The organism is Halosolutus sp. YCN4 (assembly GCF_059736495.1).
Genome location: NZ_JCASSM010000003.1, coordinates 230,119 through 343,303, shown reverse-complemented (window position 1 = coordinate 343,303; position 113,185 = coordinate 230,119). Strand labels below are relative to the sequence as shown.

At 63.4% G+C, this 113,185-nt stretch carries 103 protein-coding genes, 1 tRNA gene and 1 pseudogene (2 of these 105 running past the window's edge); 49 read left to right on the top strand and 56 right to left on the bottom strand.

Going from position 1 to position 113,185, the window contains the following annotated elements; translation table 11 throughout:
- A protein-coding gene (locus AC6I6X_RS12215; protein ID WP_497930798.1) for a metal-dependent transcriptional regulator crosses the window boundary here: on the top strand, positions 1-382 show its 3' portion. Its footprint begins 53 nt before the window's first position; only the last 382 of its 435 coding nucleotides appear in the window; the start codon falls outside the window, past its left edge; the stop codon is at positions 380-382.
- A 40-nt stretch (positions 383-422) separates the two neighbouring features.
- Here the strand turns inward: AC6I6X_RS12215 and AC6I6X_RS12210 are convergent, their stop codons facing one another.
- From AC6I6X_RS12210 to AC6I6X_RS12200, 3 genes are all read right to left on the bottom strand, one after another.
- Complete coding sequence (locus tag AC6I6X_RS12210; RefSeq protein WP_497930797.1) at positions 423-2,309, bottom strand: phospholipase D-like domain-containing protein; 1,887 nt, start codon at positions 2,307-2,309, stop codon at positions 423-425.
- A gap of 72 nt (positions 2,310-2,381) precedes the next feature.
- Complete coding sequence (locus AC6I6X_RS12205; RefSeq protein WP_497930796.1) at positions 2,382-3,755, bottom strand: HEAT repeat domain-containing protein; 1,374 nt, start codon at positions 3,753-3,755, stop codon at positions 2,382-2,384.
- A 66-nt stretch (positions 3,756-3,821) separates the two neighbouring features.
- Positions 3,822-4,550 (bottom strand): protein sorting system archaetidylserine synthase, encoded by a 729-nt coding sequence (locus AC6I6X_RS12200; RefSeq protein WP_497930795.1) that lies wholly within the window; start codon positions 4,548-4,550, stop codon positions 3,822-3,824.
- 363 nt (positions 4,551-4,913) lie between these two features.
- On the opposite strand from AC6I6X_RS12200, the gene AC6I6X_RS12195 reads away from it, so the two are divergent.
- Positions 4,914-5,351 carry a cupredoxin domain-containing protein gene (locus AC6I6X_RS12195; RefSeq protein ID WP_497930794.1) on the top strand — a complete coding sequence of 146 codons (438 nt, stop codon included), beginning with the start codon at positions 4,914-4,916 and terminating at the stop codon, positions 5,349-5,351.
- Positions 5,352-5,586: 235 nt separating this feature from the next.
- Here the strand turns inward: AC6I6X_RS12195 and AC6I6X_RS12190 are convergent, their stop codons facing one another.
- From AC6I6X_RS12190 to AC6I6X_RS12170, 5 genes are all read right to left on the bottom strand, one after another.
- Positions 5,587-6,231 (bottom strand): 30S ribosomal protein S3ae, encoded by a 645-nt coding sequence (locus AC6I6X_RS12190; protein WP_497930793.1) that lies wholly within the window; start codon positions 6,229-6,231, stop codon positions 5,587-5,589.
- Positions 6,224-6,502: a KEOPS complex subunit Pcc1 gene (locus AC6I6X_RS12185; RefSeq protein ID WP_497930792.1), complete on the bottom strand. Its 279-nt coding sequence runs from the start codon at positions 6,500-6,502 to the stop codon at positions 6,224-6,226. Before AC6I6X_RS12185 ends, AC6I6X_RS12190 begins: the two co-directional genes overlap by 8 nt.
- Positions 6,499-7,695 (bottom strand): exonuclease, encoded by a 1,197-nt coding sequence (locus AC6I6X_RS12180; protein ID WP_497930791.1) that lies wholly within the window; start codon positions 7,693-7,695, stop codon positions 6,499-6,501. Before AC6I6X_RS12180 ends, AC6I6X_RS12185 begins: the two co-directional genes overlap by 4 nt.
- A 6-nt stretch (positions 7,696-7,701) precedes the next feature.
- Positions 7,702-8,169, bottom strand: coding sequence for a 30S ribosomal protein S15 (locus AC6I6X_RS12175; RefSeq protein WP_497930790.1), 468 nt, complete (start codon positions 8,167-8,169; stop codon positions 7,702-7,704).
- Between the two features lie 302 nt (positions 8,170-8,471).
- A complete protein-coding gene (locus AC6I6X_RS12170) occupies positions 8,472-10,070 on the bottom strand; it encodes a long-chain-fatty-acid--CoA ligase (protein ID WP_497931287.1) in 1,599 nt (532 codons plus the stop codon).
- 387 nt (positions 10,071-10,457) lie between these two features.
- Between AC6I6X_RS12170 and AC6I6X_RS12165 the strand changes: the two genes are divergently transcribed.
- Positions 10,458-10,529: transfer RNA gene (locus AC6I6X_RS12165), tRNA-Ala, on the top strand.
- A gap of 520 nt (positions 10,530-11,049) precedes the next feature.
- Here the strand turns inward: AC6I6X_RS12165 and AC6I6X_RS12160 are convergent.
- The 3 genes from AC6I6X_RS12160 to AC6I6X_RS12150 are packed head-to-tail and all read right to left on the bottom strand — an operon-like array spanning position 11,050 to position 15,891.
- Positions 11,050-12,270 (bottom strand): restriction endonuclease subunit S, encoded by a 1,221-nt coding sequence (locus tag AC6I6X_RS12160; protein ID WP_497930789.1) that lies wholly within the window; start codon positions 12,268-12,270, stop codon positions 11,050-11,052.
- Complete coding sequence (locus tag AC6I6X_RS12155) at positions 12,263-13,672, bottom strand: type I restriction-modification system subunit M (protein ID WP_497930788.1); 1,410 nt, start codon at positions 13,670-13,672, stop codon at positions 12,263-12,265. The genes AC6I6X_RS12160 and AC6I6X_RS12155 overlap by 8 nt, the downstream gene beginning before the upstream one ends.
- On the bottom strand, positions 13,669-15,891 hold the full coding sequence (locus AC6I6X_RS12150) for a type I restriction endonuclease subunit R (protein WP_497930787.1): 2,223 nt from the start codon (positions 15,889-15,891) through the stop codon (positions 13,669-13,671). The genes AC6I6X_RS12155 and AC6I6X_RS12150 overlap by 4 nt, the downstream gene beginning before the upstream one ends.
- Positions 15,892-16,031: 140 nt before the next feature.
- On the opposite strand from AC6I6X_RS12150, the gene AC6I6X_RS12145 reads away from it, so the two are divergent.
- Complete coding sequence (locus AC6I6X_RS12145; protein WP_497930786.1) at positions 16,032-16,589, top strand: TATA-box-binding protein; 558 nt, start codon at positions 16,032-16,034, stop codon at positions 16,587-16,589.
- 691 nt (positions 16,590-17,280) lie between these two features.
- Here the strand turns inward: AC6I6X_RS12145 and AC6I6X_RS12140 are convergent.
- From AC6I6X_RS12140 to AC6I6X_RS12130, 3 genes are all read right to left on the bottom strand, one after another.
- Positions 17,281-18,279 (bottom strand): phage NrS-1 polymerase family protein, encoded by a 999-nt coding sequence (locus AC6I6X_RS12140; RefSeq protein WP_497930785.1) that lies wholly within the window; start codon positions 18,277-18,279, stop codon positions 17,281-17,283.
- Positions 18,276-18,923 (bottom strand): hypothetical protein, encoded by a 648-nt coding sequence (locus tag AC6I6X_RS12135; RefSeq protein WP_497930784.1) that lies wholly within the window; start codon positions 18,921-18,923, stop codon positions 18,276-18,278. The genes AC6I6X_RS12140 and AC6I6X_RS12135 overlap by 4 nt, the downstream gene beginning before the upstream one ends.
- A 572-nt stretch (positions 18,924-19,495) precedes the next feature.
- A complete protein-coding gene (locus AC6I6X_RS12130; RefSeq protein WP_497930783.1) occupies positions 19,496-19,945 on the bottom strand; it encodes a restriction endonuclease in 450 nt (149 codons plus the stop codon).
- Between the two features lie 324 nt (positions 19,946-20,269).
- Between AC6I6X_RS12130 and AC6I6X_RS12125 the strand changes: the two genes are divergently transcribed.
- Together AC6I6X_RS12125 and AC6I6X_RS12120 are read left to right on the top strand one after the other, a co-directional pair.
- Positions 20,270-20,674 carry a hypothetical protein gene (locus AC6I6X_RS12125; RefSeq protein ID WP_497930782.1) on the top strand — a complete coding sequence of 135 codons (405 nt, stop codon included), beginning with the start codon at positions 20,270-20,272 and terminating at the stop codon, positions 20,672-20,674.
- Positions 20,675-20,822: 148 nt separating this feature from the next.
- A complete protein-coding gene (locus AC6I6X_RS12120; protein WP_497930781.1) occupies positions 20,823-21,212 on the top strand; it encodes a hypothetical protein in 390 nt (129 codons plus the stop codon).
- Between the two features lie 321 nt (positions 21,213-21,533).
- Here the strand turns inward: AC6I6X_RS12120 and AC6I6X_RS12115 are convergent, their stop codons facing one another.
- From AC6I6X_RS12115 to AC6I6X_RS12105, 3 genes are all read right to left on the bottom strand, one after another.
- Positions 21,534-22,544, bottom strand: coding sequence for a restriction endonuclease (locus AC6I6X_RS12115; RefSeq protein WP_497930779.1), 1,011 nt, complete (start codon positions 22,542-22,544; stop codon positions 21,534-21,536).
- Positions 22,545-22,687: 143 nt separating this feature from the next.
- Positions 22,688-23,755 (bottom strand): hypothetical protein, encoded by a 1,068-nt coding sequence (locus AC6I6X_RS12110; RefSeq protein WP_497930778.1) that lies wholly within the window; start codon positions 23,753-23,755, stop codon positions 22,688-22,690.
- A 46-nt stretch (positions 23,756-23,801) separates the two neighbouring features.
- Positions 23,802-24,812, bottom strand: a complete 1,011-nt coding sequence (locus AC6I6X_RS12105) for a tyrosine-type recombinase/integrase (protein ID WP_497930777.1) — start codon at positions 24,810-24,812, stop codon at positions 23,802-23,804.
- A gap of 297 nt (positions 24,813-25,109) precedes the next feature.
- Here AC6I6X_RS12105 and AC6I6X_RS12100 point away from each other — a divergent pair, with 297 nt between their 5' ends.
- Positions 25,110-25,577 carry a DUF2267 domain-containing protein gene (locus AC6I6X_RS12100; RefSeq protein WP_497930776.1) on the top strand — a complete coding sequence of 156 codons (468 nt, stop codon included), beginning with the start codon at positions 25,110-25,112 and terminating at the stop codon, positions 25,575-25,577.
- A 37-nt stretch (positions 25,578-25,614) separates the two neighbouring features.
- On the opposite strand, the gene AC6I6X_RS12095 is transcribed toward AC6I6X_RS12100, so the two are convergent.
- Positions 25,615-26,862 (bottom strand): glycosyltransferase, encoded by a 1,248-nt coding sequence (locus tag AC6I6X_RS12095; RefSeq protein WP_497930775.1) that lies wholly within the window; start codon positions 26,860-26,862, stop codon positions 25,615-25,617.
- 119 nt (positions 26,863-26,981) lie between these two features.
- On the opposite strand from AC6I6X_RS12095, the gene AC6I6X_RS12090 reads away from it, so the two are divergent.
- Together AC6I6X_RS12090 and AC6I6X_RS12085 are read left to right on the top strand one after the other, a co-directional pair.
- Complete coding sequence (locus tag AC6I6X_RS12090) at positions 26,982-27,860, top strand: universal stress protein (RefSeq protein WP_497930774.1); 879 nt, start codon at positions 26,982-26,984, stop codon at positions 27,858-27,860.
- A gap of 149 nt (positions 27,861-28,009) precedes the next feature.
- Positions 28,010-29,437 carry an aryl-sulfate sulfotransferase gene (locus AC6I6X_RS12085; protein WP_497930773.1) on the top strand — a complete coding sequence of 476 codons (1,428 nt, stop codon included), beginning with the start codon at positions 28,010-28,012 and terminating at the stop codon, positions 29,435-29,437.
- Positions 29,438-29,823: 386 nt separating this feature from the next.
- On the opposite strand, the gene AC6I6X_RS12080 is transcribed toward AC6I6X_RS12085, so the two are convergent.
- A complete protein-coding gene (locus AC6I6X_RS12080) occupies positions 29,824-30,345 on the bottom strand; it encodes a DedA family protein (RefSeq protein WP_497930772.1) in 522 nt (173 codons plus the stop codon).
- A 180-nt stretch (positions 30,346-30,525) separates the two neighbouring features.
- Here AC6I6X_RS12080 and AC6I6X_RS12075 point away from each other — a divergent pair, with 180 nt between their 5' ends.
- Positions 30,526-30,978 carry a metal-dependent hydrolase gene (locus tag AC6I6X_RS12075; protein WP_497930771.1) on the top strand — a complete coding sequence of 151 codons (453 nt, stop codon included), beginning with the start codon at positions 30,526-30,528 and terminating at the stop codon, positions 30,976-30,978.
- A gap of 26 nt (positions 30,979-31,004) precedes the next feature.
- Here AC6I6X_RS12075 and AC6I6X_RS12070 read toward each other — a convergent pair whose 3' ends face one another.
- Together AC6I6X_RS12070 and AC6I6X_RS12065 are read right to left on the bottom strand one after the other, a co-directional pair.
- Positions 31,005-31,523 carry a metal-dependent hydrolase gene (locus AC6I6X_RS12070; RefSeq protein WP_497930770.1) on the bottom strand — a complete coding sequence of 173 codons (519 nt, stop codon included), beginning with the start codon at positions 31,521-31,523 and terminating at the stop codon, positions 31,005-31,007.
- A gap of 62 nt (positions 31,524-31,585) precedes the next feature.
- Positions 31,586-32,605: a lysylphosphatidylglycerol synthase transmembrane domain-containing protein gene (locus AC6I6X_RS12065; protein ID WP_497930769.1), complete on the bottom strand. Its 1,020-nt coding sequence runs from the start codon at positions 32,603-32,605 to the stop codon at positions 31,586-31,588.
- Between the two features lie 120 nt (positions 32,606-32,725).
- On the opposite strand from AC6I6X_RS12065, the gene AC6I6X_RS12060 reads away from it, so the two are divergent.
- From AC6I6X_RS12060 to AC6I6X_RS12045, 4 genes are all read left to right on the top strand, one after another.
- Positions 32,726-34,303: a sulfatase gene (locus AC6I6X_RS12060; protein ID WP_497930768.1), complete on the top strand. Its 1,578-nt coding sequence runs from the start codon at positions 32,726-32,728 to the stop codon at positions 34,301-34,303.
- A gap of 96 nt (positions 34,304-34,399) precedes the next feature.
- Positions 34,400-35,257, top strand: coding sequence for a hypothetical protein (locus tag AC6I6X_RS12055; protein WP_497930767.1), 858 nt, complete (start codon positions 34,400-34,402; stop codon positions 35,255-35,257).
- A 79-nt stretch (positions 35,258-35,336) separates the two neighbouring features.
- Complete coding sequence (locus AC6I6X_RS12050) at positions 35,337-36,320, top strand: glycosyltransferase family 4 protein (RefSeq protein WP_497930766.1); 984 nt, start codon at positions 35,337-35,339, stop codon at positions 36,318-36,320.
- On the top strand, positions 36,321-37,415 hold the full coding sequence (locus AC6I6X_RS12045; RefSeq protein WP_497930765.1) for a glycosyltransferase: 1,095 nt from the start codon (positions 36,321-36,323) through the stop codon (positions 37,413-37,415).
- 121 nt (positions 37,416-37,536) lie between these two features.
- Here AC6I6X_RS12045 and AC6I6X_RS12040 read toward each other — a convergent pair whose 3' ends face one another.
- The 11 genes from AC6I6X_RS12040 to AC6I6X_RS11990 all read right to left on the bottom strand — a co-directional run bounded on the left by AC6I6X_RS12040 (position 37,537) and on the right by AC6I6X_RS11990 (position 49,303).
- On the bottom strand, positions 37,537-38,448 hold the full coding sequence (locus tag AC6I6X_RS12040) for an amino acid permease (RefSeq protein ID WP_497930764.1): 912 nt from the start codon (positions 38,446-38,448) through the stop codon (positions 37,537-37,539).
- A 117-nt stretch (positions 38,449-38,565) separates the two neighbouring features.
- A complete protein-coding gene (locus tag AC6I6X_RS12035; protein ID WP_497930763.1) occupies positions 38,566-42,042 on the bottom strand; it encodes an ATP-dependent helicase in 3,477 nt (1,158 codons plus the stop codon).
- Positions 42,043-42,068: 26 nt separating this feature from the next.
- Positions 42,069-43,004, bottom strand: coding sequence for a hypothetical protein (locus tag AC6I6X_RS12030; RefSeq protein WP_497930762.1), 936 nt, complete (start codon positions 43,002-43,004; stop codon positions 42,069-42,071).
- Positions 42,994-45,144 (bottom strand): PD-(D/E)XK nuclease family protein, encoded by a 2,151-nt coding sequence (locus tag AC6I6X_RS12025; protein ID WP_497930761.1) that lies wholly within the window; start codon positions 45,142-45,144, stop codon positions 42,994-42,996. Before AC6I6X_RS12025 ends, AC6I6X_RS12030 begins: the two co-directional genes overlap by 11 nt.
- A 165-nt stretch (positions 45,145-45,309) precedes the next feature.
- Complete coding sequence (locus AC6I6X_RS12020) at positions 45,310-45,498, bottom strand: hypothetical protein (protein ID WP_497930760.1); 189 nt, start codon at positions 45,496-45,498, stop codon at positions 45,310-45,312.
- Between the two features lie 235 nt (positions 45,499-45,733).
- Positions 45,734-45,880 carry a DUF1328 family protein gene (locus AC6I6X_RS12015; RefSeq protein WP_497930759.1) on the bottom strand — a complete coding sequence of 49 codons (147 nt, stop codon included), beginning with the start codon at positions 45,878-45,880 and terminating at the stop codon, positions 45,734-45,736.
- Between the two features lie 293 nt (positions 45,881-46,173).
- The gene (locus tag AC6I6X_RS12010) at positions 46,174-46,572 is read right to left on the bottom strand and encodes a helix-turn-helix transcriptional regulator (protein WP_497930758.1); all 399 of its coding nucleotides are present in this window, start codon (positions 46,570-46,572) and stop codon (positions 46,174-46,176) included.
- 189 nt (positions 46,573-46,761) lie between these two features.
- The gene (locus tag AC6I6X_RS12005; RefSeq protein WP_497930757.1) at positions 46,762-46,992 is read right to left on the bottom strand and encodes a SelT/SelW/SelH family protein; all 231 of its coding nucleotides are present in this window, start codon (positions 46,990-46,992) and stop codon (positions 46,762-46,764) included.
- 110 nt (positions 46,993-47,102) lie between these two features.
- A complete protein-coding gene (gene surE, locus AC6I6X_RS12000) occupies positions 47,103-47,897 on the bottom strand; it encodes a 5'/3'-nucleotidase SurE (protein WP_497930755.1) in 795 nt (264 codons plus the stop codon).
- Between the two features lie 195 nt (positions 47,898-48,092).
- Complete coding sequence (locus AC6I6X_RS11995; RefSeq protein ID WP_497930753.1) at positions 48,093-48,455, bottom strand: hypothetical protein; 363 nt, start codon at positions 48,453-48,455, stop codon at positions 48,093-48,095.
- A gap of 338 nt (positions 48,456-48,793) precedes the next feature.
- The gene (locus AC6I6X_RS11990) at positions 48,794-49,303 is read right to left on the bottom strand and encodes a hypothetical protein (protein ID WP_497930751.1); all 510 of its coding nucleotides are present in this window, start codon (positions 49,301-49,303) and stop codon (positions 48,794-48,796) included.
- A 374-nt stretch (positions 49,304-49,677) separates the two neighbouring features.
- Here AC6I6X_RS11990 and AC6I6X_RS11985 point away from each other — a divergent pair, with 374 nt between their 5' ends.
- The 4 genes from AC6I6X_RS11985 to AC6I6X_RS11970 all read left to right on the top strand — a co-directional run bounded on the left by AC6I6X_RS11985 (position 49,678) and on the right by AC6I6X_RS11970 (position 52,341).
- The gene (locus AC6I6X_RS11985; protein WP_497930750.1) at positions 49,678-50,196 is read left to right on the top strand and encodes a hypothetical protein; all 519 of its coding nucleotides are present in this window, start codon (positions 49,678-49,680) and stop codon (positions 50,194-50,196) included.
- 461 nt (positions 50,197-50,657) lie between these two features.
- On the top strand, positions 50,658-51,218 hold the full coding sequence (locus AC6I6X_RS11980) for a hypothetical protein (protein ID WP_497930749.1): 561 nt from the start codon (positions 50,658-50,660) through the stop codon (positions 51,216-51,218).
- A gap of 269 nt (positions 51,219-51,487) precedes the next feature.
- Positions 51,488-51,781 carry a GYD domain-containing protein gene (locus AC6I6X_RS11975; RefSeq protein ID WP_497930748.1) on the top strand — a complete coding sequence of 98 codons (294 nt, stop codon included), beginning with the start codon at positions 51,488-51,490 and terminating at the stop codon, positions 51,779-51,781.
- Between the two features lie 365 nt (positions 51,782-52,146).
- Complete coding sequence (locus AC6I6X_RS11970) at positions 52,147-52,341, top strand: hypothetical protein (protein ID WP_497930747.1); 195 nt, start codon at positions 52,147-52,149, stop codon at positions 52,339-52,341.
- 262 nt (positions 52,342-52,603) lie between these two features.
- Here AC6I6X_RS11970 and AC6I6X_RS11965 read toward each other — a convergent pair whose 3' ends face one another.
- Together AC6I6X_RS11965 and AC6I6X_RS11960 are read right to left on the bottom strand one after the other, a co-directional pair.
- Complete coding sequence (locus AC6I6X_RS11965; protein WP_497930746.1) at positions 52,604-54,094, bottom strand: small ribosomal subunit Rsm22 family protein; 1,491 nt, start codon at positions 54,092-54,094, stop codon at positions 52,604-52,606.
- Positions 54,091-54,897, bottom strand: a complete 807-nt coding sequence (locus AC6I6X_RS11960) for a prephenate dehydrogenase (RefSeq protein WP_497930745.1) — start codon at positions 54,895-54,897, stop codon at positions 54,091-54,093. Before AC6I6X_RS11960 ends, AC6I6X_RS11965 begins: the two co-directional genes overlap by 4 nt.
- Positions 54,898-55,092: 195 nt before the next feature.
- On the opposite strand from AC6I6X_RS11960, the gene AC6I6X_RS11955 reads away from it, so the two are divergent.
- Entirely contained in the window at positions 55,093-57,045 is a 1,953-nt protein-coding gene (locus tag AC6I6X_RS11955; RefSeq protein WP_497930744.1) for a rhomboid family intramembrane serine protease, read from the top strand.
- A 189-nt stretch (positions 57,046-57,234) separates the two neighbouring features.
- Positions 57,235-58,290 carry an NAD(P)/FAD-dependent oxidoreductase gene (locus tag AC6I6X_RS11950; protein WP_497930742.1) on the top strand — a complete coding sequence of 352 codons (1,056 nt, stop codon included), beginning with the start codon at positions 57,235-57,237 and terminating at the stop codon, positions 58,288-58,290.
- A 123-nt stretch (positions 58,291-58,413) separates the two neighbouring features.
- Here the strand turns inward: AC6I6X_RS11950 and AC6I6X_RS11945 are convergent, their stop codons facing one another.
- Both AC6I6X_RS11945 and AC6I6X_RS11940 read right to left on the bottom strand, forming a co-directional pair.
- A complete protein-coding gene (locus tag AC6I6X_RS11945) occupies positions 58,414-59,598 on the bottom strand; it encodes a M24 family metallopeptidase (RefSeq protein ID WP_497930741.1) in 1,185 nt (394 codons plus the stop codon).
- A gap of 97 nt (positions 59,599-59,695) precedes the next feature.
- On the bottom strand, positions 59,696-60,070 hold the full coding sequence (locus AC6I6X_RS11940; protein ID WP_497930740.1) for an Ig-like domain-containing protein: 375 nt from the start codon (positions 60,068-60,070) through the stop codon (positions 59,696-59,698).
- A gap of 143 nt (positions 60,071-60,213) precedes the next feature.
- On the opposite strand from AC6I6X_RS11940, the gene aroA reads away from it, so the two are divergent.
- The 5 genes from aroA to AC6I6X_RS11915 all read left to right on the top strand — a co-directional run bounded on the left by aroA (position 60,214) and on the right by AC6I6X_RS11915 (position 65,807).
- On the top strand, positions 60,214-61,506 hold the full coding sequence (gene aroA, locus AC6I6X_RS11935; protein ID WP_497930739.1) for a 3-phosphoshikimate 1-carboxyvinyltransferase: 1,293 nt from the start codon (positions 60,214-60,216) through the stop codon (positions 61,504-61,506).
- 315 nt (positions 61,507-61,821) lie between these two features.
- Positions 61,822-62,928: a branched-chain amino acid ABC transporter permease gene (locus tag AC6I6X_RS11930; RefSeq protein ID WP_497930738.1), complete on the top strand. Its 1,107-nt coding sequence runs from the start codon at positions 61,822-61,824 to the stop codon at positions 62,926-62,928.
- Between the two features lie 53 nt (positions 62,929-62,981).
- A complete protein-coding gene (locus AC6I6X_RS11925; RefSeq protein ID WP_497931286.1) occupies positions 62,982-64,310 on the top strand; it encodes a branched-chain amino acid ABC transporter permease in 1,329 nt (442 codons plus the stop codon).
- The gene (locus AC6I6X_RS11920; protein ID WP_497930737.1) at positions 64,303-65,109 is read left to right on the top strand and encodes an ABC transporter ATP-binding protein; all 807 of its coding nucleotides are present in this window, start codon (positions 64,303-64,305) and stop codon (positions 65,107-65,109) included. Before AC6I6X_RS11925 ends, AC6I6X_RS11920 begins: the two co-directional genes overlap by 8 nt.
- Positions 65,109-65,807, top strand: coding sequence for an ABC transporter ATP-binding protein (locus AC6I6X_RS11915; RefSeq protein ID WP_497930736.1), 699 nt, complete (start codon positions 65,109-65,111; stop codon positions 65,805-65,807). Before AC6I6X_RS11920 ends, AC6I6X_RS11915 begins: the two co-directional genes overlap by 1 nt.
- Positions 65,808-65,837: 30 nt before the next feature.
- On the opposite strand, the gene AC6I6X_RS11910 is transcribed toward AC6I6X_RS11915, so the two are convergent.
- Both AC6I6X_RS11910 and AC6I6X_RS11905 read right to left on the bottom strand, forming a co-directional pair.
- A complete protein-coding gene (locus AC6I6X_RS11910) occupies positions 65,838-67,076 on the bottom strand; it encodes an ABC transporter substrate-binding protein (RefSeq protein WP_497930735.1) in 1,239 nt (412 codons plus the stop codon).
- A 410-nt stretch (positions 67,077-67,486) separates the two neighbouring features.
- The gene (locus AC6I6X_RS11905) at positions 67,487-71,389 is read right to left on the bottom strand and encodes a PAS domain S-box protein (protein ID WP_497930734.1); all 3,903 of its coding nucleotides are present in this window, start codon (positions 71,387-71,389) and stop codon (positions 67,487-67,489) included.
- A 190-nt stretch (positions 71,390-71,579) separates the two neighbouring features.
- On the opposite strand from AC6I6X_RS11905, the pseudogene AC6I6X_RS11900 reads away from it, so the two are divergent.
- The 5 genes and pseudogenes from AC6I6X_RS11900 to AC6I6X_RS11880 form a co-directional block, all read left to right on the top strand.
- Positions 71,580-72,218: pseudogene (locus tag AC6I6X_RS11900) on the top strand (alkaline phosphatase family protein); the annotation flags it as partial.
- Positions 72,219-72,315: 97 nt separating this feature from the next.
- Positions 72,316-72,819: an alkaline phosphatase family protein gene (locus tag AC6I6X_RS11895; protein ID WP_497930733.1), complete on the top strand. Its 504-nt coding sequence runs from the start codon at positions 72,316-72,318 to the stop codon at positions 72,817-72,819.
- Between the two features lie 181 nt (positions 72,820-73,000).
- Positions 73,001-76,543 (top strand): PAS domain-containing sensor histidine kinase, encoded by a 3,543-nt coding sequence (locus AC6I6X_RS11890; protein WP_497930732.1) that lies wholly within the window; start codon positions 73,001-73,003, stop codon positions 76,541-76,543.
- Between the two features lie 427 nt (positions 76,544-76,970).
- Positions 76,971-77,639 (top strand): helix-turn-helix domain-containing protein, encoded by a 669-nt coding sequence (locus AC6I6X_RS11885; RefSeq protein ID WP_497930731.1) that lies wholly within the window; start codon positions 76,971-76,973, stop codon positions 77,637-77,639.
- Positions 77,640-77,803: 164 nt separating this feature from the next.
- Positions 77,804-78,922, top strand: a complete 1,119-nt coding sequence (locus AC6I6X_RS11880; RefSeq protein ID WP_497930730.1) for a sensor histidine kinase — start codon at positions 77,804-77,806, stop codon at positions 78,920-78,922.
- A gap of 178 nt (positions 78,923-79,100) precedes the next feature.
- On the opposite strand, the gene AC6I6X_RS11875 is transcribed toward AC6I6X_RS11880, so the two are convergent.
- Together AC6I6X_RS11875 and AC6I6X_RS11870 are read right to left on the bottom strand one after the other, a co-directional pair.
- Positions 79,101-79,988: a DUF1214 domain-containing protein gene (locus AC6I6X_RS11875; protein ID WP_497930728.1), complete on the bottom strand. Its 888-nt coding sequence runs from the start codon at positions 79,986-79,988 to the stop codon at positions 79,101-79,103.
- Positions 79,989-80,509: 521 nt separating this feature from the next.
- Entirely contained in the window at positions 80,510-81,949 is a 1,440-nt protein-coding gene (locus AC6I6X_RS11870) for a cryptochrome/photolyase family protein (RefSeq protein WP_497931285.1), read from the bottom strand.
- 849 nt (positions 81,950-82,798) lie between these two features.
- On the opposite strand from AC6I6X_RS11870, the gene AC6I6X_RS11865 reads away from it, so the two are divergent.
- Positions 82,799-83,113 carry a hypothetical protein gene (locus tag AC6I6X_RS11865; RefSeq protein WP_497930727.1) on the top strand — a complete coding sequence of 105 codons (315 nt, stop codon included), beginning with the start codon at positions 82,799-82,801 and terminating at the stop codon, positions 83,111-83,113.
- A 170-nt stretch (positions 83,114-83,283) separates the two neighbouring features.
- Here AC6I6X_RS11865 and AC6I6X_RS11860 read toward each other — a convergent pair whose 3' ends face one another.
- Positions 83,284-83,913 (bottom strand): ester cyclase, encoded by a 630-nt coding sequence (locus tag AC6I6X_RS11860; protein ID WP_497930726.1) that lies wholly within the window; start codon positions 83,911-83,913, stop codon positions 83,284-83,286.
- A 363-nt stretch (positions 83,914-84,276) separates the two neighbouring features.
- On the opposite strand from AC6I6X_RS11860, the gene aroC reads away from it, so the two are divergent.
- The 4 genes from aroC (at position 84,277) to AC6I6X_RS11840 (ending at position 88,924) form a co-directional block, all read left to right on the top strand.
- Positions 84,277-85,428, top strand: a complete 1,152-nt coding sequence (gene aroC / locus AC6I6X_RS11855; protein ID WP_497930725.1) for a chorismate synthase — start codon at positions 84,277-84,279, stop codon at positions 85,426-85,428.
- A gap of 296 nt (positions 85,429-85,724) precedes the next feature.
- Positions 85,725-86,864, top strand: a complete 1,140-nt coding sequence (locus AC6I6X_RS11850) for a thiamine pyrophosphate-dependent dehydrogenase E1 component subunit alpha (protein ID WP_497930724.1) — start codon at positions 85,725-85,727, stop codon at positions 86,862-86,864.
- Positions 86,861-87,874: an alpha-ketoacid dehydrogenase subunit beta gene (locus AC6I6X_RS11845; RefSeq protein WP_497930722.1), complete on the top strand. Its 1,014-nt coding sequence runs from the start codon at positions 86,861-86,863 to the stop codon at positions 87,872-87,874. The genes AC6I6X_RS11850 and AC6I6X_RS11845 overlap by 4 nt, the downstream gene beginning before the upstream one ends.
- A 6-nt stretch (positions 87,875-87,880) precedes the next feature.
- Positions 87,881-88,924: an NAD(+)/NADH kinase gene (locus tag AC6I6X_RS11840; RefSeq protein WP_497930721.1), complete on the top strand. Its 1,044-nt coding sequence runs from the start codon at positions 87,881-87,883 to the stop codon at positions 88,922-88,924.
- Positions 88,925-89,104: 180 nt separating this feature from the next.
- Here AC6I6X_RS11840 and AC6I6X_RS11835 read toward each other — a convergent pair whose 3' ends face one another.
- Complete coding sequence (locus AC6I6X_RS11835) at positions 89,105-90,913, bottom strand: 2-oxo acid dehydrogenase subunit E2 (protein WP_497930720.1); 1,809 nt, start codon at positions 90,911-90,913, stop codon at positions 89,105-89,107.
- Positions 90,914-91,187: 274 nt separating this feature from the next.
- On the opposite strand from AC6I6X_RS11835, the gene AC6I6X_RS11830 reads away from it, so the two are divergent.
- Positions 91,188-93,092, top strand: a complete 1,905-nt coding sequence (locus tag AC6I6X_RS11830; RefSeq protein WP_497930719.1) for a 2-oxoacid:acceptor oxidoreductase subunit alpha — start codon at positions 91,188-91,190, stop codon at positions 93,090-93,092.
- A gap of 2 nt (positions 93,093-93,094) precedes the next feature.
- Positions 93,095-94,030, top strand: a complete 936-nt coding sequence (locus tag AC6I6X_RS11825; protein ID WP_497930718.1) for a thiamine pyrophosphate-dependent enzyme — start codon at positions 93,095-93,097, stop codon at positions 94,028-94,030.
- Positions 94,031-94,223: 193 nt separating this feature from the next.
- Here the strand turns inward: AC6I6X_RS11825 and AC6I6X_RS11820 are convergent, their stop codons facing one another.
- Positions 94,224-94,553: a hypothetical protein gene (locus AC6I6X_RS11820; protein WP_497930717.1), complete on the bottom strand. Its 330-nt coding sequence runs from the start codon at positions 94,551-94,553 to the stop codon at positions 94,224-94,226.
- 124 nt (positions 94,554-94,677) lie between these two features.
- Here AC6I6X_RS11820 and lrpA1 point away from each other — a divergent pair, with 124 nt between their 5' ends.
- From lrpA1 to AC6I6X_RS11805, 3 genes are all read left to right on the top strand, one after another.
- Positions 94,678-95,106 (top strand): HTH-type transcriptional regulator LrpA1, encoded by a 429-nt coding sequence (gene lrpA1, locus AC6I6X_RS11815; RefSeq protein WP_497930715.1) that lies wholly within the window; start codon positions 94,678-94,680, stop codon positions 95,104-95,106.
- A gap of 150 nt (positions 95,107-95,256) precedes the next feature.
- Positions 95,257-95,748, top strand: coding sequence for an SRPBCC family protein (locus tag AC6I6X_RS11810; protein WP_497930714.1), 492 nt, complete (start codon positions 95,257-95,259; stop codon positions 95,746-95,748).
- Positions 95,749-95,814: 66 nt separating this feature from the next.
- Complete coding sequence (locus AC6I6X_RS11805; protein ID WP_497930713.1) at positions 95,815-96,423, top strand: nitrous oxide reductase accessory protein NosL; 609 nt, start codon at positions 95,815-95,817, stop codon at positions 96,421-96,423.
- A 33-nt stretch (positions 96,424-96,456) separates the two neighbouring features.
- Here AC6I6X_RS11805 and AC6I6X_RS11800 read toward each other — a convergent pair whose 3' ends face one another.
- Positions 96,457-97,326: a DMT family transporter gene (locus tag AC6I6X_RS11800; protein ID WP_497930712.1), complete on the bottom strand. Its 870-nt coding sequence runs from the start codon at positions 97,324-97,326 to the stop codon at positions 96,457-96,459.
- A 97-nt stretch (positions 97,327-97,423) separates the two neighbouring features.
- Between AC6I6X_RS11800 and AC6I6X_RS11795 the strand changes: the two genes are divergently transcribed.
- Positions 97,424-98,344: a DMT family transporter gene (locus tag AC6I6X_RS11795; protein ID WP_497930710.1), complete on the top strand. Its 921-nt coding sequence runs from the start codon at positions 97,424-97,426 to the stop codon at positions 98,342-98,344.
- Positions 98,345-98,404: 60 nt separating this feature from the next.
- On the opposite strand, the gene AC6I6X_RS11790 is transcribed toward AC6I6X_RS11795, so the two are convergent.
- The 7 genes from AC6I6X_RS11790 to AC6I6X_RS11760 all read right to left on the bottom strand — a co-directional run bounded on the left by AC6I6X_RS11790 (position 98,405) and on the right by AC6I6X_RS11760 (position 103,743).
- Positions 98,405-99,178 carry a methyltransferase domain-containing protein gene (locus AC6I6X_RS11790; RefSeq protein WP_497930709.1) on the bottom strand — a complete coding sequence of 258 codons (774 nt, stop codon included), beginning with the start codon at positions 99,176-99,178 and terminating at the stop codon, positions 98,405-98,407.
- A 13-nt stretch (positions 99,179-99,191) separates the two neighbouring features.
- On the bottom strand, positions 99,192-99,797 hold the full coding sequence (locus AC6I6X_RS11785; RefSeq protein WP_497930708.1) for an OsmC family protein: 606 nt from the start codon (positions 99,795-99,797) through the stop codon (positions 99,192-99,194).
- A 245-nt stretch (positions 99,798-100,042) separates the two neighbouring features.
- Positions 100,043-100,867 carry a helix-turn-helix transcriptional regulator gene (locus tag AC6I6X_RS11780; protein WP_497930707.1) on the bottom strand — a complete coding sequence of 275 codons (825 nt, stop codon included), beginning with the start codon at positions 100,865-100,867 and terminating at the stop codon, positions 100,043-100,045.
- Between the two features lie 240 nt (positions 100,868-101,107).
- Complete coding sequence (gene queC / locus AC6I6X_RS11775) at positions 101,108-101,839, bottom strand: 7-cyano-7-deazaguanine synthase QueC (protein WP_497930706.1); 732 nt, start codon at positions 101,837-101,839, stop codon at positions 101,108-101,110.
- Between the two features lie 88 nt (positions 101,840-101,927).
- Positions 101,928-102,728, bottom strand: coding sequence for a 7-carboxy-7-deazaguanine synthase QueE (locus tag AC6I6X_RS11770; protein WP_497930705.1), 801 nt, complete (start codon positions 102,726-102,728; stop codon positions 101,928-101,930).
- Position 102,729: 1 nt separating this feature from the next.
- Positions 102,730-103,209, bottom strand: a complete 480-nt coding sequence (locus tag AC6I6X_RS11765; protein ID WP_497930704.1) for a 6-pyruvoyl trahydropterin synthase family protein — start codon at positions 103,207-103,209, stop codon at positions 102,730-102,732.
- 177 nt (positions 103,210-103,386) lie between these two features.
- The gene (locus AC6I6X_RS11760; protein WP_497930703.1) at positions 103,387-103,743 is read right to left on the bottom strand and encodes a helix-turn-helix domain-containing protein; all 357 of its coding nucleotides are present in this window, start codon (positions 103,741-103,743) and stop codon (positions 103,387-103,389) included.
- Positions 103,744-103,889: 146 nt separating this feature from the next.
- Here AC6I6X_RS11760 and AC6I6X_RS11755 point away from each other — a divergent pair, with 146 nt between their 5' ends.
- Positions 103,890-104,573 (top strand): competence/damage-inducible protein A, encoded by a 684-nt coding sequence (locus AC6I6X_RS11755; protein ID WP_497930702.1) that lies wholly within the window; start codon positions 103,890-103,892, stop codon positions 104,571-104,573.
- Between the two features lie 46 nt (positions 104,574-104,619).
- Here the strand turns inward: AC6I6X_RS11755 and AC6I6X_RS11750 are convergent, their stop codons facing one another.
- Positions 104,620-104,742 carry a hypothetical protein gene (locus AC6I6X_RS11750; RefSeq protein WP_265339236.1) on the bottom strand — a complete coding sequence of 41 codons (123 nt, stop codon included), beginning with the start codon at positions 104,740-104,742 and terminating at the stop codon, positions 104,620-104,622.
- A gap of 126 nt (positions 104,743-104,868) precedes the next feature.
- Between AC6I6X_RS11750 and AC6I6X_RS11745 the strand changes: the two genes are divergently transcribed.
- From AC6I6X_RS11745 to AC6I6X_RS11720, 6 genes are all read left to right on the top strand, one after another.
- Positions 104,869-106,005, top strand: a complete 1,137-nt coding sequence (locus AC6I6X_RS11745; protein ID WP_497930701.1) for an ATP-NAD kinase family protein — start codon at positions 104,869-104,871, stop codon at positions 106,003-106,005.
- A gap of 138 nt (positions 106,006-106,143) precedes the next feature.
- Complete coding sequence (locus AC6I6X_RS11740) at positions 106,144-107,175, top strand: PhoU domain-containing protein (RefSeq protein WP_497930700.1); 1,032 nt, start codon at positions 106,144-106,146, stop codon at positions 107,173-107,175.
- A gap of 138 nt (positions 107,176-107,313) precedes the next feature.
- On the top strand, positions 107,314-107,502 hold the full coding sequence (locus tag AC6I6X_RS11735; protein WP_497930699.1) for a DUF7525 family protein: 189 nt from the start codon (positions 107,314-107,316) through the stop codon (positions 107,500-107,502).
- Between the two features lie 164 nt (positions 107,503-107,666).
- Entirely contained in the window at positions 107,667-107,891 is a 225-nt protein-coding gene (locus tag AC6I6X_RS11730) for a DUF7123 family protein (protein ID WP_497930698.1), read from the top strand.
- Positions 107,892-108,036: 145 nt separating this feature from the next.
- The gene (locus AC6I6X_RS11725; protein ID WP_497930697.1) at positions 108,037-108,471 is read left to right on the top strand and encodes an SRPBCC family protein; all 435 of its coding nucleotides are present in this window, start codon (positions 108,037-108,039) and stop codon (positions 108,469-108,471) included.
- Positions 108,468-109,310, top strand: a complete 843-nt coding sequence (locus tag AC6I6X_RS11720) for a carbon-nitrogen family hydrolase (RefSeq protein WP_497930696.1) — start codon at positions 108,468-108,470, stop codon at positions 109,308-109,310. Before AC6I6X_RS11725 ends, AC6I6X_RS11720 begins: the two co-directional genes overlap by 4 nt.
- 303 nt (positions 109,311-109,613) lie before the next feature.
- Here the strand turns inward: AC6I6X_RS11720 and AC6I6X_RS11715 are convergent, their stop codons facing one another.
- Both AC6I6X_RS11715 and AC6I6X_RS11710 read right to left on the bottom strand, forming a co-directional pair.
- Positions 109,614-110,126 (bottom strand): metal-dependent hydrolase, encoded by a 513-nt coding sequence (locus AC6I6X_RS11715; RefSeq protein ID WP_497930695.1) that lies wholly within the window; start codon positions 110,124-110,126, stop codon positions 109,614-109,616.
- Entirely contained in the window at positions 110,119-110,679 is a 561-nt protein-coding gene (locus tag AC6I6X_RS11710; protein ID WP_497930694.1) for an OB-like fold-containing membrane protein, read from the bottom strand. Before AC6I6X_RS11710 ends, AC6I6X_RS11715 begins: the two co-directional genes overlap by 8 nt.
- Before the next feature lie 212 nt (positions 110,680-110,891).
- Here AC6I6X_RS11710 and AC6I6X_RS11705 point away from each other — a divergent pair, with 212 nt between their 5' ends.
- A complete protein-coding gene (locus AC6I6X_RS11705; protein WP_497930693.1) occupies positions 110,892-111,203 on the top strand; it encodes a thiamine-binding protein in 312 nt (103 codons plus the stop codon).
- Between the two features lie 60 nt (positions 111,204-111,263).
- Here AC6I6X_RS11705 and AC6I6X_RS11700 read toward each other — a convergent pair whose 3' ends face one another.
- Positions 111,264-111,440: a hypothetical protein gene (locus AC6I6X_RS11700; protein ID WP_497930692.1), complete on the bottom strand. Its 177-nt coding sequence runs from the start codon at positions 111,438-111,440 to the stop codon at positions 111,264-111,266.
- A 330-nt stretch (positions 111,441-111,770) separates the two neighbouring features.
- Positions 111,771-113,185, bottom strand: the 3' portion of a protein-coding gene (locus AC6I6X_RS11695; RefSeq protein WP_497930691.1) for a CARDB domain-containing protein. Its footprint extends 586 nt past the window's final position; the window shows 1,415 of its 2,001 coding nt (coding positions 587-2,001); the start codon falls outside the window, past its right edge; the stop codon is at positions 111,771-111,773.

Sequence of the window (113,185 nt, the reverse complement as noted above, 5' to 3'; positions counted from 1 at the left end):
AGACGGCCCCGCCTCGACAGGGACGCTCGCGGACCTGCTCGAGGTCAGCCCCGCGAGCGTCAACGAGATGATCGGCAAACTGGAGGGGCGCGGCCTCGTCGACCACGAGAAGTACAAGGGTGCCAGCCTGACCGACGAAGGCCTCGAACGCGCTCACGACGCGCTCCAGACCTACTGTATCATCGAACGCTTCCTCGCGAACGTCCTCGAGGTCGAGGAGTTCCGGGAGGAGGCCCGCGCCCTCGAGAGCGTCATCGACGACACCGTCGCCGAACGCCTCGACACGATCATCGATCGCCCCGCGGAGTGTCCCGACTGTTTCGATCCCGAGCGGGATTGCTGTGAACGGCTGGAACTCGAAGTCGGCGGCTGTGCGGACTGAGCCGTCCTCGCGTCCGTTCTCGACCGCTCCGTTGCCCCGATCAGTCCCGGCCTCGTGACGCCACGGCCGCCTCGTCACCGAACCGGACGTACCGCCGACCGATAATCGCGGCCCCGACCAGGGCGGCCACGACGACGGCAGACAGTTCGATCGGGAGCGACCACGTCCCGCCGGCCCAGTCGTCCTCGAAGACCGTCGCGTAGTAGGTCGCGATCTCCTCGCCGTGCACGGCGAGAAGCACCTCGCGATTCTCCCGGAGCGAGTTGGCGTTCCAGTTCGCGCTCCCGACGACCGCCGTCTCCCGATCGACGACGACGCCCTTGGTGTGAATCTTTTCGAACGCGTCGGTGTCGTCGGCGAGTCGAACGTCGAAGTCGAGGTCGTCCCTGGCGGCGGTTCGCTCGAGGTCTGCGGCGAGTCGTTCGTGGTCGTCTTCGACGTACCACGACGAGTCGAGCAGGAGTCGGACCGTGACGCCGCGACGGGCGGCCGCGATGGTCGCCTCGAGCAGGGAGACGTCGGGGTCGACGGTAGCCTGCTGGACGAGCAACTCGTCTTCCGCCGACGCGACGAGGGACTCGAGGCGCGATTCGGCGTTGTCGGGCGCGAGCAGGAGTTCGGCCGACTCGATCGGGACGGTGGCTGGTTCGTGATCGGTCTCGAACGATCGCGGTGGCGGCGGATCGTCGTCGACGAACGAGGCGTTCGCGAGGTACGCGGCCCCAGATTCGGTGTCCCACCCCCGGAAGTCGGCCCGGAACACCGACGCGAGGTCGGCCGCGAGAGCGGCGTCGGAGAGCCGAACGCCCCAGCCGCGACTCGATTCCCCACCGACGCCCGCGGGTTTCCAGTTTTCGGACGTCACGAGGACCGTGTCGTCAGCGACGAGGTACTTCGGGTGGTGGTACCGGTAGCGCGCCCCCTCGCCGCCGACGGCGCGAACCTCGACGCCCGCGGTACGCAACGTCTCGATCCGCGATCGGGTCTCCGAGGGCGCGCCGCCGACCGGGCCCGACTCGAGGAGGACGGCGACGTCGACGCCGCGTGCCGCGGCGTCCGCCAGCGCGGCGGCGATGTCGGGATCGGTGAAGGTGTACCCCGCGAGCAGGAGTCGATCGTCGGCCTCGCGGATCGTCTCGCGCGGCACCTCCGGCGCGTCGGGGAGGACGAACGCCGTCCCTTCTCCCGGATCGAATTCGGCGGCCGGGCGACAGGTGGCGTCACGGGGCCACCACTGGCCGAGCGGTTCGCCGCCGCCGTCGGCGATCGCCGTGTCGGCCGCGCGTGAGTCCGCCTCGCCGCCGGATTCGGCCCGGTACCATCGTTCCGCGAGGGGTGCCCGATCGTAGGCCACCTCGTCGACGACGTCCGTCCCGTTTCGGAGCGTGAGGGCGTCCCCGTCGTCCGCGAGTCGGAGGGTCCCGTCGAGTTCGAGGACGGGAGCGTCGGTCAATGCGTCGGCTGCCGCAGGGTCGGTACTGGCGGCGACCCGCCCAGAGACGGTCTCGTTCGGGAGTTTCGCTGTCGTGTGACCGTCCGTGATCGTCCAGTTCGCCAGCCGCGTTCCGGGTGGCGTCTCGATGACCAGATGCTCGCCGACGTCCCCTCGAGCCGTCGGGTTCGGGTAGAGCTCCACGATCCGGGCGTCCGCGGTCGCGGTCGACGTCGATCCGTGTTCGGCCTCGGCACCTCCGTGGCCCTCGATCGGACAGTCCGTGCCAGTCTCAGGGGACGACGTCTCGTTACCCACTCCGACCGGTGCGAACGTCTGCGATGCTGTCGCTCCGGATTCATCGGTCGCCGCCTGCTTCCACGGTGACTCGCCCCTGGCCGTCGCCGGCGAGCCGAGAGCGAGTGGACCGACGATCGCGACGCTCGCGACGAGTGCGAGTGCGAGCGCGGTGACTGTCTGGCGTCGATCGACCATCGGGGTGTCTGGCCGCCCCTTCGTACTTAAATTGTGAGGAGAGCCGCGGTCGCCGACTGTCGTCGCGTGCGATTAGGCCGCCGGCTCGAGATCGACGTTCTCGGCCTCGGCCTGGACGAGATAGGCCCGATCGCCGTCGTACTCGGCGACGATTTCGAGGGCCTCTTTCGTCCCAATGCGGTTGAGCGCCCACGCGGCGCTGGCGCGGACCCGATCGGCCTCGTCGTCGGCGAGGACGTCTGCCAGCGGGTCGATCGCGCGGGTGTCGCCGATCAGACCGAGCGCGCGGGCGGCCCAGCTGCGAACGTCGGCGTTCTCGTCGACGAGCTGGTTGGCGATCGGCTGGACTGCCTCCGCGGTACCGATCTCGCCGAGCGCCCGGAACGCTGGCTGTTGCAGGTTCGGGTTGGAGTCGACGTAGTCGAGCAGGGTGTCGACGACCTCGTCGTCGTCGACGCCGATCTTGCCGAGGACGGCCATTGCGGCCTGGTCGCGGCGGTTGGCCTTCTGGAGCATCGGTTCGATGGCCTCCTCGGGACCCATCCGTTCGAGGGCTTCCATGCAGTGTTCCTCCATGAAGTCCGAATCGAACGTCTCCAGCGCCAGCAGGATCATGTCGACGTTGCCCCGCTTCTCGTGGACCTTGAGCGCGTGCCACTCGGGCGGGAAATCCTTGACGTGATCGAGCACGTCGTAGAACCCCTCCCGCCGGAGCTGTTCACGGATCTCGAGGTCCGTCCACTCGGTCGCGTCGTCGACGTCGCTCTCGAGGGCGTCGGTCGCCTCGAGCAGGCCGGCGATCGTCTCCGCGTCGTCGTCTGCGTCCAGATCGGCCGCCTCGACCGCCTCGACCGCGTTCTCGAGGCTCGCCTCGAGCCGTTCCGGGACGGTCTCGCCCTCGTCGACCAGCGTAACGGAACTCCCGAGGAGGTCGTTGAGGTCGTCGAGGAAGTCGCCGACGGCCTCGATCAGCTCCGCGTCGCCCTCCTCGGTCCAGCGGGTACCCGTGATCGTGGCGCTTACGCCGTTGATTTCGCTGATCACGTCTTCGGCGTAGGGGCCGCGCTGGTCCTCGAGGTCGGACTCGAGGTCCGACACGTCGCTTTCGATGTCGTCGTAGCGCTCCTGCAGTTCTTCCTCCGGCGTGACCGTCTCTTCGTCTTCGTCTTCGTCTTCGTCTTCGTCTTCGTCTTCGTCTTCGTCCTCGTCCTCGTCCTCGTCTTCCTCCGGCGGCTCCGGAATCTCGATCGGCTCGAATTCCGATCGGAACGCCTCGACGTCCGCCTCGACGACGTCCAGGTCGGCCTCGGTCTCGGCGGCCTCGAGGTCCGCTTCGAGGGTCGCGAGGTCGTCCTCGAGGGCTGCGAGGTCCGATCGGATCGCGTCGAGATCGACCGGTTCGTCCGCCGCTTCGGCTGGCTCGTCGGGTGACTCCTCGTCACTCATCGTCCCACCTCGTGACGGCTCCGACGCGTGACAGTGTCCATAGGTACAGGTCGTGTCAGCACGTTCCTAAGCGTTTCCATGCAGGCCCGTCTCGGCCGGTCGGGGCTCGTCCTCGCGCCAGTAGAACCAGGGACTCAGTGTCATGTACGCGATACCGAGCGTCAGGAGGGCGTAGGGGAACGTTCGGCCCGCAAAACTGGGGACGAGGATCGCGAGCGCGTGGACGACGCCCATGATGGCGGCGTCGCGCGCGAGCAGATCTGGGTACCGGATCCGCGAGACCATCAGGTAACAGAACGCGCCGGTGACCGCGAGCACGAGCCAGGGGTCGGCCACGCCCGCGAGGATGGCCGCACCGAGAATCGTCGCTGCGAGCGTCGTCTGGACGCCCTCGGTGTAGCTTCCAGCCGTGTCGTAGGCCGTGTACAGCCCCAGCCGTGCGACCGCCATCGCGACGAACAGGGCACCGATCGCCGTCACGAGCAGGAGTTCGGGAGTAACCGTCTCGGATCCGATTTCGAGTCCGTCCCTGACCACCACGAACGCGAGCACCGCGGGCGCGACCGCGAAGGAGGCGACGTCGGCGAGCGAGTCCAGGTACGGACCCGCCTCGGAGCCGCCGTAGCGGCGGGCGAGGATCCCGTCCAGCCCGTCGGCGATCGCCGCCAGCAGGATGAGACGGGCGGCGAGTCGAATGTCGGCGAACGCGACGACGACGGCGACGAACCCGAGCGCGGCGTTCGCGATCGTCACCGCGTCGGCGACGCCCAGTCGGCCGACGAACCGGGGGAGCATACTCCCGGGTACGTCCGGCGGGTACCTTACGTGTTTTCGTTCGGATCGGGAGGGGTGTCGATCGGTCCGTGGAGGTATCGTAGCCACTGAAACGATTTATCCACTGATCGCACAGCCGTCCTGCGATCAGATGTGCAGTGACTTTCAGTGGCCGCTCTATCGTTCCCCCGAGCGACCCGTCGGTTCGTCTCCGTGATCGCCACCACCCGATGGCCACGGGCGGGGAACGAGGATGAGGCCTGCTACCGGAACGACCACGACCATCGATCGAACCGATCATCTTCGGCGGTTCTCGAAGGGGACGATTACCGATTCGAGAGATGAACCGGGGCGGTTATATCGCGAGTGTCCCAACGTTCATGTATGAATCGGCGCGTCCTGCTCGCCGCTCTCGGAACGGGGGCCGCTTCTGGACTGGCAGGCTGTTCGTCCGTTCTCTCGCTCTCCGACGACGGCCCCTGTAGCGGCGACGAGTGCGACATCGGGATGACGCGAAACGAGTTTCTCCCCGAAACCTACGAGGCGACGGTCGGCGAGACCATCGTCTGGAAGAACACGAGCGGCGCGGATCACACGATCACGGCCCTCGAGAGCGGTCTCCCCGACGGCGCCGAGTACTTCGCCACCGGCGGCTTCGAGGACGAGGAATCGGCCAGGGTGGCCTGGGAAGATCACCGCGGCGGTCGGCTGGGAACCCGCGAGACGTACGAACGCACGTTCGACGTCCCGGGGACCTACCCGTACATCTGCATCCCGCACGTGGGGGGCGGCATGGTCGGCGAAATCGTCGTGACAGAGTAACACACTCTGCAGAAAGTATTTATGACCGTGGGCGAATCTGTGAACTACCTCGGGTAGGGGTACACGAGGTCTGCGGTATTTTTTGGGCCCTGCGATCGAGTCACGACGCTGCCGATCGTCCAAGCCCGTCGCCGTCGAACGGCCACCTGACGCCGTCGGTGGGCAGGCCGGTGGCTATCCGGACGTGGTTGTTCAAAAAAGCTCGACGTCTCGCGTTCGCCGGTTCCCGCGCCGATCAGTCGTCGCCGGCGGCGACGTCCTCTTCGTCGACGTCGACCGCGGTCGCTTCCTCTTCGGCGACCTCTTCGGGGTAGGCCTCGAGCGTCGCCTTCTGGATCTCGACGCGTCGCAGCGGGTAGATCGTCTTGGCCTCGCCGTAGATGGCCGAGGAGAGTCGGCCCTCGACGACGCTGTCGACGAGTTCTTCGAAGTCGCGCTCGGCCGCGGCTTCTTCGACCATCTCGACCATCTGCTCGCGGATGGCCTTCTCCTGGCTCGCGTCGGCCTTTTTCGTCGTGAAGGCGACGGGCTGGATCTGGACGCGGTAGTCGTCCGTCGTGAGGACGGTGACGTAGGCCTCGATCTTCGAGGCACCGCGACGGACCAGCGATCGGAGGTAGTCACGGGTCAGGGAGTGCTCCACGAACTCCGTGTACGCCGAGTCGCTGCCGACGTCGGTGATCTTGAAGGTCAGCTTCGTGTTGTTCTCGCTGGCGTTGTTGGTGAGTTCGCCGAGCGTCGTTTCGATGGTTCGGTCGTAGACTTTCTCCGGTTCGTCAGCGGGGGTTTCGCCGAGTTCCTGGCGGTCGAACTGCTCGGGTGCCAGGACGGTGTACCACCGCTTCTCCTGTTTCGCGCGTGAAACTGATCGTTCACTCATTGTTGGTATCTGGATTCGTGTCGGACACAGGTCCCGTGTCCGTCGGTTCCGCGTGCTGTGCCACCTGCATCGCGACGTCGACGTTGACCACGTAGTCGTCGACGGTCGAGTGGAGGCCGCTCGTCGTCTCGCGATCGATCCGCGTGACGACCGCGCCGTCGCCGTCGACGGTCGTCTCCATCTCGTCGGTGTTGTCCGGGTCGATCGCCCGTGCGATCCGCTCCGGTTCGTCGTGTTCCGTCCGGACGATCGCGGTCGCGCGCCGACTCATTGGAACGCCCTCACTGTCTCGACGATCGTCGACTCGTCCACCGCGGGGTCGTACCGCAGGAAGCCGCGCCGCCTGACGGCGTCGTACTCGACGGTGCGATCGGTCTCGCCCGCGAGTTCGCGGGCGACGGCCTCGACGGTCGGGCCGAGGGACTCGTCGTGCGCGGCGAGTGCCGCCTCGCCGTCGCCGACCGCGAGGACGACCGGTTCCGGCGAGCGATAGCCCGCGACGACGCGAGCGATCGCTTCGACGGGACCGTTCTCGACGCTGACGACGAACAGGCCATCGTACCGGCCGGTCGAGGCGTCCGCGAGCGCGGCGTGGGTCCGACGGCCGTAGTCGCACCAGGCCGATCGCGCCGCCCCGGCCGCGTCGTGCCCCATCGCGAGCGCCGCACCGGTCCCGGGTTCGGTCCGTGCCGTCGCCGCGAGCACGTCGGCGTAGCCGCCGACCGTCGCGAACGGCCCGTCCGGGGTCGCGTACGGACGCAACGCGCGCTGAATCGTCTCCGCGGCGGTCGCGGTCGCGTCGTCCGCGCCCACGACGTCGAGCGCCACGGCCGAGCCGATCGCCCGGTGGCCGTCCGCGTCGAGCGCGTCCGGGTCGTCGACCGCCGCGGGTGCGACGGCCGCGAGCGCCTCGCGAGTCGCCGCCGGGTCGCCCGACCACGGCGCGCGAACGCGCGTGGAATGTGCGATCCCGTCGATCGGATCCCGGGTCGGGACGACGAGTCCGGGGCGTCTGTCGACGAGGTCCCGATCGCGGGCGGCCTCGAGGAGCCACTCGCTCTCGCCGGCCCCGGGATCGTTCCCGGCGGCCGCGAGTCCCGCGAGCGCGAGGATCGGATCCGGCGTCGCACCGAGGTCCCGAACGATCTCGCAGGCGTCGAGCGTAGCGGGGCGGTCCGTCGCCCCGATCTGGGGTCGATCCGCGTCCGCGGTGCCGACGACGAGGGTGACGTCACCGTTCCGATCGGCCTCGGCGTCGCTCGCCTCGGCGCGATCGGTCCGCTCCGCGACGGTCCGGCCGATCGTCACCTGGAACGGCGTGGCGCGATCGGCGAGCGCGCGGGAGACGAGCCCGCTCGCCGCGAGCGCGTCGCCGTCGGCCCGCGCGACGAAGCGGACGAAGCCGGCGCTCTCGATCGCGCGTGCGGCGGACGGCGGCTCGGCGGTTCGACCGTCGGTGGACATTCCGTGTTAGTCCTCGATGAGTTCCTTCGCCGTCTCGAAGGTGTACGTGAAGTCGGGCTCGAGTTCGTCGCCGCGGTAGTAGTCGACCAGTCGGCGCACCTTCGACTCGGTGTTCTGCAGGGCGCGCTTGTTCTGGTGGTCCTGCGGGTTGGCCTGGACGTGCTCGCGCAGGCGCACGGCACGTTCCATCAGGTTCCACAGGTCCTCGGGGATGTCGGCTTTCGCGTCGTTCTCCTCGAGGATCTCCGTGATCTTCTTGCCGGTCGCCAGCTTGACGTCCGGCACGGGCGTGCCCGTGACGCCTTCGTCACGCAGTTTGATCCCGATCTGGCTGGGATCGTGGCCCTGTTCCGCCAGTTCGACGACCCGCGCTTCGATGTCGTCTGGGTCGACGTCGCTCCACTCCGGGGGTTCGTCTGCCGCCGGCTTGTCCGAACCGGACGAGCCTCGGCGGCGGGTGTGCATTCGTGCCATTGGTGAGGATAGGAACCGCACTGACCGCCTCCGTACGCGACAGCCGAGTCACTCGGCTGTCGATGCACTTCCGCAATCCCAAGCTACCCCGAATAGCGGGTAGCAGAGTCAGATTTGCGGCCGTGCGCTTCCCGCTGGAGCTTTCCGGTCGAACGGACTAAAGGGTTTCTAGACCGGCCCCGCGCCGATCGGACGCTGTGCCGGTTCCGCGTCGGTCGGACTCTACGCCGGCCCCGCACCGATCGGACGCGATCGACGTCCACCGACCGGGGCTGGTCGTCCCGTCGGATCGGCTGTGCCGGTTACTGCTGGCCGACCCGCGTCTCCTCTTCTTCCCAGTACTCCTCGCGCAGTTCGTACTTCTGGACCTTCCCGGTGGCCGTTTCGGGCAGGTCGTCGACGAAGTCGACGCTCGTCGGTTTCTTGTAGCCGGCCAGTTGTTCGCCAACGAAGTCGACGATCTCGTCTTCCGTCGGGTTGGCGTCCCCTCTCGGGACGACCAGCGCCTTGGGCGTCTCGCCCCACTCCTCGCTCGGGACGGGAATGACGGCGGCCTTCAGGACGGCCGGGTGGTCGTAGAGAACGTCCTCGACCTCGATGCTCGAGATGTTCTCCCCGCCGGAGATGATGATGTCCTTCTTCCGGTCCTGGATCGCGACCATCCCGTCCGCGTCGATCGTCGCGAGATCGCCGGTGTGGAAGTAGCCCTCGACGCGCTCGTTGAACGCCTCCTCGGTGATCGCCGGTTTGTTCAGGTAGCGGTCCATCACCTGATTGCCCTGGACGACGATCTCGCCGATCGTCTCCCCGTCGCGCGGGACGTCGTTCCCGTCCTCGTCGACGACCCTGACGTCGGTACACAGCGTCTCGGCGCCCTGCTTGACCTTGAGGTCGCGGCCCCGCTGGGCGAGTCGCCGGGGCGAGTTGCTCGTCGTGATGATCGGCGCGGTCTCGGTGAGACCGTAGATGTGGATGATCCGCCAGCCGAACTCGTCCTCGACGGTCTCGATGGTGGCCGTCGCGGGCGCGCTCCCCGCGGTCGCGATCCGGACGTCGCGATCGCCGATCGTCTCGACGTCGTCGTGATCCTCGTAGTACGCGATGAGGTTGTTGAGCACCGTGGGTGCGCCACACATGAACGACACGTCGTAGTCGCGGACGCGCCGGAAGACCCCCTCCGCGTCGAACGTGCGCTGGCAGACGTGGGTCCCGCCGGTCCCCGTGATGGCGTAGGTGTGCCCCCAGCCGTTGCAGTGGAACATCGGCAACGTCCAGAGGTACGTGTCGTCGTCCCTGATCTCCATGTGCTGGTTGAGCACCAGCGCGTGCCAGTGTTCGGTGCGGTGGGTTCGGACTACGCCCTTCGGATCGCCCGTCGTCCCGGAGGTGTAGTTGATGCTGGCGTCGTCGTCCTCACCGATCGCCGGCCGATCGGGTTCCGCCGTCGATCGGCCGTCGATGAATTCCTCGTAGTCGATCCAGTTGCCCTCGATCTCGTCCGCCCGATACCCAACGAACGTCTCCGCCGGAATCTCGTCCCGGATCGGTTCCACCTTCTCGGCGTAGTCGTAGTCCGCGATCAGCATCCCCGCCTCGCAGTCGTTCAGGATGTACTCGTACTCGCCCGTAGCCAGCCGGTAGTTCAGCGGCACGAACACCGCCCCGAGTTTGTTCGTCGCGTACAGCGTCTCGATGAAGTAGTGCGTGTTCGGCGCGAGCAACGCGACCCGATCGCCCTGCTCCACCCCGCTCTCTGCCAGCGCGTGGGCCAGCCGGTTGACCCGATCGTTCACCTCCGCGTAGGTGTACTCGGTCCCATCGTGCGCGACGACCCCCGTGACGTCGTCGTACAGGTCCACCGCCCGATCGAGGAAGTCCGTCGTGAGCATCTCCCGTTTCATGGTTGCCACACGGTCACAGCCGACGACAATCTCGGCCTAATTTTTTGCCGTTCATGTAGTATTTCTGTTATTACGAGGGCGCGACCCGTCCCGAACCGAACTCGCTGGCGTCCGCGCTCCCATCTCACCTCAGCGTCCCGGGCCGCGCACAATCCCGCCTCATTCGTGCGACTCCGGCCTGTGTCGATCGGTTCTGCCGGGTGCTGCTCCGTCGATCGAAACCGGTACGTTCGACGGTCCGCCCGACGGCCTGTGTGCCGATGACGGACTGCGTGCGCGATCGTTCACTGGGGCACGTGATCGAGACCCACGACAGTCGGTCCCGCCGCAGTCGCCGGATATCGAGGGGTTTATACTCGAGTGTGTGAAAGCTGTGAGTGCGAACGAGGGCTCGTAGATCAGAGGTAGATCACTCCCTTGGCATGGGAGAGGCCCCGGGTTCAAATCCCGGCGAGTCCACTACTATATCACTCCTTCCGCGAGGAGCAGACAGCGTCCGGTTTGGGGCCTGTTTTGCACATATCTCGTCCCGTGTCGGAGTGACCGTCACTCCCACTCAGCCAAATTATTCACTCTCACTCTTTGCAGACGGACAGGAAGGACTACTCGTTCTACCCTCTTAGACCTTGTGTCTGTCGAATATGAGCAGTTTGTTGGGAAGCAGGCACCGAATCCAAGGGGTGTGATTCTTTTTTATCTGTTGAAGTTCCTTACCGTTGAGCACAGCTGATGTTGTTCAGAGAATTTTCTGCAGATATATATGGTTATTGTAAATGACATATATTTTATATATTGGCGGTCGCTACTTACGTATGAATAACACGGGGGGTCTTTGAGTGCCAAGACTAAACTATCTTCCGAATAGTACTTTGAATCTATCACCGATAGGCCATAGAACGAAATAAGAACCAAGTTACGCTTTTCTATCTATGCTTTTCAAGAGAAAGTCCACAGGTTAGTATTCCTGTAGTGAGGTTTGTTAATTCCTTATGTTTTTGATTTCTTCGACGACACTACTTCCTTCGCTTAGTTCACCGCTGAATGCTTTAATCCGGACCGACCTTGGAAGCTGGTCAGTTATCAGGGTTGTCCGACTCAAAGCAGATTTTATGCTGCTGACGTTGTCTTCTATATTGTTTAGACAGTTTGCTATATCTTCTTGTTCTTCTATCGGGGGGACGGGAAGAGGCAGTTCCATCACATCTGAAAATGAGACTCTCTGTCTACTCTTCGTTGTAGCACTGACCTGGTTTACTAACAAGATGGTGACTCTTTTAGAGCCGAGATAATGGTACAAGTAGTCTCTATCAATTATGTCCTCATCGAGCTTTAACGCAACAAATTCTGTAGATGCGATTTTTGGCCGTTCAGATTCACTTACCTTCCACACCCTTTCTTTTCTTGGATTTAGCCGCGAAATCATCAATTCGCCTCCTTCTAACTTTCTTTTCCTACTTCCTATCTCACTACCATTTGTTAGTAATGGTTCACCACTCTCGTCATATGCTGGGAAGCTGTAATACTCAAATGTTGTCTCAGGCGATTCAGAAGGGTCAACCGTACTACGCAGTCGGTCTGCTACATCAGCTAAAGTCTTCCATTCCCAATCGTTAGAGCTATCTACAATTAGTGTATCAACTGCAGAGTACATCAAATTTGAAGCTATTTCTTGAGACCTCTCTGACGATTCTTCAATATGATTAATATTGCTAAATAATTTGTCTATCAATTCGACTATTCGTTTTTGCTCATTAATTGAGGGTAGTGGAATCTCTGTCTCCTCTAAATCACCTTTTGATAGATGTGGAATGGTTGTCCTCTCCACATTCTGCTTAATTTGCACCAATGGTATCTCCATGAAATATTTGAGATACTTGTTAAGAAGCTTCTCAGAATCAGACTGGATTTTACATACCCTCTGATTGAGCAATGATGTGTCGCCATCCCATTCGTAGATATGGAAGTGGCGGTCCATTGAAATTAAGTAATCACCTGGTTCTACTATGTATCGGTCTTCATATTCACCAATGTAATTCAGTTCAGTAGTTCCAGTTCCCAGGTCACCGATTCGAATAATCGGCATACCTTCGTCCTTTTCCTCTGTGAACTGGTCAGAGTCAAATGCATAACCGTATTGGGTGGCACAAGACTCCTTAACGGTGGTAATTGACCAGTCTTCTGGGATTTTTAAGTTAGTCATCACTGGAGTTTTCCTCTAATTCAGACATCATTTCCTCTGTTTCTTCTGATATCTGTTCCTGTAGAGATAATAATTCAGTAAGAAGTTCCTCTGGTTCAGGAAGGTTTTCGTCACCATTGTCGAAGTTCCGATAATCCTTATAGTTCAGACTATAATCATTATCTCGAATATCATCAATATTTACTTTGAAATATCGTTCCGACTCTTCCGTTGTTTTGTATTTTTCCAAGAAGTCACTGAAGTGTTCAAGTGTTAATGGGTTGCTTTTCTTTATGTTTTCAATATCCGTCCTAAGGTCATAGTAATTAACTTCCTTAGTGGATGAGTCATTTTCAAAGAATAGAACGTTCGTTGTGACAGTAGTGTACGGATGAAACGCGCCAATCGGTAGTATCAGGATGGTGTGGAGATTATAATTCTCTAGAAGGAACTCGCGAACCCTTTCTGCTGCTGCTTGCTGGAACAAGACGCCATCAGGGACAACGATTCCACACTCACCTCCCTCTTTGAGGAGGGACATAGTGTGTTGAAGGAAGTTTAACTCGGGACTTTTTGTTTCCACCATGAAATCATCGCGTGTCCTTTTTCTTTTCTGGTTTCCACCATACGGAGGGTTGGTGATTATTACATCATACCGCTTATTAGTGTGGGGGCCTGGCGAAAGTGAATCCCCCACTTCATAATTCTCAGGCTGAAGGTCATGGAGGGCAAGATTCATAAGCCCTAGTCGGCGAGTTTCTGGAACAAGTTCCATTCCAGAAAGATTCTCTGTCATTAGTGCTCTTCGTTCCTCTCGTGTCAGGTCGAGTCCTTCATTTGTCTTCTCCAGAATGTGCTCAAATGCATGGATTAGAAAACCCCCAGTACCTGCCGCTGGGTCGTGAATCTGGTCGTCATGTTCTGGGTCTATCGCTTTGACTATGGCTTTGATTGCAGGGCGTGGAGTGAAATACTGTCCAGCACCCTTTGCTTCCTTAGCGTATCTCTGGAGTAGCGCCTCGTATGCTGTGCCCTTAACGTCGACTTCGACGCCGGACCATTCTATCTCATCTATTTCTCGAATAGCTTCGCGAAGATTAACCGGTGTACGAAATTGACTGTTAACTCGGGCGAAGATTTCACCAAGGATTCCATCTTGGTCGCTTAGCGTAGGGAGGACAACCCGATTATAATGCTCAAGCAACTCCTCTCCACTTTTTTGTTTCAGTGTTTCCCAGCGAGCTTCTTCTGGAATTTCAATAGGTTCGTTACCAAACTGTTGGCGTTCATCCATCATTTTGAGGAACAATAGCACTGTGACCTGTTCGACGTAGGTCCCGATGTGCATCCCGTCCTCACGGAGAATACCACAAATATCCCAAATCTTCTGTTCGACATCGAGTTTCCCGTTATTTCGACTCATGCTAATATCACGTCTTCGTTAAGCTCTTGCAACACGTCTTTCAGTTGGTCTTCTCCTCCAAATGCCTCCGCGGCAGAGTTCCAACCACCATGCCGGGAGAACGGCACGTAGTTGAAATCCTCCTTCTTGATGACCTTCTCCTGCACAAAGTGGCGTTTGAGGAGATTCAGCCACTCGCGTTCTTGTTCGGTGAAATCCTTGTCCTGCATCCACGCGCTAAACGCCCGTTCGACCCGGTCCTCCGTCGTGGGGAACTCGTCTTCACCGAGGGCGTGTTTAATGAAGCCGATGATATCGGTCATCTCCTGCCCGTAGGCCTTCTGAAGCTTCTCTTCGTTGAACTTCTCTGGTTCATCCTGAAGCTTCCGATTGAGTTCTCGGAGGTGCTTACGCTTGAGGGCTTCCGGGGACTCCATTATTATCTTTATTGCTTCAATCTCGGACTGGTTCTGTTTCACGTACCGCTCGAAGTGAGTCACGTAGTCGTCAGGCCGTAGCTCCTTACCGTCCTCCGTCTCGAACATATACCCCGAGAACTCGAGGTGGTCCTGAACGTCGTCGGCAACGATAATTTCGTCGTCCCCGTTGTCCTCTCGCTTCTTCTTCCCGGACTTCTCTTCGTCGACGGTCCCATCCGGTCGATACGTGTTGAACGGCGGCGTTTCGCTAAAGTAGTCGACGATACCGATACAGTCGTAGATGGTGAACTTTTCTTTGCCAATCTCATCACAGGTGCGAGTCCCCCGGCCAATCATCTGGTTGTAGAGGACAGCGGAACGAGTTGGCCGGATGAAGATGATGTTTTCGATAGGTTTGACGTCAACCCCGGTGCTGACCATATCGACCGTCACCGCGATTTTCGGGTACTTCTGGTTCCTAAATCGCTTAATCCAGCCGTCGGGGTCGTCGGTCGTGTAGGTGATTTTTTTGACGTAGCGGTCGTCCTTATCCGAGTAGACCTCCCTGAATATCTTCTCCAACTCGGTAGCGTGACGGTCGTTCTTAGCGAAAACTAGCGTCTTCTCGTCCTCACCCGACTGCTTTCGGAACTCTTCTGCAATAAGGCGATTCGTAGAGGGGACGGTGATTTTGTTTTCGAGGTCTTCGGGATTGTACTCCTCATCCTCGTAGTAGAGGCCGTCCATGGTGATACCCGTCTGAATCCGGTACGTCTCGTAGGGGACGACGTGGCCGTCATCAACGGCCTGCCAGTAGCCGTATTGGTAGACCCAGTTCTCGTTGAAGTAGCTGAGCGTGTGAGTCGCCGGGGTCGCCGTCAGACCGAGTTGGAGGGCGTCGAAGTGGTTCAGAACGACGCGCCAGTCGCCGTAGATAGAACGGTGGGACTCGTCGGAGATGATGAAGTCGAATGCATCCTGCGGGATGTCGAGTTCGTCGTGATTTTCGAGCAGACTGTACATGCCCTGGAGGGTGGCGACGACGATATCCGCGTTTTCGGGATAGACTCCGTCCTCGACCTGCTCAATGATGTAGATGTCGCTCAGCTTCATCGCCGGACCGACGTCGTAGTTCTTGAATGCGCTCTCGGCCTGATTCCCGAGGCTGTTCCGGTCGACAAGGAAGAGAACGCTGTTGACGTAGCCGGATTTCAGGAGGCGGTAAGTCTGAGCGCAGGCCATTCGAGTTTTCCCGGTTCCCGTCGCCATCTGAACGAGCATCCGGCGCTTGTTCTGCTTGATGGCCTCCTCGATGTTTTGAATGGCCTCGAATTGGTTTTCCCAGAGGTCTGGGTCGGAATCCCGAATGGGCGTGTCCTCTAACCATTCCTTTGCAGCCTTGTAATCGGTTTTGAGGAACTGTTCAAGTCCTTCTGGTCGGTGGAAGCTGCGAAGTTTCCGTTCAAGGGGTGCCTCTTCTCGGAGGTCTTGAAACCACACCTCACCAGAGTTCGCGGTGAACACAAAGGGGACGCTGTACCGCCCAGCATAGTTTTCCCCCGTGCCAATGTCCTGTGCGTATCGTTTGGCCTGGGTGAGGGCAGCATAAGCATCTTTCTGAGCTTCTTTCGCTTCGACGACGGCGATGGGCTTCCCTGAGATGAGGAGGGCATAATCGACGGGACCAGAAGATGTTGGATACTCCCGTTCGTAGCCCGTATCACCTCCGTGTTCTTCGAGGTCTTTCCATCCAGCTTCCCGTAACTGGGTATCAATGACCTCTCGAGCTTGGTCTTCAGGGTCAGTTCCTTTGTCAGCCATTGTTCGCTACAAGACAGTGAAGGTATAAGTGTTCTTTTGAAAATATTATTCAGTAGCATAGTCGCGCTCACGAATAGTAGATACTTAGACGAGACGTGAGAGTATTTGAAACGAGATTTGACTGTGGATTGGAGGACAAGATGGTACAAATTGTAAATGTTGTCGCATCGGGTTCTCTATCCGTAGAACTCGAATTGGTGCGTCTTGCTGGTGACATTGGTGAGCCTGTAGCCAGCTATGACCCAGAGAAGTATCCAGGAATGTACCTCCGATTTGAGGAAGATGCACCATTGATTACGGTATATAGAACGGGGAAGTTCATTATTACTGGCGCAGACTCAGAAGAGGAGTCATATTCACTTCGTAGACGATTTCTGAATCTCCTGTCCGAGATGGATGTTATTGAGGAATCTGACGATGACTGGTTTACCATTCAAAACTACGTATGTACAGGAGAGTTGGGGCAGAATCTCAATCTCAATGCTCTTGCCATCGGACTTGGCCTTGAGAGAACAGAGTACGAACCAGAGCAGTTTCCGGGTCTCATTTATCGTCCAGAAAACGCAGAAGGCGTCGTATTGCTTTTCGCTACTGGTCGTGTTGTTATTACAGGTTGTAGAAGCGTCGACGCTGCTGAAGAGATTCATTCGGAATTGATTGATTCACTATCTAACTTTGAGGATTCAGGACATAACTGATGAGCTTGTATGTTGGAAACAACCCCATGGAACATTTTCGTTTCCCATAAAATCAAGTGGCGGAGTCGAGTTGATGAGCAACCTCTACCATTTTCTTGCGGTGTTAAGAACAACAGGGAAGAATACAGAAACAGAGGCGGAATACGAGATGCGTATTGTTGAATGGCAGAAATCCTAAAACTTGGTTGGTGGTTCACCCGATTGTCATACAATCTATGTGAAGGAGGTGAAAAATGAACAAATCAATATATAGACTTCCTTGGACTCCGAGTAACCAATGCACTAGCTGCAACACAGAAGTAGAGGTTCACGAAGACCGTTTTCAGTACACATTATTTGACTCTACTAAGTCAACAGGGTCACTTGCTTCAGGGAACTTATGCCCCCAATGCTATTCTGCTGTACAAAATTTCGTCCAAGGTGATAACTGATTTTCGTACAATTTTCATCTGGTTCAGAGTTTGACAATTATTTCGCAAGGACAACTACCAATTTTCAGTGGCTCCATTCACTACCCGATTGTCATAGCACTATATGAAGAACTTTCCTGAGGAAGACCAAGCTTAGACAAGAACTGTCTTCCTTTGTTGAGGACCGCGAGATAACACGGGTGGGGGGTGAAGACAACACACCCCCCCACTGTGTTATTATGCTGTACTTCGGATAGGAAACACCAGTAGAAGAACCTACTTTACTGTACGTACCTCCCTGAAAAGGTTTTGCTGTTTGATTTACAAACCATATCAATGGTTCGTTCGCCGTAGGCATCTCCGTTAGAGTAGTGAATCTCATCCCATTTTGGACGTACTCGGTCGGAAGCACGGAAACACGCATCCATCAACCGCTGGTCACCTCTGCACCAGTAGTAGAGTTGTTTAACGAAGGCCATATCTGCTTCTGAGGAGGATTTGTATCCTTCGTCACTCCCGTCCCACAGTCTTAGTACAGTTTCGTCTACATTGTGTTTCTCACTTTTGGCGTAGGCTCGGATGGTCCTACAAACCTGCTCAGGAGTTACATCTGTTTTTCCTCCGGAGAACTGCGGTTCATTCTCTCGCTCTTGTTCGCTCGTAAATGAGAACTTCTGCTTCTTGGGTAAGTAGTCGGTCTGTACCTGTTGAACGGCCTCACAGCGCTTCTCAACGGACGTGTAACCGTTATACACGTCGCCTGTAAGAACGAAATATCGGTTCTGGTCATATACTTCTAGGTGACCTGACATTGGCAAATCGTGTCGGTGTTTGAGGTCGTCCACCCGCTTGCCTTCTGCTATGATGTGCAGACCAGTCCCTGAACTTGATACCTCAGTATAGGAATCGAGCTGCCGCACAATACCACGGGATTCGTCGGTGAATTTGCCGTTGCGGATTACATCATCCAAATCGAAGCCAACAAAGGGGCCTTCCATAGTGAAACGAAATGCAAGCGCAGCATCGGCAGTTTGCTCGAGACGGTTGTGTGCTTCTTCGAAGGAGAGCAAATTTCCGTCGTTCCACCCTTCAGTCGGGTACTTCGGAGACTTGTGGCATTTACTGTTCCACGGCGTGTCATGGGTGACAAGCCACTGGTCGTACTGTTTTAGTTGAGTCGGGTATTCATCACCCCCACCTGTGCTATTATTGCTGTAGCTCTTAATCGAGAAGTTGGATTTTCCGATTCCAGACTTAGATGAAAGATTGAAGTCACTCATACAACTTCCCCTCCATATTTTCTCCAAATGTAATCAATTAGCTTATCTGCGGTCCCATCGGCATCTTCAGCTTCCAGAATCTGCTCTGCGACCTCAGCAAGGTATGACTCCTTAGCTTCAGTGGGCGTCTCGAATGTATAGAGACAAGCAAATCCTATTGCTGCTCCAAACGCCCCGGCGTAATACCGTGAGAATCCACTTACATTCATGCTCATCACTTGCCTAAGGACCTGCGCTCGTACAGACTCGGTGACTTCAGCTATCGAGAGCGTGATACAAGTCCACTTATACTTGTCCACATCTTCTATTCGGACTCGATGACCGAGGTCCCAGTCCTCAAAGGTATGTCCACGACCGTGTTGTAGCTTCCACAACTGGTCGAATAGTCGTCTATTATAAGCTTGGTTTGCATAAAATGTCGTTCGGGTATTTGACAAGTCAAGTGTTACGGGTCGATGATACTCGTTATGATTCTCACTTTCCCAGGACTTCCCTGCTTTGTCCGGGTCGTTTAGTACAATTTCTTGCCCCCCATCAGTCATCACTTTATCATTACTGTACTCGAGGAACCGACGTTTTCCTTCCACATCCGTTTCATCCGCAGAGTGATTCCTCCAATCAGTGAAGATTACAGGCTCAGTCATTCATAAACCCCCATACAAAGATGGAATCCCAACCCATTCCCGATGGGGAAGCAGATGCTCCAGATGTTCTTTCGCACTATGTCGAACGGTTCATATTGTTCTTCTTTCATTTCTTTGTTCTCCGTAGCGCGGCAATGCTAGCAATACCTCTCGACTGGAGCACTGTTACTGGAGAAGCTCTGTGCTATCATATCGATATGATACGAGTAGCTAACGTACATTCCATACGAAAGTTTTATATACTATCGGTACGAAATATAACTAACCGCTGTGACTTCAGCGGCTGCGGACTTCCATCAGAGGCTCCGTTTTCCCACTTCTGTAAATAGACCCGAGATTTAGACGTCAGGCCAGCAGGTCAAACGAGACGTATTCCCTATTGCCGTAATCGCTACATACAAGTAATTAAACTTGAGAGTATTTAAATCTGTCGGTGGAAGAGATGTGATAGCATGTTACCCAATTGTGTTATTCTGGCGTCCTACTGTCCTTAGAGACATTTATTATCTACTGAGCAACCTGTGGCCCCATTCACTCATGGCCTTCCAAGGCACATTGGCTGTCTCACCCATTCAGCAATATTCATCCACAATACCGATACAATCATATTTTATCAATAGTCCCGCCACATCATGTTTATCTAATGCGACAATTTGTCTGTCATTTGCTTCTTTCTGTCCGAGATGGGTGAACGTTGAGCTTGTCACATAGGATATTTTATCATAATTTTGGTACTCAGGGAATCGATGTAAATTACGTGTGATTGTTTTCTCAGCTTCCTCTATTTCTGATGGTCCAATAGTTTCGCTGGAAATCCGACGCACTTGAACAAGAAGTTTATACTGGTATCCCAATATTTCCCGTAATGCAACAACATCAACTCCACCATCACCCGATTGAGGAGTTGTCCAAGCCCTCCATGGCCCTTCTGCAAGGAGTTCTCTGAAAAAATCCTCAAAGGGGGTAGGCTCAATGGCGTTGAGGTTGCTTCCTATTATCTGCTTTACTTCTTCTGAGGTCATGATAGATAGTACGCACTCACATTCCATGTAAAAACTCCAATTTCTCGGGATAAGAGTGTGTGATGAAGACCAAAGACCCTCCCGAAGCGGGGGAAACCATACAATTGAAAACCCTCCCGATAGAGAGAATAATCACTCGGACTCGTATGCAGTCAACGATGATTCCAATTCAAATCCAGGAGGCGGCATATTCCTGCGATTCGTTACGTATTGACCGTACAGCGGGGATTTCAACAGTATTGCCCCCGCGATTCACAGGGAAGGGAGAACTGTAGCTGTTGGTCAGGAAGATTTTAGCGAGTGGTGTACTAACACTGACCAACGATGAACTCCCATGCCCTCGAGCAAGTTCTTCGACGGAAGTCGATACCGCGTGGGCAAATTACCCTGCTAAAAGAACTCTACGAGCGCGACGAGGACGAGTGGGTGTCGAGTAGTGAACTTATCAACAAGATTCGATGGGGAGACGAAGAGCGATTCCCCGGTGTTCTAGGCGCGTTCGGGAATCGAATCAATGCGACCGCTGAAATCACGGGAGAGCCGGGGTCGAAGGGGTTTTTCGAGCGCCAGCAGATTGACGGTAAAACTCATTATCGACTGCGGCCAGAAGCGCGAGAAGCGATTGAACAGGTAACTGTCCTCCTCAAGACATTCGACCAAAACTCCATGTCGGAGTTACTCGAGTCGGATACGGAAATTAAGGTCGAACAACTCGCTATTGACGCGTAGGCGGTCTATTTGTTCGATTGAAGAAAATACGACTAGAGTTTTGGTGGCATCCTTTATTCTGCTCGTTATCGGGCCTCCGAGCACCCACGACTTTACTTTCATTTTGGTTGCCAAACACTTATTTTCTATTGACCAGTCAGATATGATCATGATAGCAGAAACTCTTCAGTACATCTCTACCCACCTGCCCGGTATCATGACCGGGCTGACTATGGCTGTGGTGGGAATCACCGTCTACGAAGCGCGGGACGGCTTCTTCCTGTTCAATGGTCAGTTTCGAGGGAAGTACAGTGCATTGCTGATATTCGTGGGAACGCTCTTCGGTGCGTCTCTCATTACACCGAAAGTAAACGAGTGGTGGGCACAGTTGCTTCCTCACGTTCCGCCCGGCCAACTTCTCGGTGCGATACTCGTCCTCGGTATGTTCGGAGTCAACAAGGCGGCAGAGTGGAACTTCTTTGACGTTAAGTCACTTCCCGTCTACGGACTCGGTGTCGTCCTAATAGCGAATCCTGAACTCCTACACGCCGTGGCGTAGGCGTGACTCCGACCAAAGCCCTGGCTACGTCAATTCGTCCAATCGACCATAGGTTACGTCGTCGGCGTCCTTATCGGTCATCCTGTACCGGGCAAGGTACTTCCGGACGATCGTCGTGCAATCAAACTCGTCACAGGCCACTATCTCATCTACTGAATGTCCCTGTTTGACGTACAGACGGCATAGAGTATCCTCGTGACGCTACGGTAGTCTGATTCCTCTGTGTTTACTGGTCTACAAAATGGCTCATACCACCCGAACTTCTCTCCAGTCCTGAACCATAGTTCTGAGAACATCCTTCGGCGTTTCCGTGATGCTGGTCTACTTCTCCAACGGTGGGTCTTGCGAAGGGATATAGACCCGCTTCAGTGGAACCGTAGCCTGATACTCAGATTCGAGGTCATCGTAATGCTGAATGAGTAGGTCAATGAACTCGTCCCGGTCAATGAGTGTGACTCGCTGTTCAGCGTTTCGCGCAGCATCTTCAGCTCCACTCGTGTATCCACCAGTTGAGACAAACAGCCCCCGTTCGTTATTTCCTAAAGTTCCCGTGAACGCTCGCATGTCTGGAGAACCAACCTTTGCCTGCTGGCGTTTGACTTGCACCTTGATATAGGGTGACTCGAAGCCCAACGAATCAGGGTGAGCAACCACATCAATACCTCTGTCTTGGCTGTCTCGCGTTTTCTTAGCGTGGTAACCCATTGCTCGCAGAACTGCTGCAACGAGTTCTTCGAAAACGTATGGGTCCATGTTCGCTAAAATGTCCGAAATAAGCTCATCCGCTTGATTCTCGACCTCATCAACGAATGGTACAGCGTCCTCATCATCTTCAGTCTCCTCGGGTGGTTCCCCTGAGAGAACACTTGATATTTCGTCGAGGCAATCATCCAGCGAGAATACCGTCAAGGTACTTCCAAGGGTATTCTTTGTGGACGTAGTAAACTCGTCTCGAGATACGGTATCTATCCAATTAACACGTCTGACATGAGGATACTCCGGTGGGTGGTCACCTGGTTGCCACTCATACCCACTCGTGACTTTTCCAATGAGATATTCCCGTTCCGTCTTGTCGTAGGTCAGAACCAGATGGTCCTCTTCTATCTCAAGTGCAAATCTGTTAACCTGTCCTGCGTTCTGAGCAATACGCCGATTGTTGTGCTCGGAATATTCCTCTATAGAGTTGAAATGGTCTTTCATTTCATCGTACGAGCGAACACTAGAGACATCACCCAACTCCTTCCATCCGATTGCAACGAGAGAACGGGATTCAAATTCTTCAACCAATTCGTTATCGTTCCCGGCGCGAACCATGAACGCTCGTTCTGTCATATTGACTAAGCCATTTAAACCCTCAGAGTATCAAGGTTTTCACATAGGACGCCTCTGTATTGGTGAAGACTGCCGCGTGTGTTTACTGCTTCTACAATTGAGGTCGGCTATTCGAGCTTCTCTGCAGTCGAAGTTACATCGATTTATCCGAAAGCCTGCATATACACCTCTACGCGTCTACGCACTATGTTGCTTGAATCATTGATGCCTGCATAACTATTTGCGGAGAATGATTGGTACATTGAGAGAAAACGACGCCATCCGATGGAATAGATAATTCCCACTTCTGCAATTGCTAATCCGGTGAATGAGAGTAGTCTCAAAGCCTCGTCAATAGCTTGCTTATAACTGTCTCCATATAATCGGCTGAAAACACCACCATGTTGATAATTTGACCAGTGGCGGAGTAACAAAAGCCCATCATAGAAGGTATTTAAAGCTGAATCTCCTTGCCAATCAATCTCACGTAATTTAGAATAGCAACTCGATAATACATTAATTGCTTTATCCTGTAGGATTCCCTCTTGGCGGTCAAATTCACTATCAGGAATTGGATAAGGGACAGTCCAGTCAAACCAATTCTCCTCATGCTCACCCGTTGTTGCTTCTGGAAAGAACATAAAAGGAAATGCATAAAGTGAGCTACCAAGTTCAGACATCAGCTCTTGTCGGTGTTTAATCCAAACACCACTGTGCGAATCACCTGCGTCGCTTCTGATTCTTTCAAATTCGGACCGCATCAAAGCACTTGTGGCCTTGAAAACAGAGTAATAACACTGAACAATACGCCATTCCGCTGTTCTCATTCTATCAGATATATCTCCGTCGATAGGGTCGTTCAGTGCGAACTCATCCCTCCAAGCATTCGACAGATTCCGAGCTACCTGACTATGTCGGTCAGGGGTAACGTTATCTGAGAAGAATTGCGATAGCTGGTCATGATTCTCCTTGGCATTTGCAACAATATGGTATAAAACATGGTCCTGAATTGCGGATAAAGAGCTTCCCCATCCAGAACGATTCCTCACTCGGGATAGGTCTAATCCCCATCTCTCCCTATTCGCAGCATTCTCGTCAGTTACTCGAATGCCTCCTTCAGCATAGTCATGCCTGTCCCACTCATATGCAGATTCATATCCCTTGCTCACTGTTTTGAAGAAATTCCCAACGGGTATCGCTAACTCCATAAAATCGCTTCCGCTGTAGGGCATAAAACAGGATTCGAGGGAGAGTGTATATATTTTGGTGAATTAGAACTTATAATCCACCAAGGTATTTTTCTCGGTTTTGACGCTTCTGCTCCTTGTCTCGAGCGTCATAGTGGTGGTCAAGCACTTTTTCGGAGACGTTCATCCGTTCAGAGACGATGGCTTTCGGTACGTCCGAGTCGAGGTGGTGTGTTATTGCACTTCGTCGAATCGGATGACTGCTCACCGAATCAGGACATTTGGAGTAACCCCGATACGAGGTACCCTCACACTCATCAATTTCTCGCTCATGAGGGCAGTCTCCAGCGAAGTAGCAAGGCCGAGTAACCTTGTAACAGATTTTGGAGATTGTTTTGTAGTGGAGCCGCCCTTGCTTTGAGGCCAGGAGTGGCTCCCTACCGTTATCGTCTGTAACGTCTGGTCGCTGTTGACTCACCCAATCATTGAGAGCTTCGACGAGCCGCGAATCCGAGACCGTGACATTCCGGTCACCTTCTGATTTGAGCTTCAGTGCAGTCCCTTGCTCTGGTCGATGGCGGACGGCAAGGTACTGCTCGTCAGAGTGCCAGTCATCTACGTCGAGTGAGTAGAGCGACGAACGACGCATACCTGTGTGATAGAGCGTGTGGAAGACGATGTGTGCAGTTGAAGCCCATTCGTACCGGCAGAGGTAGTCGATAATCTGCATCGCTCTCTCGTGTGAGATATGAACGTCACGAGCCTTTTCCGAGTCGGATACCTGTGGGACGATAATGTTCTCTGCAACGCCTTCATCGACTGCTCCGACACTCTCGCACCAGCGGATGAACACACGAAGCGTCTGGATATGGTACTGGAGAGTAACCAGATTCAGGTCAAAGTTCTCCATCCGCCAGTTCTTGAACTGCTCACAGTGCATCCCGTTGAGGTCGGAGAGGTCGTCTGTGTTGGCCTCCTCGTCGAACCATTGAATGAAGTAATTCAGCCGATAGCGATGATTCTGAACAGTGCTGGCGGTCGCATCGTGACGTGATTGCAGGTACTGTTCGAGCGCGTCTTCTGGTGTGAGGTCTGCGGACATACTTGCGTGCTCCTATCCGCCTCAGAGGAGGAGAGTGAACCTTGCATGAGAGGTGCTCGAGAGGCCCCGCGGTTGCCTCGCTGGAACCGAACGCCGTGAGGTTCCACGAGGTCATGTGCAGGCCGCGAGCGGACGCGAGACGGCCTGTGACGGCAAATCCCGGCGAGTCCACTCGAAGTTTTCCGCCGTGGTCAGGGTTCGACACCGCCTGGAAGGGATCCCAAATCGATCGGATTCGCCGCGAACGAGATGGCGGGGAAGTTTATGACGCTGAGCGGTGTGGAATCCTCGAGTACCATGAATTTCGACGAGTTCACCGGTCAGATTCAGCATCGCCTCGAACTACCCGGGACGGGCGAAACCGTCCGGGCGATCCGCGCGACGCTCATGACCCTCGGGGAACGCATCCCGGAGGGGGCGGCCGAGGATCTCGCGGCCTCGCTTCCGATGGAGATTCGCTGGTACATGACGGGCGCGGTCCACGAACACGGCCAGCGATTCGACTGGTCGGAGTTCGTCTCGCGGGTAAGCGACATCGAGGGGATCGATCCGCCGGAGGCGGCCTACCACGCGCGAGTCATCGTCGACCTCGTCCAGACGCAGGTTCCGGCGTCGGATTTCCAGCAGTTGCGGAATCAGCTCCCCGAGGCCCGCGAGGACGAGAACTGGGGCAAACTGTTCGAGGTGGTCGACGCCGGCGGCTGGGGCGACGCCGAGGAGGCCCAGACCGGCGGTGGCCCGCAACCCGAGGACTCGTCGGAGTGACTCGCCGATCGAGTCAGTCAGACTGCCCGTCCTGCCCTCAGTCGGTGCGGCGGAGAGAATCTAGCAGTTCGAGCCAGTCCGCGAGTTGCCGCGGGAGGAGGAAGCGCTTCCGGACGTACTCGCGTCCGTGATCGCCCAGTTCCGACCGAAGGGGAGCGTCGGTGAGCAGTTGCGTCAGTCGCTCCGAGACGGATCCGATCGCGTCCGGATCGACCAGGTAGCCGTTATCCCCGTCGACGATCTGGAGGGGGATCCCGCCGACGCTCGAACCGATCACGGGCGTTCGCTTCCAGAGCGCCTCGGAGACCACCAGCCCGAACCCCTCCCGGAGGGACTTCTGGACGACGACGTCCGCGCGACGTTGCAGGACGTTCACCGTCGTCGCGGGCAGGTCCGTCAGGACGTGAACGGCCGGATCGTCGGCCGCGATCGCTGCGACGCGATCGTAGATCCGTTCGGCCTCCGGATCGTCGGCAGCCATTCCCCCGACCAGGACCAGCTGCGCGTCCGGAACGGCCGCCTTCGACCGTCGGAACGCGGCTATCGTGCCGGGCTGGTCTTTCCACGGATCGAAGCGGGACACCTGGGCCACGATCGGCGCGTCGAACGAGAGGCCGGCCTCCGAAAGTTCCTCGCGCGCGACATCTACTGTCGATCGATCGAGCGACCGGTTCTTTTCGGCGACCGGATCGATCGCCGGGTGAATGACGGAGGTTTCGGGCTCGGGAATCGCCGCCCCGTACGCCGCTCGACTGACGACCACGTGGTCGACCTGCCGAACGTACGGCGAGACGAACGCCAGTGGCGACTGCGCCGGGGACGTGAGATCCAGGTGGCACCGCCAGACGAACCGGGTATCCGGGTATCGGGCCGCGAGATCGGCGACCAGGCCGAGCGGCTGTGGGTCGTGGATCGCGACGACGTCGTACGCCTCGTCGATCGCCGCGGCGTTTCGCGCCGTGACCGATCGGTAGGTCGCTTTCATCCCGTCGGTGAGCGTCACCGACTCTCCCTGTAACCCGTTGTGGATCGTCTTCGTCGCGTCGAAGAACGTCTCGTCGGCGTCCATCACGAGCCAGTCGGCGGGGACACCCACGTCCTCGAACAGGGGCACCAGCGATCGGAGCAGTTCCGCGACGCCACCGCCTGTGGCCGTCGAGCTGACGTGGAGGACGCGCGTCTCCGCGAGTCGCTCCCCTAGGGTTCGAATCCGGCGGACGCGATCGGTGTCCATCGCCGACGCGTACGCGGCAAGCGATCGGTTCGCGGTGGGTGGTGAGCGCATCGGGACCAGTAGTCGGACCGTTCGTTCCCTGGCGAGGTAAACCACCCGCGTGCCCGAGGGCGTTCGTTACGACGCTGACGTCCACCAGACGTAAGCGGGTCGGAATCGAACCCCATCGCATGGCTACGCGTATTCTCGTGCCGACCGACGGGAGCGACGCCGCGACGGCGGCGCTCGAGCACGCGCTGGACGTCGCCGCCGATCGAGACGCGATCGTTCACGTGCTCCACGTGACCGACACGAACCGGCCGAGCCTCGCCCGACTCGAGACCGACGTGGTCGACGTCCTCGAGCCGGAGGGAGAAGAGATCGTCTCGGCGGCCGCCGACCGAGGCGACGAACGCGGCGTGACCGTTAGCACGCACGTCGTCCAGGGTGAACCACGGGAAGCGATCGTCGACGCGATAACGGAGACGGAGTTCGACCTCGTTGTCATGGGGGCCCACGGACGACGTGGACTGGGAGAGTACGTCCTCGGCAGCGTCACGGACTACGTCGTCAACAGGAGTCCGGTTCCGGTCCTGACGGTTCGAGCGGCCGAGGACGCGAGCCACCCGTATCCCTACGAGGACGTCGTCGTGCCGACCGACGGGAGCGTTCACGCGAGGGCGGCGGTGGACCTAGGCGCGACGGTCGCCGCGCGACACGATGCGACGCTCCACCTGCTGTCAGTCGTGGACGAACTCCCGGAACTGCCCGACGATCAAATGAACGCGCTCTCGGAGCAGATCACGGAGAACCTGCAGGAGATTCTCGACGAGGACGTCGACACCGCCAGGAATGCGGAAGTCGGGGACGTTACGACCGCCATCGCGTCCGGATCGGTGCCCCGCGAGGTCACGTCCTACGTCGACGAGCAGGGGATCGACCTCGTGGTCATGGGAACGCACGGCCGGACCGGCATCGACCGTCACCTGCTCGGGAGTTTCACGGAACGTGTAATTCGCACGTCACCGGTCCCGGTTCTCACGACGAGACGACCCGAGGAGATGGACTGAGCACCCTCGTTCGAGCCGCTCGGGACGCGATCCGTGTTCGGCATCCGAATCCGTTATTTCGGATCGACTAGGAAAGACACTACTTGTTCGATTCGGAAACGAACACTGATGAAGATTCGACCGATCCCGCAGTCGGGAGTGACAGAGCAGTGACCGATCGCTGGCGTTGGCGTGCGTCGCTCGTACGCGGCCGATCGGCGCTCTCGCGAAACCGACTCCGGGTCGCGTTCGCCGTCGTGATTCTCCTCTCGGCGGCGGTGGTCGCGAGCGCGTCGACCAGTGATAGCCTCTCGACGGCCTCGGAGGCGGACGTCCCGGAGGCGCCGCCGACGGACAACCACACGGTCGTCACCGAATCGGGACGTGCGGGAACGATCACCGCCTACGATCCCGACGGGGAGGTCATATACTACAACAACACGCGGACGAAGTACTTCGACGTCGACCCCGTCGAGGACGATCCGCTGACCGTCGAGTACGCGGCGACGGACACGATTCACACTGAGGGGCCGACCTGTTCCGACCCGCCGTGTGCGCTGAACGTCATCGAGCGCGCCGACCTCGAGACCGGGGAAGTCGAGGTACTCTACGAACGCTACGACTACAAGGAACTCGCCGGCGAGTGGCACGACGTCGATCGGATCAACGAAACGCACGTCGTCGTCGCCGACATCGTCGCGGACCAGGTGTTCGTCGTGAACACCGAGACCGAAGTCGTCGACTGGCTCTGGGACGCCCAGAGCGACTTCCCGGTCGAGGAGGGCGGCCCGTACCCCAGCGACTGGGCGCACATCAACGACGTCGAGTACATCGACGAAGGGCAACACGAGGGGCGCATCATGGCCAGTCTGCGGAACCAGGACCAGGTCGTCTTCCTCGATCGAGAGGAGGGCCTGCTCGAGAACTGGACGCTCGGGAGCGAGGACGACTACGACGTCCAGTACGAACAGCACAACCCGGACTACATCCCCGAGAGCGAGGGCGGTCCGGCCGTCATCGTCGCAGACTCCGAGAACGGCCGTATCCAGGAGTTCCAGCGCGAGGACGGCGAGTGGACCCGCTCCTGGGAGTGGGAAGACGATCGGATCCAGTGGCCCCGGGACGCCGATCGACTCCCCAACGGGAACACGCTTATCACCGACACCCACGGCAATCGCGTGATAGAGGTCAACGAGTCCGGTGACATCGTCTGGGAAGTCGGCTCGACACTCCCCTACGAGGCCGAACGCCTCGAGACCGGCCCCGAGAGCGAGGGCGGCCAGAGCGCGGCCGAACTCGGTCTCGAGTCCCGCACTGAGGACGATGACGGCGGCGGTAGCGGCGGTAGCGGCGACGCTGCCCTCTTCGGCTTCGACCCGTTCGGCTGGGCCGGTGACTTCGTCGAGTCGATCCTGCCCCACCGGATCTACAACGGCCTCCTGTTCGCGACGCCGGTCTGGATGGGCTCTTCCGAGTTCGCCGCGATCGGCGTCGCGCTCCTGACGGGGTTGGCGTGGGCTGGCCTGGAGATCAGGTGGCGAGTCCGCGACGCCGGGATCCGGTTCCGGCTGCCCGTCTACCGACGGGAGGGCGACTAGTCGGTTCGGGCGCCGGCGTACGCGGGAGGATCCCGTTCGGCGCGAGCGCGCTCGGTTCGACGGGAAAATCGTCTATCGGTCGCCTGCCGACAGAGCATGCATGCAGAATGCCGATAAACGACACGTATGGGAACGAACCCCGTCGAAGGGAATTTCGTTACGCGGTTCCTCCTCGGTTTCGCGGTGATTTTCGCGATGCTGATCGGCGCCGAGCGGTCGCCGCGGGCTTCCCGCCGGGATTTCCGTACGCGAGGTGGCTCGGCGTCGCAGCCGGAGCGCTCCTCGTGTTCGCCGCGTTCACCGTGCTGCACCGGCGCTACGACGCGTCCTACGACGGCGAGTGACGACTCCGTCCTGGATACCCAAGACCGCGTCTCGACTGGCCCTCAAACTACGAGGTAGCCGCCGAACAGGTACAATCCGGCGAGGATCGACTGGAAGGACAGCGACCCCACCGCGGACAGCACGACGAACGATCGGCCGTTCATCTCCGACAGTCCGGCGGGCACGGTGAGCAGTCCGCGAACGAACAGCATCGTGTTGCTCACGGGGACGGCGATGGGTCCCCACCGATCGAACCAGCCGTCGAACCGCTCGAGTCGCGACTCGGTGATCGGAAACCAGCGCTTTTGCAGGACGTACTCTCGTCCGGCCCGGCGGACGAGGAAAAACAGGAACACCTGTCCGATCGTCGTGCCGACGACGGCGATGGCGACGATCGTGACCGCTTCCGGAATCGAGGACCCGATCAGCGCCAGCGCGGCCGGCACGACGAGTTCGCTGGGCATGAACCGGAGCATCATCGCTCCTTCGAGGATGCAGATCCCTAACAGGACTGCAAACGCGATTTCCGACGTAAACATCGATTCGAGCCAGGTCGGCGTTCCCTCGATCTGGAGCGGTCCCATCAATGGTTCGTACTCGATCCCGGACATAAGCGTTGCTGGTTCGGACCGGGTTACCGTGTTCGAAATCGGTCGCGAACCGAATACGGCGGTGGACTCGGACCGGCGAGTAGCGATCGGACGGCCGGTCGCGGCGGGTGCCGTCCGCAAACTATGTTATGATGTCCTCCGAACGACCGGTCGATGGAGATCGGTCGCGCACTGTTCCTCTCGGGCGCGTTCGCCACGCACGCGTTCGTCGGCTACGCGCTGGTTCGAGCGTTCACCAGGGCCGATCCGCGGATCGGGATCGTCCTCGGACTCCTCCCGGACGTCGACTTTCTCTTTCCCGCGGGGATGGGCTGGCCGTTCGTCCACCGGGGGATCACGCACACGCTCGCGTTCGCGCTGGCCGTCGTCGCCGCCCTGTACGTGCTCCGCCGGGATCGATCGATCGCGCTCGCCGCCGGACTGGCGATCGGGTCGCACCTCGCGATCGACTCGCTCTCGCCGAAGGGAGTCGTCCTGTGGTATCCGATCGAGGCGACCTGGAGCCCCGGACTCGCGGTTCACGGGCCGGTCGCGACGGGCCTGCTCTGGACGGCAGCGATCGGACTCCTGGTGTGGCGGTGGCAACGTGCGGTCCCGATCCGATGACGGTCCGGTCCCGGCGACGCCGCGGATCAACCCGCCGGAGCGACCCAGATCAGGGACGCGATGGTCGCCCCGAGCGACGCGAGCAACGCACCGGTGCCGACGAGAAAGACGGCGCGGTTGATTCGACCGTTCTTCGATTTGAACAGGTCGAACGTGACGTGCGCTCGCGAGAGGGGTTCGAGGGGGCTGATCCCCATCGGGGTCACGATGTCGCCCGCCAGGTGAGCGACGATTCCGCAGGTGCCAACGACGAACCCGAACGTGAAGCCCAGGCCGGAACTGACGCCGAAGCGGGGACTCGCGCCGACGAGAAGGGCGGTCGCGCCGCCGACGACCAGCCCGGTCACGATGGCGAACCAGACGGTGTGGGTCGGACCCCGGTGGTCGATCCGATCGATCACTTCGTCGACGTCGGGGACGGTGGCCGTGCTAACCGCGAGGAGCGCGCCCCAGACGGCGAGCGCGAGCGACCACCTGCCGGTCACGATCGGAACGAAGGGTGCGTAGAGCAGGGCGTTGAATCCGGCGTGGCCTCCCCGGTACATCGCAGCGTTACCGTCTTTCGGGCCCCGGTCGGCTTAACCGCTCGGATGCGAGCCGTCCCGGTTCACTCCAGCGCCCGGACGCCGAACGCCGACACGGACACGCCGCCGATCAGGATCGGCATCCAGTAGATCGCCCCGCGGAAGATGAGGACGGCGGCGGTGATGGCCGACGCCGGGATCCCGGTCGTCGGGACGAGCAGCGTGACGAACGCGGCCTCGATCCCCCCGAGGCCGCCCGGGAGCGGGGCGGCGCCCGCGAGGTTCGCGAGCGGGATCACGAACAGCAGGACGTACGGCGGGACGCTGTAGCCGAGGGCGGCGAACGCGAACATGAGCGCGGCCGTCTGGAAGAGCCAGCCACACAGCGAGAGGCCGATCACCGCGGAGAGTCGCCACCGGTCCGTGCCCACGCGCTCGATGTTCTCGAAGAAACGGTCCAGCCGATCCCTGAGGTCTCCCTCGAGCGTCGCGGGATTGACCCGATCGAGTCCGAGGCGGCCGATGCGGGGAGCGATGATGGCGGGGAGGCGATCGATGATTACGCCTCGGTACCGCCAGACGAGGATCATCACGAGTACGATGCCGCCGATCAGCGCGACCGCCGACCCGACGGCCGTCTCGAGGCGGTCGCCCAGGGCGGCGGTGGTCGCGTAGTAGCTGACCCCGACGAGGACGAGCGAGATCGAGGGGACGACGTTGATGACGTCGACACTCGCGATGCCGACGAGGCCGGTCTCGTAGCGCGCGTCGGAGACCTTCGAGATGAGTAGCGCCGCGATCGGTTCGCCGCCGGCCTGGCCGAACGGGGTGACGTTGTTGGCGAAGACGGCCCCGGAGTAGACGAAGAACGATTTGACGGCGGGGATGTCGACGCTGAGGGTAGCCAGCACGGTCCGGAGCATGAGGCTCCAGGCGGCCAGCCAGCAGATCGCGAGCGCGAACGTTACAGCGACCAGGGAGAGATCCGCCATCAACAGCGTGTCGACGACGTTCCGCGCGCCGACGGCGAAAAGCAGGACGGCGAACACCGCGATCGCCCCGAAGACGCCGATAAAAAACGCGCGCCGGTTTCGCTCGTTCATAGCTGGTATGAATCCTCTGCGAACTTGAAACGTCTGATCGACGTCGATGGTGACCGGCGCGCCGTGCCTCCACTCGCCGTTTCAATCGTTTTATTGGCGTGGGGCGGATTGTCGCCAGTAATGGACAGGACTCGTCAGTCGAACGTGCTCTTCGTCGTGCTGGACACGGTCCGGAAAGATCGTCTCGGCCCGTACGGGTACGAGCGGGAGACGACGCCCGCGCTCTCGGCGTTCGCGTCGGAAGCGACCGTCTTCGAGTCGGCGGTCGCACCCGCACCGTGGACCCTGCCGGTCCACGCGTCGCTGTTTACCGGCCGCTACCCGAGCCAGCACGGGGCCGATCAGGGCAGTCCGTATCTCGAGGACGCGACGACGCTCGCGTCGATCCTCTCGGCGGGCGGCTACGACACGGCGTGTTACTCCTCGAACGCCTGGATCACGCCCTACACTGGCCTCACCGACGGCTTCGACGCACAGGACTCGTTCTTCGAGGTGCTCCCGGGCAACGTCCTCTCGGGGCCGCTCGCGGGCGCGTGGCAGGCCGTCAACGACAACGCCTACCTCCGCGACCTGGCGTCGACGATCGTCCACATCGGGGCCAAAGCCCACGCCAAACTCGCCAGCGGCGACGGGGCGGATTCGAAGACGCCGTCGGTCATCGATCGAACGAAGTCGTTCGTCGAGGACAGCGAGAGCGACGAGGGCTGGTTCGCGTTCGTCAATCTGATGGACGCTCACCTGCCGTACTACCCGCCCGAGGAGTACCGCGAGGAGTTCGCCCCCGGCGTCGACCCCGACGACGTCTGCCAGAACTCCAAGGAATTCAACTCGGGCGCGCGCGACATCGACGACGCGGAGTGGGAGGCGATCCGCGACCTCTACGACGCCGAGATCGCCCACATGGATGCCGAACTCGGCCGCCTGTTCGACTGGCTCCGCGAGACCGGCCAGTGGGAGGAGACGACCGTCGTCGTGTGTGCCGACCACGGCGAACTCCACGGCGAACACGATCTCTACGGCCACGAGTTCGCCCTCTACGACGAACTGATCAACGTCCCGCTCGTGGTGAAACACCCCGCCCTCGAGGCCGATCGCCGCGACGACCTCGTCGAGTTGCTCGACTGCTATCACACGCTGCTCGACGCGCTGGACGTCGATCCGGACGCCGTGGCCGAGACGGGTGACGAGGGCGCCGTCGCGTTCGATCCGACGCGATCGCTGCTCTCGAGCGAGTACCGGGCGTTCGACGGGGTGGCGGACCCTGATCCCGGTCAGCGCGCAGTGCTCGCGGGTGACGGCGAGGACACGGACTACGCGTTCGTCGAGTACGCCCAGCCGGTCATCGAACTCCACCACTTGGAGGAGAAGGCGAGCGAGGCCGGTATCGACCTGCCCGACGATCACCGGGCCTACTCGCGACTGCGCGCGGCCCGGAGCACCGACGCGAAGTACGTCCGCGCCGATCGAATTCCGGACGAGGGCTACCGACTGGACGACGATCCGGACGAGCGGACGTCGATCGACCCGGCCGACGACGGCCGCGTCGCCGCCGCGGAACGGGCGCTCGCCCGCTTCGAGGACGGCGTCGGCGGCGCGTGGGAGACCCCGTCCGAAACCGACGCCGACGGGGCCGACGCCCTGGCCGAGGCCGACGAGGAAACTCGCGATCGGTTGCGCGAACTCGGCTATCTGGAGTGAGGGGGATTCTTACGCTCCGCGTGGTAGAGAACGGCACGTATCGCGGTTGCCGAACCAATAAGAATACGTAGGTTCACTCGAAAGACAGGCCAACTGATGAAAGACCAGCACTTCCTCGAGTCGGAGTGGGACTACTGTCTCGTGCTGGACGCGTGCCGGTACGACGTGTTCAGCGAGGTCTACGACGACTATCTCGACGGGACGCTGGAAAAACGCTGGAGTACCGGGTCGTCGACGCCGGAGTGGGCCTACCGGACGTTTACCGGCGACCACGACATCGCCTACTTCTCGGGGAACCCCTTCATCAACGACCTCGGAATTCCGCTGAACGAACTCAAGTGGGGGGCCAGTTGCGACTACGAGTGGACGGCGTCGAACCACATCGGCGACGTCTACGACGTCTGGAAGACCGGTTGGGACGACGACCTCGGGACGGTGCCGCCGGAGAGCCTCGCGGAGGCGTTCCGGGAGAATCAGGCGGCCATCGACGAGGCCGATCGGACGGTCCTCCACTACATGCAGCCACACGCCCCCTATCTCTCCCGGGGGAAAGGCGGGAAACTCGAGCAGATCCAGAAGGGGATCCGCAAACAGGAGGAAGCCGAGAGCGAGGGCGACGGCGGCGGCGCGCTCGCGTCGCTCGGCGATTCCCTCCGCCCCAGGGTCGAGAGTCGACTCGAGGACAGCGAACTCGCCCAGAAAGCTGGCCTTTGGCTCGAACTCGACCCGACCGAACTCGTCAAGAACGGGACCAGAGAGGCGGCGCTTGCACTGTACGAGGAGAACCTGCGGATCGCACTCGAGTCCGTCGCGGACCTGGTCGAGCGACTGGACGGCCGGGTCGTCGTGACCGCGGATCACGGCGAGGCCTTCGGCGAGGAGGGCGTCTGGGAACACCACATCGAGACGCACATCCCGCCGCTCATGGAGGTGCCGTGGCTCGAAGTCGAGTAGCGCCCACGGATTCGACCGCTCGCCGACCCCGTCCCGCGGATTCGATCGGCCGACGGAGCCAACTCGGGTGTCCCCAGGTATGAAAATCAGCCACTACTTCGAACTCGAGGCCCACGTCACGGGCGGCATCCGCGAATCGGTCAAGAACCAGCGGAAGATGCTGGATCGGCTGGACCTGCAGTACACGACCGAACCGACCCTCGACGCCGACGTCTTCCACTGTAACCTCATGGGCCCGCGTTCCGTCTGGTACGCGAAACGCGCTCGGTCGCGGGGGATCCCCGTCGTCGCACACACTCACGTGACCGCGGAGGACTTCGGCGACAGTTTCCGGTTCACGAACGCGCTCGCGAAGCCGCTGAAACCGTACCTCCGATGGGCCTACGGGCTGGCCGACGCCCTGGTCTGTCCCTCCGAGTACAACCGACGGCTGCTCGAAACCTACACCGACGCGCCGACGACCGTCATCTCGAACGGCGTCGACCGCGAGAAACTCGAGGGGTTCGAGCCGCTCGCGGACGAGTACCGCGAGCGGTACGATCTGCATCCGCCGGTCGTCTTCCTCGTCGGCCACGTCATCAAGCGCAAGGGGCTGGCGACGTTCGTCGAACTGGCCCGGCGGCGACCGGAACTGGACTTCGCGTGGTTCGGCCCGCTCGACCGATCGTTGAAGGGGCGGGAAACGCTCTCGCTGATCGACAACGCCCCGGACAACTGCACGTTCACCGGCTACGTCGACGACATCCGCGGCGCGTACGCGGCGGGCGACATCTTCTGTTTCCCGACCCACGAGGAGAACGAGGGCATCGCGCTCCTGGAGGCGATGACGGCCGGCAAACCGGTCCTCGTCCGGGACATCGAGACCTTCTCGTGGCTCGAGGACGGCGAAGACTGCCTGAAGGTGTCGGGATCGGGCGTCGACGCGTTCGCGGACGCGATCGACCGACTCGAGGATCCCGATCGGCGCCGGGAACTCGGCGCGGCGGCGGCGGACCGAAGCGACGCGTTCTCGCTCTCGGCGGTCGCCGATCGCTACGAAACGCTGTACGCGGAGGTGGCCTGAATGAAGATCGGATTCTTCACCGACAGTTACTTCCCCGAGATCGACGGCGTAACGTACACGATCGACCTCTGGCGCGAGAAGTTAGAACGCGACGGACACGAGGTGTACGTCGTCTATCCCGACGGGGACTACGATCCCGACGACCGGGAGATCCCGGTCAGGTCGCTTCCGAACCCGTTCTACGCCGGCTATCGGATTCCGCTGGTCAAACGGACCGCGTCGCTTCCCGACCTCGACGTCGTGCACTGTCACGGGCCGGCACCGGTCGGCCTCCTCGGGCGATACTACGCGTGGAAACACGACCTGCCGGCGATCTACACCCACCACACACCCATCGAGGAGTACTTCCACCAGAGCGTCAAGTCGAAGTCGATCGCGGCGCTCCTCAAGAAGGGCTACGTCCCCTGGGAGAACTCGTTGCTCCGGAGTTTCGACGTCGTGACCGCCTCGACGACCCGGATCAACCGCGACGTCGAGCACGTCCAGTTGCCGGTCGGCATCGACATGGAGTTCTTCCAGCCGACCGAGACGGACTGGTATCCCGATCCCGAACGGCCGGTGATCGGCTACAGCGGCCGGCTCAGCATGGAGAAAAACGTCGACGAGATCCTCCGCGTCGCCGACGAGATGCCCGACTGCGAGTTCGTCGTCGTCGGCGAGGGGCCGTTCCGCGACCAGCTCGAGCGCGACGCCCCGGACAACGTGACGATCCGGGACTTCCTCCCCAGGGAAGCGTTGCCGATCTTCTACTCCTCGATCGACGTCTTCGTGACCGCCTCGACCGCGGACACCCTGGGGCTCTCGACGCTCGAGGCCAACGCCTGTGGCACCCCCGTCGTCGCCGCCGACGTCGCGCCGTTCGATCGAACGATCGGGCCCGAAAACGGTGCCCGATTCCCGTACGGGGACCGCGAGGCGATGGCCGCCGAAATCGAGGGCTGTCTGGACGCCGAGTGGGACACCCGAGCGGCCGTCGGACAGTACGCCGTGCATCGGACCGTGACGGATCTCGAGCAGCTGTACCACGAAACCTCGCTCTCGACGGACGAAGCGCCGGTCGGAACCGGGAGCCGCTGGCAACCCACCGACGACTGACGAAGGGTGTCTATCGCGGCCGCTTGCGGACGGACGCCCGATCCACCCCGGTCGAGCAGGACGATCGTCGTCGAGGCTATCCGTTCGATCGCGAGTCCGACGTCGAACGGTTCCCGAGGGGTCAGAGACGTTTTTCTACGGTCCGGATCCCCTCCGAAAGGGACTGCCGCTTGAAGTACGTCGCCTCGATCGCGAAGACGGCCGCCGCGATGACGACGACGAGCCAGAAGACCGCCGGAAGCTGCGAGTAGAGGTACCACGTCAGCATGACGAAGAACGCGGCCGAGCCGACAGCACCCAGCAGCGGCGGCAGTGGGTTGACGTCGACGCCCTCCTCGTCGCGTACCGTCAGTGCGAGCGCGCTCATGGCCCCGAACACGACGATGAACGCCAGTGAGGCGAACTCCACCACCGCCTCGAGGCTGCCGAGGGCGGTGAACGCGGCCGTCAGGAGACCGATAACGAGCACGCTCCGCGCCGGGGCGGCGTCCGCATCCGGATCGCCCATCTCGTGCGGTAGGATATCGTCACTGATCAGATTCTTCGCGAAGAGGGCCTCGCTGAACAGCGTCGAGTTGATCGCACTCGCGGCCGAGATGAGGCCGGCGATCCCGACCGCGAGTGCGAGCCACTTCGAGATGAGCAGGGCACCGTAGAGCAACGCTGGTTCGGGCTGGGCGGCGACGACCTCCTCGGGTAACAGCGTCGTGATCACGAAGCCGACGAGAACGTAGATGACGGCCGCGATCGGGATCGAGATGAATACCCCTTTCGCGAGCGTCTCGTCCGGATCGTCGAACTGGTCCTGGTCATAGAACAGGAGCTGCCACCCCTCGAACGAGACGAACCCGACGGAGGCCGCGAGGATCGGGTTGATCCCGAGCTGCGAGAAGCCGAGCCGGAGGTGATAGTTTGCCGCGCCGAACCAGAGCCCGGTCAGCCCGAACGCGGCGATCGCACTCGAACCGGCGAGGCTGACGAGCAAGCCTCGTCTCGTCATCCCGTGAGCGCTGCCGTTCGGTACGTCCTCCATGTGTGGAAGCGCGAATTGATCGTGGCAATCGGCGCGGCGAAATATCTTGGCTGGCTGGCCTGCTATTGATGGGCCATCCCGTCGTCCAGGGATATCGTTCCGATGTCGATCGAACTCTCACTCGAAGACCGCGTCGTCGGCACAGCCGAGCGACGTGTGCGTACAGTCCCGGCAGTGGGGGCCACACCGGGCGGTCCCGAACTCGCTCCCGTCTGCAGCCTGGAGATCCGCCGTCAACTGCGGGCGCATGTCCAGCAACTGCGCGGCGGAAAACAGCTGGACGTCGGGGCCGTTCGGCCCGACGTAGACGTAGCCGGCCGTTCGGATCGGCGTCGAGAACACGTCCCTGGCGGCGAGGAGGTACAGCAGCAACTGGTAGCTCTCGCCGAGTTCCTTGCGCTGGCTCCCGGTCTTGTAGTCGAGGATCACGACCTCGCCGTCGTCGGTCCGCGCGATCGCGTCGATCGAGCCGACGATCGGGCCGCCGACGCCCGCGTCGTAGTCGGCGAGTTCGAACGGGACCTCCGCGCCGAGGGTCTCCCAGTCGGACGCCGGGGTCGCGAAGTAGCGATCGACGCAGGCTCTGGCCGCCGGAACGGCGTCCTCGAGGCCGTGGAGCCGCCCGAGTCGATCGCAGGCGGCACGCCACTCGTCGGGCCCGGTGTAGTCCCGCCAGAACGCCTCTTCGGCGACGAAGTGGAACAGGGTCCCGATCGCGATCGGTGACGCACCGGTCGCGCCGGACGAATCCGGGAGGCCGTCCGCGAGCGGGTCCGCGAACGCGTCGACGACGTGGTCGAGCACGTGGCGACGCTCGCACTGGCCCACCGTCTCGACGGAACTGTGACTGTGACGGCGCTCCAGTTCCCGGCCGACCCCGCCGGTGAGGTCGGTCCGGTAGCCGACCGTCTCGGGATCGATCGTCGAGAGCGTCCCGGCCCGGAGTTGCCGGGCCAGCCCCAGCGTCTCGTCGATCGCGTCCTCGAGCGCGATGGGCGTCTCGAAGTACTGGAGCGAGACCGACTCGCGGTCCAGACCGGCGTCGATCTCGTCGGTGAGGTCGGTCCGGAACCGATCGTCGAGTTGTTCGTAGCTGTCGGTGATCCGCTCCCAGACGTCCATGTGCGGGCCGCCGACGCTCCACTCGACGCCGGCGAGGTACTCGTCGAGCTGGCTCGCCGGCACGTCTGGCTCGTCCGGGTCGGTGCCGAAGAGGAACAGCCGCTCTTTCGCCCGCGTCAGGCCCACGTGGAGCACCCGCCACTCCTCGGGCACCTCGCCCACCGAGTGGTCGGTCCACAGCGAGGTATTCCGATCGGCGTCGACGAGGTCCACGAGCGCCGAAAACGAGTGGGTCGACTGGGGGTAGGGATTGGGGAACGTCCCGGGCGGGAGCGGCGGCCAGTGGTCGGCGCTCAGGAACGGGAGCATCACGACGTCGAACTCCAGGCCCTTGGCCTGGAAGATCGTCATGACGTCGATCTTGTCCTCCGACCCCGCCGCCGTCTCCAGGTCGCCGCCCGACTCCCGGCCGCTGATCTCGCCCTGCAGTTCGAGGTACGAGACGAACTCCTCGGTGAGCCGCGACTGCGTGACCCGGCCCTCGTCGAACGACTCCATCAGCCGCTCGATCGCCGCGAGTTCCCGCCGCTCGCCGGCCGTCAGGAACCACTCGAACCGCGTCTCCCGCTTGAGTTCGGCGTAGAGCTCCGAGATCGACAGCCGGTGGCGCTTCGATCGCAGCGTCTCGACGTCCGAACGGGCCCGCTCGAGGCGCTCGGGCGCGTCGAACTCGCTCGCCGGCCGATCGGCGAGCGCGCGATAGGTGCTCGTCTCCGCGCGGTTGAGCCGGTCCAGGTCGGCCGCGGGAACGCGGTAGAACATCGTCAGGACCCGGTTCAGGCTGACGTCGTCGCGCGGATCGACGAGCAGCCGGAGGTACGCGAGGACGGTTTCGATCCCCGGGGACGTCTCGCCGCCCATGTCGTGGGCCAGTTCGTAGGGGAGACAGGCCTGGTCGAGCTGGGCGGCGACCAGGTCGGCCTGGCGTTTCGTCCGGACGAGCACCGCGACGTCACCCAGATCCGCCGCCTCGATCGCGGGGAGGGTCCCCTTGACGAGCTTCGAGATGGCCGTGCTGACCTGGGCCGCCTGCTCCGTTTCCTCGTCGGCCGCGTCGACCGTGACGACGGCGTTCTCGACGTCGTCCTTGAACGCCGACAGCCCCTGGCTGTCGGCCGGCAGGTCGGCGACGAGGTCGAGGATCGCGTCCGGCGATCGGAAGTTCAGGTCCAGGGAGTAGCGTTCGAACCCGTCGAGTTCGTCGGTGATCCGGTCCATATTCTCGGGGTGGGCGCCCCGCCACTCGTAGATCGCCTGATCCTGGTCGCCGATGACGAACAGCTCCGTCTCGGCACCCAGCGCGGCGATCAGCTCCAGTTGCGCGTCGTCGGTGTCCTGGAACTCGTCACAGAGGATCAGGTCCCACTGGTCGACGATCCCCGAGCGGACGGTCTCGTCCGAGAGCAACGTCGTGGCCCACCTGATGAGGTCGTCGTAATCGAGCGCCTGCTGGAACGCGCCCTCGCCGGCGAGTTCCCGCTCGTAGGCCCGGTAGCCGGGCAGGAAGTCGTGGGTCTGCTGGAGCATCTCGACGAAGGCGACGAGTCGCCCGATCGGCGTCTGGTAGGTATCCGAGAAGAAGGAGGGCACGTTCCCGGCGAGGAGGGCCTGCGGGACGAACCGTTCGTACCAGCTCGAGGCCCCGTTGAGGAGCAACGCCTCGAGTTCGTCGACGAGGTCGATCATCGCCCCGAGGTAGTCGGCCACCTCGGCCTCGACCGGCGTTCCGGATTCGAGTCGTCCTCGCTTGTGCTCGAGTACCGTCCGGTAGTTCCGAAAGCGGTCCTGGAACGCGAGCGGGTCGTCCGTGAGGGTCGGGTTCCGATCGGTGTCGAACAGCCGCCGGCCGAGCGCGTGCAGTTCCCGGGCCAGCGTCGACAGCCGGGCGATCGTCTCGGTTTCGGGGAGCGACGAGGCGACCCCGTCGGGCGTGACGCCCGCCCGTTTGAGGTCCTCAATGAAGTCGATGAGGTCGCGCTCGACCCGGTCGGCCCCGGTCCGAGCGTCGATCGGTTCGACGAACCGGTACTCGAGGTCGTCGACGAGCGACTGGACGATCGCCCGCCGATCGTCGTCGGTGACGAGGTCGAACTCCGGCGCGAGGTCGAAGTAGTACGCGTACTCGCCGAGCAACTGCTGGCAGAACGCGTGGTAGGTGTACGCGTCGACGTCGTACCCCCGGCCGTCCGTGAGCAGGTCGCCGAGGTCGTCCTTGATGGCGTGGGCGGCCTCGTTGGCGAACGTCAACACGAGGATGCGCTCGGGGGAGACGCCTCGGTTCTCGATCGCGTCCTCGATCCGCCAGGCCATCGTCTGGGTCTTGCCGGTGCCCGCGCCGGCGCTGACGATGAGCCGATCGTCGGTCGCCGCGACGACGTCTCGCTGGTTGCCTCGCGGGCTGAGCGTCGCCTCGTCCGCTGTCGCCGCGCCGTCGTCCGTCTCCCGCTCGTCGGTCCCGTCTCCGTCGGTCATGGTGTGGTCTCTCGATCGATCATCGGTCAGAACTGCACCTCCCTGTTGAGGCGATCCAGACACATCGACTCGTACGGACAGCGTCGACAGGACCGGGCGACAACCTCGTCCCACCGATCGCCCGGATCCCAGTTCTCGTCGACGATCCGCCGGGCCGCCTCGACGAGAACGTCGTCACACGCGTCGTCGGCCTCCCAGCAGGCGTCCGTCGCGTCCCGCCGGTCCGAGATCACCTCCGGTCCCGATACGCCGTCCCCGTAGTCCGGATAGGTTTCCTGGGCGATCGCGTAGTACCGGTAGGAGACGTTGTGAGCGTCGATCCCGTGAGCCGCCGCGACGGCGTGGATCGTCGCGTACGCCCTGAGAACGCTCCCGGCCTGTCGGGGGTAAAACGCCTCGCCATCCCGGTACTGGGCGACCGGATCGCTGTAGGGGTTCTCCCAAACGATCCCGTCCAGGGTCGTGACGAACCGTCCGATCTCGTACCGCTTGCCGTCGGTGCGGAGACAATCGACCGGACAGGCGAACGTGTGCCCGCCCGCCGAGTACGCGTAGGTCTCGTCGATCGCGATCGCGCCCTCTGCGTGGGCCCGGCCGTACTCGGCGACGTAGTTTCGGACCGCGTTCCGGATGCTGGCCTCGTCGTACCGCCGGTGGCGGCCGGTCGCGCCTCCGGCTTCAGGCGTCGTCGCCTCCAGCCGGTCCTGCAGGCACGTCATGGCCGTCTCGAGGAGGGTCCCCTCGTCAGCCTCGTCACACCGATCGAGCGTCGACGTGAGGACGTTCCTGTAGAGTTCGGTCCGCCGATCGATCGCGTCCCGGGTCGTCCGCGTTCGAATCGTCTGACGGTGTTCGTACTGGTACTGACGGGGACAGCGGAGGTACGTCTCGACCTCGTCGAGGCCGATCGGAGCGTCCGCGTGCGCGTCCGGATCCGCCGCAACGTCGCGCTCACTCGCCATCGCGTCTCACCACCTCGCTATCGCCGTGGACCGCTTCCTCCTCATCGCCGCTTCGGCCCACTTCTCCGAGTGCGCGATCGATCTGTGCGTACACCGCCTGTTCGAACCGCGGGTCGAGGTCGTCGGACTCGAGTAACGCGCCGATCGCTCCGAACGACCGCTCGGCCCGGCGGAGGTCGTACTCGGAACCGGTGCTGGCCGCGCCCTGGATCCGTTCGAGCTGGTCCCACGGCTCCGACAGCACCGCCGTGCTCGCCTCGCCGTGCGTGTAGATCCCCCGTTCGGCGTCGTCGGAGCCCACCTCGACGACCGGCACCTCCTTCCGCGCTTCCAGGTCCGCGAGGTAGCGCGAGCGGTGCTGGCGCTTCCCGAGCGCCGACTCGTTCGTCCGCGACGTACAGCAATAGAGGCGCTCGCCCGCCGCTCGCGCCCCGATCGCCAGCTGCCGTCTGGAGAGTTCGGCGTAGTAGGCGTCGTAGGGCTCGTCGATCGTCGCGGGTGCGGTCTCGAACGTGGCCCGCACGTCCGCGGCGGTTGGCGTCGTCACGCCGGGGTAGCCCGGCATCTCCCGGAGCCACTGGCGGGGAAACAGCTGGGTCAGCTGTCTCGATTCGGGATACTGGCCCTCGTGGACGTCGACCAGGAACACGGCCGTTCGCCGATCGTGCTTGCAGATCCGGACGGCGTCGACGAGCACGCCGTTCTCCTCGACGTCGACGGCCGTCGAGTACGTGTCCGAGGCGACGTAGGTGATCGCCCGTTCGAGCATCCGCAGGAACCCGTCCCAGGTGTCGGGCAGAGAGTCGGCCGTCTCGACGAACGCCGCGATGTCGAGCACTCGCTCGACGTGGTGGAACTGGGCGCGCGCCTCGATCGGTTCGTTCTCCGCGATCCGGCGTTTGAGATCCGTCTCGAGGATCCAGCGGCCGAGTTGCTCGCGAACGCCGGCTTCGTCGGCCACGGCGGCGAGCGCGTCGTCGGGCCACCCGCCCAGCCGATCGGCGAGGATCCGGCCCGCGCGCTCCCGGGTCTCGCGATCGGACGCGGCGTGGTACGCGGCGAGCGCGTGGAGTTCGCGCACCGCCCGATCGCCGCCCAGTCCGGTCACCGTCGCGGACGCGGTCGGGATGCCGGCCCGCTGGAGCACCCGTCGCGCCGTCCCGATCGGACCGGTCGAGTCCTTGACGAGCACGGCGACGTCGTCGTAGGTCAGGTCGTGCTCCGTCCGGAGGTAGCCGATCTCGTTGGCGATCGTCGCGAGTTGATCGTAGAGGGTGTCCCCGGTGATCGTGTAGATCGGGTCCTCGAGGCCGTCCAGCACGGAGTCGTCGTCGGTCGCGAGGTACCGCGCGACCGCGTCGGGCGTCGTGGGCCGCTCGCGACGCCGGGCCGCGTCCTCGACCGTCAGCTCGGACCCGAGATCCGCGACCGAGCCGGGTTCGTTCCAGACCCTGGCGATACTCGCGTGCGCCTCGCCGAGACACACCAGTTCGGCGTTCTCGGCCAGCGCCGCGAGATAGTCGCGTTCGACCGTCCCGAACTCCTCGAAGCCGACGGCGACGATCGCCTCGAACTCACGCTCGATCGTCGAACGGACCGCGTCGTCCTCGAGCGCCGCGACGGCCCGCGAGAGTACGTCCGGACGTTCGACCCACCCCTGCGTCGCGAGCCAGTCGTGGAACCGATCGCGAACGGCCGCCAGTTCCGCGAGTAACTCAGTGTGTGGACCCCGGTCCGGCCCCGCCGGGAGGTCGAAGCCGCCGCCGTAGCTCGCGGCGAGCAGCACCCGACCGACGTCGCGGCCGAACGACTCGTGGCTCGCCGCGCCGGCGAAGTAGTCGTGCTCCCACGTGTGGCCGTCGAGGACCATCGAGAGGGTCTCGATCCGCTCCACGTCGGAGAGGATGCGCGCGTCCGGGGCGTGTTCGGTCACGACCCGCGAGGCGTGTCGCGAGATGGTCTTGACGTTCGGCCGGCCGAGGAGATCCAGTTCCTCGACGAGTCCCTCCGCGAAGTCCTCGATGCCGGTCGGAAACCGCTTCAGGACCAGAATATCGGTCACGTCGTAGCCGCGATCGGCGAGCAGTTCGTCGTACACCGTCGCCGCCTGCGAGACCAGAGTGTCGCCCTCGAACGGCACTACTCGCAGGTCACCCCGTAGCGGGGCCGACTCAGCGACCATGCTCCGGCGGCGATCGACTCGTGTCACTCCGGGGACCGTACATATGCCGCCACATCGGAAGGTCCCGATAAATAGTTTGTGGACCGGTGACAGTCCGATCCGTCGGACCTGTCGGCCGATCCGTCACCCGGTCGGGGGATCCGATTCCGGGTCTCCGGAATCGTCGACGACGTCGAACTCCGTCGACCCACACGAACAGCCGTCCTGTCCGATGATTCGCGTTTCGCCCTCAGGCCACTGTCGCGCGGCGTAGACGGAATCACACTCCGCACACGCCGCGAGCACCCGTCGCACGTCGTCGTTGTGCGCCATCGCTGTTCGCCGACTACGCATACCAGTAGAATGAACGTTTCTACTTTCGAAACTGTGTCCGTACTGCTACGTCCTTTCGAGTGAGCCGTCTCCGAGCGTGATCGGCCGTAGTCGCCGGGAAAGCGCGCCTCGCGTACGTCACCGTGACGAGTGAATCGTTCCTGTCAATTCGACTTACCGGTAGCGAAGTTCGAGCGACCGCCCGATTGTGAGACGGGGCCGATCGAACGCTCCCTCACAGCAGCAGGGAGATGACGGCGAGGACCAGGAACACCAGGACGAGCCACTTCCCGATCGCCATGCTGAGTCCGGCGACGCCGCCCGCGCCGAGTGCGCCCGCGATGATCGCGACCACGAAGAACAGCAGTGCAAGTTCTAACATATTTCTACGGAGGATAGTGTGCCGGAAGTGAGTTGAGCATGCACACGCCGCCCGCGCGGTCCCGTAACGATCGATACGGGATCCCCACACCCGGGTTCGCGATCGACGCCACGACACAATCCGCGGCCGATACCGTCGTGATTCGGTCTCGCGATCGTCCCCGTGGTGCGCCGGAGACGCCTGCGGGTCGCAGACTGGACCAGTGTGGATACGAACGAAAGAGCGGGAGACGAACGCGGATTCGCTGACCGCCGGCGTTCCGATGGGACGGCGTCGGGCCGATCGGCGGCGCGTTACTCGTTGAGGTGGCCGCGATACCCCTTGGGTTCGAAGCCGCGGCGACAGATCACTCGCTTGCGACCGACGGTGATCGCGCTGATCTGGTCGTCGTCTTCCATCCGATCGATGACGGACTCGAGTCGGTCCTCCGTCCAGCCGGTTTCCTCACGGACCGTCGTCTGGTCGACGCGCCCGCCGCGTTTCACGAGGAGTCTGAGCACTTTGTCCTCGTCGGGGAGGTCCCGTTCGTCGACGCCGTACTCGATCTGTTCTGCGTAGCTCAACGTTTCGTCGTCGTCTTCCCCGGCCGATTCCTTGGACGCGGTCGCCGCGGACTCGGTCGATTCATCCTCGTCGGCGGCGTTCGAAGACCAGAGGGACGAGAGTCGAGTTCGAAGTGCACTGAATACCATGTGTCGATCACCCTCCACTGAGACTGTCGTTGCTTGGACGCGCTCCTACCTTGATCTTGTGTTCTTCCATTTATATATTTCCTCTCCAAACCGTTCGGGATAGCTATCGTAACGGCTCCGTTACCGAATAGCTCCGGCCTTGCGACCCGCAAGTCGGTTTTGTCTCACTATTCCGACATCCGGGCGGCACTAGAGTCGCTCCCGGACGGTGCGGACGATTTCGTCGACGTCGTACTCGTCGCGTTGCTTGTCGAAGACGACGTCGTCGTCGACCCGGACGATGAAGACGCCCTGATCACCCGTCACGAGCGTGACGGCGTCGAGTTCCGCACCGAACGACGTCAGGAGGGCGTGCTGGACTTCCTCCGCCCGGCTCAGGAAGCCACACGGGACGCAGTACTCGATTTCGACGGTCGTCATACCCGACGGTTCGATTTCCCAGTATAAACCGTTCCGGGTCGGCGGAGACGCGTCGCGAGTCGGATCGATCGGTCCGACCGCCCGTCGTGCGATCGGGCGTCCAGCGACGGTCACTGGTTCCGATAGGCCGCCGCGAGTTCCTCGAGAATCTCGTGGTGGTTCGTCGCGTGGGGCGCCGTCAGCGGCGAGACGCTGATCCGTCCCTCGACGACGGCCCGCCGATCGGTCCCCTCGGGATCCGGTAGCGACTCGGGGTCCATCGACTCCCAGACGCGGTCCGTGAGGTGGACGGCGTCGCCGTTTCGCTCGGCGTCCATCTCGTAGCGCTTCGAGGGCTGCGTGATCTCGATCTGGGCCGGCTCGCCGTCCGGCAGCGGGACGTTGACGTTGAGGTAGGCGGCGTGGTCGAAGACGCCGGCCTCGAGGGCGTGGTCTGCGAGGTACGTCGTCACGCGCGCCGCTTCGGCGAAGTCCTCGGTCGTGACGTCGAACTCGTAGAAGGGCGTGTCGCCGTCGCCGGCGGGGACGTACAGCGACGTCGCGATCGCCGGCACGTCGAAGAAGGCGGCCTCGACGGCCGCGCTGATCGTCCCCGATCGACCGAGGACGTACTCCCCGAGGTTCGCCCCCTCGTTACAGCCCGCGACGACGAGGTCGGGGAAGGGGCCGAGTTCGGCCAGTCCGGCGACGACGCAATCGGCGGGCGTCCCCTCGACGGCGTAGCCCAGTTCGTGCTCGTGGACGTCGACCGCGTGCGAGATCGATCGGCCGCAGGCGCTCTTGTCGCTGGCCGGGGCGACGACGGTCACGTTTGCGTGCTCGCTCAGGGCGTCGTACAGCGCCCGGATGCCGGCGCTGTCGATCCCGTCGTCGTTCGTCAGCAGGATCTCGAGGTCGTCGCTCATGATCGTTCGATTCGTCGGCGACGCGAAAAGGCCACCGCTTCCGGAGACTCGATCGGATCCGGTGGTGAGCGTTCCCGCGACTACCGTCACGACGATCGATCGCGGGACGGTCGTGCGATCGTCACACGGTGTGTCCCTGTCGTAGGACTGACCTGCGGCGGTCACGAGGGTAGTCGGTTCTATCGTAATTACTACCTACGTCTTCTCCGAGGACTGGTGGGCCGACGCGATGAATCGATCCTTCTGCGCGACCAGATAGCCGAGGATGAGGAGTCCCGTACAGAGACCCAGTAGTCGGTCCGTCGCTCCCATCGCGATTTCCCTGGTCGTCCAGAGGAGGCCGACCCCGTACAGGCCGATCGTCAGCACCCACGCGATCGGGTGGAGTACCCACAACCCCACTGCCAGTATCACGACAGCGACGCCGATCCAAAACCCGAGCGCCATCCACAGGTTCGGATCAGGATGGTTCTTCCAGAGGATGCTTGCGATCAGCCACACTCCTCCGTAGAGCCCCGTCAGAACCGAAATGAGTTTCACTCCGATCGGTGCGCTCATAGGACGTGTTTATAGCTATCTGATAAATACATGTTTGGTCTGAACGGTAGGATGACGTTCACACAACCGTTCTCTGTGCTGAACGTTTGATTAGTCTTGATTCACACCCTCTTCGGCAGAGAAATTCGATGCGGGCAATCGGTCAGTACGAATGCGAACGTACCGTTGCGGTTCCTGCCAGTTTTAGATAATGTCCAGCGAGTCGTGCTTAATACAAAGCGCGGACGTGGCACACAACGTGGTTCCGATCCGGGTGGGATGATGATTGGTCAGGGCTTGTTCGATCAAACAACGTCTCGATGTAGTTTTCAGTCGTTTCTCGTGTTACCCCGTTGGTTCTAACTGAACACGGTGTACGTTGCCTCAAGAGGGATGGATAGCCCCTCCGGATATACATGTTCGCCATCAGTGAATCTCTCTTCGAAGGATAGTTCGAAGCTGAACGTGTGCTCGCCCGGCTCCTTCGGTGGTGTCACGAACGACCACTCCGTGAACCATCCCTCGTTCACGCCGGTGAGTCCTTCATACCGTTCGTTGTAGTAGGGCTCGGACCAGTACTGGTCGGCATCGTTGACTTCGTCCCCGTCGATCCGTGCGTTGACAGTCGAGGCGTCCAGGAACTCTTCGATGTCCTCTTTCGACGTCTCGTGCACGTCAATCCACCCGACCCGATGTTTGATCCACTCACCGGCATCAACTGTCTGATCTGAGCCCCACGGGTAGACGACCTGCCGAGAGACGTTGCCGTTTGGAGCTTCGCCGTTCTCCTTCGCTGTAACCGGCTGGATCGCTAGCCCACCGGCCGAGAGGCCGATTACACATCCCGATAAGAATGTTCTCCGTTGCATCGCACTGCCAATGTGTCATCGAAACGCATTATAAGTTATCATTAAAATCACGTAAACGAGAATAATCTAATTCTCTCCGATAGATTCGCACGACCACTGTGCGGGTCGTTCACTGCTCTTGGCGTGAAACAAACGATACCATCGTGCTGAACTCATACTCTGAACCGGTCACGCCGCTCCTGACAGAAGCCGAGTAGTTCGAACAACCTGTGCTGAACTCACAGCGCGTATCGGTCACACGAACTTCCCGACCCCAGTGTTACTTGCAGTGCAACTACCAGTCAGAACCACGGAGGCAGGGCATTAGGCAATCCTACAATCGAAATAAAATATCAGGTAGATTTAAATATCGTCTGTTAAACCATCTTGCTGGTATGCAGCGTCGACACCTACTCCGATTAACGGCATCGACACTGGCCGTCGCTACCGGTGCAGGCCTCGGAAGTGCAGCGGGCGATGCCGACCCCCGGCCAGAAGCACAAGCCGGAACCAGGCCAAACACGAACGTCCCGACAACCGAAACAGGGGCGCTCGGGAGCCCGCCGTTTAATGAAACCAGCGAAATACCGGTCGGAAACTGGATCCTCCACCATAACGGGTGGGTGTTCCCCGGCAATCGTGACCGGATCAAATCGTTCGCCAACTCCTCGATCCAGACCTACACCATCGACGGGGAAACGTTCGTGTTGGATGCGTTCGAGGACTGGGAGCACTGGGAGGATTCAGACGGCCAACACCTCTCGTTCGAGTATACCACACCACCAAAACCGAAGGGAACGACCTACGAAGTCACGTGGGAATTCGAATGGAAAACCGAGCCAATGGACGGGATGCCGAACTGGGAGGACATGTTCCCGTTCGCAAACCAGATTGAAATCGTCGGCCGTACCTAAACCTCCTGAAGACCGTGATCTACTCTTTGCAGGGGTGAGCCGATTCCGCTTCGCGCTCCATTCCGCACGCTCGAACGAGCCAGGTAGCAAGATGTTCTTAACTGTTTTGGATATTCGAAAGGATACTGAATGGATGATTCAACCACAATTATTCGGAATAAATAGAGCCTGTTTGTTGGATATCTCCTCTATATTCAGCAGGCAGATTCTGACAGAATCTGAGTAGGACGTTCAGTCTTTGCTGAATACAGAGCGCGAATGTGGTGCGGACCAAGAGCTAATCTGCGAGGGTTAGTGACCGTCAGCACAAAGGATCTTTCAGCAAACTACTAATTTTGGGGAAGGGGAATACCCGTCCCGCAGAAAATTCACCAAAATTAATTTTATTTATTTATGTAAATCACATATTATAAATTACCTAAAATATTTCCCATTTCCATTCCACAACTCGCACGGTCATGATGAATAGACGAAAGGTACTATCGGCGATAGCTGGTATTGGGGCGACAACCACTATTCTTTCATCCGGTGTCAAGGGTGACCGTAAGAATGAATTACCTAGTAGGAATATTCCATATGGAAGAGCGGCCCCATGGGGAAAGTGGACTGTCTCAACTGGCGAATGGATTAAATACGGTTTCTTAATGGTAAAACGACACGATTTGACCGATTGTGAGACAGTGGATAAAAGAATCTTTGAGTATCGAGACCACAAGGTCGAGTTGGCAGATCGGACGATTGGGTATGATGAGTCTCATCAGTATTGGAGCGACTGTGGAGAATTTCACTTAGATAGTGTTGATGAACCAATGCTTGGGAGGGCGTGGTCATATACGACCCAACCGTTACCACCAGGAGAGTATGATATCGCTCTCAAAACCCGATTCAACGAGTCTGTTGAGTTTTGTCCAGATCCAACTGAAGAACCTAACGACGATTGTCGGTTGTCATTCGACGAAGGAGAGATTCAGACACTTGAAGGAACTCTGATCGTTGAAGGCGGCGGTCGCGGAAACAACTAACGTCCATCCCCATCACAAACCCTACGCTGGATGTTAAATTCTCACCAGTTAATATGCAGGTCTATTGGGAACCTGAGTTATTTTCCGTCATGAAACAAATCCAGCGTGCTGAACTCAGCCTCTGTATCCAGCACGACGCTCGTGACAACGACTCGGGAGTTCGGTCAGAGTCTGCTGAATACAGAGCGTGTATGCGTCAATACGCTGTCCAGAGAGATCGATACCGGGGGTACGACTATATTGTTCAGTTCGGTGTATGCACGTCCGTAATGCCGACTTACGTGTTCTTGACGTCTTTCACTCAGCAAGGCGTCGCAAACGTGCGAGAGAGCCCCGAGCGGACGGAACACGCGAAAGAGATGGTCGAATCACTGGGCGGGACGTGGAAGGAATTTTTCGTCACGATGGGCCGGTACGACGGCGTCGTCATTGCCGACTTCCCAGACGACACGACGGCGGCGCAGGGAGCGCTCACGCTTGCAGAAAGCGGCAACGTGACGACCGAAACGCTCCGAGCATTCACCCTCGATGAGTTCCGCGACATCGTTGAAGCGATGTCGTGACGGATTCGCCGTGTCCGCAGATAGCGCGCCGATCCAGCCCGCGACAGGGCTACATACATCCTCTGGGCCGTGTTTAGATGCGGAAACAATCGGCTCTCACGCGTTGTTCTCTACGTACGAAACTGGACCGTGAGGTGGTCACCACCGTATTCTGGTTAGACGAAGGGGCTCCTGACTTGTCCATTCAGGAGCGTCTAAACAAGGCCCATCCTCTGTATTCAGCATACACCTTCTGATAGCGGTTGAGAATATTTCAGACGGGTGTTGAATACAGCGTGCATCTCGGTCACGTGATCGTCTCTCAGAACTCACATCGTCTCGTCGAAGGGCAAACGTAGATGCCTCAGGCGCCCCTATCTGGACCGATGTCGATGGATGACTTCAACCTAGAGGAGATGCTTGAGACGCGAGGTTCACACCTGAAGACGAGCCTCCCTGGCGTGGTCGTGACGACGAAACTCACTGACGCGGATGCGGACGAACTGGAAGCGGTTCACCGCCGACAGCTGGAGTTTGCGCTCGAACACGCCGAAGAAGCGAAGGAAGCGACTCGAATGTAATCACGGGCGTTCAGGTCTGGGAACTGTCGTTCCGTATCGGCACTCAGTAGCAGTAGCTACGCAGATCTACTGATCCACTACAGATCGTCCAAAACAACTGGAGTTGGTCCGCTGTATGCTCCCTCTGTATCGGTCACGCTAGACGATGGGGAGGTCGATAGCGCTCGTCAGAGATACAGAGCGCGAGTCGATCGGACTGCTTTCTCTGGAGAGTTCTACTGGATGTGCCAGGTGGGGGTCGAAAGGCCAAATTCCTCGGCACCTATGCGATCGGATCGACGATCGTCTCCTCGTCGACGACGAGGTTGTAGGCCTCCTCGTCGTCGTTCCAGAGGGCGAGGATCCGCTCGAACGCCAGGACCGCGCCGTAGTCGGCCTCGAGCAGCGCCCGGTTGAGCGACGTCTCCGTCGTGAGGACGGCGTAGTGGTCGATCGACTCGCTCCCGTCGCTGATCTTGAACAGGGGGTTGGCGTCGCCCTCGCTCAGCGAGCGACTGAGTTTCGCCGCGACGAGATCGATCCGGTTCGTGACGTGGCGATCCATCTCGGCCATCCGCGCCCACTCCTCGCGATCGAGGTCGAGGTCGATCCGTCGTCGGCCGTCCAGTCGCAACTGGGAGTAGGCGAACTGGACGTCGACGTTGACGAACTCGCCGGGGGCGTGCTCGTCGTCGCTCTCGGGCGTGGCCTCGTCCAGTTTGCGCTGGAACGACGGTACGTCGAGGTCCGGACGCACGTCGAACGACCAGCCCCGATCGGACGGGGTGTGGCCGGGCCACAGCCGGACCGTGGGGCCGTAGACGGTGACGGTGCCGGTCCCGTTCGCGACGTCGATTTCGCGCCCCTCCAGCGATCGTTCGAGTTCGCGCAACTGGATCGCGGTGTTCCTGTCCGCGGGTGCCATCGCGAGGAACGTCCCGTCCGGAGCGAGCAGTTCGAGGTAGCGCTCGGCGACGGCCTCCGGGGCGTCGAGTTCGCTCAGGACGTTACACGCCAGCACGAGGTCGAATCCGTCGTCGGGTGCGGTCGGATCGAAGCCGTCGGCGGCGTTCCCGTCGGTCACCGCGGCCGGGTCGAACGCTTCGGCGGTCGTCCGGTGGATCGTCGTGTGGACGTTCCGGCCCGTCTCGGCGAGCAGTTCCTCGAGGACGTCCGCCGCCGCGCTGGGTTCGATCGCGCGGTAGTCGAGCAGGGCGTCCCCGGGCAGGTAGTCACAGAGTCCGAGCGCGGGGCCGCCGACGCCCGCCCCGACGTCGAGCACGCGCACGTTACGGCCGAGCAGGCCCCGATCGGCCAGGTCGTCCAGCGCGTACTGAACCGCCGCGTAGTAGGCCGGCAGGTGGTAGATCGCGTATCCCGCCGCCACGTCGTCGTCGTACTCGACCGGCCGTCGCTCGAGGTAGCGCTCCTTGAATCGGCGGATCGTCGATCGGAGCAGGTCGCCCGTCCCGTCCTCGTGCCAGCCCACGCCGTAGCGATCGACCAGCAGGTCCTCGAGTCGGGTCTCGTACGCGGCGGGGACCCGTTCGGCGGGGCCTCGACGAGGGGCGACCGGTTCCTCGTCGACTGGGACGAACGTCCCGTCGTCACGTTCGATCAGTCCGAGGTCGGCGGCGTCCTCGCGAAGGTGCTGGCGGACGACGGCCGGATGCGGATTCCCCTCGACGTAGTCGCAGATCTCCTCGGGATCGATCGGGCGAACGTTGCGCAGGTACTTCGCGTTCGATCGGATCGCCTCGCGCTGGTCGCTCACCGATCGTCACCCCCGGTCGGGCCGTCGGTGACCGCTGGCGAGTCGTCCCCGCCGGTCGGTCCGTCGCCGCGGTGCCACCGGGCCGCGGCCTCGCGGTACAGCGTCGCGAATTCGTCGGCGTCGGCGGCGGCGACGGCGGCGGCGGCCTCGGCGACGGAGTCGGCCCCGTCGAAGGTCTCCTGGATGTCCGCGTAGACGCGCGGCGTCCCCTCGGTCATGGTTTCGGCGAGCTTTCGAAGGTCGGCGTAGATCGGCGTCTCGAACCCCTCCGGGACCGATTCCGCCGCGAGGGCGAAAGAGAGTACGGCGGCGTGGGTCGCCGCCTGCACCGACTCCATCGCCTCGTCGTGTTCGGCCGCCGTCGTCTCGACGAGGTCGTTCTCCCGGGCCGCGAGCGCCTCGAGCACGGCGTCCGTGGTCGGGCCGGGTTCGTCGCGGACGACGGCGATCGATCCCGGGGCCCGTTCGGGGGCGAAGAGCGGGTGCAGACTCGCACGCTCGAGCCCCGGGGCGTGTCGCGCCATCGCCTCGAGCGGCGGCCCCATCACGCCGGAGACGTCGAGGATCGCCCGCTCGGCCCGATCGGCGTGGGTCGCGATGGCGTCGACGGCGTGGGCCATCGGCACCGCGACGCAGACGACGTCGTAGCTGTCGGTCCCCTCGAGTTCGGCGACCGCCCCGTCGACGGCGTCAGCCGCCGCGGTCGCGGCGTCGGGTTCGACGTCGGCGAACGCGACGTCGGCGTCGACGGCGCCCCCGAACCACGTCCCCATCGACCCCGCGCCGACGATCAGTACGTCCATCGGGCACGTCTACCGCCCGCCGTCGCAAAAGCCGTTCGATCGATCGGCTGGCGCGAGGTTCGCTCGAAGCGACGGGTCGTCGGGACCGCCGTGTGAGGAGTGCGTTCGATGCTGTCGGGAACTCGGCCGTCGAGGGCTCCAGTCTCCGTCCGATCGACCAAATCTTTGTGCTCCCGCCGGTCCAACGACTACCCGATGCCGATCACACCGACGCAGGTCGTTCTCGTTGTGGCGGTCCTCGTCGCGCTCGGGTTCGCCTGGCTCACTGCGGGAAAGGGGCACTGGCGATCGCTCGTCGCGGACCGGTTCGTCTACGGGGTTCCGTGGGGGACCGCCGTCACCGTCGCGATCGTCGTCGCGTTCTACGTGCTGGTCCAGAGCAACGTCCGCCACGTGTCCGATCCGGTCACGCTCCCGTTCGTCACGTGGTCGTACTTCTACCCGACCGGACTCCTCACGGCCGGGATCGCTCACGGCTCGCCGGGCCACATCGCCTCGAACATGGCCGGGACGCTCGCGTTCGCGCCGATCGCCGAGTACGCGTGGGGCCACTATCCGCCGTCGACCCGATCGAGGGGCGAGCACGGAGCGGGCGCGGACGGCACACGCGCCGAGGGATGGCTCGCCCGCCCGTGGGTTCGCGCCGTCGTCGTGTTCCCGGCCGCGCTCCTCGCCGCCGCGTTCCTGACCGCGGTGTTCGGGCTGGGGCCGGGCCTCGGGTTCTCCGGCGCGGTGTTCGCGATCGCCGGCTTCGCCGTGGTGACCTACCCGATCTCGACGGTCGTCGCCGTCGTCGCGGCGAGCGCGCTCCAGACGCTGTACCTGGCGCTTTCACAGCCGATCGTCCGGGAGACGATCGATCCGGGCGCGCCCGCGCCGCCGGCGTGGGCCGGGATCGGGTTCCAGGCCCACCTGCTCGGCTTCCTGCTGGGCGTCGTCGTCGGGGCCGCCCTGCTGGGACACCGCGGGCGGCGTCCGGCGGCCGAGCGGGTGTTCTTCGCGGCCCTGTCGCTCGGCCTCGTCCAGTCGCTCTGGCTGCTCGTCTCGAGCGGCGACGACGTCTACACCCTCTATCGCGGTGCGGGCGTCGTCCTCGTGATCGGCCTGACGCTTCTGCTCACCGTCGCGATCGCGGGACGCGCCCGACCGCTACCGCGTCCCCTCTCCGTCCTCCCTCGCGCCCCCACGCGGCGCCGACTCGCGATCGGCTGGCTCGCCGTCCTCGCGGTCGGGGTGCTCGCGGGTATCGTCGCGGGCGTCGTCCGGGACGACGTCCCGCTCGCCCCGATGGTGGGGGCCTCGCTCGTCGCCGCCGTCGTGCTCGCGCTGCCGGCACTCCCGCCGATCGTCCCCGATCGAATCTACGCGGGCCCGGTGACCCGTCGCGGGGCCGCGTTCGCGCTCCTGGTCGGCCTGACCGTCCTCGTCGCGCTCCCGAGCGTGCCGTTCAACCTGCTGGTCGTCGGGAGCGACGCCGTGCCCGGTTCCGGGGGTGTCGCGGTCGGCGGCTACACCGTCACCTACGAGGAGAACGCGACCCCCGGTCAGACCCCGATCGTGGACCCGGACGGTGTGGGTGAGGACGAGGCCTTCCTCGATGTCCAGCAGAGCGGCCTGTTCGTCGTCAACGACGACCGCGAGATCTGGACCGTCGGGGAGCGCGCGGCCGTCATCGCCCACGAGGGCACCGCGTCGGTCGAACTCGGCGGGATCGGCTGGCGGGAGACCGTTCGCGCCGAGCGCACCGGCTGGGACGTCGTCGGCAACGAGAGCGCCTACGTCGTCGATCTAAGGCACGACGGCGAGACGACCCGCTCGTTCGCGTCGGATCCGGTGCGGGCGGCGGCCACGATCGACGGCCGCGCGATCGACGTCGCCCCGACCGACGATGCGTTCCTGCTTCGGGTCACGAGCGACGGGGACCTGGTCGGCGAAACCGAGATTCCCGCGGTGAACGGGACGGCGACGGTCGGCGACGTCCAGTTCGCCACCGAACGCCCGGAGACCGACGACGGCGACGGGAGCGGCGGCGATGACACAGCGGGCAACGACACTGATGGCGACGCGGCCGACGAGCGCGTGCGCGTGTTCGCGTCGATCGACGAGACCGAGGTCCTGATCGCCGAGCGGGAGACGTACGCCGACTGATACGGACTGCTGTAGTCAATTACCGCCGATCGCCGACCCCGTCCTGGTGATCGGCGGTAAATAGTTACAGCAATCCGTATGAGTCGCCGTCCGATCGGCCGGCACGATCGCCTCGTGTGTTCCCGCCGCCGGCCCCGGCCGACACTGTTAGCACACGGGTTCTTCATGCGCCGGCCTCGAACACCGACTATGACACGGATCGGAATCGTCGGCGCGGGCGCGGCCGCGGCGGCCGCGACGTACGCCCTCGAGGAGACGATCGACGACGCATCGGTGACGGTTCTCGAGAAGTCCCGCGGCGTCTGCGGCCGGGCCGCGACGCGACGGCGCGACGGCGTCGTCTACGACTACGGCGCGAACTACGTCAAGTCCGACGACGATCGGGTGGTCGACCTCCTGACCGAAACGCTCGACACCGACGGACTGGTCGACATCGCGGAGCCCGTCTGGACGTTCGACCGCGACGGAACCGTTTCGGAGGGCCGGGACGCCGACGAGCACAAGTGGACCTACCGGCGGGGCCTCACCCAGCTCGGCAAGCGGCTGTTCGCCCGGACCGACGCGGCCGTCCATCGCGAGACGCGGGTGGAACGGCTGATCCGCGAGTCCGGCGACGGCACCGGCACTCCGCAGTGGCGACTCGAGGACGACGACGGCGAGTCGTGGGGCCCCTTCGACGTGCTCTGTCTGAACCCGCCGGCACCCCAGACGGCGGCCCTGCTCCGATCGGCCGCGTGGGACGCCGATCTACGCCCGCGACTGGTCGAGGCGATCGGTGACGTCCCCTACCGGACGGTCTGGACGGGTGTCTTCCACTACCCGTTCGAACTCGAGACGCCCTACTACGCGCTGGTGAACACGGACAAGGCCCACGAGATCGGCTGGATCGCCCGCGAGGAGTGCAAGCCCGGCCACGTCCCCGACGGCGAGTCCGTACTGGTCGTGCAGGCGAACCACGACTGGTCGGTCGACCACTACGACGCCGACCCCGAGTCGAACCTCGACGAACTGTCGTCGATGGTCGCCGACGTCCTCGACGACGATCGACTCACGAACCCCGACTGGACCGACCACCAGGGGTGGCGGTACGCGCAGCCGGAGGGGCAGGTGCGCGAGGGACCGATTCGCGCGGCGGAGGAGGCGAACTGCTACTGTCTCGGCGACTGGGTCGCCGGCGAGCCGCGGGTTCACGCGGCGTTACGAAACGGACTTGACGTCGCCGAGCGGATCGCGCGCTCGCGGTGAGCGGACTACTCGATCGACGGCTCGTTCGATATCCGCGCCCTCATACGGATTGCTGTACCGATGTACCGGCGCAACCGCGATCCGGGCGGCGGTTGCGCCGGAACTGACTTACAGTAAACTGTATCACTCGATCGTCGGGCCGGAGCCGATCGGGTAGTCGGTCAGGTTCTCGTAGCCGTCCTCGGTGACGACGACCAGGTCCTCGATGCGGACGCCGCCGATCGCGGGGTCGTAGATCCCGGGTTCGATCGTGATCACGTGACCGGGTTCGAGGTCGCCGCCGGCGGGGGAGACGTTCGGCTGTTCGTGGATGTCGAGGCCGACGCCGTGGCCCGTGCTGTGAATGAACCCCGTCTCCGTTCCCGGATCGCTCCGGAGCGTCTCGTAGCCGGCGTCCTCGATCACGTCACAGGCCGCATCGTGAACGTCGGCCCCGGTTACGCCGGGTTCGATCGCGTCGAGGGCGGCCTCGTGGGCCGCCCTCGTGACCTCGTACCGTCGTCGGGCCTCGTCGTCCGGGTCGCCGACGGCGACGGTTCGGGTCATGTCGGCGAAATACTTCGTCTCCTTGTCCCGCGGGAAGATGTCGATCACGATCAGTTCGTCCGCCTCGAGCGGCCCGCTGCCCCGATCGTGCGGGTCGGCGGCGTCGACCCCGCAGGCGACGATCGTGTCGTCGAGCGCACAGCCGTGGCGGATCAGCGTGATCTCGATCTCCTCTTTGACGCGTTCGCTGGTGAGCGGGTCGCCCTCGTGGACGAGGACGCCGTCCTCGACGTCCGCGGACGCGATGAGGTCCTCGGCGGCCGCCATCGCGGCCTCGTTGGCCCGCTGGGTCGCCCGGATCTGCTCGATCTCCCACTCGGTCTTGATCGCGCGGACGTCCTCGACGATCCCCTCGGACTCGACCGTGACCTCGACGCCGCGATCGCGGAGGCCGTCGGCGGTTCCCGTCGGGAAGGACCGCGGGACGGCGATCGACTCGACGTCGTGATCGGCGAGGAACGCGGCCACGCCCCGAATCGTCCCCTCGTACTGCCCGTACTCCGCGATCAGGTCCTGGTAGTCGTAGGCCGATCGGCGCGTGACGGTGTCCGCGTCCGCGTCAGAACTGGCGCGGCCGTACTCGAGACCCGAAACCAGCAGGTGGACCCCGCCGTCCGCGGTGACGAGCGTCTGGTAGGCGTCCGGCGCGTCGAAGCCGGAGACGTACCGCTGGTCCGAGTCCGAGGCGTCGTCGTCGATCAGGTAGCCGTCCAGCCCCTCGTCGTCCAGATACGAGAGAAGCGGCGACAGATCGGTCTCCATGTCCGGTGATGTGCGATCGGCCCACATAATTGCCCGGATTCCGCTCACGGAGACGCCTCGCGTCTCGACGGCGCGATCGCAACGCGGCGGTCGACGGTCAGCACGCGTCGAAACCGTACTGGATTTCCGTCTCGCGGAGCGTGACACGGACGGTCCGACAGTCGCGGCTGTTCCACTGCTCGGTCTTCGTGCTCCCGCCCGTCACGTCGGTGCGAAGCGTATACTCCGTCGCCGGATCGGTGACGTCGAATTCGATGTCGTCGTCCGGTCGGAGGTCGTACGTCCGCCTGAAATCGACCACCCCGTCCGATCGGATCAATTCGACCGAGACCGTTCGACCGGTGCCCGCCCGGTTCCGAACGGTGCCGTCAAGGAGGTCTACGCTGGCCCTCCCGAACGTACACCCTGTAAGGACGCTGGCGGCCGCTGCCGTCCCGGAGACGAGCAGTCGACGGCGGGAGGCGGAGCGCATCGTCTCGCGGTTCGAACGGAAGTGGAGTATGCGTTACGGGATCGGAATCGGAATCGTTCGTGAGGTCGGAACGGGCCGGACGAAGACGTCCGGAATTCTACCACCACCGGTATCGTGATAGGGCGGCCGGACGAGGACCCCGTATGGACGTTACCATCTCCCCGTCCCGTGTTCGCGGACGGGCCCGCGCGCCGCCGTCGAAGAGCTACACCCACCGGGCGATCCTCGCCTCGGGATACGCCGACAGCGCGACGGTTCACGACGCGCTCTGGAGCGCAGACACGCGGGCGACCGCCCGCGCAGTGACCCTGTTCGGTGGCTCCGTCTCGCGATCGGCCGAGGGGACACTCGAGATCGAGGGCTTCGACGGGCGCCCGGACGTGCCCGCGGACGTGATCGACTGCGACAACAGCGGCACGACGATGCGACTGGTCACCGCGGCGGCCGCGCTCGCCGACGGCACGTCGGTGCTGACGGGCGATGAGTCGCTCCGATCGCGCCCGCAGGGCCCGCTTCTCGAGGCGATCTCGGATCTCGGCGGCGAGGCGGAAAGCACCCGCGGGAACGGCCAGGCGCCGCTGGTCGTCAGCGGTCCGATCGAGGGCGGCACGGTATCGATCCCCGGCGACGTCTCCTCGCAGTACATCACGGCGCTCCTGCTGGCGGGCGCGGTCACCGACGAGGGGATCGAGGTCGACCTCGAGACGGAACTCAAGTCCGCACCGTACGTCGATATCACGGTCGAGGTGCTCGAGGCCTTCGGCGTGGAGGCCCGCCACACCGACGACGGGTTCGCGGTCCCGGGCGGCCAGCAGTACCGACCCGCCGACGGCGAGTACCGCGTCCCAGGGGACTTCTCGTCGATCTCCTACCTCCTCGCGGCGGGTGCGATCGCCGGCGACGGGACGGTCACGATCGAGGGCGCACAGCCGAGCGCGCAGGGCGACACCACCATCGTCGACGTCGTCGATCGGATGGGTGCCGACGTCGAGTGGGATCGCGACGCGGGGACGATCGACGTATCGGCGGCACCGCTGTCGGGGATCGAGGTTTCCGTCGCGGACACGCCGGACCTCCTGCCGACGATCGCGACGCTCGGCGCGGTTGCGGACGGCGACACCCGGATCGTGGACGCCGAACACGTCCGCTACAAGGAGACCGATCGCGTGAGCGCGATGGCCGACGAACTCGGATCGATGGGCGTCGAGACGACCGAAGAACACGACGCACTGACGATCCACGGCGGCGAGTCGACGCTCGAGGGGGCGACCGTCGACGGCCGAGCGGACCACCGGATCGTCATGGCGCTCGCGCTGGCCGGCCTGGTCGCGGACGGCGAGACGACGCTCGAGGGGGCCGAGCACGTGGACGTCTCCTTCCCCGGTTTCTTCGACGTGCTGTACGACCTCGGCGCGTCGGTCGATCGGCACGACTAGTCGTTGGTCTCCGTCAACTCCCGATCGGGCCGGCCCGCCGCTCGAACGCTCGAGAGCGATCGGCGCGTCGGCGTCAGCGCGTCGTCGACCGCGATATCTCGGCCGTCCCTGGTACCGTACGACCGGTGCGCGCGATCGGACTTCCAAACGTCCGTGTGGCAGTCTCGGCCAGGGTTACGTTCCGTGGACTGAGCTATCGGATACAGCGAGTTAGTCGTCGATGTACTTCGCTCGTCCTTCAGATTATTCCCACAACGAGTTATTACTGATCGCTGTCGCGTGAAGTATTATCCATGTTGCTAGCTAGGTAATACCATGGCGCTCGCAGCTGGTCGACGGTCCCTTACGGGGGTGACGATCGAGCAGTGGTTCGGGATAGTGCTGCTGGCGGGCCTGGGCGTATTGTTCCTCGACCTCACTCGTCGACTCGCCCTCGGTGACCTCCAGTTCAGCACGTTTTCGCTGTTCCTCTGGCAAGGTCTCGTCGACGGGTTGATCGTCGCGCTCGCCGCCGCCGGCCTCTCGATGACCTACGCTATTCTCAAGTTCGCGAATTTCTCGCACGGCGACCTCGTCACCACCGGCGCGTTCACCGGCTGGACCGCCGCGTACGTCGTGGGGGGAACCGGGGTCGCCGAGTTCGGGTCGCGAATACTGCTGAACGCCAATCGTGGAACCTCCGCCCGCGAACTCGATATGAACCTGTTCGGAGCACCGCTCGCGATCGGCGTCGGCTTGCTCGTCGCGGCGCTCGGAACGATTCTCGTGGCGCTGGCGATCGATCGCCTTGTGTACAGGCGGATGCGAAACGCGGGCGGCATCCCGCTGTTGATCGCGAGCGTCGGCGTCGCGCTGGCGCTGCGATACCTGATCGTGTTCGTCTACGGCGAGCAGACACGCGGCGTGACGCGGAGTTCGCCGTCGATCGACCACGAACTCGTCTTCTGGACCGATTCGTTGCATGTCCACCAGTTCACGCTCGTCGTCGTCGGGGTAGCGCTGATGATTTCGCTCCACCTCCTCCTGCAACACACCAAACTCGGAACGTCCATGCGGGCGATGGCCGACAACCGGGATCTCGCGCTGGTCACCGGCATCCCGACCGAGCGAGTGATCCTGATGACCTGGATCATCGGTGCGGGACTGACCGGCATGGCCGGCTATCTGGTCGTCTTAGAGCAGGGGACGCTCAGCTTCAACACGGGGTGGTTCCTGCTCCTGTTGATCTTCTCGGCGGTCATCCTCGGTGGAATCGGGTCTGTCTACGGGGCGATCGCCGGCGGATTGATCATCGGGCTGGCGACGAACGTCTCGCTGGTGTGGATTCCGGGTGATCTGACCAACGTCGCCGCGTTCACGCTCATGATCCTGATCCTCATCTTTCGGCCGTCCGGGATCTTCGGGGGGGTGGAGACGGCGTGACCCGCGATCGTCGCTTCTCGACGGACGGGGGCGATGTCACCGGGAGGGCGGAGATGCCGACCGCTCCCGACCCCGACGGCCGCCCCCGCTGGCTCCAGGACGTCATCATCATCGGAGAGGCCACGGTCGTGGTGTACGGCCTCTTCGTCGTCCTCGGTTTCGCGGCGGGACTGGACTTCAACGGCATCGTCAGCACCCTCCAGCAGGTCACGCTGCTGGCGGCGTCGTTCGCGCTGGTCGTCCTGGCGCTCAACCTCCACTGGGGGTACACGGGCCTGTTCAACATCGGAGTCGCCGGCTTCATGGCCGTCGGCGCCTACACGACGGCGCTGACGACTGCCGCGCCGGACGCCACGTTCCCCGGACTCGGACTGCCGCTGTGGATCGGCATTCCGGCGGGAATCGTGGCCGCCGCACTCGTCGGGTTCGTGGCCGCGCTGCCGGCGTTGCGCCTCCGTGCGGACTACTTCGCGATCGTCACGCTGGCGTTCGCGGAGGTGATCCGCCTGCTGTACAACTCGAGCCTGCTCAGGGAGTTCGAACTGTTCGGCACCGAGTTCGGAACCGGCGGCGGACAGGGAATGTCCTTCCCGAACCTGCGGAACACGATTTCCCGGCGGCTCCTGTACGTCGGCGGGGACCCCGAAGCGGGTCCCACCCTCGTCGGACGACCGTTCCTGGCAGTCGGGGACGCACTGGAGCTAAGCACCTCGGTCGTCGAGGGGTGGGCGTACACCGCCGTCCTGGTGGCGCTGGTGCTCGTCGTCTTCGTCCTCATCACCCGGATCGGAAACTCCCCGTTCGGACGGGTGCTGAAAGCCATCAGGGAGGACGAACTCGCGGCGCGATCGCTCGGCAAGAACACCGATCGCGTGAAGATCAAGGTGTTCATGGTCGGCTGTGCGATCATGGGACTCGCAGGTATCGTCTGGCAGGGACGTCGGGGCTACATCGATCCGAACCTGTTCCTGCCGATCATCACGTTCTACATCTTCATCGCGCTGATCATCGGCGGGTCCGGGTCGAACACCGGAAGCGTCGTTGGGGCGCTCCTGTTCGCCGGATTGCTCTTCGAGGGGCCGCCGTTCGTACAGCGCATCGTGGACGCGACCTTCGACCTGCCCCGAACTACGACGCTCTACGACGGGGTGATCGCGCTCGGTGACCTCGATCCGATGCCGCTTCTGGGGTACACGGTGGCTGAACTCCCGAATCTTCGATTCGTGCTCTTCGGCGTGGTCCTGATCGCGCTGATGATCTACCGGCCGGACGGGATGCTCGGCCACCGGAACGAACCGGCCTCGCCGATCGATCTGACGAAAGAACGGCCACCGAGTGAACGCGGTACCTCGTCAGAGCAGGGAGGTGAGTCGAATGAGTGATACAGTGGTCGACGAATCGGCGCGTGCGGAGACGGACATCCTTCGCGTGTCGAACCTGGAAAAGCGATTCGGTGGCATCACCGCGGTCGACGGTGCCAGTTTCGAGATCGAACGAGGGTCGTTGACGGGGCTCATCGGCCCGAACGGGGCCGGCAAGTCGACGACGTTCGATCTGATCACCGGCGTCTACGGGGCGGATGCCGGTCGCGTGATCTTCCAGGGCGAGGACGTGACCGGGTTGGGACCACAGCAACTGGTGGATCGCGGGCTGGTTCGGACCTTCCAGATCAGCCGGGAACTCAGCGGCATGACGGTGCTCGAGAACATGCTGTTGGCGTTCCAGGGACAACTCGGCGAGTCGCTCTGGCGAACGGTCACCCCCGGCGTTCGGGGGTCGCTCGTCGAGCAGGAACGAGAACTGCTCGATCGCGTCTGGGAAACGCTCGAGTTGTTCGAGATCGACCACCTGGCCCACGAGGACGCGGCGAACCTCTCGGGCGGCCAGCGAAAACTCCTCGAACTCTCCCGGGCGCTCCTGACGGATCCGGACATGCTGTTGCTCGACGAGCCGATGGCCGGCGTCAACCCGACGCTCGAGAAGAAACTCCTCGATCGCATCCACGAACTGCGGTCGCAGGGGTACACCTTCCTCCTCGTCGAGCACGACATGGACGTCATCATGAACAACTGTGAGACGGTGATCGTCATGCACCAGGGGCAGGTGCTCTCCCGGGGCACTCCGGAGGAGATACAGGGGGACGAACGCGTCATCGAGGCCTATCTCGGGGGTGAGGTCTAGTGCTCGTCGTCGATGACCTCGACGCCGGATACGGGGACCTCCAAGTGCTCGACGGGGTCGACCTGACGGTCGAGGAGGGGGAGTACGTGGTCGTCGTCGGCCCGAACGGCGCGGGGAAGTCCACCGTGATGAAGTCGATTTTCGGACTCACTGCCTCCTTCGGAGGCCGGATCGAGTTCAGGGGCGAGCGGATCGACGGGCGGCGGCCCGAGGACATCATCACCTACGGCATCGGATACGTTCCACAGAACGACAACGTCTTTTCGTCGCTCTCCGTCCGTGAGAACCTCGAGATGGGGGCGTACATCCTCGACGAAGTGCCCCAGGACGCGATGGATGCGGTCTTCGATCGGTTCCCGGTTCTCTCGGAGCGTCAGGACCAGAAGGTCGGCACGATGAGCGGCGGGCAACAGCAGATGGTGGCGATGGGGCGGGCGTTGATGCTCGATCCCGATCTGCTGATGCTCGACGAACCCTCGGCCGGTCTGGCCCCCGACCTCGTCGACGACATCTTCGATCGGATCGACGCGATCAACGACGCTGGAACGGCGGTGTTGATCGTCGAGCAAAACGCCAAGAAGGCGCTTCGCCGGTGCGACCGAGGATACGTTCTGGTCCAGGGTCGCAATCGCTACGAGGACACCGGGGACGCGCTGCTCGCCGACGAACAGGTCCGACAGGACTTCCTGGGTGGGTAATTCGTCCGAAAACGGCGATCGTCGGCCTCGCTACTCCGACCCCGCCTCGAACTCGACCTGTTCTTCTACGGTCAGTTCGAAGTCCTGGAAATCGAAGATGTCGAACACGGCGGCCTGTGGATCGCCGTTGTCGTCGAACACGACGGCACTCGAGGCACCTTCGTAGGTGATCTCCTCACCCGACGCGGCCAGGTCGACAGCCTCGGCGAGGTTCGACGGGCCGACCGTCTCGCCGTTCGGGTTCGCGACGGCGCGCATCTCGTCCCGGACGGCCGGACCGTCGTTTTCGCCCGCACGGGCGTTCGCCAGGATCATGACGGCACTCGCGTCGTACGCCTGGGCGTTGAAGACCCCGGGTGCTCTCCCGAACTCGTTTTCGTACAACTCGTCGAATACCTCGACCTCGGGGCCGGCCGCGGCCGGAGCGGTTCCCAGGACGTTGTTCATCGGGTTGTCGACCTGGTCCGGGAGGTCTTCCTCGATCAGGCCGTCGGTGACGATGACGGGTAGATCGGGGTCGAAGTCCGCGTAGAAGTCCCGGAAGATCTGCACCCCGCTGACGGGGAACGCGATCACCAGGAGGAAGTCGGGGTCGTCCGCGAGCGCGCTCTGGAGAGCCGAGGTGTACGACGGCTGTTCCGGTTCGAACGCCTCGGACGCCGTGATCGTGCCGCCGAGTTCCTCGAACGTCTCCTCGAACACGCCGGCGAGTGCCTGTCCGTAGGCGTCGTTCAGGGCGAACGTCGCCGCACTCCCGAAGCCGCGGTCCTCGAACGCGAGTTCCGCGATGACCTCCCCCTGTAACGCGTCGCTCGGCGCGGTCCGGAAGACGAAGTCGTCGTCGTTGATGTCCGTGATGTCCGGACTCGTGCTCGCCGGCGAGCACATGACGACCTGGTTGGGAACCGCGACCTCCTGAGCGACGGGAATCGTCACGTCGGACGCCGCCGCGCCGGTAAACATCGGGAACCCGGCGTCGACGAGCGACTGTGCGGCACTGATTCCCGTCTCGGAGAGCGTCTGGGTGTCTTCCCGCTGGACCATCACGTCGAACGGACTGCCCTCGTCTGCGAGTTGAATCGCAGGGAGTTCGGCGCCGTCGGCGATCGGTCCTCCGAGTTCCCCCAGGTCACCGGATTCCGGCTGCAGGATCCCCAACATGATCTCGCGGCCCTGCGTATTGCCCCCTGCGCCGAGCGTACCCGTGAGGGATAGCGCCCCCGCACCACCGATACCAGTTAGTACGCTTCGCCTGCTGGTTCGAACCATGGTATTCGTGCAACGCAATAACTGAAATAGGTTTCATATCACGGTTCTAGCGGACAGATGTTACCATTTCTGGTTAATATAATAAATTACATATTTACGCGCTAATACTACTATTACCCCTCGTCCGGGCGCCGGGCGGCTACTGGCCGACGTCACCCTATACCAGTAATTTACCCGCCCAGACTGGTCTCAACTGTCCCTATCTCCGACTATAAGAATCGTTACCTTCTAGCCGGACGAACAATTTTAGCGGACACGCTCGGTCCCGGGACGGTTCGCGTTGGAACGGATTTTCCGCGCTCGCGACGAAGCGGACGGCGGCCGAGAAGAGGCCCTCGAAGGCCGGAGGCCCCGCGTCTTACTCGTGCTCCCGGTTCGGGCCTCGTTCGAATGGGCCAGGTCCTCTCGCCTCAGTACTCGGCGGCCGGTAGCGTGAACGACACCGTCGTTCCCTCACCGGGTTCCGACTCGACCCAGATGTCGCCGTCGTGCCGTTCGACGATCCGTTCACAGAGCGCGAGGCCGATCCCGGTTCCGTCGTGTTCCTCGTGGCTGTGGAGTCGCTGGAACACCTCGAAGATGCGATCGGTCTCGTCGGGGTCGATCCCGGTCCCTTCGTCGCGGACGGAGACGATCCAGTGGGTTCCGTCGGTTTCCGCGGCGGTTCCGCGTCGTTGCGCGGCGTCACGCGCCTCGCGGCGCTCGGCCGTGATCTCGACCCGCGGCGGGTCGTCGCCGCTGTACTCGATCGCGTTCGAGAGCAGGTTCTGGAACACCTGCCGGAGCTGACCGCCGTCGCCGTGGACCGCGGGCAACGACTCGCTCGTGATCTCGGCGCCGGTCTCCTCGATCCGTAACTGCAGGTCCGTCCGGACGTCGTCGACGACGTCGTCGAGATCGACCGTCTCGAACGGGTCGCCGCGCGTCTCGACGCGGGAGTACTCGAGCAGACCGTCGATCATCTCGCGCATCCGCTGGGCCCCGTCGACCGCGTAGTCGATGAAGTCCTGCCCGTCCTCGTCGATGTCGTCGCCGTAGCGGCGTTCGATCAACTGGAGGTAACTCGTGACCATCCGCAGGGGCTCCTGCAGGTCGTGGCTGGCGGCGTAGGCGAACTGCTCGAGGCGCTCGTTCGACGCCTCGAGTTGTCGGCGGTACTCCTTGCGTTCGGTGATATCTTGCACGACGAGCATCCCCCGGTGGTCCTCGCCGGCGGGCGCGATCGGGAGCGTGTGCGCGAGCAGTTCGCGGCCGCGGTATGTCACCTCGAACGACCGTTCCTCGCCGTCGAGGGCGGCCCTGAAGTGGGGTTCGATCTCCGCGAACAGGTCATCCGGATACCGCTCCGCGATCGATTGCCCGATCATATCGTTCCGGTCGACCCCGAACTCGTCGACGAGTTGGCCACCCGCCGCGGTAAAGCGCAGGTCGCCGTCGAACAGCGCGACCACGCCGTTCGGGAAGTTCTCCGCGAGCGTGCGGTAGCGCTGCTCGCTGGCTTCGAGTTTCCGCTGGCGTTCCTTGCGCTCGGTGACGTCCCGAACGACGCCGAGACGCTCGTGTTCGCCATCGGGGCCCGAAACCCGCGTGACCGTCGCCTCGATCGGGACGCGCTCACCACTCTTCGTCTCGATGTTCGTCTCGATCGTCGACACGCCCGCGTCGGTCGCGGCGGTTCTGGCCTCGCGCATCACCGTCTCGTCGACGACGAGCGAGGCGTGACTGCCGAGCAGTTCGTCGCGATCGTAGCCGGTGAGTTCGGTGTAGGCCCGGTTGACGGTGGAGAACTGGCCCTCGGCGTCGAGGGCGTAGATGCCGTCGTCCATGGTCTCGACCACCGTCTCGTAGGTCGCCAGTTCGCGTTCGCGCTCCTTGCGCTCGGTGACGTCCTGTGCCGTCGCCATGCCGGAGACGACGCGGCCGTCGTCGTCCCTGATCGGGACCGCCTGGACGCGCCACTCGCGATCGGCGTACTCGATTTCGGCCGTGCGTTTGTCGCCGTCGAGCGCCGCGCCGAGCGTGGCTTCGAGGGGCGAGGCCGTGTCGTCGGGGAAGACGTCTCGCGGGCGACTCCCCTCCAGGTCGGCGCTGGAGACGGGCAGGTTCGCGAAGCCTTGCCCGTCGGCGAGCGTGTACTCGAGGTCCTCGTCGTACATGACCACCACGCCGCCGGGATAGGACTCGGCCAGCGTCCGGTAGCGCCGTTCGCTCATCTTGAGTCGACGGACGCGCTCCTTGCGCTCGGTGATGTCCCGGAAGTACACCGACAGGCCGGTCTCGGAGGGATACGCCTGGATCTCCATCCAGATGTCGAGCGATTCGGAGTAGCGCTCCCACGAGACGGGTTCTTGCGTCCGCATCGCTTCGTGGTACCGATCGAAGAGGTCCGTACTGGCGTCGGGAAAGCGCTCCCAGATGTTCTCGCCGAGCAGTTCCGTCCGGGAGTAGCCGAGCAGTTCCTCGGCCCGCTCGTTGACGTGCGTGAACCGCCACTCCTCGTCGAGCGCGTAGAACGCGTCCGAGATCCGTCCCAGCACCTCGCCGAGTTCGCTCTCCAGTTCCCGCTTGCGTCGTTCGAGTCGTCGCTCGTGTTCCTTGAGGCGGGTGATGTCGTCGGCCGTCGTGACGACGCGTTCGACCGCGCCGTCGCCGTCCAGAACGGGGGCCGCGTTCACCGACACCCAGATCCGATCGCCCGACGGGCCCTCGATCGCGAGTTCCTCGTCCGTCACCGGGTCGCCGGTGGCCCGGACGCGTGCCGCTGGCGTCTCCGCCGGATCGAGTACCGTGCCGTCGGCGGTCGAGACGCGCCAGTCGCCGTCCCGGTTCGAGCCGTCAGTACTCGCCCACTGTGTGAGGCCTGGAACGTCCTCGGCACGCCGGTTCGACAGCACGGTCTCCCCGTCGGCGTCGTGGACCGCGATCGCGATCGGTGCCGTCTGGAGCAGTCGTTCGGTCTGCGTTCGCTCGCGCTCGAGCCGTCGGTCGTGCTGGAGGCGATCGAACGCCGCTTCGAGGCTCGACGCGGCGATCCGCGCGAGCGTCAGGTCACTGTCGTCGAACGCGCCCTCCCGCGTGGAACCGGAGACGACGACCCCGTGATCCCCGATCGGAAGGACGATCTCGCCCCGGATCGGCGTCTCCTGGTCGTAGGCGTCCGCGGCCGTCCTGACGTCGTCGTAGATCGCCGGTTCGCCGGACTCGTAGACGCGCCAGGCGACCCCCTCGCCGTCGAACGTCGGCAGTTCGTCGAACATGGTCGCCGCGCGATCCGTCCACGCGACCGGTTCGAGCGCCTCCCCCGCGTCGTCGGCGAGAAACACGCCGTTGACCTCCAGTTCGAGAACGTCGGCGAGCGCGCGACACGCCCGATCGGCGACCGCCTCGCGAGACTCGCCCTCGAACCACTCGCGAACGGCCGCGTTCAGGTCCCGCAACTGGGCCGCGTGTCGATGCCGCTCGGTGACGTCGTAGTAGAGTTCGATCCGACCACCGGCGTAGGGTCCCGAGTCGATCGGCTTGCTCCGGTGTTCGAGCCAGCGTTCCTCGCGATCCTCGCCGGGCGTGACGTGACACTCGAAGCGTTCGACGTAGCTGTTGTCGTCGTACGTCGCCGTCACCGTCTCCGCGAAGCGCTCGTCGTCGTCGATCCGGGTTCGAATGGTCCCTTCGATCAGGTCGCGTTTGTCGCGTCCGAGGGTATCCGCCCGGTCGAGGCCGAAGTACGCCTCCGTCGTCTCGTTGATCCACGCGACCTCGAACGTCTCGTCGAGGACGAAAACGCCGACCTCCGCCTCGTCGAGGACGGATCGCATGGAGCCGTCGACCGGGGTGCGGGCCGGATCCGAGTCGGGGCCGGTGGCGGGGCTGTCGACTCGTGGGGCGTCGGCGTCTCGTGTGCGCTCGTCGCGTTCCCGGACGATCCCGATCGTTCCGCGTCGCGTCCCGTCGATCGTGAGCGGACTGCAACGGACCGCACACTGGAGGGCCGTCTCGCCGTCGGTCCGGAGCGCGAGATCCCGCTCGACGACGCGATCACCATCGGTCTCGCCGACTCCGTCCAGTCGCCGATCGATCGCTGCGAGGTCCCGGTCGTCGAACAGGATCGAGGCGTGTTCCCCGAGGAGATCCGACCGGGCGTACCCGGTCAGGTCGACGAGTCGATCGTCGACTGCGACGATCGTGTCGTCGGCGTCGAGGTGGAAAACGCCCCCGTCTATCGCGTCGGCTACCGTCCCGTACCACTGGAGCCCCAGCACATCGGCCCCCTCCGACTGGACCGTCAGCCCGGAGTCGGTGACCCGCTTGCTCATGAACCCAGAGTGGCCATTGCGGCGGATAAACCCTCGGCCGCAGCCTCACGGCTGTTGACGCGTTCGGCGGGCTACAGCGACGCCGATCGCGGTCACCGCGGTCCGTCGGGAAAGCCGTACAGCGGCGTCGCCGCCGATACGAACGGTCACTGCGGTGCCATTTTTGACCGTGGGGGCCCACGAGTACGGCATGCGAACCGATCTCGAGTCCCGTCTTCGCGATCGACTGACCGAGGGCGGCTATCTGTTCCCCGACTACGGCGGGTACTGCTTCGCGAGCGTTCCCGACACCGTCCGATCGGTTCTCGGCGACGACGGCGGTCAGCCGCTTCCGACCGACGTGCTCGCGGGCCTCGACGACCAGTACGATCGCGTCCTCGTGGTGCTGGTCGACGGGTTCGGACTGGCGTTCTGGAAGCGCCATCGCGGGCAGGCGCTGGTCGATCGACTCGCGAACCGGAGTACCGTCACCCCGCTCACGTCGGTCTACCCCTCCGAGACGGCGGCGGCGCTGACGACGTTCCACACCGGCCGGCTTCCGGCGAGCCACGGCCTCCTGGGGTGGGACGTGTACGATCCGGTCGACGACGCGTCGTACGAGGCTTTCACCGGGACCGTCAAGGCCGGCGACGAGTCCGTCGCGCACGACCTCCAGGACGTCTTCGAGGGCGACCCGATATACCCCGCCCTCGAGGCGGCGGGGATCGACTGCCGCCACGTCGTCCCGTTCCCGGGGACGTACGACGGGGCGACCTGCCACTCCTACGGCCCGGACGAGAGCCTGGACGGGTTCGAACCGACGCTCCGGGAGGCGTTCGTCGCCGCCGACGATCCCGCCTACCTCTTCGCCTACCTGCCCCAGATCGACACGGCCGCCCACGGGTACGGGAACCCGCTCCGACGAGTACCGGGCCACCGTCGACGACGTGTTCGAGACGATCGATCGCGCGCTCGCGGGCCTCGACGCCGACGCGGCGGGCGACACGCTCGTCGTCCTGACCGCAGATCACGGCCACGTCGACACCGACGCCGATCGGAACGTCGACCTCGAGACGATCGGCGGGGTCGTCGAGGCCCTCGATCGCCACGGTGACGGCGACCCGGTCCGGTACGCCGGCAGTCCGCGGAACGTCCACCTCCACCTGCGGGACGGACGCGTCGACGACGTCCGCTCGATCCTCGACGATCGACTCGACGCCCGCGTCTTCACGCAGGAGGACGTGGTCGATCGCGACCTCTTCGGCGGCGGGCCGCGAAGCGAGACGTTCGAGCGGCGACTCGGCGACCTCGTGGTCGTCCACCGCGACTCGGGCGTCTGGTACGGCAGCGATCGGTCCAAACTCGACCTGATCGGGATGCACGGCGGTCTCCACCCCGACGAGATGCTCGTCCCGTTCGCGGCGATCGATCTCGAGGCCCTGATAGCTTGACATCCCCGCGCCTAAAGACGCGGAAATCCACTAAGTGGATACTCAGGTTGCGCGTTTCCTCGGTTCTCAAGTACGCTTTCGCGTGGAACGTCGAAGGTCGCCGTCCAGTTGTGACCAAGGAAATGCGAACGCTCGCACGACCGGCGAGCGATTTAACTTGGGCAAGGACTTTTGAGGGATAATGAGTACACGAGCGGGCGCTCCCGACGGGGCATTTTGGGGTGACGTCGACGACGACGTGGCGCTCCACCGGTATCGGACGCTCGTCAACACGATCGACGACGGCGTGTATCAACTCGACGCGGACGGACGCTTCGTTGCGGTCAACGACGTGATCGTCGAGACGACGGGCTACTCACGCGAGGAACTCCTCGGCGAGCACGTCTCGCTCGTTCTCACCGATCGCGACGTCGACCGCATCGAACGTGAAATCGGCGGCAGGATCGGAGCAGACGACACGGAAATCGCGACCTTCGAGCTCGGCGTCCAAACCGCCGATGGCGGTGTGGTTCCCTGTGAATTACGGATCAACGTGCTGATCGAAGAAGGGGAGTTCCAGGGGACGATCGGCGTCACACGAGACCGCACCGAGGAAAAGCAGCGTCTGGAGTCGCTCGAGTCAGCACGGGCATCGGTCGCATCGATTACGAACGTCCTCGACGAGGCCAACGTCGGCGTCTTCGTGCTCGACGACGAGTTCACAATTGCGTGGGCCGACGAGACTATCGGGGAGTACCTCGGCCTCGACCGTGAGGAACTCATCGGACGGGACAAACGAACGATACTCGGGGAAACCCTCAAGCACAGATTCGACCACCCGGAACGAGTCGCGGAGACCGTTCGGGCAATGTACGAAGAGAACGGTCATTTCGAGACGTTCGAGTGTCACGTCACTGCGGGCGACACCCGTGATGCACGCTGGCTCGAACACCAGAGCAAACCGATCGAATCGGGGCAGTATGCCGGCGGTCGAATCGAACTCTACTACGATATCACGGATCGAAAGCGGTCGGAGGATGCGCACCGCGAAAGCGAAGCGCGGTTTCAATCGCTGGTCGACGCCGTCGAGGAGTACGCGATCTTTCGGCTCGATCGCGACGGCCGCGTGAGTAGCTGGAACGAAGGCGCGTCGGCGATCAAGGGCTACGATCGCGAGGAAATTCTCGGCGAGCATTTCTCGACGTTTTACACCGAGGACGATCGAGCAGCGGGCGTACCGACCCGGAATCTGGAACGGGCGACGGAAAACGGATCTCTCGAAGACGAAGGCTGGCGGGTTCGGAAGGACGGTAGCCAGTTCTGGGCGAACGTGACGATTACGGCGATCAGGGACGACGATGGAACGCACCGTGGCTACCTGAAAGTCACGCGTGACATGACCGATCGGCATCGACGCGAGCAGGAACTCGAACGCGAACTTCAGCGGATTTTCGATCGGTTCTCCGATGCGTTCTACACACTCGATGACGAGTACCGATTCACACACGTCAATGCCTATGCAGAAGAACTCCTCGGCTATTCGGAAGAGGAGTTACGCGGTGAGGTCGTGTGGGACGTGTTTCCGGAGGCTGTCGGATCGGATCTCTACGAGAACTATACCGAGGCGATGGAAACCCAGCAGCCGATTTCGTTCGAGCGCCACTCTGAGCCGTTAGATATCTGGGCCGAAGTTAACGTCTATCCCTCCGAGACGGGGCTTTCGGTCTACTTTACCGACATCACCGAGCGAAAAGAGCGCGAACGAGAATTAGAACGGTACGAGCAGACGATCGAGACGATCTGGGACGGTGTCGCAACGGTCGACGCCGACGGCCGCTTCGTCATGGTCAACGACGCGTTCTGCGAGATGGCCGGCTACGAGCGCGACGAGTTGCTGGGGGAACACGTCACGTTCGTCCACGATGAGACGGTTGCGGAGCACGCCGAGGGGTTGAAAGCGAATGTCGTCGCAGAGGAGGCGGAGTACGCCTCGCTCGAGTTCGACCTCGAAACCGCCGACGGAGAGACGATCCCAGTCGAGGGGCGGTTCGGACCGTACGAACTCGAAGACGGAACGATCGGTCGCACCGGAGTTACCCGCGACATCTCCGAGCGCAAAGAGCGCGAACGGGCGCTGACACGGTTCGAGCAAGCGGTCGAGCAGTCGGGCCACGGAATCTATATGACCGACATCGACGGGGAGATTACGTACGTCAACTCGGCGTTCGAGGAAACGACCGGGTACACGGCTGCGGAAGCGGTCGGAAAGACGCCGAGGATTCTCAAGTCGAGCGAGCACGACGAAGACTACTACGAGACTCTCTGGGAGACGGTTCGAGCCGGCGAGGTCTGGGACGAAGAGATCACCGACCGACGAAAAGACGGCGAACTGTACTTCGCCGAGCAGACCATCGCGCCGGTGACCGACGAAGACGGCGAGATCGATCGGTTCGTCGCCGTCCAGAACGATATCACCGAGCGCAAAGAGCGTGAGCGGGCGCTCGAACTGCGGGCTCGTCAGCAACAGGCCGTCGCCGACCTCGGACAGTTCGCGCTCGAAACCGACGACCTCGACGAACTCGTGCACGAGGCAACTCGGCGTGTCGCGGACGCGCTCGACAACGACTACTGCAAGGTGCTCGATCTCGATTCCGACGAGCAGGAACTGCTGTTGCGCCAGGGCGTGGGCTGGCACGAGGGGATCGTCGGTGAAGCGACGGTGTCCGCCGTCGAAGCGGACTCGCAGGCGGCGTACACCCTGGCCAACGATCACCCGATCGTGGTGGAGGATCTCGAGACGGAAACGCGGTTTAGCGGCCCCGAATTGCTGACGAGCCACGACGTCCGCAGCGGGATCAGCACCATCATCGGGCCGTTCGACGAGGCGTGGGGAATCCTCGGCACTCACGACACCGCCCGTCGGGAGTTCACCGACCAGGACGTGACCTTCGTCCAGAGCGTCGCCAACATCCTCGCCGAGGCCATCGAACGCCACCGGTACCAGCGCGAACTCGAACAGTTGGTGTCCGACCTCGAGAAGTCCAACGAACGACTCGAGGCGTCGAACGAGCGCCTCGAGCAGTTCGCCTACGCCGCCAGCCACGACCTGCAGGAGCCCCTGCGGATGGTCTCGAGCTATCTCCAACTGATCGACCGACGATACCGAGACGCGTTCGACCAGGACGGCGAAGAGTTCCTCGAGTTCGCCATCGACGGTGCCGACCGAATGCGCGAGATGATCGACGGCCTGCTCGCGTATTCGCGGGTCGAAACGCGCGGTGATCCGTTCGAACCGATCGCCCTGAACGACGTTCTCGAAGCCGTTCGTGAAGATCTGCAGATGCAAATCGAGGAGAGTAACGCCGAGGTCACGACCGGCGATCTTCCGCGTGTACATGGCGACGCCGGGCAACTGCGCCAGGTCTTCCAGAATCTCCTGAGTAATGCGATCGAGTACAGCGGCGACGAGCCACCACGGGTCGACATCGCCGCCGAACGCGATGGCGACGACTGGGTTATTTCAGTTCGCGACGAAGGGATCGGGATCGACTCCGACGAGCAGGAGCGTATCTTCGAGGTGTTCGAGCGGCTGCATACGCACGAGGAACATCCGGGGACGGGTATCGGACTCGCACTCTGTCAACGTATCGTAGAACGCCACGGCGGCGAGATCCAGGTCGAGTCGGAACCCGGCGAGGGATCGACGTTCTCGCTCACGTTACCGGCGAGCGGTAGTGATGAGTGAGCGAGTCAACCGCATCGAACCGGAGACACGACCGCAGTTGTCGTCGATTTCGGATCACCGTTAGGACGCATATCTAGCGAATGGGTGCCAGTAGTCAGTCTCGTTCGCCGTCTCGGAGAACGGTATCGTTCGAATTTCGCACGAACCGTGCCCTGGTTCTCGTCGGTCAATGCCGACTCTGTACTGGCCGACCGCTCCCCTTCACAGATCGGTTCTCAGTTCGCGTCGCATTCGAGCTTTGCGTTCAGCAGCGACTGAATGGCTTCTCTGCGGGCCGTAAGCAACGTCGTGCGAGATACAGCGGCTGAGTTCAGCAGCGGTGATCGTTCTCTCTGCGAGATGCGGAGACAGTGTTATCGGGGTAGGCCGCGCCTCGCCTGAACTCCCCTGTAGTGGGTATTTCCGACCAGAGTGCCAAACTCATCCAATGGCTACCGAGGCTACCTTTATAGTCCCGTCCGATCAGTTCCCCCTGGGGACCGTATTCGAGCAACTACCCAACGTGACGGTCGAACTGGAGCGAATTATCCCCGCACGAGACGTGGTGATCCCATATTTTTGGGTCCGGGGAACACCGGTTGACGACGTCGAAGGAGCGTTTACCGAGCACCCAGGTGTGGAGCGAATCGAACTTATCGATTCAGTCGCAGACGAGTATCTGTTGCGTGTGGAGTGGGCGGTGGATTACGATGACGTACTGACTACGCTGACGGAAACGAAGATCGCGCTCATCAAAGCCACCGGCACGAATCAGCAGTGGACGTTCGAGATCCGCGGTGACGCGCGATCTGACATCGCAACCTTTCAGTCTCGCTGTCGAGAGCTAGATATCCCGATCACACTGACGGAGCTGCACGCGCTCACGGCGGTCGAGACGGCCACCGAGGAAGCTCTCACCGACACCCAGCAGGAAGCCCTGGTGCTCGCGTACAAGCGCGGCTACTTCGAATCTCCGCGCGAGGTGACGATGGCAGACCTCGGCGACGATCTCGGGATCTCACACCAGGCCGTCGCCTCTCGGCTCCGGCGCGGAATTAAGCACGTCCTCGGGAGTACGCTCTCCGATGTCGAGCATCCCTCCTCGGGAAGTAGTTAAAAGGGTATTGGAAGCTCAAAAGCCACGCTAACCAGCGTCGGCCGACTGTGTGTGGGATAATGAGTGGGCGTTCTCCCGGATTACGTCAGGGTGAGACGGACTACTGGCACTTCGTTATCTCTGGGGCGGGGCTCCTGCTTCTCGTCTTCGGTGCGGGCAGATCCATGACCGCGTTCGCCAGTAGTGGCGGACTTTTGGAAGCCGGGCTCGATTTGATCTTGCTCGGCGTTCCGGGACTCGTACTGGTGTCCGTCGGACGCTGGTTACCGACGTCTTCTATCAAATCTGGGTTCTATCCACGTATCGTCGCGTGGACCCTTGGAGGAGTCGTCGTCATGGGTATCGTGCTCGGACTGCGCGTCGTCCATCCCGGCGTTGAAGTCAGTTTCACGTTCGGGACGCAAGCAGTCCTGCTAGCGATCGGTTCTATTGCGGGCCTGGGAATCGGTGTAAACAACGTTCAGGCGCGCACCCACGCTCAGACGCTCGAAGAGAAAAACGAAACGCTACAGCGAACCGAACAGCAACTCGAAGAGGCAGTCACACAGCTGGAAGCGTCAAACGAGCGGTTGGAGCACTTCGCATACGCCGCATCCCACGACTTACAGGAACCACTTCGCATGGTAACACGCTATCTGGAACTCGCCGAAAGCCGGTACGGCGACGACTTCGACGAGAACTGCAAGGAGTTCATCGACTTCGCCGTGGATGGCGCTGAGCGGATGAGTGAAATGATCGACGGACTGCTCGAATATTCTCGGGTCGAAACCCAGGGTGATTCGTTCGATACAGTCGATCTGGACGCCGTTCTCGACGACGTACTCACCGATTTTCAGTTCAAGATCGAAGAGACCGACGCCACAGTCACACGGGAACCGCTACCCACAGTCGAAGGCGATGGGAGACAGTTACGGCAACTCTTTCAAAATTTGCTGAGCAACGCGATCAATTACAGCGGCGACGACCCTCCGAGAATACACGTTTCGGCAGCACGGGATGGCACGGAGTGGACGATTTCGATTCGAGATGAGGGGATCGGGATCGATGCCGCCGACACCGATCGGATTTTCGACATCTTCCAGCGGCTGCATTCGATAGAGGAACAGCCTGGGTCGGGAATCGGGTTGGCACTGTGCAGGCGGATCGTCGAGCGTCACGACGGTGACATTTGGATTGATTCGGAGCCCGGTGAGGGGACGACATTTTCCTTTGCGCTCGCTTCCAGTGCCAAATCACTGGACCTTCCCAGTGTCATCGGTCGAAAAGAGAGCTCCAGCGGGTAGCCTTGGAAGAACTTGTTCGAGATTCGCGCTCCGTATCCAGCAGACGCATTATGAACTACCGAAACGCTGTCAAGAGGTGCCCGCACGATACAGCGCATGCGTTCAGCACGAAGCGGAAGCCGAGCGGCGGTCGAGTCACGCCGGCTCAGTCACCAGAACATCGATGTTCGCACCCCTGTCACTCGATCGGCTCCGCCTCGGGGAACTGATAGCTCCCGTCGAGAATCTCCTCGCGGGGCCCGTAGAGCCGAACCAGGTAGAACCACTCCTCCGGGGTGTAGAGGAAGTTCGGTTGATCGGGATCACCGCCGAAACGGATCGTGGTACTGCCGTCATCTGCTTGCTCTGCAGTCACATTGTTGAACGAGTACGCGTCGTACTCGTTCTCCTCGAGAAACCCGTCGTCGTTGTAGACGGCGACCGACCAGAATCCGTCGACGGGGACGTCGTCGACGGTGAACGCGTATGGCGTGTCACCGTCGTTCTGGTCGGGGACCCGTTGCAGATAGATCGTTTCTGGCTCCGGAACGCCGCCCGGCGTCACAGTGGCGAGGTAGTACTTCACGGGGTCGACCTCGCCGACGTCGCCATACGCGCCGCTGAAGTCGTCCATCGTTTTCATGACCGTGACGATCGCGTCGAAGAGTTCTTGATGTGCTTGGCGGTCCCAGTTGGGAATCTCGAACGTGCCGGCCGAGTCTTGGCTCACTGCGAGTTCGTCCTGTAATCGATGGACACTCTCTACGTCGTCCGAATCGTTCGGGTCGACGAACGTCCGGACGATGACCCACACGTACCGCGTCCCGACCCCGTCCTGGGTCAACGTGTACTCGCCGGAATCCTGGTACGCCGCTTTCACATACGCGTCCTCGTCCATGACGACCATCGACTGGTGGCGGTCACCGGCGTCCGGTTTGGTAATAGTGACTGGTTCGGTCAGGTCGAAGACACCGATCGAATAGATCGTGTCGCGATTGGGCAAGGCTGCGATCCGCACGTCGGGGCCGACTACCGTTTGGAAATGATAAAACTCGCCGAACCCGCCCTGTTCGACGATGTTCTCCATCATTAGATGTATCTGTGACCGTGGGAAGTTCTCCCACGTCACTGAGACTAACTCGTCATCTGCTGACGTCTCGTGTTCAGCCTCCTGGGTACTCGTCTCCGGGGAACGTCGGCTGGCAGTGACACTGCCGCCGCCCATCGCGAGTAAGCCGGCGAGGCCCGCCCCGCGAAGCGCGGTTCGGCGGGTTGCTCGCAGCGGTTCGGAGTTTGATTCTGACGTCGTGTGTCTTGTTTCTTTGCTCATGGCTCGTGCCGCTTCGAGTGGCCTACAGCAGCGGTTGGTGCCGACTCACACGTTCGCACTCCAGCATTCCATATAATACAGCGACGATACTCGAGAAGGATTTCATGACATGATGATTGTGTTTGTTTGCTGAATCATCTCTGCATTCTCGATCGACTATCCGTACCTGTTATGTTCGGCCTGACGTTGGAACTTCGCCGGTTCGGGATCTCTGCCCAACGAAAACCAGCCACACCGGGTCCTCGTGCTCCTGACGGGGCACGCGAGAAGCGGCGCCGTCAGCCGTCGCCGCGCGCGGTCTCGAACGCCTCGATTGCGCGATCGCGGTACTCGCCGAGCTCGACGATGGGAGCGGGGTAGTCGGGCGCAATGGCGGCGCGTGTCTCGTCATCCAGCGTGGGCCACTCGTGGATGGCGTCGGTCGGCGCGTCCCGGAGTTCGGGGACGTGTTCCCTGACGTACTCGCCGTCCGGGTCGTACTCCTCCGACTGGGCCACGGGGTCGAAGAAGCGGAAATACGGCTGGGTGTTCGCTCCCGTCGAGGCGGCCCACTGCCAGCCGCCGGCGGCGTGGGCGGTGTCGTGGTCCACGAGCTTTCGGCGATACCAGTCGTACCCCTCGCGCCAGTCGATCAGCAGGTCCTTCGTGAGGAACGAGGCGGTCACCATCCGGACGCGATTGTGAACCCACGCGTCGGCGCGCAACTGCCGCATTCCGGCGTCGACGAGCGGATATCCCGTCTCGCCGTCCTTCCACGCCCGAAGCCCCTCAGGATCGTCGCGCCACTGGATCTCGTTCGGATACTCGCGGTAGTTCTCGGTAACTACGTCGGGACGCGCGTCGAGGATGTGCGCGTAGAACTCCCGCCAGGCGAGTCGTCGCCGGAACGCCTCGACCGACTCCCGGGCGTCCTCGTCGCTGGCGGCGGCCGCCGCGTCCTCGGTGGCTTCCCAGACCGTCCGGACGCCGACTGTCCCGAACTTCAGGTGCGGCGAGAGGCGCGAGGTCGACTCCCGGGCGGGGTACTCGCGGTCGTCCCGGTAGCGGTAGATCGTGTCCTCGCGGAAGTCGGCGAGCAGGTCGTGGGCGGCGTCGGTGCCCGCTGGCTGCACGTCGGCTTCGGGATCGTCGAAGCCCAGGTCGGCGAGTGACGGGAGCGAGCCGGCGACACCGGAGGCTTCGCCGAACCACTCTTCGTCGAGGCTGTCGCGGGGGTCGACAACGTCACCGCGAACCGGCGCGGCGACGGGGGCGGCCTTCTCCCGGGTGCGCCACTCCTGCCAGAAATTCGAGAAGACGGAGTGGTGGCTCCCGTCGTTCGTCGTGATGGTCTCTGGTTCGTGGAGGAGAGTGCCGCCGAACCGCTCGACGTCGACGTTGACGCCAGCGTCGGCGAGCGCCGCCGCGACCGCACGGTCGCGTTCGCCTGCCAGTCCGGAGTAGTCGCGGTTCCAGGTGACCGTATCGGCGTCGTAGGCCGCGGCGAGATCGGGAAGCACCGCGCTCGGGTCGCCGCGGGCGAGGAGCAGTTCGCCGCCGCGCTCGCGGTACTGCTCGCGCAACGAATCGAGCGCATCGAGCAGGAACGCCACCACGGGCGGCGCGCCGTAGGCGAGTATCGCGGGATCGTGGACGAACACCGGGAGTAGACGGCCGTCGCCCCCCAGCGGCGGGTTGTCGATCAGACGAAGATCGCGGCGGTGCCAGTGGAGTCGGATACCGGAGTCTTGGCGGGCGCTGGCGCCGCCCATCGCGAGCATTCCGGCGAGGCCCGCCCCGCGAAGCGCGGTTCGACGGGTTGCTCGCATCGATTCGGATTTTGGTTCCGCTGTCGTGTGGTGTGGCTCGTTGCTCATGGCTCATGCCGCTCTGAGTAGCCCACAGCAGCAGTTGGGACCGACTCACACGCACCCACTCCAGCATTCCATATAATTCAGTGACGAGACTCGAGAATAATTTCCTGACATGATGATCGTGGTAGATGGATGACGATCTCTGAATTTGCAATATCCTATCTGGATCTGTAGCGAGCGATCACGGCCCTCGTTATTCATCCGTCAGTTCGCGCTGTACTCGCGCTGTGAGTTCAGCAGGGATAGTCCGAACTACTCGACTCGTGCCAGGAACAGCATGACCGACTCGGAGCACGAGTTCAGCACGACGACTTCGTTTGTTTCACGTCGAAACCGGTGAACCACCCGCACACTAGACGTGCAAAGTGATCGCCAAAGCTTCTATCAGGTTCGGATAATGTCCAGCGAGTCGTGCTGAATACAGGGCGGGAGCCTTGTTTAGACGCTCCCGGATGAGCGGGTCAGGAGTCATTTTGACTGAACAGAATCCGGTGGTAAGCACCTCGCAGTGCGGTTCCATACTTTGAGAACGAAGTGTTAACGCCGATCTCGGTCGCGTCTAAACAAGGCCCAGAGCGGGAATTCAGCAATCTCACCATCACATCGAGTGCCAATGGCCGGGACAAACGAGAGTCCCTATCGGAATCCGGTCTATTCAATAGGCTTGCAGGCTCGGGCCGGGAGAATATCGAGGACGACCGCGTTTCTCTTCGTGTGAGTAACGACAGTGAACTCCGTCAAATAGAGGATATCAATCTGCGCCTCCAGAAGCTGGGGCAATTCTCTCGATTCTCCCGGGCTGGACTTGGCGTGATCGTCTTGGCCTTTCTCATCGCCGTAATTGGCCGGTTACCCCAGAATCTCGAATCGGTGGGCAGTGCAATCAATGCCATCCTCCTCCCCCTGATTTTTGTTGGGATGGGGCTGTTGCTGTACGCTATCGGAATGCATCTCCACCTGATGCATCTCAACCTCGTAAAGCAAATTCGCAAAAGCGAGGTCGAAGAAGCGGACATCCCCAACGAGTGATAGTCAAACGAACCCCCCGCTCTGCTCAATCTATGCTCCCTATTCAGCACACAGTTTCTGGTATCTTTCGGATAGATCGTTCTTCGCTCCGTTACCTACTCGACCTGTACTGAGCGTTCGACTCGCCACGCTGATCGCGCTCACCCGAGTACCACATTCGCGCCCGGAGTTCAGCACACACTATACAAACTGCCTGATTCTTGGCAGAAACGACGTGACCGACTCAGAGGGTGTAGCCATCGCCGACGGGAGATCGAAAAGCTACCGTAGGGTCCTGATGAGCCCAATACGGGGCTGTCGCTGGGATCAGTATGCGAGGAGGAAAGAGAGTTCGGGAGACCGTTAGCGATCCTCGACGATGCCAAGTTGTTGGAGCATGCCGAGATCGTCCTGTTGATACCTCTTTTCGGCGATCTTCCCGTATACCTCTTTTCGGCGATCTTCCCGTCTTCCATCCGGAAAATCGCCAGGCCGATAATCTCGAAGGACCGATTCGTCGCAGGAAGATCGAAAAGGTCGTTTTCTTGGGTTCCGGTGAAGGTCCAGCGTGCAGCAACTTTGTCCCCGGACTCGAAGTAATCTTCCACATCGATGTGGGCATCAGGGATACCAGACAACGTCTCCATCCACCATTCACGATACTCCTCGATACCGTTCACATCCCCATCGGCACCGATCAACCCCTGAACAAGGACGTCCTCGGTTACCAACTCCGGTAACGCATCCACATCTTGTTCGTTGAACGCCTCGAGATACCGCTCGATCACCTGTCTGTGCTCGAATGGTCTGGCTTCGGCCATGGGAGATCGTGCATCTGTATGCGGCACTGTAGCATATTTTTACGCAGTGCAAAGCCGGCAGAGGCTGCAAGGGCGTCGGTCGATGAACGATACGCGCACTGTATTCATCACGGTCCAACGAACATCAGCGGTATCTGATTGAAATTCTAGCGTTCAGTTCGCACACATACTTGCTTGCGCTGAATACCGATAGCAACTGGAACCGTACGTAGCTCCCCGGGAGAGCGAGTTACGTAGGTCGATAGCCGCTGTTACCGTCGTATCGTCGTTGCAGTCACTGACTATCACATCACCGTGGCCGGCGGGATCCGATCGTGCGGGAATCCTGCAGTGATAAGTGTCCGCGTCCCGGAGGACGCGCTAATGAACGGCAATCGCTTCGGTCGTCTCTTCCAGGTGACCACCTTCGGTGAGAGCCACGGAGAGGCGATGGGCTGTACCGTCTCCGGCTGTCCGGCCGGCCTCGAACTGTCCGAAGACGACATTCAGGCGGATCTCGATCGGCGCAAACCCGGCCAGTCGATGATCACCACCTCTCGCGGCGAACCCGACGCCGTCTCGATCAAGTCCGGCATCCAGGACGGCTACACGACCGGGACGCCGATCGGGCTGGTCATCCAGAACAAGGACGCCCGCTCGGGCAAGTACGAACCCTTCATCACCGCGCCGCGGCCGTCCCACGGCGACTTCACCTACTCCGCGAAGTTCGGGACGCGAAACTGGGGCGGCGGTGGCCGCTCGTCGGCCCGCGAGACGGTCAACTGGGTCGCTGCGGGCGCGATCGCGAAGAAACTCCTCGAACGGGAGGGAGTCGAACTCAAGGCCCACGTGAACCAGATCGGGGACATCGAGGCCCCCGAGGTGAGTTTCGACGAGATGCTCGAACACAGCGAGGAGAACGACGTCCGCTGTGCCCACCCCGAAACGGCCGGGCGGATGCAAGACCGCATCGAGGACTACCAGGAGGAAGGCGACTCGATCGGCGGGTCGATCTACTTCGAGGCTCGCGGCGTCCCGGTCGGTCTCGGCGCGCCGCGCTTTGACTCCCTCTCGGCCCGACTCGGCCAGGCCATGATGGCGGTCCCGGCGACGACCGCGTTTGAGTTCGGCCTCGGGCGCGAGGCCCGGGAGTGGACGGGCAAGGAGCGAAACGACGACTGGGAGTTCGACGACGAGGGCAACCCGACGCCCGTGGAGAACGACCACGGCGGCATCCAGGGCGGGATCAGTTCGGGAGAGCCGATCTACGGCGAGGTGACGCTCCACGCGCCGACCTCGATCCCGAAGACCCAGCAGACGGCCGACTGGGAGACCGGCGAGATCAAAGAGGAGCAGGTCATCGGCCGGCACGACCCCGTACTCCCGCCGCGTGGGGTACCCGTCGTCGAGGCGATGCTCGCCCTGACGCTCGTCGACTTCATGCTCCTGTCGGGCCGCATCAACCCCGATCGGGTCGACGATCGGCCCGGAACGTACGACACGGACTACCACCCGAGCAACCCGCGGAACGAGTAGCGGCTCGACGGCTCGCTCCGACGCCGTCAGTCGCCGACGTACGCCGAACCCGCCGACGCACGAACGGATCAGGCGGCTCCGGGTGCTCCTCCAGCGATCGGAGACGTGAGACGTGCAGTCACGTCCCTCAAGGGACGCGGATTCGCAGGTCGTTCCCCGCGACCGTTAGTCCGGTCGATCGCGAATTTCGTTCTCTCGAACCTGAATTCGGCTGGTCACAGAGATACTTCCGTTGTACCACCCCATGATGGGTGCTAGCACTTATTGCGGGACTCGTGGTACTCTCCTCTGCCGATATGGCAGACTTTGACATACACAGCACGGCTGGACGGCTGGAAGCACTGCGTCGGATGCTAACTATCCGCGCGTTCGACGAGGAGGCAGGGGATCGGTTCGCAGACGGCGAAATACCGGGGTTCGTACACCTCTACATCGGGGAGGAGGCGGTCGGCGTCGGGACGTGTGCGGCGCTCGATCCCGACGACTACATCGCGAGCACACACCGCGGCCACGGCCACTGCATCGCGAAGGGACTCGACCCGAAGTACATGATGGCCGAACTCTACGGCAAGGCCGAGGGCTACTGCAACGGCAAGGGTGGCTCGATGCACATCGCGGACGTCGACGCCGGGATGCTCGGCGCGAACGGGATCGTCGGTGCCGGGCCGCCGCTCGCGACCGGTGCGGCGCTGTCGATCGACTACCAGGACGAGGATCGGGTCGCGGTCGGCTTCCTCGGGGACGGGGCCGTCGCGCAGGGACAGGTCCACGAGGCGATCAACCTCGCGTCGACCTGGGACCTGCCGGCGGTCTTCGTCGTCGAGAACAACCAGTACGGCGAGGGGACGCCGGTCGAGAAGCAACACAACGTCGACAACCTGAGCGACACGGCACAGGCCTACGACATTCCGGGACTGACCGTCGACGGGATGGACATCACCGCGGTCGAAGAGGGCGTCGCCGAGGCGCGCGAACGCGCGACCGCGGGCGAGGGGCCGACGCTCGTCGAGGCCGAGACCTATCGCTACCGCGGCCACTACGAGGGTGACGAGGAACCCTACCGGGACGACGCGGAGATCCAGCGCTGGATGGACCGGGACCCGATCGACTCCTTCAAAGAACGGCTGATCGATCGGGGCGAACTGACCGAGGAGGAGTTCGACGACCTGCAGGCTGAGGTCGAGGCCGAGATCGAGGCCGCGATCGAGTACGCCCAGGAGGCCGAGCAGCCGACGCCGGACGAGGCCTACGACGACATGTTCGCGGAGATGCCACCGGAGATCGAACGCTTCGCGTCCGCCGCGAGGGCGAGACCCGACGGTGGCGAGCGAACCGCTGGTTCGCGAGCCTCGTCGGCACGTAGTTCCGACGGTGGTGAGCGATCCTCGTCGGAGCATCGCTCCGACGGCGGCCGTCAGGGAGGTGACCGACGATGACTGCACACGCAGAACCCGAGCGAGAACTCGAGACCGAAACGGAGACGATGACCGTCCGGGAGGCCATCCGGCAGGCCCTCCGCGAAGAACTCGATCGCGACGAGGACGTCTACCTCATGGGCGAGGACATCGGCCGCTTCGGCGGCGTCCTCGAAGTGACCGGCGACCTCTGGGAGGACTTCGGCGACGAGCGCGTCCGCGACACGCCGATCAGCGAGGCCGGCTTCATGGGCGCGGCGACGGGTGCCGCGGCGACGGGCACCCGGCCGGTCGTCGAACTCATGTTCTCGGACTTCGCCGGGGTCTCGATGGAACAGATCATGAACCAGATGGCGAAGATGCGCTACATGTTCGGCGGGAAGGCCGAGATGCCGGTCACCGTCCGGACCACCGAGGGCGGCGGCATGGGGGCCGCGAGCCAGCACTCGGGGACGATCCACACCTGGATCGCGCACTTCCCCGGCCTGAAGGCCGTGGCACCCGGCACCGCCGCGGCCGCAAAGGGGCTGACGAAGGCGGCCATCCGATCGAACGACCCCGTCTTCGTCTTCGAGAACAAGATGATCTACGAGCAGCAGGGCGCGGTGCCGACCGACGAGGACTTCACGGTCCCGATCGGTGAGGCCGCGATCGAGCGCGAGGGTGACGACGTCACGGTCGTCGCGACCCAGCGTCTCGTCGGCGAGAGCTTACAGACCGCCGAGAGCATCGCCGACGACGTCGACGTCGAGGTGATCGACGCCCGATCGCTGTACCCACTCGACACCGAGACGATCGTCGAGAGCGTCGAGAAGACCGGTCGGCTCATCGTCGCCGACGAGAGCCCGCTCTCGTACGGTACCCACGCGGAGATCGTCGCGCGCGTCCAGGAGGAGGCGTTCTTCAGCCTCGACGCACCCATCCAGCGGGTCGGGACGCCCGACACGCACATGCCGTTCAGTCCGCCCCTCGAACAGGAGGTCCTGCCGGGCGGCGAGGACGTCCGCGAGGCGATCGAGCGGGTGGCCTGACGACTCGTGTCCCGCGTTGGACTGATCGTCAACCCCGCCGCCGGCCGGGACGTCCGCCGCCTCACCGGCGGCGCCACCGTCGTCGACAACTACGCGAAGCGCCGGGTCGCCGAGTGCGTGCTCGACGGTCTGGCCGCGACGAGCGATCCGCCGACGGTCCGGATCATGCCGGACCGATCGGGGATCGCCGACCACGCGATCGAGGAGTCGCCCGAGGCAGTGGACGCGAGCGTCCTCGAGATGCCGGTCGAGAAGTCGGCGACCGACACCCGTCGGGCCGCGGCCCGGTTTCGCGAGGACGGAGTCGCGGCGGTCGTCGTCCTCGGCGGCGACGGTACGACCCGCGACGTCGCGAGCGAGATCGGTGAAGTGCCGGTGATCGCCGTCTCGACGGGGACGAACAACGTCGTCCCGACGGCCGTCGACGGCACCCTCGCGGGCGTCGCGGCGGCCCTGATCGCGACGGAGGCCGTTCCGGCGGCCGACGTAACCACGCGCCACGGGATGGTCGAAGCGAGCGCCGAGACGAAGACCGGCGAACGGACCCTGTCGGCGCTCGCCTCGGCCGAGGTGTCCTCGCGATCGTTCGTCGGGACGCGGGCGCTCCTCGATCCGACCGATCTGCGCGGCGGCGTCGTCTCGCGGGCCCACCCGGGTGACGTCGGCCTCGCGGCCGTCGCGGGCGCGGTGGAACGCGTCGCACCCTCCGATCCCGGCGGCGTCGCGCTCCGACTGGCCGATCCCGCCGACGCGCCGCGGACCGTTCGGGCGGTGCTCGCTCCCGGCGTTACCGCGACGATCGGAGTCGCGTCCGTCGATCGACTCGACTGGGACGAGACCACCCGGTTCGACGTCCCCGACGGGGTCGTCGGGGCGGACGGCGAGCGCGAACTGGAACTCACCGACGCGACCGTCGCCCTCACACCGGTTCCCGAGGGGCCCCGACTCGTCGACGTCGACGCGACGCTCTCGGCCGGGGCCGACGCCGGTGCGCTCGTGGCCGAGGGGACCGAACCGACTTCGACGATCGAGGACTATAGCAGCGACTGAACGTCACTGCACACCTGATCGCAGGACGGCGTTGCGATCAGTGTGTGACTCGTTTCAGTCGCTACGATAGGCACCTCGCCGGCGGGCGAGCGGGAGTCGGTCTTCGAACGCACGGTAACCGTCGACGCGATCCCGACGCCCGAACGGACCGGTCCCGAGTGATCGACGGACGCGGCCCCGTCAGGCGCGCTCCCACGTGATCTCCAGCGGCAGATCGTCACGGAGGACCTGCGAGACGTGACAGCCGCGTTCGCCGAGGTCGACGATGCGATCGACCGTCTCCTCGTCGGCGTCGGTCTCGAGTCGGACCGTCGCCTCGATCCGGTCGACGGCGCCGTGGTCGGGTTCGGCGTCGGTGGTCACGTCGATCGCCTCGATCGGCGCGTCGCGCTTTTCCGCCTGGAACCGCACGCTCAGCGACAGGCAGGCGGCCAGTCCGCCGAGGAAGACGTCGACCGGGGTCGGTCCCGTCTCCGTCCCGCCCGCGTCCTCGGGTTCGTCGAAGTCCCACGCGAACGATCCGGCCTCGATCGTCCCGGCCATGCCCCCCGGGTTGTGCGCGGTGACGGTCCGATCGGGCATTTCGGTCTCGCCGGCGGCGCCCGATCGACTCTCTGCTCCGGCCTCGACCCCGTCGGGGAGCAACGGCCACGGCTCCTCGACGTACCCGACGAGCGTCTCGAGGAACCTCGCGGCGTCGGCCCCGTCGACGATCCGGTGATCGAACGTGAGATCGAGCGGAAGGTGGCGATGCCATCGCACCTCGTCGTTCGGCCCGCGGACGGGGGATTCCGAGACGGCGTTCACGCCGAGGATGGCGACCTGGGGCGGATTGATGATCGGATCGAACGACTCGACTCCGAGCACGCCGAGGTTCGTCACCGTGAACGTCCCGCCGCGCAGGTCGTCCATCGTGTACTCGCCCTCGAGCGCCCGCCCGACGAGGTCGCGTCGCTCCGTCGCGATCGTCTCGAGGGACTTTCCCCCGACATCGGGCAGGACCGGCGCGATGAGGCCGTCGTCGACGTCCACGGCGATCCCGAGGTTGTGGTCCGCCCAGAGGCGGTGGACCTCGTCCTCGAACGTCGCGTTGAACGCCGGGTGGTCGTCGAGGGCCGCCGACACGGCGAGCAACAGCACGTCCTGAACGGAGACGTCCGCGTCGAGCGCCTCGTCCGCGGCGTCCGTCGCGGTGAACAGGGCCTCGGCGTCCGCCGTGCGGTGGACCGTGACGTGGACGGCGTCCCGGTAGCTCTCGCCCAGCCGTCTGGCGATCGTCTTGCGCATCCCGCCGAACGATCGCGTCTCAGCGGGGGTCGGCCCGGCCGCGTCGGCCGCCCCGGACGCTGCTTCCTCGACGTCCTCCTCGGTGATCGCACCCTGGTAGCCGGTTCCCTCGACGGCCGACAGGTCGACGTCAAGTTCCTCCGCGCGTTTTCGCGCCCGGGGTGACGCGTCGACGTCGGCTTCGTCGGCCGCCCCTGACGCCGCTTCCTCGACGTCCTCTTCGGTGATCGAGCCCTGGTAGCCGGTTCCCTCGACGGTCGACAGGTCGACGCCGAGCGCGTCGGCGCGGTCTCTGGCACGCGGGGACGCTTTGACCTCGTCCGAGAGGCGATCGGATTCCGGTTCGGCGCGATCGCTCGTCTCCTGGGTGGCGGTCGTCCCGGACGCCTGCGGTGTCGCCGCCGCCTCACTTTCGGCCGTCAGATCGGCCTCCGCTTCCGCCTCGAGGTCGGCGACCTCCGCGTCGGCGGGCGCGACGATGCCGATGGGAGTTCCGGGCGGGACCGACTCCCCTTCTTCGAGGTACGTTCGTCGGAGGACGCCGTCCTCCCGGGCCTCGACCTCGGCGACGCTCTTCTCGGATTCGACCTCCGCGATGACGTCTCCCTCTTCGACGGTCGCTCCGTCGTCGACTTCCCACGCGAGCAACTCCCCGCGTTCCATCTCGAGACCCAGTTTCGGCATCCTGACGATGTAGGCCATGCCAGTCAATAACACAACGGCGGCATAAAGGGTGCCGATGCGCCCGTCCGTGCGAGACTGACGGACGTGGCGATCGTGTTCACCGTCTGTCGGCGACGAATAGCGGATAGTGTCCGGTCTAGCATGAATTTTCCATACAAACCAAAACGGACACTCTGGTAAAGTGGATGGTTGTTCATTCTTCACGATCGATGCATGGTAATGTATAGCAAAGGCTTTAGGTTCGGTAGAACGAAACTCTGGATACTGGTGGCCACAGGCCACAGATCTACCCATGAGCGACGACGAACTCATCTGGCGAATCGCGGGGGGTTCCGGCGACGGAATCGACTCGACGAGCCAGAATTTCGCAAAGGCGCTGATGCGCTCGGGGCTCGACGTATTCACACACCGTCACTATCCATCGCGGATTCGTGGCGGCCACACGTACGTCGAGATCCGGGCCGCAGGGCACGAGGTACAGTCACGGGGAGACGGCTACAACTTCCTGCTCTCGCTGGGTGACTCGTTCGCCCGCAACCCGCAGGAGGAGGCCTACTACGGCAACGAGGAGATCAAACCCCTCTCCGAGAACCTGGACGACCTCCGGGAGGGCGGGATCATCGTCTACGACGAGGGTCTCATCAGCGAGGAGGACGTCGCGGACCTCGATCTGGAGGAGCGTGCCGAGGAGAACAACTGGCACGTGTTCCCGATGGATCTGCGCGGCCTCGCGAAGGAACACGGCCGCGAGGTCATGCGCAACACCGCCGGCGTGGGAGTTACGGCGGCACTGCTGGACATGGAACTCGAGCACATCGAGGACCTGATGTCCGACGCCATGTCGGGCGACGTCCTCGAGTCGAACCTCGAGATCCTCCACGAGGCCTACGAGACGACGAAAGCGGAGTACGAGTTCGAGCACGACCTGCGAGCGCCCGAGGGCTCTCACGAGACCGAGCAGGCGCTGCTGTCCGGTTCGAACGCGATCGCCTACGGCGCGATCGACGGCGGTTGCCGGTTCATCGCCGGCTACCCGATGACGCCGTGGACGGACGTCTTTACGATCCTCACGCAGAACTTCCCCGACATCGGGGGCGTCTCCGAACAGGTCGAAGACGAGATCGCCGCCGCCGCGCTCGCCGTCGGTGCGAGCCACGCCGGCGTGAAGGCCATGTCCGGCTCTTCCGGGGGTGGCTTCGCGCTGATGAGCGAACCACTCGGCCTGGCGGAGATGACCGAGACGCCGCTCGTCCTCGTCGAGTCGATGCGGGCCGGTCCCTCGACCGGGATGCCCACCAAGCCCGAGCAGGGCGACCTCGAGTTCGTCCTCTACACGAGCCAGGGCGACTCCTCGCGGGTCGTCTTCGCGCCGGGGAACATCGAGGAGGCCTACGAGCAGACCCGCCTCGCGTTCGACATCGCCTGGGAGTACCAGATCCCGACGATCGTCATCTACGACCAGAAGCTCTCCGGCGAGAACACCAACGTCGACGTCGAGTTCTTCGATCGCGAACCCGAACCGGGACTCGGCTCGACGCTGACCGAGGAGGAACTCAAGGAGGCGGCCCACGACAACTCCGGGAAGTTCAAGCGGTTCAACTACGCGGACGCCGAGAACGGCGTCGCGCCGCGATCGCTCCCCGGTCAGAAGGGCGGGCGCTACCTCGCGACCGGCAACGAGCACTCGCCGGTCGGGCACATCAGCGAGGACCCGGACAACCGCGTCTTCCAGATGGACCGCCGCCTCGAGAAACTCGACGCCATCCGCGAGGAACTCGACGAGGAACGCCCCTCGAACCAGACCTACTTCGGCGACGAGACCGCCGACTACGGCATCATCACGTGGGGCTCCTCCCAGGGTGCCGTCGAGGAGGCCGTCGAACGACTCAACGAGAACGGTCACTCCGTCAAGGGACTGAGCGTCTCCGACATGATGCCGTTCGCCGAATCGGAAGTGACGGAGTTCTTAGAGAGCGTCGACGAGGCGATGGTCGTCGAGATGAACGCGACCGCCCAGTTCCGCGGGCTCATCCAGAAGGAACTCGGCCGCTTCGGCGACAAGATGACCAGCCTGCTCAAGTACAACGGCAACCCCTTCGAACCGGCCGAGGTCGTCGAGGGGTACGAGGTCAACCTCGCCGACGAGGACCGCCAGCCGACCGCCCAGGTCCGAATCGAACCCGCCGCAGGTGACTGACCATGAGTGCATTCAACGCAATCGGTGAAGAACGAGAGATCGACCGGGACGAGTTCACGCCCGGTGTCGAACCGCAGCCGACCTGGTGTCCGGGCTGTGGCGACTTCGGCGTCCTGAAGTCGCTGAAGCAGGCCCTGCCCGAAGTCGGCAAGAACCCCGAGGAGGTCCTGACCGTCACCGGGATCGGCTGTTCCGGCAAACTGAACAGCTACCTCGACACGTACGGCTTCCACACGATCCACGGCCGATCGCTCCCGGTCGCCCGCGCGGCCAAACTCGCCAACCCCGAACTCGAGGTCATCGCCGCGGGTGGGGACGGCGACGGATACGGGATCGGCGGTAACCACTGGATCCACACGGCCCGCGAGAACCACGACATCACCTACATCGTGTTCAACAACGAGATCTTCGGCCTGACGAAGGGCCAGACCTCGCCCACCAGTCCGAAGGGCCACAAGTCCAAGACCCAGCCGTCCGGCAGCGCGAAGACGCCGCTGCGGCCGCTGTCGATGTCGCTGAACGCCGGCGCGAGCTACATCGCCCGCACGGCCGCCGTCAACCCCAACCAGGCCAAGGAGATCATCGCGGAAGCGATCGAACACGACGGCTTCGCCCACGTCGACTTCCTGACCCAGTGTCCCACCTGGAACAAGGACGCCCGCCAGTACGTCCCCTACATCGACGTCCAGGAGTCCGACGACTACGACTTCGACGTCACCGACCGCCGCGAGGCGGCCGAGATGATGTACGAGACCGAGGACGTCCTCAACGAGGGCACCGTCCTCACGGGCCGGTACTACGTTGACGAGGACCGCCCGTCCTACCAGGAGGAGAAGCGGGCCGTCGGCGAACTGCCCGACCAGCCGGTCGCCGAACGCTACTTCGACGACGACGCCGAGTGGGAACGGAGCTACGACCTGCTCGATCGGCACACGTAGGCCGTCGATCCGTCGCGGCTCATCTCGACCCTGCGGTATCCGTTTTTTCGGCTCGTCCCCGTTGCCGAGAGCCCACCATCACCATCCCTCCCAGTCGGCCGTGCGAATAGCGGATCGGGAGTGGCGAGCAGTGCCGCCGTGCTCGAGAATCAGCAAAACGGCGCGTCGGTTCGTCGGCGGCGGGTCGGGTCGATCACTGCCCTTCGTCCTCGGGGTTGTACCCCCACCCCTGTGCGAACCGCTTGGTGAGCGAACTCAAAACGAGCAGGGAGACGAGCATCCCGCCGAACAGCGCCTCCGAATAGCCGTACAGGGCCTGGTGGACGCCGAACCCGGTCACGATCACGCCCATGAGGACCGCCGTCGTTCCGGCCCGGCGGGAGACGTACTCGGGGTCGACGTCGTCGTCGTAGTGCATGTGGAGGTCCGCGCGGCCGCCGAACGCGATCAGCACGGCCGGAACGAGGATGATGAGGCCACAGAGAACCCAGAAGACGCCCAGCAGGAGGTTCACGTCGACCATCGTCTGCTGTCGGCGAGGCGGGCGAATAAACCCGGCGATCGGCCGCGAGCCGACCGCTTCGGTCAGGGAATCCGACGTTTTCGTATACAAAAGATATTTTCCCGCCGGAGCAAAACTGTATACCATGAGTACCCAGGCGACGGAAGATCGCATCCTCGAAGTTCTCGAAGAGGATGCCCAGGCCTCCTACGCGGAGATCGCGGATCGGGCGAACGTCTCGAAGCCGACGGTCCGGAAGTACATCAACCAGCTCGAGGACGAGGGCGTCATCGTCGGCTACTCGGCCGACGTCGACCCGAAGAAGCTCTCGAGCAAGACCATCGCGCTCGTCGGAATCGACGTCGCGAGTGAACGCTACGTCGAGGCGACGAAGGCGCTGAAGGCCCTCGACGAGATCGAGGCGCTGTACAGTTCCAGCGGCGACCACATGCTGATGGCCGAAGTGCGCGCGGCCGACGGCGACGAGGTCGGCGACATCATCGCCAACGAACTGCTCGAGATCGAGGGCGTCACGGCGGCCCACCCGTCGTTCCTGCAGGAACGTCTCAAGTAAGGGTCCGGCTGATCGCCGTCGCCCGGCGCGTGAGTCGACGCGGTCGGCCGTCGCGAACCGATCGGACGAACCGGCGTTCGCGACGGCCGGTCGCACGGCTCGACGTATGGAGGCCCCGTTGTTTTGCCGATCGACGCCGTAGCAGCGGGTATGCCCTCGTACGAACGCGAGACGACCGTCCGGGCGCCGCTCGAGGACGTGTGGGAGTTTCACTCCCGGGTGAGCGGCCTCGAGGCGGTGACGCCGGCGTGGATGGGACTGCGCGTCGAGCGGGTGCTCGGGCCGGACGGCGAGCCGGAGCCCGACCTGCTCGAGGCGGGGAGCGAAATCGACCTCTCGATGCGTCCGTTCGGCGTCGGACCGCGCCAGCACTGGACATCGATCATCACGGAGCGCGAGCGAACGGACGGGTCGGCGTACTTCCGCGACGAGATGGTCCACGGCCCGTTCGATCGGTGGGTCCACACCCACTCGTTCTACGCCGACGGTGAGGAGACGGTGGTGCGCGACCACGTCGACTACGAACTGCCCCTCGTCCAGCGGCTCGGCGGTCTCGCCGACGCGACCGTGCCGTTCTCGCAGGCCGGATTCGAGGCGATGTTCCGCAATCGCCACCGCGCGACGAAGGCCCACTTCGAGTGACGACCGCGGACGGTTCGACGATCGAACCACGCGCGTTTTGCCGCCGTACCCACAATAGACGGGTATATGAGCGGAGACGAACGCCGATCGACCTCCCGCCGTCGATTCCTGGGCGTCGTCGGGGCCGGCGTCCCCGTCGGCGTCGCCGGCTGTCTCGGCGGGACCGGCGACGGCGGTGACGAGGGCGGAGACGGTGACGACGAACACCAGTACGAAACGGACGTCGAACACCCCGGGGACGAGCCGCTCGAATTCACCGGGGAGTACGTCTGTCCGGTCTGTAACATGATCCCGGCTGACTACCCGACGTGGCAGTGCCAGCTCGCCCACGAGGACAGGCAGGGTGCGCTGTTCGACACGCCGGGCTGTCTGTTCGCGTACTACGCCGCGCCGCCGACGGACGCGGAAATCACCGCGGCCTGGGTCACCGACTTCGAAAGCGAGGACCTCGTCGACGGCTTCGATGCATCGTACGTGCTCGTTTCGGACGACACTGCGGTTCCCGAGGAGACGATGGGGATCAATCCGCGCCCGTTCGAGAACCGCGAGGACGCCGTCGCCTACCTCGACGAGTGGGACGCCGAGGACCTCACCGAGGACGATATCGTCGAACTCGAGGTCGTCGATCGGGAGGTCGCCGCGATCTACCGCGGGAACCGGCTTCCAGACGAGTAGGCGTCAGGAATTCGTCGCGGCGGACCGATGCCGTCAACCACGGCGATGGATCCAGATCACGCCGGTCAGGACGAGCGCACCGCCGACGACGGTGCTGGCCGTGATCGGCTCGGCCAGCACGACAGCACCGAGGACGACGGCGACGGCGGGTTCGGCGGTACTGACGATGCTCGCCCGGCTCGAACCGATCCGTCGCAGGCCGGCGTACAGCGCGAGGATCGGACCGGCGGTCCCGACCACGCCGAGTCCGAGCAGGGCGCTCCACGCGGTCGTCGCCGTCGGTTCCGGGATCGTCGCCGCTCCGGTCGCGATCCCGTAGAGGACGAAGCCGATGCCCGACGCGGGGAGCACGTACGCCGTGAGCACCTCCGGGTCGGTCGACTCGAGGACCCGTTCGCTCCCCATCACGTAGCCGGCGAATGCGAGCGCCGCGCCGAGCATGATGAGGACGCCCCGGGGATCGGCACCGGCGGGATCCGCCCCGACGATCAGGACGACGCCCCCGAGCGCGAGCGCGAGCGCCACCACCAGCGATCGGCTGATCCGGCCGGGGTTCGTGACCAGCGTCGCACCGACGACGAACGCGGGGAACGTGTAGAGGACGATCGCGACCAGGCCGGCGGTCATGTACTCGAGCGCCCAGAAGTAGAAGCCGCTCATCGCGCCGTACCCGCAGACGCCGAGGAGGACGGCCCGGCCGAGCGTCCGGCCCCGGAGCAGGCTGGCCCGACCGCGCAGTGCCAGCAGGGCCCAGAGGACGAGCGTCGCGGTCGCGAACCGGAACCCGAGCACCGTCGGGATCGACAGGCCGACATCGCTCGCGATCGTCCCGAAGATACCCACGGTCCCGAAGCCCGTCGCGGCGACGAGCGCGTACGCGATTCCCGTGGTTTCCTCGTCCATACGAACTGGCAGCCGTTCCGTGCCAAAGTCCCGACGGTTCCCGGTCGCCGGGTCGCGTTTCGCAACGCGTTTGAGGTATCGGATATTCGAGGCGGACGTGAACCGATCGGATCTCGAGGTGACGCCGGTCGCCGCGCTGGCGTTCGCGGTGTTCGCCGCCAGCACCAGCGCGATCCTCGTCCGGTGGAGTACGGCCCCGAGTTCGATCGCGGCGTTCTACCGGGTGCTGTTCACGACGGCGCTGGTCGCGCCGATCGCGCTCCTGTCCTCTCGCGAGGAGTTCGGGCGACTCTCGTGGACCGATCTCGGCTTCGCGATCGTCGCCGGCGTCGCGCTCGCGGTCCACTTCGCGGCCTGGTTCGAGAGCCTGAACCACACGAGCGTCGCCGCCAGCGTGACGCTCGTCCAGACCCAGCCGATCTTCGTCGCGGTCGGGGCGACCCTGGTGCTCGGCGAGCGCGTCAGCCGCGAGACGGTCGTCGGCATCGCGATCGCGATCGTCGGTGCGGCGGCGATGTCGTTCGGCGACGCCGGCGAGGCCCCGATCTCGGACGCGACGCTGTACGGCAACGCGCTCGCCCTGCTGGGCGCGATCACCGTCGCGGGCTACGTGCTCGCCGGTCGATCGATCCGCCAGCGCGTCTCGTTGTTTCCCTACGTGACGGTCGTCTACACCGCCTGTGCGGTGACTCTCGGGCTCCTGGTGGGCGCACAGGGCCACGCGTACCTCGCCTATCCGCCCCGCGAGTGGCTCCTCTTTCTCGGGATGGCGATCGGCCCGGGACTCCTCGGCCACACGATCGTCAACTGGGTCCTGAAACACCTCGAGTCGGTCGTGGTGAGCGTCGGCTGGCTCGGCGAACCCGTCGGCGCGACGCTGCTCGCGCTCGTCCTGCTCGCCGAGGTGCCCGACGCGATCACGATCGCGGGCGGCGCGATCGTCCTCGCGGGAATCTACGTGACGACGATAGAGCGAGAGCGACGGCGGGACCCGGAACGCCGGCCCGCGGGCGAGTAGCGACGGGTGCGCGGTGGTGTTCTCGCGGGGCACCGGCTCCCGTACTCCATCGGTGTCCGCTCAGACGGATTTCCGGGCGCTCAGCGAGAGGCTCTTGACGCCGTACCGCTGGCAGGCGTTGGCCGCTCGATCGGAACTGAACTCGTAGTCGACGTTTGCGTCGACCGCGTCCACGTCGAAGCCCGCCGCCTCGATCAGGTCGGTGTAGCTGTCCACTTGCTCGGCACCCCCGATGCAGGCCGCCCACAGGTCCGCATCGCTCTTGATGCTCTCCGGCAACTGGTCGTCGCTGACGATATCCGAGAGGGCGAGCCGCCCCCCTGGCCGAAGCACCCGGGCGGCCTCCTCGAAGACCCGCTCTTTCTCTGCGGACAGGTTGATGACGCCGTTCGAGATCACCGCGTCGAACGACCCGTCCTCGAACGGGAGGTCCTCGATGTATCCCTGGCGGAACGCGACGTTGTGGAAGCCGTTCGCCGCCGCGAGGTCGCGGGCCTTCTCGACCTGTTCCGAGGTCATGTCCACCCCGGTGACCGTTCCGGTCTCGGTCACGTGGAGGCCCGCGACGAACGCGTCCATCCCCGACCCGCTCCCGAGGTCGAGTACCGCTTCGCCCGGTTTGAGCGCTGCCATCCCGAAATGGTAGCCGACGCCCGCGAACGAGTCGATCGCCGCGTCCGGAACGGCGTCCAGATCGTCGGGGTCGTAGCCGAGACGCTCGGCGAGTTCCCGGCCGGTCTCGAAGTGGAACTCGGCGTCGGCGGATGCCGCGACGTCGCGGTACATCGACTTGACTTCGCGTTCGAGTTTGTCCGTGTCGAGTGATTCACTCATCGATACTCACCGGTCAGTCGTCGCCCGCTACCTGGGCGGGGGTGTTGACGGTCATCTCGACGTCTTGTGCGAGCGAGACGAGCGTGTACACCGGCGCTCGCCGCGCCCACTCGTCGATCTGTTCCTCGTCGATGTCCGCCCCCTCGATCTCGATCTCCGCGGTCAGGTTCTCGTAGACCGACTCGGCCTCGTTGAGTTCCGCGAGGCTGAAGAGGACCGCGGGATCGAAGTCGGTTCTAACGTACGTCCGGAGCGTGTCGAAGTCGACGCCGTTTGCGGCGGCGTTGATGGAAATTCCGACGTTGATGCAGGCGGCCAGCGCCGACAGCGCGGCCTCGATCGGCTCTATCCGATCGGTCGCGCCGACCCACCCGCCCGCGTCCATCACCTCCTTCCAGGCGCCGTACGGAATGGTGTACTCACGCGTCTCGCGGGCGATCGTGTCGCCGCCGAGGAGGTAGCTGTCGATCTTCGCCAGGCTGTGCGCGGCCGTCCCCTCGTAGGTCGCGGACGCCCCGAGACCGAGCTGGACCGCGTCGGGGTCGTCGGCCGCGTGTTCGGCGAACCCCTCGAGCGTTTCGAGGTCGACGCCGTGAACGATTTGCTGTTCGTTGGTCATTGGGTATCTCTCCGCAGACCGAACCTACGAAACCGGAGGTATTCTAGCTATTTTGTGACGTTTCGGCAGCCCCTGCCGGTCCTGCACTCGCTGGGAACGGCGCACCGACTGCGCTGGCGGTACTCGCTGGAGAGACACCCCGACCAAAACGGCCCTCGTGCGACACGACGCCCCGTTCGACACGACGTCTCGAGCGCACACGAGAGACGACGGGAACACCCGGCCGAACGTGTCACCGGTGATCGTCACTCGACGAGTTGTGGCGGTTCGAACGGTCGCGAATCGGCCGCGTAGCTGTCGTAGATCGATTGCGCCCACTCGCGAACCACCGGTTCGTCGGTATCGAGCACCGCCTGAACGGTTCCGCTGTCCTGCTCGAAACAGGTGATGACGACCCGCTCGTCGAGCACCCCGGTTCCGAACGGCGGCAGGTCGTCGTGCTCCAGAACGGTGAAATTGTTCCGTTGGAGCATCTCTGTTCCTTGCTCCGGGTACGTCGAGAGAAAGTACGTGTGGCAGTTCGGGCGATCGATCACCGTGACCTCGACGCCGTCACCGAGCAGTTGCTGCAACACGTCCAGACAGGGCTCCATCAGCGCGACCTCGGGTCGGAGACATCGCACCGTGGTCGTCTCCCGGAGCAGCGACTCGAATCGGTTCACCGGCCGGTAGGGAAAGTCGGGTTCGGCGACGGTGACGGTGAGATTTGCCCACACCTCGATCGGGAACTCGGTTACCTCGTCGGGGAGCCAGTGCCAGACGTCGCGTAACGTTCGCTCGGTCTCGACCCGATCGAGCAGGTCTTCCATCCCGGACGCGATCGCCTCTCCCAGCCGGGTCGCCACGTACTTGTAACCGTCTTTGCGGACCCAGATCCGATCCTCGAATTCGTCCAGCGTCCGCCGGATCGTGGACGAGGACACGCCGGTCAACTCGCAGAGTTCGGAGCGACTCCGGGGACGCTCCGTCAGCGCGACCAGCGCCGGGACGCGGTGTTCCGACCGCGCGAGATACGCGACGTCACCGATCGGCGAGTCGGTGACTCTGTGGGTCGTGTTATCTAATTCCATACTTTACGTACGGAGAGCACCATAAAAGCTATTTGGTTATCATCCGAGACGTTCGGCGAAATCCCGGGTAAACGCCCCGTGACCCGCCAGATTATAGTAGCAACTGAAACGATTTACACACTGATCGCACAGCCGTCCTGCGATCGGGAGTGCATTGACTTTCAGTTGCTACTACAGCCATCTGGCGGAACACAACGCGGTGGCCGTCCGAGATGAGGGCGTCGCGTCGGCGGTCGATCGCTACGCGTCGTCGACGTAGGACGGGCGGTCGGCGTACGCGATCGGATCCCGAACGCCGACGTTCTGGAACGCCTGGAGGCGGAACGCGCAGGCGTCGCAGGTGCCACACGCCGGTTCGTTCTCGCGGTAGCAACTCCACGTGTGTTCGTACGGGACCCCGAGGTCTACGCCGTGACGGGCGATATCCGTTTTCGACCAGTCGACGAACGGGGCCTCGATCGCGATCTCGGTCTCGGGTTTCGTCCCGACGTCGACTACCCGCTCGAAGGCGTCGAAGAATTCGGGGCGGCAGTCCGGATACCCCGAGAAGTCCTCGCTGTGGGCGCCGATGAAGACGGCCCCGCAGTCGTTCGCCTCGGCGTAGGAGACCGCCATCGCGAGCAGGTTCGCGTTCCGGAACGGGACGTAGGAGGTGGGGATCTCGTCGCTCTCCATGTCGGCGTCCGCGACTGCCATCTCGTCGTCGGTGAGGCTCGAGGCACCGATCGCCGAGAGGTGGCCGGTCTCGATCCGCAGGAAGTCCGCGGCGTCTACGTCGTCCGCGAGGCGGCGAGCGCACTCGAGTTCGCGGTCCTCGGTGCGCTGGCCGTAGGAGGTGTGCAGGGCGTAGATCTCGTACCCCCGATCGCGGGCCTCGTAGGCGGCGGTGGCGCTGTCCATGCCGCCCGAGAGGAGGACGACGGCGTGGTCGGCGGACGATTCGTCGGTCGTGGCGTCGGTGTCTGCGGTCATCGTGAGGTCGTGGGGTCGGTCGTCAGTACGATCGTCGGCGGGCGGTTACGTCTCGGGGGCGTCGTTCCAGAGGTCGGTCGGCGGGCGGTTACGTCTCGGGGGCGTCGTTCCAGAGGTCGACGTGGAGCCGCGGGGTGTACCGGAACCCGTGTTCCATCGCGAGGTCGGCGACGCGGGCGCGCGTCTCCGCGAGTCGCTCCCGGGTCACGCCCTCGGGCATCAGGAGCACGTCGTCGTCGCGAATCGGGACGTCCGCGGCGTCGCGAAGGTCGGCGAGCAATTCGCGGATCTCGGGCATGTCGTCCGCGTCGGTCACGACGAACTTCAACTGGAAGTCGTACGCCTCGACGAGTCCGGCCAGCGCGTCGAGATCGATTCGATTGCGCTCGTGGCGCTCCGCCCAGGGTCCCGCGTCGGCGTCGTCCGGCGCGCGATCGGGCGTCGGGGTACTGCTCGCGAGTTTCGGACTGATGGAGGCGAGGTCGATCGGCGCGTCCCGTACGATCGTCCCGTTCGTCTCGACGGTGGTGTGATAGCCCCGGTCGTCGAGCGCCTCGAGCAGCGCCACGCTCGCGTCGTGGAGCATCGGCTCCCCACCCGTGAGGACGACGTGATCGGCCGCCTCGTGCGATTCGACCTCGGCGACGATTTCGTCGACGTCGAGCCAGGCGTGGGTCGGTTCCCAGGAGGTGTGATAGGAGTCGCAGAACCAGCACCGGAGGTTACAGCCGCTCGTGCGGACGAACACCGAGGGGACGCCGGCGAGCGTCCCCTCTCCCTGCAGCGAATAGAACAGTTCGTTGATCGGGAGGGCGTCGGTCGCGTCGTCCGGCCCGTCGCCGGGAGCGGTACTCGCGTCGCCCAGGTCGGCCGCGTCGGAGACGGGCATCTCAGAACCGCCCTCCGCCGCAGAGTTCGCTGGTCTCGTTGACCTGGACGGCGACGTCGGTGACGGTTTCGGGAAGTGCAGCCGCCAGTTTCTCCTCGAGGAGGACGCTCATCACCTCCGCCGTCGGCGGATGGTCGAGGACGACGACGGCGTCGCCATCGCCGGCCGCCTCGAACGCCTCGACGAGGGGGTCCCCCGCCTCGAGGAGAAACCTGTGATCCCACTCTTCGATTACCTCGGTAATATCGCCCTTGTCGGCGACCCATCCCTCCGCCGTGAGGTCGCCGGCCAGGGTGACGCTCACCTCGTAGTTGTGACCGTGCGGGCGCGAGCACTTGCCGTCGTGGTGCAGGATCCGATGCCCGGTGCTGATCCTGATCGGCCGATCGCGGCCCACGTGGAGCACTCGTCGGGTGCCCTGCACGACGCCGTCAGCGGCTGCGTCGTCGATCGTATCGTCCGCGTCGACGCCATCAATCATACTCCAGTATTCTCGAGAGAGTACTTAACTCTGGCCGAACGCCGGTCGACGAGTCGCGCGACGGGAGCGCTTCCGACACTGACCGGTGAGCGGACGACTACTATCGGAGCGGGGACCGAACGGCTCGTACTGCCCCGGGTCCACGTCACGGGCGACCGCCGCGGACGCTCGGCCGGTTCAATCCTCGAGTTGATCCTGGAGCCTGTTTTTGGCCTCCGTGCGGCGCTTGCGCGAGAACTCGGGCTGGTCGTCCGAGAAGTCGATCTCGATCTCGTCGACCGTTCGCCGGTAGATGTTCGTCCGCCGTCCCTCCTCGGAGAGCTGTCGCCCTTCGCAGGTCAACAGCCCCGCGTCGACGAGTTCCTCGATCCGCCGATAGCAGGTCGCGATCGGAATCTCGATGTCGTCGCTCAGTGCCTGTGCTGACTTCGGGGTCCCGGCTGCACAGAGGATCTCCGCGCTGTACTTGCTTCCCAGTGCCGAGAGGATCGCCCCCGATTTCGGCTCGTCTCCTTTCGTCCCGCCACGTGACATCGATTCACAGTTCCCAATTATCAAAATTGAATCTTGTGGTTATCCTGAGTGTCAGTTTATGTGGTGTATCTGGGGTGGGTTGACGAAGCCGGTGATCGGACCGGCGGGACGAGAACCATTTGACGTGGCAGTTCGAAGGGATCGGTATGAACGTCGCGGTCGTCACGGTCGGAGACGAACTGCTCGCGGGACGAACGGCGGACACGAACTCGACGTGGCTCTGTGAACGGTTCGCCGAACGGGGCGTCGGGGTCGAGCGCGTCACGACGGTCCCGGATCGGGTCGCGGACATCGCCCAGGTCGTCAACGAGTACCGCGCGGCGTACGACGCGGTCGTCGTAACCGGTGGACTCGGCCCGACGCACGACGACCTGACCATGGAGGGGGTCGCCGCGGCCCTCGGCCGCGACCTCGAGGAACACGAGGCGGCCCTCGCGTGGCTCGAAGAAGACGGCTACTCGCGGGCCGACCTGACCGAGGGAACGACGGCGTTGCCGGCGGGAGCGCGGGCGCTCCACAACGAGGCGGGCGTCGCGCCCGGCGCCGTCCTCGAGGGGGTCTACGTCCTTCCCGGCGTCCCCGAGGAGATGAAAACGATGTTCGAGACGATCGCGCCGGAGTTTACAGGCGACCCGACCTACCGGGAGGTGGTCGTCGCGGCCGAACCCGAGAGCGCGCTCCTCGATCGGATCGCGCTGTTACGCCAGGAGTTCGACGTCTCCGTCGGGAGTTATCCCGGCGAATCCGTCCGGATCTCGATCGAGAGCACGGACGAGGCGACCGTCGCGGCGGCTGCGGCGTGGCTTCGCGAGCGGGTCGAGTCCCCGTGAGGGGGACGGCGAGCGCGGCCCGGCGATCGTCGTACGGCAGACCGTATCAGCGGTAGAGGTAGATCAGCCAGACGACGGTGACCAGGAGCCCGAGGAGTAACACTCCCCAGCCGACGATACCGATCGGTAGCGGCGACTCCGATGCGAGCGGCAAGACCAGTTCGTTCATACCCGCCGGTCGGTCCCGTGCCCTCTTAATATTTCAGATCCCGGACGGACGGCTGCGAGCGTCGGTCGGGAACTGCCGTCCGGCCAGACCGCACGCCTCTTTGCGCCGGCCCACCATAGCCCGCGCATGGAGTCTCTCGGCGTCGTCGTCAACCCGATCGCGGGGATGGGTGGCCGGGTCGGGCTGAAGGGAACCGACGGGAACGTCGCGGAGGCGCGCCGCCGGGGTGCCGAACCACGTGCGCCCGATCGGGCGCGGACCGCACTGGCGGCGCTCCATCGCCGCCGGCCGGACTGCACCGTCTACACGGCCGCGGGCGTGATGGGCGAGTATGCGGTTCGCGAGGCGGGCTACGAACCCGAAGTGGTGTACGATCCGCGGGAGGCGCGCGGTGAGGACCAACCGGCGGCCGGGACGGACGGCGAACCCGACGCGGTCGATCCCGCCGATCCCGGAACGACGGCCGCGGACACCCGCGCGGCGGTGCGGGCGTTTCTCGATCGCGACGTCGACCTGGTCCTGTTCGTCGGGGGCGACGGGACGGCGGTCGACGTGGCCGAAGTGCTGGAGACCGAGGGGGCCGAGACCCCGATGCTCGGGGTGCCCGCGGGCGTCAAAATCTACTCGTCGGTGTTCGGCGTCACCCCGGCGGACGCGGGGCGGATCGCCGCCGAGTTCGACCGGGTCGCCGATCGAGAAGTCAACGACATCGACGAGGACGCCTACCGGGAGGGCGAGGTCCGGTCGGAACTGAAAGCGATCGTCCCGGTCCCCGTCGCGCCCGACGTCCAGTCCGGCAAACAGATCGCGAGCGGGAGCGTCGACTCGCTGGCGGCCGGGTTCGCCCGCGAGGTCGAGTCCGATCGGACCTACGTCTTCGGCCCCGGAAGCACCGTCGGGGCGATCGAGTCCGAACTGGGGATCGACCCCTCCCCGCTCGGCGTCGACGTCTGGCGCGACGGCGACGTGCTCGCACGCGACGCGTCGGAGTCCGAGATTCTCGACGTCCTCGAGAACCCGGCGACGATCGTCGTCTCCCCGATCGGCGGCCAGGGCTTCATCTTCGGCCGCGGGAACCACCAGATCTCCCCGGCCGTCATCGACCGGGCCGACGAGATCGAGGTCGTCGCGTCCGGGGCAAAACTCGACGGGATCGGCGCGCTCAGGGTCGACACCGACGACGAGGACGTCGCCGAGGACCTGCGGGGCTGGCAGCAGGTCCGGACGGGCCGGTTCACGACCCGACTGGTGAAGGTCGTCTGACGACGATCGACGGGGATCGATCCGGGTCCGTATAAGGTGTACTCGAATACTGGTTCTGGAACGAACCATATAACTACGCGACGACGATATAATGACCATATAGTCAGGATTAAGGTCGGGTCGAACCTAGCCAGCGGTATGGAAACGCGGAAAGTGCAACGGCTGGGTCCGTCGACGCTGGCGATGACCCTCCCTGCCGAGTGGGCCTCCGAACACGACGTCCAGAAAGGCGACGAGGTGTCGCTCCGAACCAGCGGCAAGGGTACGCTGACGGTGATGCCCGAGTCCGCGAGTTCGGAAGAGACGGAGGCGGTTATCCATTCGGACGACCTCGACGCCACCGCCGTCGAGCGCGCGATCGTCGCCCAGTACGTGCTCGGTCGCCGGGTCATCCGCATCGAGTGTGAAGACGGGGCGCTCGAGTCGGAGACGATCAACGCGGTGTACCAGGCCGAGACCCAGTTGATGGGACTGGGCGTCATCGAGGAGACCCCCGAGAGCATCTCGATCCGGTGTTCGGTCGATCCGGAGGACTTCACGCTCGACAACCTGCTCGAGCGACTCGAACGAACCGGGCAGACGATGCGCAGCGAGGCGATCAAGGCCCTGGCACACGGCAATCCCGATCTCGCACAGCGCGCGTTGAACCGCGAACGACAGGCCAACAAGATCTTCGTGCTCCTCCTGCGACTGATCTTCACCGCCTACCAGAACCCGAACCTCGCCCGTGCGGTCGGCCTGAACAGCGGCTTCCCGCTCATCGGCTATCGATCGATCGCGAAGAACCTGGAACTCACCGCCGACAACGCCGAGGACATCGCGGACATCGTGATCGAGACCCCGGGTCACAGCCTCAACATCGACAGTTCGGTGATGCGCGAGATCCGGGAACTCAACGACCTGGTCGACGAGATCACCTCGCGAGCGGTCGAGGCGGCCGTCGAACGCGATTACGACAAGTCCAACGAGGTCCGGGAACTGTTCCACGAGATCTCGGACCGGGAACAGGAGATCCTCTCGGAACTGCCGGAGATGTCCAACGAGGACCTGTTACGCGTCCGCGAAGTGCTCGTCAGCCTCCAGCAGACCGCACAGTACGCGATGCGAAACGCGGAAATCTCGGCGAACCTCGCGCTGAACGAGGAGTCCGAGTACACGACGATCAACTGACCGATCGGGCGCTGTCGCGGCGTCGACCGGCCGACCGGCGCGCCGCCGACGATTCCGGACCGTCGGGTTCGACCCGGGCGGTCCGACGCGGGCCGGGAAATGGATGCAATTAAGAAACCCTGTCAGAAACTCCCGATCATGGCTACGCAATCGGAGACGACGACGGACAAGGGTGTCGGGCTGACGCTTGCGCTCAGTGTGCTTGCGGTCATCGGGGCAGTGCTGATGATCGTCGGCGCGCCCGACATCACGGCAGCCTGGGGATTTGCCGCAGCCGTGCTCTTCAGTTCGCTTGCGGTCGTCGCGATTCACCTGTACTGGAACTAGATGCTTCCCGGTCCGCCGAACGCGGGTCCGCGCCGGAGGCCGACGTCGATCGGCAGGCGATTCCCACGCCTCGCGATTCGCCGTCGGGGACCCCGATCCGAATTTCGCGGCGTGGGGACGGCCGTCAAAAGTTAAGGCTGGCGACGACCTAGTACCCGGTGACGATGACCGACTACTCCGACGAAGAGCAGCGGATTCTCTCGTATCTCCGCGAGAGCGCCGCCCGTGGAGAGCAGTACTTCCGGGCGAAGAACATCGCGGAAGCGATCGGACTCTCGTCGAAGCAGGTAGGGGCGCGGCTGCCACACCTCGCGGAGAAATCGGACGAGGTCGACATCGAGAAGTGGGGCCGGGCCCGCTCGACGACCTGGCGCGTCACCCTCAGCTGACCCGGCCGCCGGAGGGTCGGTTCGCGATCGGCCGCCCATCCCCCGTCGGTGTCCGCGCGATCGACGCCGGGCTGTCGGCCCGTCCGGTCGGGCCACCGGCAATCAGGCCACGGACTTTTTATCGGTCACACTCCCAGGTAGTAGCATGACTGTACGGGTCGATCGCTCGTTCGAGGTGTCGGCGTCGCCCGAGCGGGTCTGGGAGTTCATTTCGGATCCGGAAAACCGCGCCCGGGCGATCAGCGTCGTCACCGATTACAGCGTCAGGGACGAGCAGGGCCACGAAGCGACGTGGCACGTCGAGTTACCGATCCCGCTCGTCCGGCGGACGGTCGCCGTGGACACGGAGGACGTCGTCCGACGACCGCCGGAGTACGTCGAGTTCGTCGGTCGATCGAAGGTGATGACCGTGACGGGCGAACACGAAATCGTCGAAACCGACAACGGCACCCGTCTCGACAACCGGTTCGTCGTCGACGGCAAACTCCCCGGCGTCGAGAAGTTCTTCAAGCGGAACCTGGACGGCGAACTGGACAACCTGCGTCGGGCGCTCGAGCGCGACCTGGAGACCCACCGATGACCGCCGATCCCACACCGTCGTCCGACGGCACGACCACGACGCTCGCGCTCGCACAGCTCGATATCGAACCCGGACGGGTGGACGCCAACGTCGATCGCGCCCTCGACGCCGTCTCGCGTGCCGCCGCCCGCGGCGCGGACCTCGTCGCCCTGCCGGAACTGTTCAACGTCGGCTACTTCGCGTTCGATCGGTACGAACGGCTGTCGGAGCCGTTCGAGGGGGAAACGTTCACCCGCCTCCGCGAGGCGGCCGCCGACCACGGGATCGCGGTCCTCGCGGGCTCGATCGTTGAGGATCTCGCGGCTACCGAGGCCGTCGAGACGCCGGCCGACGCGGGGCTGGCGAACACCGCCGCGCTGTTCGACGCGACCGGCGACCGCCAACTCGTCTACCGGAAACACCACCTGTTCGGCTACGACTCCGCCGAGTCGGACCTGCTCGTCCCCGGCCAACGGATCGAGACCGCGTCGGTCGGGCCGTTCACCGTCGGCGTGACGACCTGTTACGACCTGCGGTTCCCGGAACTCTACCGGCGGCTGGTCGACGCAGGGGCCGACCTGGTGCTCGTCCCCAGCGCGTGGCCGTACCCGCGGATCGAGCACTGGCAGACCCTCTCCCGGGCCCGGGCGATCGAGAACCAGTGTTTCCTCGCGACGATCAACGGGAGCGGCGCGTTCGAGGACGCGACGCTCCTCGGCCGATCGACCGTCTACGACCCCTGGGGCGTCCCGCTCGCCTCGAGCGGCGACGACCCGGCGCTCGTGTTTGCCGACGTCGATCCCGGCGCGGTCGCGTCGGTTCGCGAGGAGTTCCCGGCGCTTCGCGATCGGCGACTCTGAAGGGACCCCCGGCGCGTCGCGATCGGTTCCGTCGCTTTACGTCGAGAAACCGGCTGGTTTGCACTCGATCGCTGACTTTTTACGCGTCCCGTACTTCGGTTACGGTGCCGGCATAGACGCTTTTCACGTCTCACCGGCACTGCGTCGCTCCGGCCCGTCGCACCGCTCGTTCCCGGGAACGAGCACGCCCGTCTCCTCGTCCACTCCTTTCGCCACCCTCGTTTCCCGTTTCCGCTCCCGTGCCGTTCTCGTCGCCGCTTCTCGCCGCCGAGAGCCGTCGCCGCGCGCCGATCGCCACCCTCGTCAGCGAGCAGCCGATTCCGTGGCGGGATCGGTGCGACGCCGATCGATCACCCACACGAGCACGGCACAGCAACCGGCCACGAGGGCCGGCCAGCGGTCGCTACTCAGGTAGAGTCCGCCGGCCGGCGGCCGGTAGTCGGTGACCGGCCAGAAGACCCCGTAGGCGACGCCGGTGGGCGTCAGGAGGAGGACGTCGAGGAGGTGATGGGAGCAGGCACCGATCGCGAACAGCGCGATCGCCTGCTTGCGGTAGGCGGAGGCCACGAGGAGCGAGCCGAGTCCGGCGACGAGCACGGAGCCAGCCAGGGTGTGAAGCGGCGACCAGGAAAACGGCACGCCGAGCACCCACGCGACCAGTCCGTCCGGGAGGAGCAGCTGGATCTTCACGAAGTCCGGCGACAGCGCCCCAACCGTGACCAGCGTGACGTGGGCCGGCCCCAGCGACTCGTACCGGAACGACAGCAGCGTGCCGACGACGTAGCCGATCAGGACGTGGGTGAGCAGGTCAGGCACGGCGTTCACCCCCGGCGCCGCGAGCGGACTCTCGCGAAGCTTGCGGCGCGGTCGACTCGTCTCGCGGCACGAACGCGAGCGACGCCCGATCGAAGCGCCAGTCCCGCAGACAGCGGCCGGCCACCCACAGGCCGCCCACGAGCGAGACGGCGAGCATGTAGCGCGTCTCGGACGACGCCCGGGTCGTCGTGCGCTCGACGACGAGCGTCGAGTCGTCCTCGAGCGTGCCGAAGGCGGTCACCCGATCGCCCTCCGCGAGCGGGCCGTCGGCGTTCTGGAGCCGATCGTTCGCCCCGACCAGAGTGAAGCGGCCGTAGCCGCTGGCCCGCGTCGCGATCACGACGGGATCGGTGTCGACGACGAAACCGCCGAGGACGACCTGCTCCCCGACGTACGCCTCGGGCGTCGGCGTGACCTCGACTTCGTCCGGGTACTCGCTCGTCATCGGATCGCCGGGGGCCGCGCCCGCCCAGAGCAGACAGCCGATCAGAAGCGAGCCGAGGACCACGGCGGCGAGGACGCGCCCGCGGTGGCCAGTCAGGCGAGGTTGCATGCGGCTGCCGAAGAGATGGAGCGACGCGAAATGTCTTCCGTTCTGCCCGTCGAGGCAGCAGTCACCCCGCGGCGGCCGTGACTCACGGGTCTCGAACACGGCCGCGGCCGCCGCGCGCACCGACCGCGAAGAACTATTCCGATCGTCGTGATAGCTCACCGGTGCCAGTCGGTGGCCACGCGCCACCCGGCACGCGGCACCGAGGTGTTCCCATGACAGTCATCGCCAGATTCGAGGTCATTCCCGTCCACGACGGGAGCCTCTCCGACGAAATCGCACAGGCGATCGAGGTGCTCGACGAGTTCGACGTCTCGTACGAACTGACCGCGACGGACACGGTCGTCGAGGCCGAGTCCGTCGACGAAGTGTTCGACGCGGTCCGGGCGGCCCACGACGCGGTCGAGGCCGATCGTACCATCACCTCGCTCGAGATCGACGACTACGAGAGTCGAACGCAGCAGGCCGACGAGCGCGTCGAGTCCGTCGCGAGCGTCCTCGGGCGCGACCCCCGGCGCGACCGGTGAGTCGCCCACCCGCGGGCGGCACATCCCCCGGCCCCCTCCTGCCACTGCGGACCGCGCCGATCACTGTCCGACGTCCATCGAGTCGTACTCGGCGGCGTCGTACTCCGCAATTTCGGTCGATCCACAGGTGGGACAGGTCCGTTCGGTACGCTCGAGCGTCGTCCCGCAGTTCCGACACTCGTAGATGACCACGTCGTCGGTCGACAGCCACCGCCGCACTGCGGTGGTCAGGGACATACAGTCCGTTGTTCTCGCGACGACACAAAGACGCTGTACTTTCACCTGCGTGCCGGGGAGCGCCGCTCGAATCCGGTGCCGTCATCCGCGAGCTCCGGGCCTGGCGCGTCGTCGGCGCGTCTGACGGGGGTTGTGGAACCCAGCATCGATGCCGGTACGACGGTCACGAATCGATCCGTGCCGATAGCCCTGGCTCGAGGTCCCTGTCCCGGGGCAACTGCGGTAAAAACGAGACGGACGCGCTGGACACGATCACGATCGACGGGAGACGTCACCGAACGCACGGCCTCGATCGACGGTCGACCGATCGATGGCGGGTGGCCCGCGCCGTCAGAGTGCGGCCCGCACGATCAGGATGGCGGCCGCCGCGAAGACGAGGGCGGCGATCCCGGCTACGAGCACGGTGAAGCTCGGAAGGGACTCCGGCAGGATTCCCGAGTCGCCACCAACGGTCTCAGTGACGGTCAGCGTGCCGGCGCTCGTCCCGCTGACGGCGAGGTCGTAGTCGCCGGCCTCGTCGAACGATTCGGTGAAGGTGACCGTCTCGCTGGCTCCGGCCTTGACGCTCACGTCCTGTTCGTCGACGACCTCGCCGTCGACGAGCAGTTCCGCGGTGAACGTCCCGGCTTTCTCGCCGGTGTTCTCGACGGTCGCCGTAACGTCGACGTCATCATCGACGGCGATCTCGGTCTCGCTCAGCGATGCGTCGGTGACAGTGAAGGATGGTTTAGTTGGTGTCGTCGATTTCTCGCTGACGGTAAGCGTCCCGGCCGTGACGTCGTTGACGGCGATCTCGTACGTGCCGGGCTCGTCGAACGCCCTGGAGAACGTCACCGTCTCTGTCGAACCGGATAATACGACGACGTCCTTGGTCTCGACGACCTCGCCGTTCGCGATCAGTTCGGCCGTGAAGATGCCGCCCTGGTCGCCGTCCACCTCGGCGATCGTCGCCGTGATGTCGACGGGTTCGCCGACGGCGGTTTTGGTATCGCTCAGCGACGCCCCGGTGACGTTGAACGTCGGATCGAGGCTCGGCATCGCCCCTGGAGCGCCACCGCCACCGCCGCCACCGCCGCCGGTATCGCCGTCATCGTCGGTCGATCCAATGGTGATCGTATCCGTTGCGGTCTGGAACTGATCGCTCGAGGCGCCCATCGCGACGTGGACCCAGCGGTAGTCGGTTTCGGACCCGTTCTCGAAGGTTTCGACGGTGAGTTCCTCGCTCGCGTTGCCGACGAGCGCCGTCGAGGAGGCGTTGAGTTGGACGTCGCCAGGTTCGGTCGTCGGATCGTCGAGTCCCGCTTCGGACGTGATGAAGTTCACCACGTTGGCGGGGTCGGTAAGGCCGCGTTCCGTCCGATTCTCGAGCGATTGTCCGAAGAAGCTGACGTCGTCTTCGAGGGTCTGGACGCCGTTGACCGACTCGAAGTCGTGTTTGACCGTAACGTTCTCCATAGAGAGATTGGCGTTCAACTCCTCAGTGGTGTTGATCGTCATCTCGCTACTGTTGAACGCCTTCGCGTCGTAGAGGACGACGGCGTGGGTCACGTTTTCGACACCTTCGAGGGCCGTCGCGTCGACGTCGAAGGTTACGTCGTCACCGGGTTCGATCTGGGAGTCAGGCGAGGACACGTCGACAGTCGACGGCTCGTCGTGGGCGACGAGTTGCTCGACGCCGAGGATAGTCGTGTCGTCGATCGACGTGATATTCCCGTTCGTCTCGTCGACTTCGATGCCCCCGGTCG

Excerpts from the sequence above, each read along its gene's own strand:
- AC6I6X_RS12210 (WP_497930797.1), bottom strand. The coding sequence starts at position 2,309 with ATGGTCGATCGACGCCAGACAGTCACCGCGCTCGCACTCGCACTCGTC.
- AC6I6X_RS11950 (WP_497930742.1), top strand. The coding sequence starts at position 57,235 with ATGACACGGATCGGAATCGTCGGCGCGGGCGCGGCCGCGGCGGCCGCG.
- AC6I6X_RS12015 (WP_497930759.1), bottom strand. The coding sequence starts at position 45,880 with ATGTTAGAACTTGCACTGCTGTTCTTCGTGGTCGCGATCATCGCGGGC.
- AC6I6X_RS12155 (WP_497930788.1), bottom strand. The coding sequence starts at position 13,672 with ATGAGTCGAAATAACGGGAAACTCGATGTCGAACAGAAGATTTGGGAT.
- AC6I6X_RS11765 (WP_497930704.1), bottom strand. The coding sequence starts at position 103,209 with ATGATTGATGGCGTCGACGCGGACGATACGATCGACGACGCAGCCGCT.
- AC6I6X_RS11805 (WP_497930713.1), top strand. The coding sequence starts at position 95,815 with ATGAGCGGAGACGAACGCCGATCGACCTCCCGCCGTCGATTCCTGGGC.
- AC6I6X_RS12075 (WP_497930771.1), top strand. The coding sequence starts at position 30,526 with ATGGAGATCGGTCGCGCACTGTTCCTCTCGGGCGCGTTCGCCACGCAC.
- AC6I6X_RS11985 (WP_497930750.1), top strand. The coding sequence starts at position 49,678 with ATGCAGCGTCGACACCTACTCCGATTAACGGCATCGACACTGGCCGTC.
- AC6I6X_RS12175 (WP_497930790.1), bottom strand. The coding sequence starts at position 8,169 with ATGGCACGAATGCACACCCGCCGCCGAGGCTCGTCCGGTTCGGACAAG.
- AC6I6X_RS12010 (WP_497930758.1), bottom strand. The coding sequence starts at position 46,572 with ATGGTATTCAGTGCACTTCGAACTCGACTCTCGTCCCTCTGGTCTTCG.
- AC6I6X_RS12020 (WP_497930760.1), bottom strand. The coding sequence starts at position 45,498 with ATGGCGCACAACGACGACGTGCGACGGGTGCTCGCGGCGTGTGCGGAG.
- queC (WP_497930706.1), bottom strand. The coding sequence starts at position 101,839 with ATGACCGCAGACACCGACGCCACGACCGACGAATCGTCCGCCGACCAC.
- AC6I6X_RS12150 (WP_497930787.1), bottom strand. The coding sequence starts at position 15,891 with ATGGCTGACAAAGGAACTGACCCTGAAGACCAAGCTCGAGAGGTCATT.
- AC6I6X_RS12095 (WP_497930775.1), bottom strand. The coding sequence starts at position 26,862 with ATGCGCTCACCACCCACCGCGAACCGATCGCTTGCCGCGTACGCGTCG.
- AC6I6X_RS11705 (WP_497930693.1), top strand. The coding sequence starts at position 110,892 with ATGACAGTCATCGCCAGATTCGAGGTCATTCCCGTCCACGACGGGAGC.
- AC6I6X_RS11780 (WP_497930707.1), bottom strand. The coding sequence starts at position 100,867 with ATGGAATTAGATAACACGACCCACAGAGTCACCGACTCGCCGATCGGT.
- AC6I6X_RS12045 (WP_497930765.1), top strand. The coding sequence starts at position 36,321 with ATGAAGATCGGATTCTTCACCGACAGTTACTTCCCCGAGATCGACGGC.
- AC6I6X_RS12160 (WP_497930789.1), bottom strand. The coding sequence starts at position 12,270 with ATGACTAACTTAAAAATCCCAGAAGACTGGTCAATTACCACCGTTAAG.
- AC6I6X_RS11745 (WP_497930701.1), top strand. The coding sequence starts at position 104,869 with ATGGAGTCTCTCGGCGTCGTCGTCAACCCGATCGCGGGGATGGGTGGC.
- AC6I6X_RS11995 (WP_497930753.1), bottom strand. The coding sequence starts at position 48,455 with ATGAGCGCACCGATCGGAGTGAAACTCATTTCGGTTCTGACGGGGCTC.
- AC6I6X_RS12005 (WP_497930757.1), bottom strand. The coding sequence starts at position 46,992 with ATGACGACCGTCGAAATCGAGTACTGCGTCCCGTGTGGCTTCCTGAGC.
- AC6I6X_RS12145 (WP_497930786.1), top strand. The coding sequence starts at position 16,032 with ATGGTACAAATTGTAAATGTTGTCGCATCGGGTTCTCTATCCGTAGAA.
- AC6I6X_RS11850 (WP_497930724.1), top strand. The coding sequence starts at position 85,725 with ATGGCAGACTTTGACATACACAGCACGGCTGGACGGCTGGAAGCACTG.
- AC6I6X_RS11910 (WP_497930735.1), bottom strand. The coding sequence starts at position 67,076 with ATGGTTCGAACCAGCAGGCGAAGCGTACTAACTGGTATCGGTGGTGCG.
- AC6I6X_RS11835 (WP_497930720.1), bottom strand. The coding sequence starts at position 90,913 with ATGGCCTACATCGTCAGGATGCCGAAACTGGGTCTCGAGATGGAACGC.
- AC6I6X_RS12090 (WP_497930774.1), top strand. The coding sequence starts at position 26,982 with ATGGCTACGCGTATTCTCGTGCCGACCGACGGGAGCGACGCCGCGACG.
- AC6I6X_RS11785 (WP_497930708.1), bottom strand. The coding sequence starts at position 99,797 with ATGACCAACGAACAGCAAATCGTTCACGGCGTCGACCTCGAAACGCTC.
- AC6I6X_RS11700 (WP_497930692.1), bottom strand. The coding sequence starts at position 111,440 with ATGTCCCTGACCACCGCAGTGCGGCGGTGGCTGTCGACCGACGACGTG.
- AC6I6X_RS12050 (WP_497930766.1), top strand. The coding sequence starts at position 35,337 with ATGAAAATCAGCCACTACTTCGAACTCGAGGCCCACGTCACGGGCGGC.
- AC6I6X_RS11930 (WP_497930738.1), top strand. The coding sequence starts at position 61,822 with ATGGCGCTCGCAGCTGGTCGACGGTCCCTTACGGGGGTGACGATCGAG.
- AC6I6X_RS11760 (WP_497930703.1), bottom strand. The coding sequence starts at position 103,743 with ATGTCACGTGGCGGGACGAAAGGAGACGAGCCGAAATCGGGGGCGATC.
- AC6I6X_RS12105 (WP_497930777.1), bottom strand. The coding sequence starts at position 24,812 with ATGTCCGCAGACCTCACACCAGAAGACGCGCTCGAACAGTACCTGCAA.
- AC6I6X_RS11845 (WP_497930722.1), top strand. The coding sequence starts at position 86,861 with ATGACTGCACACGCAGAACCCGAGCGAGAACTCGAGACCGAAACGGAG.
- AC6I6X_RS11825 (WP_497930718.1), top strand. The coding sequence starts at position 93,095 with ATGAGTGCATTCAACGCAATCGGTGAAGAACGAGAGATCGACCGGGAC.
- AC6I6X_RS12115 (WP_497930779.1), bottom strand. The coding sequence starts at position 22,544 with ATGACAGAACGAGCGTTCATGGTTCGCGCCGGGAACGATAACGAATTG.
- AC6I6X_RS11810 (WP_497930714.1), top strand. The coding sequence starts at position 95,257 with ATGCCCTCGTACGAACGCGAGACGACCGTCCGGGCGCCGCTCGAGGAC.
- AC6I6X_RS12080 (WP_497930772.1), bottom strand. The coding sequence starts at position 30,345 with ATGGGACCGCTCCAGATCGAGGGAACGCCGACCTGGCTCGAATCGATG.
- AC6I6X_RS11830 (WP_497930719.1), top strand. The coding sequence starts at position 91,188 with ATGAGCGACGACGAACTCATCTGGCGAATCGCGGGGGGTTCCGGCGAC.
- AC6I6X_RS11905 (WP_497930734.1), bottom strand. The coding sequence starts at position 71,389 with ATGAGCAAGCGGGTCACCGACTCCGGGCTGACGGTCCAGTCGGAGGGG.
- AC6I6X_RS11820 (WP_497930717.1), bottom strand. The coding sequence starts at position 94,553 with ATGGTCGACGTGAACCTCCTGCTGGGCGTCTTCTGGGTTCTCTGTGGC.
- AC6I6X_RS12060 (WP_497930768.1), top strand. The coding sequence starts at position 32,726 with ATGGACAGGACTCGTCAGTCGAACGTGCTCTTCGTCGTGCTGGACACG.
- AC6I6X_RS12065 (WP_497930769.1), bottom strand. The coding sequence starts at position 32,605 with ATGAACGAGCGAAACCGGCGCGCGTTTTTTATCGGCGTCTTCGGGGCG.
- AC6I6X_RS11885 (WP_497930731.1), top strand. The coding sequence starts at position 76,971 with ATGGCTACCGAGGCTACCTTTATAGTCCCGTCCGATCAGTTCCCCCTG.
- AC6I6X_RS11980 (WP_497930749.1), top strand. The coding sequence starts at position 50,658 with ATGAATAGACGAAAGGTACTATCGGCGATAGCTGGTATTGGGGCGACA.
- AC6I6X_RS11720 (WP_497930696.1), top strand. The coding sequence starts at position 108,468 with ATGACCGCCGATCCCACACCGTCGTCCGACGGCACGACCACGACGCTC.
- AC6I6X_RS11990 (WP_497930751.1), bottom strand. The coding sequence starts at position 49,303 with ATGCAACGGAGAACATTCTTATCGGGATGTGTAATCGGCCTCTCGGCC.
- AC6I6X_RS11880 (WP_497930730.1), top strand. The coding sequence starts at position 77,804 with ATGACCGCGTTCGCCAGTAGTGGCGGACTTTTGGAAGCCGGGCTCGAT.
- AC6I6X_RS11740 (WP_497930700.1), top strand. The coding sequence starts at position 106,144 with ATGGAAACGCGGAAAGTGCAACGGCTGGGTCCGTCGACGCTGGCGATG.
- AC6I6X_RS12100 (WP_497930776.1), top strand. The coding sequence starts at position 25,110 with ATGAATTTCGACGAGTTCACCGGTCAGATTCAGCATCGCCTCGAACTA.
- lrpA1 (WP_497930715.1), top strand. The coding sequence starts at position 94,678 with ATGAGTACCCAGGCGACGGAAGATCGCATCCTCGAAGTTCTCGAAGAG.
- AC6I6X_RS12180 (WP_497930791.1), bottom strand. The coding sequence starts at position 7,695 with ATGTCCACCGACGGTCGAACCGCCGAGCCGCCGTCCGCCGCACGCGCG.
- AC6I6X_RS11800 (WP_497930712.1), bottom strand. The coding sequence starts at position 97,326 with ATGGACGAGGAAACCACGGGAATCGCGTACGCGCTCGTCGCCGCGACG.
- AC6I6X_RS11890 (WP_497930732.1), top strand. The coding sequence starts at position 73,001 with ATGAGTACACGAGCGGGCGCTCCCGACGGGGCATTTTGGGGTGACGTC.
- AC6I6X_RS12170 (WP_497931287.1), bottom strand. The coding sequence starts at position 10,070 with ATGAAACGGGAGATGCTCACGACGGACTTCCTCGATCGGGCGGTGGAC.
- AC6I6X_RS12205 (WP_497930796.1), bottom strand. The coding sequence starts at position 3,755 with ATGAGTGACGAGGAGTCACCCGACGAGCCAGCCGAAGCGGCGGACGAA.
- AC6I6X_RS11730 (WP_497930698.1), top strand. The coding sequence starts at position 107,667 with ATGACCGACTACTCCGACGAAGAGCAGCGGATTCTCTCGTATCTCCGC.
- AC6I6X_RS11945 (WP_497930741.1), bottom strand. The coding sequence starts at position 59,598 with ATGGAGACCGATCTGTCGCCGCTTCTCTCGTATCTGGACGACGAGGGG.
- AC6I6X_RS12185 (WP_497930792.1), bottom strand. The coding sequence starts at position 6,502 with ATGAGTCGGCGCGCGACCGCGATCGTCCGGACGGAACACGACGAACCG.
- AC6I6X_RS12040 (WP_497930764.1), bottom strand. The coding sequence starts at position 38,448 with ATGGAGGACGTACCGAACGGCAGCGCTCACGGGATGACGAGACGAGGC.
- AC6I6X_RS12130 (WP_497930783.1), bottom strand. The coding sequence starts at position 19,945 with ATGACCTCAGAAGAAGTAAAGCAGATAATAGGAAGCAACCTCAACGCC.
- AC6I6X_RS11770 (WP_497930705.1), bottom strand. The coding sequence starts at position 102,728 with ATGCCCGTCTCCGACGCGGCCGACCTGGGCGACGCGAGTACCGCTCCC.
- AC6I6X_RS12055 (WP_497930767.1), top strand. The coding sequence starts at position 34,400 with ATGAAAGACCAGCACTTCCTCGAGTCGGAGTGGGACTACTGTCTCGTG.
- AC6I6X_RS11955 (WP_497930744.1), top strand. The coding sequence starts at position 55,093 with ATGCCGATCACACCGACGCAGGTCGTTCTCGTTGTGGCGGTCCTCGTC.
- AC6I6X_RS12190 (WP_497930793.1), bottom strand. The coding sequence starts at position 6,231 with ATGAGTGAACGATCAGTTTCACGCGCGAAACAGGAGAAGCGGTGGTAC.
- AC6I6X_RS12135 (WP_497930784.1), bottom strand. The coding sequence starts at position 18,923 with ATGACTGAGCCTGTAATCTTCACTGATTGGAGGAATCACTCTGCGGAT.
- AC6I6X_RS11750 (WP_265339236.1), bottom strand. The coding sequence starts at position 104,742 with ATGAACGAACTGGTCTTGCCGCTCGCATCGGAGTCGCCGCTACCGATC.
- aroC (WP_497930725.1), top strand. The coding sequence starts at position 84,277 with ATGAACGGCAATCGCTTCGGTCGTCTCTTCCAGGTGACCACCTTCGGT.
- AC6I6X_RS12110 (WP_497930778.1), bottom strand. The coding sequence starts at position 23,755 with ATGCCCTACAGCGGAAGCGATTTTATGGAGTTAGCGATACCCGTTGGG.
- AC6I6X_RS12200 (WP_497930795.1), bottom strand. The coding sequence starts at position 4,550 with ATGCTCCCCCGGTTCGTCGGCCGACTGGGCGTCGCCGACGCGGTGACG.
- aroA (WP_497930739.1), top strand. The coding sequence starts at position 60,214 with ATGGACGTTACCATCTCCCCGTCCCGTGTTCGCGGACGGGCCCGCGCG.
- AC6I6X_RS11755 (WP_497930702.1), top strand. The coding sequence starts at position 103,890 with ATGAACGTCGCGGTCGTCACGGTCGGAGACGAACTGCTCGCGGGACGA.
- AC6I6X_RS11875 (WP_497930728.1), bottom strand. The coding sequence starts at position 79,988 with ATGGAGAACATCGTCGAACAGGGCGGGTTCGGCGAGTTTTATCATTTC.
- AC6I6X_RS11790 (WP_497930709.1), bottom strand. The coding sequence starts at position 99,178 with ATGAGTGAATCACTCGACACGGACAAACTCGAACGCGAAGTCAAGTCG.
- AC6I6X_RS11970 (WP_497930747.1), top strand. The coding sequence starts at position 52,147 with ATGTCGATGGATGACTTCAACCTAGAGGAGATGCTTGAGACGCGAGGT.
- AC6I6X_RS12120 (WP_497930781.1), top strand. The coding sequence starts at position 20,823 with ATGATAGCAGAAACTCTTCAGTACATCTCTACCCACCTGCCCGGTATC.
- AC6I6X_RS11940 (WP_497930740.1), bottom strand. The coding sequence starts at position 60,070 with ATGCGCTCCGCCTCCCGCCGTCGACTGCTCGTCTCCGGGACGGCAGCG.
- AC6I6X_RS11725 (WP_497930697.1), top strand. The coding sequence starts at position 108,037 with ATGACTGTACGGGTCGATCGCTCGTTCGAGGTGTCGGCGTCGCCCGAG.
- AC6I6X_RS12195 (WP_497930794.1), top strand. The coding sequence starts at position 4,914 with ATGAATCGGCGCGTCCTGCTCGCCGCTCTCGGAACGGGGGCCGCTTCT.
- AC6I6X_RS11735 (WP_497930699.1), top strand. The coding sequence starts at position 107,314 with ATGGCTACGCAATCGGAGACGACGACGGACAAGGGTGTCGGGCTGACG.
- AC6I6X_RS11920 (WP_497930737.1), top strand. The coding sequence starts at position 64,303 with ATGAGTGATACAGTGGTCGACGAATCGGCGCGTGCGGAGACGGACATC.
- AC6I6X_RS11975 (WP_497930748.1), top strand. The coding sequence starts at position 51,488 with ATGCCGACTTACGTGTTCTTGACGTCTTTCACTCAGCAAGGCGTCGCA.
- AC6I6X_RS12035 (WP_497930763.1), bottom strand. The coding sequence starts at position 42,042 with ATGACCGACGGAGACGGGACCGACGAGCGGGAGACGGACGACGGCGCG.
- AC6I6X_RS11860 (WP_497930726.1), bottom strand. The coding sequence starts at position 83,913 with ATGGCCGAAGCCAGACCATTCGAGCACAGACAGGTGATCGAGCGGTAT.
- AC6I6X_RS12030 (WP_497930762.1), bottom strand. The coding sequence starts at position 43,004 with ATGGCGAGTGAGCGCGACGTTGCGGCGGATCCGGACGCGCACGCGGAC.
- AC6I6X_RS12070 (WP_497930770.1), bottom strand. The coding sequence starts at position 31,523 with ATGTACCGGGGAGGCCACGCCGGATTCAACGCCCTGCTCTACGCACCC.
- AC6I6X_RS11925 (WP_497931286.1), top strand. The coding sequence starts at position 62,982 with ATGCCGACCGCTCCCGACCCCGACGGCCGCCCCCGCTGGCTCCAGGAC.
- surE (WP_497930755.1), bottom strand. The coding sequence starts at position 47,897 with ATGAGCGACGACCTCGAGATCCTGCTGACGAACGACGACGGGATCGAC.
- AC6I6X_RS12140 (WP_497930785.1), bottom strand. The coding sequence starts at position 18,279 with ATGAGTGACTTCAATCTTTCATCTAAGTCTGGAATCGGAAAATCCAAC.
- AC6I6X_RS11710 (WP_497930694.1), bottom strand. The coding sequence starts at position 110,679 with ATGCAACCTCGCCTGACTGGCCACCGCGGGCGCGTCCTCGCCGCCGTG.
- AC6I6X_RS11960 (WP_497930745.1), bottom strand. The coding sequence starts at position 54,897 with ATGGACGTACTGATCGTCGGCGCGGGGTCGATGGGGACGTGGTTCGGG.
- AC6I6X_RS12125 (WP_497930782.1), top strand. The coding sequence starts at position 20,270 with ATGAACTCCCATGCCCTCGAGCAAGTTCTTCGACGGAAGTCGATACCG.